108 protein-coding genes, 2 tRNA genes and 7 pseudogenes (2 of these 117 cut by a window edge) are annotated in these 112,223 nt (G+C 61.5%); 58 read left to right on the plus strand and 59 right to left on the minus strand.

From position 1 onward, the window contains the following. Nucleotides 1-3, minus strand: partial view of a cold-shock protein gene (locus SJY36_RS02150; protein ID WP_005851393.1) — the 5' portion only. The gene continues 204 nt to the left of window position 1, outside the view; only the first 3 of its 207 coding nucleotides appear in the window; the start codon lies at nt 1-3; its stop codon lies off the left edge, out of view. A gap of 395 nt (nt 4-398) precedes the next feature. Between SJY36_RS02150 and SJY36_RS02155 the strand changes: the two genes are divergently transcribed. Continuing rightward, complete coding sequence (locus tag SJY36_RS02155) at nt 399-1,358, plus strand: two-component system response regulator (protein WP_005851395.1); 960 nt, start codon at nt 399-401, stop codon at nt 1,356-1,358. A gap of 99 nt (nt 1,359-1,457) precedes the next feature. Here SJY36_RS02155 and ettA read toward each other — a convergent pair whose 3' ends face one another. After that, on the minus strand, nt 1,458-3,113 hold the full coding sequence (gene ettA / locus SJY36_RS02160) for an energy-dependent translational throttle protein EttA (RefSeq protein ID WP_005851397.1): 1,656 nt from the start codon (nt 3,111-3,113) through the stop codon (nt 1,458-1,460). 367 nt (nt 3,114-3,480) lie between these two features. Between ettA and SJY36_RS02165 the strand changes: the two genes are divergently transcribed. The 3 genes from SJY36_RS02165 (at nt 3,481) to SJY36_RS02175 (ending at nt 6,193) form a co-directional block, all read left to right on the plus strand. After that, on the plus strand, nt 3,481-3,921 hold the full coding sequence (locus SJY36_RS02165) for a universal stress protein (protein WP_005851399.1): 441 nt from the start codon (nt 3,481-3,483) through the stop codon (nt 3,919-3,921). Between the two features lie 11 nt (nt 3,922-3,932). Further along, on the plus strand, nt 3,933-5,486 hold the full coding sequence (locus SJY36_RS02170; RefSeq protein WP_168592809.1) for a sodium:alanine symporter family protein: 1,554 nt from the start codon (nt 3,933-3,935) through the stop codon (nt 5,484-5,486). A gap of 77 nt (nt 5,487-5,563) precedes the next feature. Then, on the plus strand, nt 5,564-6,193 hold the full coding sequence (locus tag SJY36_RS02175) for a nicotinate-nucleotide adenylyltransferase (RefSeq protein ID WP_386172733.1): 630 nt from the start codon (nt 5,564-5,566) through the stop codon (nt 6,191-6,193). Here SJY36_RS02175 and SJY36_RS02180 read toward each other — a convergent pair. Further along, entirely contained in the window at nt 6,158-6,982 is an 825-nt protein-coding gene (locus tag SJY36_RS02180) for an EamA family transporter (RefSeq protein WP_340287482.1), read from the minus strand. The genes SJY36_RS02175 and SJY36_RS02180 overlap by 36 nt on opposite strands. An 88-nt stretch (nt 6,983-7,070) precedes the next feature. Here SJY36_RS02180 and SJY36_RS02185 point away from each other — a divergent pair, with 88 nt between their 5' ends. Further along, the gene (locus tag SJY36_RS02185) at nt 7,071-8,582 is read left to right on the plus strand and encodes a D-alanyl-D-alanine carboxypeptidase/D-alanyl-D-alanine-endopeptidase (RefSeq protein WP_005851407.1); all 1,512 of its coding nucleotides are present in this window, start codon (nt 7,071-7,073) and stop codon (nt 8,580-8,582) included. A 15-nt stretch (nt 8,583-8,597) separates the two neighbouring features. Here the strand turns inward: SJY36_RS02185 and SJY36_RS02190 are convergent, their stop codons facing one another. Next, nucleotides 8,598-9,020 carry a tellurite resistance TerB family protein gene (locus tag SJY36_RS02190; protein WP_037944901.1) on the minus strand — a complete coding sequence of 141 codons (423 nt, stop codon included), beginning with the start codon at nt 9,018-9,020 and terminating at the stop codon, nt 8,598-8,600. 119 nt (nt 9,021-9,139) lie between these two features. Between SJY36_RS02190 and SJY36_RS02195 the strand changes: the two genes are divergently transcribed. From SJY36_RS02195 to SJY36_RS02205, 3 genes and pseudogenes are all read left to right on the plus strand, one after another. Beyond that, entirely contained in the window at nt 9,140-10,720 is a 1,581-nt protein-coding gene (locus SJY36_RS02195; protein ID WP_386172736.1) for a lysine--tRNA ligase, read from the plus strand. A gap of 62 nt (nt 10,721-10,782) precedes the next feature. Next, on the plus strand, nt 10,783-11,196 hold the full coding sequence (locus SJY36_RS02200) for a DUF4864 domain-containing protein (RefSeq protein WP_386172738.1): 414 nt from the start codon (nt 10,783-10,785) through the stop codon (nt 11,194-11,196). 160 nt (nt 11,197-11,356) lie between these two features. Next, a pseudogene (locus SJY36_RS02205) lies at nt 11,357-13,644 on the plus strand (glycosyl hydrolase family 28-related protein). Here the strand turns inward: SJY36_RS02205 and SJY36_RS02210 are convergent. Together SJY36_RS02210 and SJY36_RS02215 are read right to left on the minus strand one after the other, a co-directional pair. Continuing rightward, nucleotides 13,641-14,315 (minus strand): hypothetical protein, encoded by a 675-nt coding sequence (locus SJY36_RS02210; RefSeq protein WP_386172740.1) that lies wholly within the window; start codon nt 14,313-14,315, stop codon nt 13,641-13,643. The pseudogene SJY36_RS02205 and the gene SJY36_RS02210 overlap by 4 nt on opposite strands. Nucleotides 14,316-14,440: 125 nt before the next feature. Beyond that, nucleotides 14,441-14,627, minus strand: a pseudogene (locus tag SJY36_RS02215) (PLDc N-terminal domain-containing protein). A 155-nt stretch (nt 14,628-14,782) separates the two neighbouring features. Between SJY36_RS02215 and SJY36_RS02220 the strand changes: the two are divergent. Next, nucleotides 14,783-15,061 carry a hypothetical protein gene (locus tag SJY36_RS02220; RefSeq protein ID WP_005851422.1) on the plus strand — a complete coding sequence of 93 codons (279 nt, stop codon included), beginning with the start codon at nt 14,783-14,785 and terminating at the stop codon, nt 15,059-15,061. 73 nt (nt 15,062-15,134) lie between these two features. On the opposite strand, the gene SJY36_RS02225 is transcribed toward SJY36_RS02220, so the two are convergent. Further along, nucleotides 15,135-15,389, minus strand: coding sequence for a hypothetical protein (locus SJY36_RS02225; protein WP_005851424.1), 255 nt, complete (start codon nt 15,387-15,389; stop codon nt 15,135-15,137). Nucleotides 15,390-15,556: 167 nt separating this feature from the next. On the opposite strand from SJY36_RS02225, the gene SJY36_RS02230 reads away from it, so the two are divergent. Beyond that, entirely contained in the window at nt 15,557-15,742 is a 186-nt protein-coding gene (locus SJY36_RS02230; protein ID WP_005851426.1) for a DUF3008 family protein, read from the plus strand. 9 nt (nt 15,743-15,751) lie between these two features. Here SJY36_RS02230 and uvrB read toward each other — a convergent pair whose 3' ends face one another. After that, complete coding sequence (uvrB, locus tag SJY36_RS02235) at nt 15,752-17,968, minus strand: excinuclease ABC subunit UvrB (protein ID WP_009826016.1); 2,217 nt, start codon at nt 17,966-17,968, stop codon at nt 15,752-15,754. 101 nt (nt 17,969-18,069) lie between these two features. Further along, nucleotides 18,070-18,354: an antifreeze protein gene (locus SJY36_RS02240; protein ID WP_386172744.1), complete on the minus strand. Its 285-nt coding sequence runs from the start codon at nt 18,352-18,354 to the stop codon at nt 18,070-18,072. 140 nt (nt 18,355-18,494) lie between these two features. Here SJY36_RS02240 and SJY36_RS02245 point away from each other — a divergent pair, with 140 nt between their 5' ends. The 7 genes and pseudogenes from SJY36_RS02245 to SJY36_RS02275 all read left to right on the plus strand — a co-directional run bounded on the left by SJY36_RS02245 (nt 18,495) and on the right by SJY36_RS02275 (nt 25,568). Beyond that, on the plus strand, nt 18,495-18,806 hold the full coding sequence (locus SJY36_RS02245; RefSeq protein WP_005851432.1) for an ETC complex I subunit: 312 nt from the start codon (nt 18,495-18,497) through the stop codon (nt 18,804-18,806). A gap of 130 nt (nt 18,807-18,936) precedes the next feature. Continuing rightward, nucleotides 18,937-19,864, plus strand: a pseudogene (locus tag SJY36_RS02250) (MYG1 family protein). A 130-nt stretch (nt 19,865-19,994) separates the two neighbouring features. Then, complete coding sequence (selA, locus tag SJY36_RS02255) at nt 19,995-21,365, plus strand: L-seryl-tRNA(Sec) selenium transferase (RefSeq protein ID WP_386172746.1); 1,371 nt, start codon at nt 19,995-19,997, stop codon at nt 21,363-21,365. After that, complete coding sequence (gene selB / locus SJY36_RS02260) at nt 21,362-23,233, plus strand: selenocysteine-specific translation elongation factor (protein ID WP_386172748.1); 1,872 nt, start codon at nt 21,362-21,364, stop codon at nt 23,231-23,233. Before selA ends, selB begins: the two co-directional genes overlap by 4 nt. Nucleotides 23,234-23,274: 41 nt before the next feature. Further along, nucleotides 23,275-23,369 (plus strand) — tRNA-Sec (locus SJY36_RS02265). 63 nt (nt 23,370-23,432) lie between these two features. Next, nucleotides 23,433-25,022, plus strand: a complete 1,590-nt coding sequence (locus SJY36_RS02270; RefSeq protein WP_386172750.1) for a TlpA family protein disulfide reductase — start codon at nt 23,433-23,435, stop codon at nt 25,020-25,022. 24 nt (nt 25,023-25,046) lie between these two features. Continuing rightward, a complete protein-coding gene (locus tag SJY36_RS02275; RefSeq protein ID WP_258182285.1) occupies nt 25,047-25,568 on the plus strand; it encodes a UGSC family (seleno)protein in 522 nt (173 codons plus the stop codon). A 73-nt stretch (nt 25,569-25,641) separates the two neighbouring features. Here SJY36_RS02275 and nagA read toward each other — a convergent pair whose 3' ends face one another. Further along, nucleotides 25,642-26,772: an N-acetylglucosamine-6-phosphate deacetylase gene (gene nagA / locus SJY36_RS02280; RefSeq protein ID WP_386172753.1), complete on the minus strand. Its 1,131-nt coding sequence runs from the start codon at nt 26,770-26,772 to the stop codon at nt 25,642-25,644. Further along, complete coding sequence (locus SJY36_RS02285) at nt 26,769-27,644, minus strand: BadF/BadG/BcrA/BcrD ATPase family protein (RefSeq protein ID WP_386172755.1); 876 nt, start codon at nt 27,642-27,644, stop codon at nt 26,769-26,771. Before SJY36_RS02285 ends, nagA begins: the two co-directional genes overlap by 4 nt. Nucleotides 27,645-27,813: 169 nt before the next feature. Between SJY36_RS02285 and edd the strand changes: the two genes are divergently transcribed. Beyond that, a complete protein-coding gene (gene edd / locus SJY36_RS02290; RefSeq protein WP_386172757.1) occupies nt 27,814-29,616 on the plus strand; it encodes a phosphogluconate dehydratase in 1,803 nt (600 codons plus the stop codon). A 21-nt stretch (nt 29,617-29,637) separates the two neighbouring features. Then, the gene (gene eda / locus SJY36_RS02295) at nt 29,638-30,285 is read left to right on the plus strand and encodes a bifunctional 4-hydroxy-2-oxoglutarate aldolase/2-dehydro-3-deoxy-phosphogluconate aldolase (RefSeq protein WP_005851466.1); all 648 of its coding nucleotides are present in this window, start codon (nt 29,638-29,640) and stop codon (nt 30,283-30,285) included. Here the strand turns inward: eda and SJY36_RS02300 are convergent. Beyond that, complete coding sequence (locus SJY36_RS02300; protein ID WP_174226595.1) at nt 30,282-30,806, minus strand: winged helix DNA-binding protein; 525 nt, start codon at nt 30,804-30,806, stop codon at nt 30,282-30,284. The genes eda and SJY36_RS02300 overlap by 4 nt on opposite strands. A 184-nt stretch (nt 30,807-30,990) precedes the next feature. Here SJY36_RS02300 and SJY36_RS02305 point away from each other — a divergent pair, with 184 nt between their 5' ends. Together SJY36_RS02305 and SJY36_RS02310 are read left to right on the plus strand one after the other, a co-directional pair. Continuing rightward, nucleotides 30,991-31,908, plus strand: a complete 918-nt coding sequence (locus SJY36_RS02305) for a lipid A-modifier LpxR family protein (protein WP_386172760.1) — start codon at nt 30,991-30,993, stop codon at nt 31,906-31,908. Nucleotides 31,909-32,001: 93 nt separating this feature from the next. Then, nucleotides 32,002-33,075, plus strand: coding sequence for a Hint domain-containing protein (locus SJY36_RS02310; RefSeq protein WP_386172762.1), 1,074 nt, complete (start codon nt 32,002-32,004; stop codon nt 33,073-33,075). A gap of 33 nt (nt 33,076-33,108) precedes the next feature. Here SJY36_RS02310 and SJY36_RS02315 read toward each other — a convergent pair. After that, a pseudogene (locus tag SJY36_RS02315) lies at nt 33,109-33,679 on the minus strand (TlpA disulfide reductase family protein). Between the two features lie 22 nt (nt 33,680-33,701). Here SJY36_RS02315 and argH point away from each other — a divergent pair. The 5 genes from argH to SJY36_RS02340 all read left to right on the plus strand — a co-directional run bounded on the left by argH (nt 33,702) and on the right by SJY36_RS02340 (nt 39,514). Beyond that, nucleotides 33,702-35,093, plus strand: coding sequence for an argininosuccinate lyase (gene argH / locus SJY36_RS02320; protein ID WP_005851479.1), 1,392 nt, complete (start codon nt 33,702-33,704; stop codon nt 35,091-35,093). Next, nucleotides 35,090-35,269 carry a hypothetical protein gene (locus tag SJY36_RS02325; RefSeq protein ID WP_005851482.1) on the plus strand — a complete coding sequence of 60 codons (180 nt, stop codon included), beginning with the start codon at nt 35,090-35,092 and terminating at the stop codon, nt 35,267-35,269. Before argH ends, SJY36_RS02325 begins: the two co-directional genes overlap by 4 nt. Continuing rightward, nucleotides 35,266-35,469, plus strand: coding sequence for a hypothetical protein (locus tag SJY36_RS02330; RefSeq protein WP_278376391.1), 204 nt, complete (start codon nt 35,266-35,268; stop codon nt 35,467-35,469). The genes SJY36_RS02325 and SJY36_RS02330 overlap by 4 nt, the downstream gene beginning before the upstream one ends. 148 nt (nt 35,470-35,617) lie before the next feature. Further along, on the plus strand, nt 35,618-36,883 hold the full coding sequence (gene lysA / locus SJY36_RS02335; RefSeq protein WP_037943238.1) for a diaminopimelate decarboxylase: 1,266 nt from the start codon (nt 35,618-35,620) through the stop codon (nt 36,881-36,883). 39 nt (nt 36,884-36,922) lie between these two features. Further along, nucleotides 36,923-39,514 carry a TIGR02302 family protein gene (locus tag SJY36_RS02340; RefSeq protein WP_386172765.1) on the plus strand — a complete coding sequence of 864 codons (2,592 nt, stop codon included), beginning with the start codon at nt 36,923-36,925 and terminating at the stop codon, nt 39,512-39,514. A gap of 52 nt (nt 39,515-39,566) precedes the next feature. Here SJY36_RS02340 and SJY36_RS02345 read toward each other — a convergent pair whose 3' ends face one another. Further along, complete coding sequence (locus SJY36_RS02345; protein ID WP_386172767.1) at nt 39,567-40,475, minus strand: zinc-ribbon domain-containing protein; 909 nt, start codon at nt 40,473-40,475, stop codon at nt 39,567-39,569. A gap of 165 nt (nt 40,476-40,640) precedes the next feature. Between SJY36_RS02345 and SJY36_RS02350 the strand changes: the two genes are divergently transcribed. Genes SJY36_RS02350 through SJY36_RS02360 form a run of 3 tightly spaced genes read left to right on the plus strand, consistent with a single transcriptional unit; the run spans nt 40,641 to nt 42,951 of the window. Further along, nucleotides 40,641-41,318, plus strand: coding sequence for a cell division ATP-binding protein FtsE (locus SJY36_RS02350; protein WP_037954577.1), 678 nt, complete (start codon nt 40,641-40,643; stop codon nt 41,316-41,318). Then, nucleotides 41,315-42,220: an ABC transporter permease gene (locus SJY36_RS02355; RefSeq protein ID WP_005851493.1), complete on the plus strand. Its 906-nt coding sequence runs from the start codon at nt 41,315-41,317 to the stop codon at nt 42,218-42,220. Before SJY36_RS02350 ends, SJY36_RS02355 begins: the two co-directional genes overlap by 4 nt. Further along, nucleotides 42,220-42,951: a 1-acyl-sn-glycerol-3-phosphate acyltransferase gene (locus SJY36_RS02360; protein WP_317937639.1), complete on the plus strand. Its 732-nt coding sequence runs from the start codon at nt 42,220-42,222 to the stop codon at nt 42,949-42,951. The genes SJY36_RS02355 and SJY36_RS02360 overlap by 1 nt, the downstream gene beginning before the upstream one ends. Before the next feature lie 110 nt (nt 42,952-43,061). Here SJY36_RS02360 and lpdA read toward each other — a convergent pair whose 3' ends face one another. The 13 genes from lpdA to SJY36_RS02425 form a co-directional block, all read right to left on the minus strand. Continuing rightward, nucleotides 43,062-44,450 (minus strand): dihydrolipoyl dehydrogenase, encoded by a 1,389-nt coding sequence (lpdA, locus tag SJY36_RS02365; RefSeq protein WP_278424885.1) that lies wholly within the window; start codon nt 44,448-44,450, stop codon nt 43,062-43,064. A 147-nt stretch (nt 44,451-44,597) separates the two neighbouring features. After that, nucleotides 44,598-44,993 (minus strand): MAPEG family protein, encoded by a 396-nt coding sequence (locus tag SJY36_RS02370; protein WP_005851499.1) that lies wholly within the window; start codon nt 44,991-44,993, stop codon nt 44,598-44,600. Between the two features lie 12 nt (nt 44,994-45,005). Next, nucleotides 45,006-45,392: an MAPEG family protein gene (locus SJY36_RS02375; protein WP_005851501.1), complete on the minus strand. Its 387-nt coding sequence runs from the start codon at nt 45,390-45,392 to the stop codon at nt 45,006-45,008. A gap of 30 nt (nt 45,393-45,422) precedes the next feature. Beyond that, a complete protein-coding gene (gene odhB, locus SJY36_RS02380; RefSeq protein WP_005851503.1) occupies nt 45,423-46,952 on the minus strand; it encodes a 2-oxoglutarate dehydrogenase complex dihydrolipoyllysine-residue succinyltransferase in 1,530 nt (509 codons plus the stop codon). Nucleotides 46,953-46,954: 2 nt separating this feature from the next. Further along, nucleotides 46,955-49,918 carry a 2-oxoglutarate dehydrogenase E1 component gene (locus SJY36_RS02385; RefSeq protein ID WP_037943252.1) on the minus strand — a complete coding sequence of 988 codons (2,964 nt, stop codon included), beginning with the start codon at nt 49,916-49,918 and terminating at the stop codon, nt 46,955-46,957. Between the two features lie 76 nt (nt 49,919-49,994). Next, nucleotides 49,995-50,882 (minus strand): succinate--CoA ligase subunit alpha, encoded by an 888-nt coding sequence (gene sucD, locus SJY36_RS02390; protein WP_009826038.1) that lies wholly within the window; start codon nt 50,880-50,882, stop codon nt 49,995-49,997. 43 nt (nt 50,883-50,925) lie between these two features. Beyond that, nucleotides 50,926-51,612 (minus strand): hypothetical protein, encoded by a 687-nt coding sequence (locus SJY36_RS02395; RefSeq protein WP_132997163.1) that lies wholly within the window; start codon nt 51,610-51,612, stop codon nt 50,926-50,928. Beyond that, nucleotides 51,609-52,142: a succinyl-CoA synthetase subunit beta gene (locus SJY36_RS02400; protein WP_386172771.1), complete on the minus strand. Its 534-nt coding sequence runs from the start codon at nt 52,140-52,142 to the stop codon at nt 51,609-51,611. The genes SJY36_RS02395 and SJY36_RS02400 overlap by 4 nt, the downstream gene beginning before the upstream one ends. Nucleotides 52,143-52,161: 19 nt before the next feature. Continuing rightward, entirely contained in the window at nt 52,162-53,355 is a 1,194-nt protein-coding gene (gene sucC, locus SJY36_RS02405) for an ADP-forming succinate--CoA ligase subunit beta (protein ID WP_386172773.1), read from the minus strand. Between the two features lie 281 nt (nt 53,356-53,636). Next, complete coding sequence (locus SJY36_RS02410; protein ID WP_386172775.1) at nt 53,637-54,674, minus strand: MaoC family dehydratase; 1,038 nt, start codon at nt 54,672-54,674, stop codon at nt 53,637-53,639. Beyond that, nucleotides 54,674-54,877: a DUF1737 domain-containing protein gene (locus SJY36_RS02415; RefSeq protein ID WP_386172777.1), complete on the minus strand. Its 204-nt coding sequence runs from the start codon at nt 54,875-54,877 to the stop codon at nt 54,674-54,676. Before SJY36_RS02415 ends, SJY36_RS02410 begins: the two co-directional genes overlap by 1 nt. An 18-nt stretch (nt 54,878-54,895) precedes the next feature. After that, complete coding sequence (locus SJY36_RS02420) at nt 54,896-55,453, minus strand: NnrU family protein (protein ID WP_386172779.1); 558 nt, start codon at nt 55,451-55,453, stop codon at nt 54,896-54,898. A gap of 5 nt (nt 55,454-55,458) precedes the next feature. After that, nucleotides 55,459-56,316 (minus strand): HpcH/HpaI aldolase/citrate lyase family protein, encoded by an 858-nt coding sequence (locus SJY36_RS02425; RefSeq protein WP_386172781.1) that lies wholly within the window; start codon nt 56,314-56,316, stop codon nt 55,459-55,461. Nucleotides 56,317-56,490: 174 nt separating this feature from the next. Between SJY36_RS02425 and SJY36_RS02430 the strand changes: the two genes are divergently transcribed. The 12 genes from SJY36_RS02430 (at nt 56,491) to SJY36_RS02485 (ending at nt 65,237) form a co-directional block, all read left to right on the plus strand. After that, entirely contained in the window at nt 56,491-56,667 is a 177-nt protein-coding gene (locus SJY36_RS02430) for a hypothetical protein (protein ID WP_386172783.1), read from the plus strand. A gap of 120 nt (nt 56,668-56,787) precedes the next feature. Next, nucleotides 56,788-57,810 carry a PRC-barrel domain-containing protein gene (locus SJY36_RS02435; protein ID WP_386172785.1) on the plus strand — a complete coding sequence of 341 codons (1,023 nt, stop codon included), beginning with the start codon at nt 56,788-56,790 and terminating at the stop codon, nt 57,808-57,810. Nucleotides 57,811-57,999: 189 nt separating this feature from the next. After that, nucleotides 58,000-58,962, plus strand: a complete 963-nt coding sequence (gene mdh / locus SJY36_RS02440; RefSeq protein ID WP_386172787.1) for a malate dehydrogenase — start codon at nt 58,000-58,002, stop codon at nt 58,960-58,962. Between the two features lie 24 nt (nt 58,963-58,986). Continuing rightward, the gene (locus SJY36_RS02445; protein ID WP_386172789.1) at nt 58,987-59,220 is read left to right on the plus strand and encodes a hypothetical protein; all 234 of its coding nucleotides are present in this window, start codon (nt 58,987-58,989) and stop codon (nt 59,218-59,220) included. A gap of 174 nt (nt 59,221-59,394) precedes the next feature. After that, nucleotides 59,395-59,778, plus strand: coding sequence for a succinate dehydrogenase, cytochrome b556 subunit (gene sdhC, locus SJY36_RS02450; protein WP_005851524.1), 384 nt, complete (start codon nt 59,395-59,397; stop codon nt 59,776-59,778). A gap of 11 nt (nt 59,779-59,789) precedes the next feature. Beyond that, entirely contained in the window at nt 59,790-60,161 is a 372-nt protein-coding gene (gene sdhD / locus SJY36_RS02455; protein WP_037964988.1) for a succinate dehydrogenase, hydrophobic membrane anchor protein, read from the plus strand. 31 nt (nt 60,162-60,192) lie between these two features. Beyond that, nucleotides 60,193-61,998 (plus strand): succinate dehydrogenase flavoprotein subunit, encoded by a 1,806-nt coding sequence (gene sdhA, locus SJY36_RS02460; protein ID WP_005851527.1) that lies wholly within the window; start codon nt 60,193-60,195, stop codon nt 61,996-61,998. A 100-nt stretch (nt 61,999-62,098) separates the two neighbouring features. Then, complete coding sequence (locus SJY36_RS02465; RefSeq protein WP_235208538.1) at nt 62,099-62,416, plus strand: hypothetical protein; 318 nt, start codon at nt 62,099-62,101, stop codon at nt 62,414-62,416. After that, nucleotides 62,416-63,231: an FkbM family methyltransferase gene (locus SJY36_RS02470; protein ID WP_386172791.1), complete on the plus strand. Its 816-nt coding sequence runs from the start codon at nt 62,416-62,418 to the stop codon at nt 63,229-63,231. The genes SJY36_RS02465 and SJY36_RS02470 overlap by 1 nt, the downstream gene beginning before the upstream one ends. Before the next feature lie 53 nt (nt 63,232-63,284). Beyond that, nucleotides 63,285-64,064, plus strand: a complete 780-nt coding sequence (locus SJY36_RS02475; protein ID WP_005851531.1) for a succinate dehydrogenase iron-sulfur subunit — start codon at nt 63,285-63,287, stop codon at nt 64,062-64,064. Nucleotides 64,065-64,127: 63 nt separating this feature from the next. Continuing rightward, the gene (locus SJY36_RS02480; RefSeq protein WP_386176421.1) at nt 64,128-64,343 is read left to right on the plus strand and encodes a hypothetical protein; all 216 of its coding nucleotides are present in this window, start codon (nt 64,128-64,130) and stop codon (nt 64,341-64,343) included. A gap of 51 nt (nt 64,344-64,394) precedes the next feature. Next, on the plus strand, nt 64,395-65,237 hold the full coding sequence (locus SJY36_RS02485; protein WP_386172793.1) for an urea carboxylase-associated family protein: 843 nt from the start codon (nt 64,395-64,397) through the stop codon (nt 65,235-65,237). 79 nt (nt 65,238-65,316) lie between these two features. Here the strand turns inward: SJY36_RS02485 and deoD are convergent, their stop codons facing one another. From deoD to SJY36_RS02500, 3 genes are all read right to left on the minus strand, one after another. After that, nucleotides 65,317-66,027, minus strand: a complete 711-nt coding sequence (gene deoD, locus SJY36_RS02490) for a purine-nucleoside phosphorylase (protein WP_386172795.1) — start codon at nt 66,025-66,027, stop codon at nt 65,317-65,319. A gap of 82 nt (nt 66,028-66,109) precedes the next feature. Continuing rightward, nucleotides 66,110-66,424: an H-NS family nucleoid-associated regulatory protein gene (locus SJY36_RS02495; protein ID WP_005851537.1), complete on the minus strand. Its 315-nt coding sequence runs from the start codon at nt 66,422-66,424 to the stop codon at nt 66,110-66,112. 85 nt (nt 66,425-66,509) lie between these two features. Further along, nucleotides 66,510-68,501, minus strand: a complete 1,992-nt coding sequence (locus SJY36_RS02500; protein WP_386170688.1) for a methylmalonyl-CoA mutase family protein — start codon at nt 68,499-68,501, stop codon at nt 66,510-66,512. Between the two features lie 181 nt (nt 68,502-68,682). Between SJY36_RS02500 and SJY36_RS02505 the strand changes: the two are divergent. From SJY36_RS02505 to SJY36_RS02515, 3 genes and pseudogenes are all read left to right on the plus strand, one after another. Then, a pseudogene (locus SJY36_RS02505) lies at nt 68,683-70,030 on the plus strand (1-acyl-sn-glycerol-3-phosphate acyltransferase). A 164-nt stretch (nt 70,031-70,194) separates the two neighbouring features. Beyond that, nucleotides 70,195-71,475 (plus strand): crotonyl-CoA carboxylase/reductase, encoded by a 1,281-nt coding sequence (gene ccrA / locus SJY36_RS02510; protein ID WP_009826059.1) that lies wholly within the window; start codon nt 70,195-70,197, stop codon nt 71,473-71,475. Nucleotides 71,476-71,653: 178 nt separating this feature from the next. Further along, nucleotides 71,654-73,189 carry an ATP-dependent RecD-like DNA helicase gene (locus SJY36_RS02515; RefSeq protein ID WP_386172797.1) on the plus strand — a complete coding sequence of 512 codons (1,536 nt, stop codon included), beginning with the start codon at nt 71,654-71,656 and terminating at the stop codon, nt 73,187-73,189. Here the strand turns inward: SJY36_RS02515 and SJY36_RS02520 are convergent. From SJY36_RS02520 to SJY36_RS02575, 12 genes and pseudogenes are all read right to left on the minus strand, one after another. Continuing rightward, a complete protein-coding gene (locus tag SJY36_RS02520) occupies nt 73,186-73,956 on the minus strand; it encodes a TIGR02186 family protein (RefSeq protein WP_386172799.1) in 771 nt (256 codons plus the stop codon). The two genes, SJY36_RS02515 and SJY36_RS02520, sit on opposite strands and share 4 nt — an antisense overlap. Continuing rightward, nucleotides 73,953-74,861 (minus strand): sulfite exporter TauE/SafE family protein, encoded by a 909-nt coding sequence (locus SJY36_RS02525; RefSeq protein WP_386172801.1) that lies wholly within the window; start codon nt 74,859-74,861, stop codon nt 73,953-73,955. Before SJY36_RS02525 ends, SJY36_RS02520 begins: the two co-directional genes overlap by 4 nt. A 79-nt stretch (nt 74,862-74,940) precedes the next feature. Then, nucleotides 74,941-75,909, minus strand: a complete 969-nt coding sequence (locus tag SJY36_RS02530; RefSeq protein ID WP_005851549.1) for an ABC transporter permease — start codon at nt 75,907-75,909, stop codon at nt 74,941-74,943. Beyond that, entirely contained in the window at nt 75,909-77,039 is a 1,131-nt protein-coding gene (locus SJY36_RS02535; RefSeq protein WP_005851551.1) for an ABC transporter permease, read from the minus strand. The genes SJY36_RS02530 and SJY36_RS02535 overlap by 1 nt, the downstream gene beginning before the upstream one ends. A 1-nt stretch (nt 77,040) precedes the next feature. Further along, nucleotides 77,041-78,669: an ABC transporter ATP-binding protein gene (locus SJY36_RS02540; protein WP_037943278.1), complete on the minus strand. Its 1,629-nt coding sequence runs from the start codon at nt 78,667-78,669 to the stop codon at nt 77,041-77,043. 2 nt (nt 78,670-78,671) lie between these two features. Then, nucleotides 78,672-79,668, minus strand: a pseudogene (locus tag SJY36_RS02545) (BMP family protein). 160 nt (nt 79,669-79,828) lie between these two features. After that, nucleotides 79,829-80,245: a GNAT family N-acetyltransferase gene (locus tag SJY36_RS02550; protein WP_386172804.1), complete on the minus strand. Its 417-nt coding sequence runs from the start codon at nt 80,243-80,245 to the stop codon at nt 79,829-79,831. After that, a complete protein-coding gene (tsaB, locus tag SJY36_RS02555) occupies nt 80,242-80,898 on the minus strand; it encodes a tRNA (adenosine(37)-N6)-threonylcarbamoyltransferase complex dimerization subunit type 1 TsaB (protein ID WP_386172806.1) in 657 nt (218 codons plus the stop codon). Before tsaB ends, SJY36_RS02550 begins: the two co-directional genes overlap by 4 nt. After that, nucleotides 80,891-81,451 (minus strand): NifU family protein, encoded by a 561-nt coding sequence (locus SJY36_RS02560; protein WP_005851560.1) that lies wholly within the window; start codon nt 81,449-81,451, stop codon nt 80,891-80,893. The genes tsaB and SJY36_RS02560 overlap by 8 nt, the downstream gene beginning before the upstream one ends. 98 nt (nt 81,452-81,549) lie before the next feature. Then, nucleotides 81,550-82,008, minus strand: coding sequence for a universal stress protein (locus SJY36_RS02565; RefSeq protein ID WP_005851562.1), 459 nt, complete (start codon nt 82,006-82,008; stop codon nt 81,550-81,552). Nucleotides 82,009-82,040: 32 nt separating this feature from the next. Next, entirely contained in the window at nt 82,041-82,907 is an 867-nt protein-coding gene (locus SJY36_RS02570; RefSeq protein ID WP_005851564.1) for a branched-chain amino acid aminotransferase, read from the minus strand. 14 nt (nt 82,908-82,921) lie between these two features. Next, the gene (locus SJY36_RS02575; protein ID WP_386172808.1) at nt 82,922-83,158 is read right to left on the minus strand and encodes a hypothetical protein; all 237 of its coding nucleotides are present in this window, start codon (nt 83,156-83,158) and stop codon (nt 82,922-82,924) included. A gap of 124 nt (nt 83,159-83,282) precedes the next feature. Between SJY36_RS02575 and SJY36_RS02580 the strand changes: the two genes are divergently transcribed. Together SJY36_RS02580 and SJY36_RS02585 are read left to right on the plus strand one after the other, a co-directional pair. Further along, nucleotides 83,283-83,990: a M48 family metallopeptidase gene (locus SJY36_RS02580; RefSeq protein ID WP_386176423.1), complete on the plus strand. Its 708-nt coding sequence runs from the start codon at nt 83,283-83,285 to the stop codon at nt 83,988-83,990. A 9-nt stretch (nt 83,991-83,999) separates the two neighbouring features. Further along, nucleotides 84,000-84,350 carry a YigZ family protein gene (locus SJY36_RS02585; RefSeq protein ID WP_005851570.1) on the plus strand — a complete coding sequence of 117 codons (351 nt, stop codon included), beginning with the start codon at nt 84,000-84,002 and terminating at the stop codon, nt 84,348-84,350. 7 nt (nt 84,351-84,357) lie between these two features. On the opposite strand, the gene SJY36_RS02590 is transcribed toward SJY36_RS02585, so the two are convergent. From SJY36_RS02590 to rimO, 3 genes are all read right to left on the minus strand, one after another. Continuing rightward, nucleotides 84,358-84,978 carry a hemolysin III family protein gene (locus tag SJY36_RS02590; RefSeq protein WP_009826068.1) on the minus strand — a complete coding sequence of 207 codons (621 nt, stop codon included), beginning with the start codon at nt 84,976-84,978 and terminating at the stop codon, nt 84,358-84,360. A 123-nt stretch (nt 84,979-85,101) separates the two neighbouring features. Continuing rightward, complete coding sequence (locus SJY36_RS02595) at nt 85,102-85,521, minus strand: hypothetical protein (RefSeq protein WP_386172811.1); 420 nt, start codon at nt 85,519-85,521, stop codon at nt 85,102-85,104. Nucleotides 85,522-85,696: 175 nt separating this feature from the next. Further along, nucleotides 85,697-87,067: a 30S ribosomal protein S12 methylthiotransferase RimO gene (rimO, locus tag SJY36_RS02600; protein WP_037943285.1), complete on the minus strand. Its 1,371-nt coding sequence runs from the start codon at nt 87,065-87,067 to the stop codon at nt 85,697-85,699. A 64-nt stretch (nt 87,068-87,131) separates the two neighbouring features. Between rimO and SJY36_RS02605 the strand changes: the two genes are divergently transcribed. Beyond that, nucleotides 87,132-89,075, plus strand: coding sequence for an AsmA family protein (locus tag SJY36_RS02605; RefSeq protein WP_386172813.1), 1,944 nt, complete (start codon nt 87,132-87,134; stop codon nt 89,073-89,075). Between the two features lie 169 nt (nt 89,076-89,244). Next, the gene (gene trpB / locus SJY36_RS02610) at nt 89,245-90,471 is read left to right on the plus strand and encodes a tryptophan synthase subunit beta (protein WP_005851582.1); all 1,227 of its coding nucleotides are present in this window, start codon (nt 89,245-89,247) and stop codon (nt 90,469-90,471) included. Between the two features lie 75 nt (nt 90,472-90,546). On the opposite strand, the gene SJY36_RS02615 is transcribed toward trpB, so the two are convergent. The 8 genes from SJY36_RS02615 to trpA all read right to left on the minus strand — a co-directional run bounded on the left by SJY36_RS02615 (nt 90,547) and on the right by trpA (nt 97,610). Then, the gene (locus SJY36_RS02615) at nt 90,547-91,140 is read right to left on the minus strand and encodes a DUF4893 domain-containing protein (protein WP_005851584.1); all 594 of its coding nucleotides are present in this window, start codon (nt 91,138-91,140) and stop codon (nt 90,547-90,549) included. Continuing rightward, entirely contained in the window at nt 91,140-91,529 is a 390-nt protein-coding gene (locus SJY36_RS02620; RefSeq protein WP_005851586.1) for a DUF2237 family protein, read from the minus strand. The genes SJY36_RS02615 and SJY36_RS02620 overlap by 1 nt, the downstream gene beginning before the upstream one ends. After that, a complete protein-coding gene (locus SJY36_RS02625) occupies nt 91,526-92,698 on the minus strand; it encodes a serine hydrolase domain-containing protein (protein ID WP_386172816.1) in 1,173 nt (390 codons plus the stop codon). Before SJY36_RS02625 ends, SJY36_RS02620 begins: the two co-directional genes overlap by 4 nt. Nucleotides 92,699-92,765: 67 nt before the next feature. Continuing rightward, nucleotides 92,766-93,800: a DUF2332 domain-containing protein gene (locus SJY36_RS02630; RefSeq protein WP_386172818.1), complete on the minus strand. Its 1,035-nt coding sequence runs from the start codon at nt 93,798-93,800 to the stop codon at nt 92,766-92,768. Then, a complete protein-coding gene (pth, locus tag SJY36_RS02635; protein ID WP_386172820.1) occupies nt 93,797-94,528 on the minus strand; it encodes an aminoacyl-tRNA hydrolase in 732 nt (243 codons plus the stop codon). Before pth ends, SJY36_RS02630 begins: the two co-directional genes overlap by 4 nt. 152 nt (nt 94,529-94,680) lie before the next feature. Continuing rightward, nucleotides 94,681-95,328 carry a 50S ribosomal protein L25/general stress protein Ctc gene (locus SJY36_RS02640; RefSeq protein WP_005851594.1) on the minus strand — a complete coding sequence of 216 codons (648 nt, stop codon included), beginning with the start codon at nt 95,326-95,328 and terminating at the stop codon, nt 94,681-94,683. Between the two features lie 226 nt (nt 95,329-95,554). After that, the gene (locus SJY36_RS02645) at nt 95,555-96,721 is read right to left on the minus strand and encodes an alpha-hydroxy acid oxidase (protein ID WP_009826077.1); all 1,167 of its coding nucleotides are present in this window, start codon (nt 96,719-96,721) and stop codon (nt 95,555-95,557) included. A 97-nt stretch (nt 96,722-96,818) separates the two neighbouring features. After that, nucleotides 96,819-97,610, minus strand: coding sequence for a tryptophan synthase subunit alpha (gene trpA / locus SJY36_RS02650; protein ID WP_009826078.1), 792 nt, complete (start codon nt 97,608-97,610; stop codon nt 96,819-96,821). A gap of 177 nt (nt 97,611-97,787) precedes the next feature. Between trpA and SJY36_RS02655 the strand changes: the two genes are divergently transcribed. From SJY36_RS02655 to SJY36_RS02670, 4 genes are all read left to right on the plus strand, one after another. Next, complete coding sequence (locus SJY36_RS02655; RefSeq protein ID WP_005851599.1) at nt 97,788-97,979, plus strand: hypothetical protein; 192 nt, start codon at nt 97,788-97,790, stop codon at nt 97,977-97,979. A gap of 59 nt (nt 97,980-98,038) precedes the next feature. Then, nucleotides 98,039-99,136 (plus strand): redox-regulated ATPase YchF, encoded by a 1,098-nt coding sequence (ychF, locus tag SJY36_RS02660; RefSeq protein ID WP_386172822.1) that lies wholly within the window; start codon nt 98,039-98,041, stop codon nt 99,134-99,136. A 225-nt stretch (nt 99,137-99,361) separates the two neighbouring features. Continuing rightward, nucleotides 99,362-99,451 (plus strand) — tRNA-Ser (locus tag SJY36_RS02665). A 181-nt stretch (nt 99,452-99,632) separates the two neighbouring features. Beyond that, nucleotides 99,633-100,340 (plus strand): SDR family oxidoreductase, encoded by a 708-nt coding sequence (locus SJY36_RS02670; RefSeq protein ID WP_386172824.1) that lies wholly within the window; start codon nt 99,633-99,635, stop codon nt 100,338-100,340. Between the two features lie 108 nt (nt 100,341-100,448). Here SJY36_RS02670 and SJY36_RS02675 read toward each other — a convergent pair whose 3' ends face one another. Together SJY36_RS02675 and SJY36_RS02680 are read right to left on the minus strand one after the other, a co-directional pair. Next, nucleotides 100,449-101,285: an NAD-dependent epimerase/dehydratase family protein gene (locus SJY36_RS02675; protein WP_386176425.1), complete on the minus strand. Its 837-nt coding sequence runs from the start codon at nt 101,283-101,285 to the stop codon at nt 100,449-100,451. A 102-nt stretch (nt 101,286-101,387) separates the two neighbouring features. Further along, nucleotides 101,388-102,590, minus strand: a complete 1,203-nt coding sequence (locus SJY36_RS02680) for an NAD(P)/FAD-dependent oxidoreductase (protein WP_386172826.1) — start codon at nt 102,588-102,590, stop codon at nt 101,388-101,390. A 305-nt stretch (nt 102,591-102,895) separates the two neighbouring features. Here SJY36_RS02680 and SJY36_RS02685 point away from each other — a divergent pair, with 305 nt between their 5' ends. The 4 genes from SJY36_RS02685 (at nt 102,896) to SJY36_RS02700 (ending at nt 105,418) form a co-directional block, all read left to right on the plus strand. Next, on the plus strand, nt 102,896-103,438 hold the full coding sequence (locus tag SJY36_RS02685) for a sigma-70 family RNA polymerase sigma factor (protein ID WP_005851609.1): 543 nt from the start codon (nt 102,896-102,898) through the stop codon (nt 103,436-103,438). Then, nucleotides 103,435-104,130 carry an anti-sigma factor domain-containing protein gene (locus SJY36_RS02690; protein WP_386172828.1) on the plus strand — a complete coding sequence of 232 codons (696 nt, stop codon included), beginning with the start codon at nt 103,435-103,437 and terminating at the stop codon, nt 104,128-104,130. The genes SJY36_RS02685 and SJY36_RS02690 overlap by 4 nt, the downstream gene beginning before the upstream one ends. A gap of 404 nt (nt 104,131-104,534) precedes the next feature. Continuing rightward, nucleotides 104,535-105,029: a peptide-methionine (R)-S-oxide reductase MsrB gene (msrB, locus tag SJY36_RS02695; protein ID WP_005851613.1), complete on the plus strand. Its 495-nt coding sequence runs from the start codon at nt 104,535-104,537 to the stop codon at nt 105,027-105,029. Continuing rightward, the gene (locus tag SJY36_RS02700; protein WP_386172831.1) at nt 105,029-105,418 is read left to right on the plus strand and encodes a DoxX family protein; all 390 of its coding nucleotides are present in this window, start codon (nt 105,029-105,031) and stop codon (nt 105,416-105,418) included. Before msrB ends, SJY36_RS02700 begins: the two co-directional genes overlap by 1 nt. Here the strand turns inward: SJY36_RS02700 and hrpB are convergent. Beyond that, nucleotides 105,392-107,807, minus strand: a pseudogene (gene hrpB / locus SJY36_RS02705) (ATP-dependent helicase HrpB). The gene SJY36_RS02700 and the pseudogene hrpB overlap by 27 nt on opposite strands. A gap of 110 nt (nt 107,808-107,917) precedes the next feature. Here hrpB and meaB point away from each other — a divergent pair. Next, nucleotides 107,918-108,889: a methylmalonyl Co-A mutase-associated GTPase MeaB gene (gene meaB, locus SJY36_RS02710; protein ID WP_005851619.1), complete on the plus strand. Its 972-nt coding sequence runs from the start codon at nt 107,918-107,920 to the stop codon at nt 108,887-108,889. Here meaB and SJY36_RS02715 read toward each other — a convergent pair. The 3 genes from SJY36_RS02715 to fsa all read right to left on the minus strand — a co-directional run bounded on the left by SJY36_RS02715 (nt 108,886) and on the right by fsa (nt 111,439). Then, entirely contained in the window at nt 108,886-109,833 is a 948-nt protein-coding gene (locus SJY36_RS02715) for a tyrosine recombinase XerC (RefSeq protein WP_260004869.1), read from the minus strand. The genes meaB and SJY36_RS02715 overlap by 4 nt on opposite strands. After that, nucleotides 109,830-110,537 (minus strand): DUF484 family protein, encoded by a 708-nt coding sequence (locus SJY36_RS02720; RefSeq protein ID WP_005851624.1) that lies wholly within the window; start codon nt 110,535-110,537, stop codon nt 109,830-109,832. Before SJY36_RS02720 ends, SJY36_RS02715 begins: the two co-directional genes overlap by 4 nt. Before the next feature lie 248 nt (nt 110,538-110,785). After that, on the minus strand, nt 110,786-111,439 hold the full coding sequence (gene fsa / locus SJY36_RS02725) for a fructose-6-phosphate aldolase (protein WP_009826101.1): 654 nt from the start codon (nt 111,437-111,439) through the stop codon (nt 110,786-110,788). A gap of 118 nt (nt 111,440-111,557) precedes the next feature. On the opposite strand from fsa, the gene SJY36_RS02730 reads away from it, so the two are divergent. Further along, nucleotides 111,558-112,223 carry the 5' end (the start) of a primosomal protein N' gene (locus tag SJY36_RS02730; RefSeq protein WP_386172834.1) on the plus strand. It continues 1,530 nt past the right edge of the window, so the window shows 666 of its 2,196 coding nt (coding positions 1-666); the start codon lies at nt 111,558-111,560; its stop codon lies off the right edge, out of view.

Consider the following 112,223-nt stretch of genomic DNA (forward strand, 5'->3'; position numbering starts at 1 on the left):
CATATCCGTAGTCTCCTCTAGTATGCCATCCGCGTCGTGCGATGGCTTGGCGTTGTCGGTCTGGATCGAAGTCTGAACGCCGTATGAGGGAGACAGTTGGTCGAAAAAGAATAACGTTAGCCATTCGGATATGGCAGGTCGTGGGGATTCGCGCAAGGGGCTGTCAATGGGCCTTGAAAAACAGGCCGATCCTTGCTGATTCCGGCACATTTGCGCCGTATTCTTCGGAGGGGCAAGGTGAAACCCTAACGCGCATTGGCGGAGGCAGCGGGACAAAGGGTTAACGGATTGGCCGAAATTGCCTAACTGCTGCCAGATTCATCTGCGATTTTGCTCCGAGCCATAAGAGAATTTAACCAGTCCCCCTTCTGCCGACACGACAACGAGTGAGCCACCGTATGAAAATCCTAGCCGTAGATGACGATCCCACCATTCTTGACCTGTTGCGCGACTGTCTGACGCCGTCGCTGGGGTTCGATCTGGTCTGTGCGGACTCGGCCGAGGATGGGTTGGCCAAGATCGACGAACACGGGGCAAGCTTTGACTGCTTTCTGCTGGATATCATGCTGCCCGGCGTTGACGGGATCACCCTATGTGACGACATCCGCAATATGCAGGCCTATAAAAGTGCGCCGATCATCATGATCACCGGCAGCCGGAAACATGATCTGATGGACACCGCCTTCCGCGCCGGGGCGACGGATTTCATCTTCAAGCCCTTGAACGGGATCGAGTTGGGCGCGCGTATCAACATGGCGGGCATGCTCAGCGACAGCCTGCGGCGTGAACGCGAGGCCGCGCATACGCTGGCGGAGCTGTCGGGCCTGATGAAGGTACGGGTCGAGGAAAGCTTTGATCTGAACGTTGTCGGCGTCGACGATTTGCACGGGTTCGAAAACCACATGCTGCGTCTGCCAGAAGGCTGCTATGCCATGAGCCTTTTTGCGGTCAAACTGCCACAGATCCGCAATATCTTCGAGGCCGCAAGCCCGGCTGAGTTCTGTCGCCAGATGGGCTTGGTTGCGCAGGCCACGGTCGCGGCGCTGGCGCATGAGAAATGCTTTATGGGCTATGCGGGCGAGGGGATCATCGTGGGCACCGTGATGGGCCGCCACCGGATCAAGCCCGAAGAGATACAGAAAGACATCGAAGACATCCTGTCCCATGATGGCACCGCCGCACGTATCGGCGGGGATTTCAGCGCCGATGTCACGGTGAAGCTAGTGTCGAACCAGCGGCTGTGGTCGGGGCTGTCTGCCTGCAACACGCTGCGCGATTTTCTGGGCCGTGAAACGGTACCCGACAGCACCAGCACCGACCGCACCGATGGCTATGCCGAGCTAGCCGACGGGCTGTAACGGCACACCCGTGCCGCGTGGCTGCGGCGCGTTGACCACCACATAGAAAGGCCCCCGCAGTTTCCTGCGGGGGCCTTTTTCTTAAAGCTTTCGCCTAGATCAGCGCGAGAATTTTTTGTGCTTCATGCGCTTGGGTTCCATGGCGTCTTCGCCCAGACGACGCTTCTTGTCCTCTTCGTAGTCAGAGAAGCCGCCTTCGAACCATTCAACATGCGCGTCGCCTTCAAAGGCGAGGATGTGCGTACAGATCCGGTCAAGGAAGAAGCGGTCGTGCGAGATGACCACGGCACAGCCCGCGAAATCGACCAGCGCGTCTTCGAGCGCGCGCAGGGTTTCAACGTCCAGATCGTTGGTAGGTTCATCGAGCAGCAGCACGTTGCCGCCCTCTTTCAGCAGACGCGCCATGTGCACACGGTTGCGTTCACCGCCCGATAGCAGGCCGACTTTCTTCTGCTGGTCACCGCCCTTGAAGTTGAAAGCGCCGCAATAGGCGCGGGAGTTCACTTCGGCATCGCCAAGCTTGATGATCTCGGCCCCGCCCGAAATGGCCTGCCAGACGTTGTCATCAGGGTTCAGGTCATCGCGCGACTGGTCAACATAGGACAGATCAACGGTATTTCCGAGTTCGATCGTGCCGGTATCGGGTTGTTCATGGCCGGTGATCATCTTGAACAGGGTCGATTTACCCGCGCCGTTGGGGCCGATCACGCCGACGATCCCGCCTGGCGGCAGAGAGAAGTCCAGCTTTTCGATCAACAGCTTGTCGCCCATGGCTTTGGACAGGCCCTCGACCTCAAGCACCTTGTTGCCCAGACGGGGACCGTTGGGGATAACGATCTGGGCGCGCGTCAGGCGTTCGCGCTCTGAGCTGTCGGCCATCTCGTTATAGGACTTGATCCGCGCTTTGGATTTCGCCTGACGGGCCTTGGCCCCCTGACGCATCCATTCCAATTCGCGCGACAGTGTCTTTTGCTTGGACTTGTCCTCGCGGGCTTCCTGTTCAAGCCGTTTGGCTTTCTGGTCGATCCAGCTGGAATAGTTCCCCTCGTAGGGAATGCCATTGCCGCGGTCGAGCTCGAGGATCCAGCTGGTAATGTTATCCAGGAAGTACCGGTCGTGGGTGACGATCAGGATCGTGCCCTTATAGTCGATCAGGTGCTGTTGCAGCCACGCGATGGTTTCCGCGTCCAGGTGGTTGGTCGGTTCGTCAAGCAGCAGCATTTCGGGCGCTTCAAGCAGCAGCTTGCACAGCGCCACGCGGCGGGCTTCACCACCGGACAGTTTGGTCACATCGGCATCGTCGGGCGGGCAGCGCAGGGCTTCCATCGAGACGTCGATCTGGCTGTCGAGATCCCAGAGGTTCTCCGCGTCGATCTGATCCTGCAAGGCGGCCATTTCGTCGGCTGTCTCGTCGGAATAGTTCATCGCCAGTTCGTTGTAGCGGTCCAGAATGTCTTTCTTGGCCTTCACGCCCAGCATGACATTTTCGCGCACGGTCAGGGCGGGGTCCAGATAGGGTTCCTGTTCCAGGTAGCCGACCTTGGCCCCTTCAGCGACCCATGCTTCGCCCGAGTAATCCTTGTCCTTGCCGGCCATGATCTTCATCAGCGTGGATTTACCCGCGCCGTTGACACCGACCACACCGATTTTCACACCGGGCAGGAAGTTCAGGTTAATGTTGTCGAAACACTTTTTGCCGCCCGGGTAGGTCTTTGAGACACCGGACATGTGATAGACATATTGATAGGCGGCCATTGAGAATCCTCGGATAAGCTGAATACGGTTTGGAACGTGCAATATCGCCACAGGCGGGCAAGAGCAAACATTCAATATATAAGGCCTGTGCCGCGGTTTTGAAGCCCGCCCGTTACCGGGCGATTCACAGGGCGCAGGGGCGAGACGCACAAAGCGCTGATCGCGCGGGCGGCAAAGGCTATTTTCCGATAACTATCCCTTTTTACCGTTTTCGAGCGGTGAACTGGGGACGAATGACCGAATTTTACGCGAAATTCAGTCGAAAAAAATTTTGGACCTCGTTTATATTCGCCTAATCCGGGTGCGTTCAGCGCCCCGGTACAACGCGGCCGCAAAAAGACCGCGTCATACACAAAGGGACAAATACATGACAGCATCCACTATTGTTGTTGGACTGGACGGGGGGGAAGCCGGGGCGCGCGCTTTGGATTTCGCAACGAAACAGGCCAAATTGATTGGCGATTGCGAGCTCAAGCTCGTTTACGTGATTGAATGGTCTCCATTCAGCTTCCAGACCTCGGAAGAGAATGACCAGCGCCACAAGCGGCGCGAAGAGGAACTGGCACTGGCCCGCGAACGTATCGTCGATCCGGCGGTCAAGAAGGTCAGCGAAGACGGCGTCACCGTTCAGGGCATCGTGAAACACGGCGACGTGGCCGATATTCTGGACGATCTGGCCAAGAAGCACGGCGCACAGCAGATCGTGGTGGGCCGTGTCGGTCTGCGCGGCCTGAAAGAGCGTATGTTCGGCGGCGTAACCGGCCGCTTGGCTGTGGCGTCCCGCGTGCCTCTGACGATCATTCCTTGAAAGGTCATATCATGAAAAAATTTCTGACAACGGGTGCGGGGGCTGCTGCTGTCTCTGCCTTGCCCATGGTTGCCGCGGCGCAAGAAACCGTCGGCATGGATCAACGCATCAATGATATCTTCGCGGGTTCGACGGGCTGGTTCGTCAATCTGATCTTCATGTCGCTACCCGGCACCAACTTCCCGTGGATCGTGCTGTGGCTGGTGGTCGCGGCGACGGTATTTACGCTGTATTTCGGCTTCATTCAGGTCAAGGCGTTCTGGCATGCGATCTCGCTGGTCAAAGGCGATTATTCCGATCCCGATGACGCGGGCGAGGTGAGCCACTTTCAGGCGCTTGCAACGGCGCTGTCGGGGACTGTCGGTCTGGGCAATATCGCGGGCGTCGCGGTGGCCGTGGGCATCGGCGGTCCGGGGGCGACCTTCTGGATGATCCTGGCCGGTTTGCTGGGCATGGCCTCAAAGTTCACCGAATGTACGCTGGGTGTGAAATACCGCAATGAATACGCCGATGGCACCGTTTCCGGTGGTCCGATGTACTATATGACAAAGGGCTTCAAGGAGCGCGGCCTGCCTTTGGGCGGGGTGCTGGCGGTGATCTTTTCGATCTTTACCATCGGTGGTGCCTTGGGTGGCGGGAATATGTTCCAGGCCAATCAGGCCCATGCGCAGCTGTCCGGTATCATCGGCGACTACCCTGGCTGGATCACGGGCATCGTCTTTGCCGCAGTGGTCTTTGCGGTCATCGTCGGCGGGATCAAATCCATCGCCAATGTCACCGAGAAAATCGTGCCGCTGATGGGGGTGATCTATGTTGGTGCCGCGCTGATCATCCTGATCGTTGAATACGACAAGATCGGTTGGGCCTTTGGCCAGATCTTTGAAGGCGCGTTCAGCGGCTTGGGCGTTGCAGGCGGTCTGGTTGGCGCGCTGATCCAAGGCTTTAAACGGGCGGCGTTCTCGAACGAGGCGGGTGTCGGCTCGGCGGCGATCGCACACTCTGCCGTGCGCACCAAAGAGCCGGTGACCGAAGGCGTCGTTTCCCTGTTGGAGCCCTTCATCGATACCGTTGTTATCTGTACGATGACCGCGCTGGTGATCACCATCTCTGGCGTGCTGGTGATGGACCCCGAAACGGGCCGCTTCATCCTGAATGACGCAGGCACCGCGATCCAGACCATCGACGGGTCAAGCGGCGTTCAGCTGACATCGGCTGCCTTTGCGACCGGATTCAGCTGGTTCCCCTATGTGCTGGCGCTGGCGGTGATCCTGTTCGCCTTCTCCACCATGATCAGCTGGTCCTACTACGGGCTGAAGGCGTGGACCTATCTGTTCGGTGAAGGCAAAACCAAAGAGATCGTGTTCAAGGTCATCTTCTGCCTGTTCATCATCGTGGGGGCGGCGGCCAATCTGGGCGCGGTTATCGACTTCTCTGATGCGATGATCTTTGCGATGGCGGTTGTGAACATCACGGCGCTGTACTTCCTGATGCCGATCGTGAAGCGCGAGATGAAGAGCTATTTCGCGCGGTTGAAATCCGGCGAGATCAAGAAGTTCGTCGATTAACGCGCGGATAACGCGATTGACAAAGGGGCGTTGCTGCCCTTCTTTCGGCCCCTGATGTATATCGGGGGCCGTTTTCGTTGGGTTATCCATTTCCATATGCGCCCCCGGGGCAGGTGATCGGGCTGCTTGGCGGGTCGTTCGATCCGGCGCACGAGGGTCACGCCCATATCACCCGCGAGGCGATCAAGCGTTTCGGGCTGGATCGGGTGTGGTGGATGGTCAGCCCGGGCAATCCGCTCAAGGCGCATGGGCCGGCCCCGATGGCGTCCCGTTTGACCCGCGCGCGCGAGGTGATGCAGCACCCGCGGGTCGAGGTCACCGATATCGAGGCCCATCTTGGCACCCGCTACACCGCGCAAACTCTTGCCGCGCTGCGGGCCCGCTATCCCGGTGTGCGCTTCGTCTGGCTGATGGGGGCGGATAATCTGGCGCAGTTCCACCTGTGGCAGGACTGGCGGCAGATCATGGAGACAGTGCCCCTAGGGGTGCTTGCACGGCCCGGCCAGCGCATATCAGCGCGGATGAGCCACGCCGCGACGCTTTATGCATCCTACCGGATTTCGGGGCGGCAAAGCCAGCTCTTGGGGCAGGCACCTGCCCCCGCGTGGTGTTTCGTGAACGTCCCGATGGTCGATGTCAGCTCAAGCGCGATCCGGGCCGCGGGCAAATGGTCAGCGCAATCTGGCAGAGGCGATACCCGCCCCTAGGATCATCGCCATGCCGGCCCATGTCAGCGCATCGGGCCATGCCCCAAACACCAGCCACCCCAGCCCCACGGCGGACAGCAGTTGCAGATACACCAGCGGTGCGACCTTGGTCGCAGGGGCCATGCGATAGGCGTATAACATCAACAGGTTGCCCAGCATCGAACACAGCGCGCTTGCGAGGCTTAGCCCCAGGACAGGGCCGGACAGCGGCGGGAAATAGACCAGCCCCAGCGGCAAAAGCAGCAGCCCGCTGATCACCAACTGGCTGAAGGTCAGCGCAAGGGGCGGGGCCAGATGCGACAGCCAGCGCGACATCGTGAGGAACACGCCATAAAGCGTCCCCGCGATCAGCGCCCAAAGCAGCCCTGGACTGGGTTCAAGCCCCGGTCGGACCACGACCAGCACCCCCAGAAACCCCGCTACGATCAACGCGCTGCGCTGAAGCGATATCGCCTCGCGCAGGAAGAGCGCGGCCAGCACATAGCTGAGCAGCGGACCGATAAAGAAGGCGGCAAAGACATTGGCCACGTCCTCGGTCACCAGTGCTGTCTGGATGCAGGTGATGCTGCCGCACAGGATGGCGGCACGGACCCAGATGCGCCAGTTGCCGAACAGGGCGCGCGTTTGCGGCGGGGCGAAGGGCACCAGCAGCAGCGCCCCTATGGCAAACCGCGACCACGCCACAAAAACGGGGGCCACGCCAAGCTGTGAGGTCAGGATCTTGCCCGCGCTGTCGCCTGCGGGAATCAGTGACATGGCGACAAACATGATCAAAATAACGCGTTGCATGTTTTGTCAGTTAGCATGGGCCCCCGCCCATGAAAATGTGATTTGCAAGCGCTTGTGTCGCTCTGTCCTGTCAGGTTTAAGTCGCCCCATGAAAACTGTTTTATCCCGTCGTCTGTTTCTGAGTACCGCTGCGGCGGCTGTTGTGGCTCCAGCGGCCTTTGCGGCCCCGCCAACTGAATCGCTGCGCCCCGTTCTGCGCGGGGACGATCTATTCCGGCAGGCGATCCCCTCGGCGCAAGAGCTGATCGACAAGGCGCGGTTGAACGGGGCTGTGACCTTTAGTCTGGCGGATGCGGAAACCGGTGCGGTGCTGGAACAGAACGGCCCGCTTGACGGGATGCCCCCGGCGAGCGTGACCAAGGCGATTACCGCGCTTTACGCGCTGGATACCTTGGGCGCAGCGCATCAGTTCCAGACGCGCATCATGGCGACCGGTGGCATTGTGGACGGCGAAGTGCAGGGCGATCTGATCCTTGTGGGCGGGGGCGATCCGACGCTGGATACGGACGGGCTGGCCAAAATGGCCGATGACCTCAAGGCGGCGGGCATTATCGGCGTCAAAGGCGGGTTGAAAATTTACGAACGCAGCCTGCCGGTCTTCCCGTTGATTGATGCGGATCAGCCGGATCATGTGGGCTATAACCCCGCTGTGTCGGGGCTGGCGCTGAACTTTAACCGCGTCCACTTTGAATGGAAGCGCGAGAACGGCAGCTATTCGGTGCTGATGGACGGGCGGTCGGGGTCTTATCGCCCTGACGTGGCGATGGCCGCGATGGAGATCAGCGACCGCAGTGCGCCGGTCTTTGCCTATCGTGACGCAGGCACCCGCGATGACTGGAGCGTCGCGAAAAGTGCCTTGGGCAATGGTGGGTCGCGCTGGCTGCCGGTGCGCAAGCCGGGGCTGTATGCGGGCGATATCTTTAAGACATTGGCGGGGGCACAGGGCATCCGTCTGCGCGACATGGCGTTGATCACCAGCTTGCCCGAGGGCGAGGTGCTGGTGACCCGTTCCAGCGCGCCGCTGCGCGATATCCTGCGCGATATGTTGAAGTATTCCAATAACTTGATCGCAGAGATGGCGGGGCTGTCCGCCACGGTTTACCGCACGGGCACGCCCGCGTCACTGCGCGCGTCCGCGGCAGAGATGAACGTGTGGGCCAAGGCCAATCTGGGCATGGATGCACCCGCGCTGGTGGACCATTCGGGGTTGGGCGAAGACAGCCGCGTGACCGCGCAGGATATGGTGACGGCGCTGGTGCGGGTCTATGGATCGGGCACGTTGAAACCGTTGCTCAAGTCGATTTCCCTGCGCGATTCCAAGGGGCGGCCCGTGCAGGATCACCCGATCAAGGTGGAGGCGAAGACCGGCACGTTGAACTTTGTCTCGGCCTTGGCGGGGTATCTGACGGCACCGGACGGGCGGGTGATGGCCTTTGCCGTGTTCACCGCCGATATGCCTCGTCGCGCCACCCTAACCCGCGCGCAACGCGAACGCCCCGAGGGGGGGCGGGCGTGGAACGGGCGCTCCAAACGGTTGCAGCAAGGGCTGATCGAACGCTGGGGGGCGTTCCATGTGGCTGCGGATTCGGCGTCCCTTTGATCGCGGTGACGCGGCCTATTTGACGTGACGGGCGCGGGCACCGCGTTCGATGGCGGCGGCGTGCAGGCGGTCGAGGTCAAGCTCGTAGCGGATTTCTTCCAGCAGACGTAATTCGGCTTCGTCCAACGTGCCGTCGGCGGCGGCCACATCGCAGGCCAGCGCATAGGCCGTTTCGTTCAGCCGGTCGGGCAGCGCGCCCTTGATCAGGCCGAACAGGGCATCCAGCCCGTCTTCCTGTTCGAACAGGTCGAACACCATCGAGCTGACAGAGCTGATGCGGTCCACATCATAGCCGGAAAAGACGGGGAGCATGTTTACAGCCGTCTGGATCTTGAGCAATTCGGTGGTGCGGATGTCCTCGTCTGAGGCGGAAACCGCGATCATCACGGCGACAAGGCAATCCTGCGCGCTGAGGGTGAGGGAGGTGTCGTCATTCATGCGCATTTCCGTTCGGTCATTCCGTTGATCTGCAGATTATTGACGGGCCTACGGGGACGCAATAGGTACGGGCTGCCTGCGCGCATTGGGTGCGGGGTGAAAATGATGGAATTGATGACATGTCGCAGATGCGTGAAGCAGCCCTAACCAGTAAAGCGTGGCCGTTCGAGGAAGCACGTCGGGTGTTGAAACGCTATGCAAACAAGGCCCCCGAGAAGGGATACGTCTTGTTCGAGACCGGCTATGGCCCGTCGGGTCTGCCGCATATCGGGACCTTCGGCGAAGTTGCGCGCACGACGATGATCCGCCGCGCATTTGAGCAGATCAGCGACATTCCGACGCGGCTGGTGTGCTTTTCGGACGATCTGGACGGCATGCGCAAGGTGCCGGGTAACGTGCCCGACCCCGCCGCATTGGAAGAACATCTGCAGCGCCCGCTGACATCGGTGCCCGATCCTTTCGGCAAATACGACAGCTTTGGCGCGCATAACAACGCGATGCTGCGGCGTTTTCTGGATACCTTCGGGTTCGAGTACGAGTTTATCTCGGCCACGGAGTTCTACGGCTCCGGCAAGTTCGACGAGGTGCTTTTGCGCGCCGCTGAAAAGTATGACGAGATCATGGAAGTGATGCTCAAGTCGCTGCGCGAGGAGCGTCGGCAGACCTATTCGATCTTCCTGCCGATCCACCCTGAAACAGGGCGGGTAATGTATGTGCCGATGAAAGAGGTCAACGCCAAGGAAGGCACGATCACCTTCGACGATGAAGACGGCACCGAAATGACGCTGCCGCTGACCGGTGGCAATGTGAAGTTGCAGTGGAAGCCCGACTTTGGTGCCCGTTGGGCCGCCCTTGATGTCGACTTTGAGATGTACGGCAAGGATCACAGCACCAACACGCCGATCTATGACAAGATCTGCCGTATTCTGGGCAACCGCCCGCCCGAGCATTTTACCTATGAGCTGTTCCTTGATCAGGACGGGCACAAGATTTCCAAATCGTCGGGCAATGGTCTGACCATCGACGAATGGTTGACCTATGCCAGCGCGGAATCGCTGTCGTATTTCATGTATCTCAAGCCCAAGACGGCCAAGCGCATGTATTTCGACGTGATCCCCAAGGCGGTCGACGAATACCACCAGCAGCTGCGCGCCTATGAGACGCAGGACGACAAGGGCAAGCTGAACAACCCCGTTTGGCATATCCACGGGGGCGATGTGCCCAAGTCGGATATGGTTGTGCCCTTCTCGATGTTGCTGAACCTCGCGTCGGTCTCCTCGGCCGAGGACAAGTCGCAACTGTGGGGCTTTATCCAGCGGTATGCGCCGGATGCGACGCCCGAAGGCAACCCCGGTATGGATGCGGCGGCCGAGCATGCGGTGCGCTATTACAATGATTTCGTGAAGCCCGCCAAAGTGTTCCGCGCCCCTTCCGAGCTGGAGCGGGAAGCTTTGGAAGACCTGCGGGACCAGCTGAAAACATGGGACGGCGGGCTGGATGCCGAGGCATTGCAAACGATGGTTTTCGCCGTCGGGAAAGAGCGTTTCGACCCGCTGCGCGACTGGTTCACCGCGCTTTACGAAGTGTTGCTGGGCGCCAGCCAAGGTCCGCGTTTCGGTGGGTTTATCGCGCTGTATGGCGTGGATGAAACGGTCGCCCTGATCGACGACGCGTTGGCGGGCAAGCTGACCACGGCGTGAAACTATTGCCCTATGATGTGCGTGGCTTAGGTTAAGTTCAACACATCATAGGGAGCATTCTCATGCGTGGCGCGGTTCTTTCGGCCTTTTTCGGGATGGTTTTGACCTTTGCGACGGCGTTTGGTGCCATGGCGCAGCAGGCGGATATCGAAAGCACGATCAACGGCCAGTTCGAGGCTTTCAAGGCAGATGATTTCGAGGGTGCCTTCGCATATGCGAGCCCCAATCTGCAGATGATGTTTCAATCTACCGAGAATTTTAAACGTATGGTGACCACGGGCTATCCGATGGTCTGGAAACATGCCGAAGTGCGGTTTCTGGACCTGCGCGAGATCGCCGGTGCGCAGTGGCAGAAGGTGCAGGTCACGGACCTGAAAGGATTTACCTATTTGCTGGATTATCAGATGGTTGAGACGCCCGAGGGCTGGCGTATTGCCGCCGTTCAACTGCTGGATGCGCCAAGCGTTTCTGCCTGACAGGCGCGACATCTTTGGTACGCTCATGTGACCGCCTGCGGCGTACGCTGCGGTTAGGCGTGGTTAACTCTTTGTGCATAAATCTTTCCCCCTGCCGGCCAAGCGCCGGAGTTTTGCAATTCATGGGGGGCGACATCGCAACCCAACGAAGGGGATGACGATGAACAAGGCAATCACGGACGGTCTGCTACTGACACCTGCGGCATTTGCGCAAGGCTTGGATGTGTATTCAAGCGGGGATGGCACGGCGGGGTCTGATACCTATGCCAATGCCATAAATGCGGCGTTTATCCCTGCGGATCAGGACTTTGGCGGGGCGCTTGAGCTGATAAAAACGCAATCCACGCAAAAGCTGCGATACATGGGACAGACGCCACTTTTGCCGGGGTGTTATCTGCGGATCACGGCGCGGGTGAAGGCGATCAGTGGGAATCTACCGTCGGTGCGGATCGCGGGGTATCCGGCGCTTGGCAATGGCAGCCGCGCGGGCGGGCTGGTCGAGGCCGGTCCGGCGGTGACGCTGATCAGCTATGGCGAGGTGGTCGAGGTCAGCGCGATTGTCGGGTCGGGGCTGCGCGGCGGGGTCGATATGGTCTGGGGCAACGCGCCGGTCTATGGGCATTTCGGGCTGGACCTGACGGGGCAGAATGGCGGGGTCGTTCGCATTGACGATTTGCAGATCGAGGATGTGACCAGCGTTTTCCTGCGGGACATGCTGGCACAGGTGGATGTGCGGGACTATGGCGCGGTGGGGGATGGCGGCACCGATGATACGGCGGCCTTTGTAGCGACGAATGCGGATGCGCAGGGGCGTAGCGTGTTGATCCCGCGTGGGACGTATCTGCTGAACGGGGACGTGACCTTTGACGCGCCGACGCGGTTTGAAGGGACGGTGATCATGCCCGCCAGCGCGATCCTGCTGCTGCGGCGCAACTTTGATCTGCCGAACTATATCGAGGCGTTCGGGAATGAAGAGATCGCCTTTCGCAAGGCGTTTCAGGCGTTGCTGAACAATGCGGATCATGAATCGCTGGATCTGGGTGGGCGCAAGGTGAACGTGACCGGCCCGATCGATATGCAGGCCGCGACGCCCGAACGCAGCAGCTATGCCACGCGGCGGGTGATCCGCAACGGCCAGCTTGAAGCGGCTACGAATGGCGATTGGGATACGGTCACGGTGACCTCGCAGGCCAGCTATTCGCCCTCGGATGCGCGCAAGCTGACAAATGTGGTGAATGTGGCGAATGTGCCTGTGGGGGCGCTGATTACGGGCATGGGGTGGGGCGCGAGATTTATGTGCGCGCCAAGAACGTCGCCACGCAAGAGATTACCCTGAACGCGCCTTTGTATGATGCGGCGGGGACGCAGAATTTTACCTTTACGCGGTTCCAGTATCTGCTGGATTTCAGCAACTACAGCCAGCTGAGCAAATTCGTTCTGGATGACATCGAATTCCAGTGCAACAACGTGGCCAGCGCCATCAACCTTGCGCCATCAGGGACGATTTTCCATGTGCGGGACTGCTTTATCTCGCGCCCGAAGGATCGCGGGATCACGTCGATCGGGGGGGGCTGTCAGGGGATGTTCGTGGACCGTTGCCAGTTCCTGTCCGCCGAAGATGCGCTGGACGTGCCGGACCGGACCACGATCGCGATCAACTGCAACGCCAATGATGTCAAGATTCGCGACAACCGTGCCACGCGCTTTCGCCATTTTGCGCTGCTGGCGGGGCAAAATAATATCGTCACGGGGAACCACTTCTTTCAGGGGGATACGGTCAAGAACGGCGTCCGCTCTGCCGGGTTGATCCTTGCGGCGCAGCACACGGCGAGCGTGGTCAGCGGGAATTATATCGACAATTGCTTTGTCGAATGGACCAACGAACAAGACCCCGCGCCGGACTACAGCAGCGAGTATTCTTTCAGCTCCCTGTCGATCAGCGGTAATATCTTTTTGTCGGGTGAGGTGGCCCCGTGGTTCAGCTATATCGTGATCAAGCCCCATGGGGCGGGTCATGTGATCAACGGGCTGACAATCAACGACAATCGCTTCCGCAGCATCAACGGGTTTATCGATCGGGTCGAACGGATCGATACGAGCTTTGCCGATATGGATTTCTCGCGCATGCGCAATATCGAGATGACCGGTAACTCGTTTCACGGCATCCACAATCCGGTGTCGAACCCTGTGCAGGTTGAACATAGCGAAGCCAGTCTGGCCAAGACCTGGGTGGTGGATATTGCCGACCGCTTTCCGTTCGGCGGGTGGGCGATTGCGGTGGATAGCATCACGATGGATGGGCCGGTGCGCAACGGATCGAATGTGGCGCAATACAGCGTGCCCTATGTGCTGACGGATCAGGGTGCGGATCGCGATCTGCTGCATCTGGTCTGGAGCACCAGCGTCAAAGGGTCGATCTTCATGCAGGCGCGCATGGATAAACGCTAGAACTCGCGCCAGAGCGAGAGTTTTAGCGCGGGGTTGGAGGTGTCGTTGATCAACGTCTCTGCCCCGATCTGGAAGCGGATGTCGGGGCGGCTTTTCAGCGGGCGCATAACGATAGAGGGCGCGACAGAGGTGGCGCTGGCGGCAGCGGTCGAGGCATAGTAGATTTGCAGCATTCCCGAAAACCGGTCGCCGAAGTTGATGCCTATGGTGCCGTCGACTTTGGCGAGATGCTCTTGCAGGTAGATGTCCCACGCGAGGGAGCTGTCGATGGTCACCCAGCCGTGTTTCTGCCCCAGCGTATAGCCGCGGCCCCAAGACAGCCCCGCTTTGACATTGGGATAGACCGCATCCCCCACCCATGCCGCGCCGAACCCCAGCTCTGCCGACCAGACGTTAGGGCGGTCGCGACGGCCTAAGGGGCGGCGCAGGAAAACCGACGCAAATCCCGATTGCAGGCCGATGGAACTGGCGAGAAAGCCGACCTCTGCCCCAAGGGTCAGGTCGTCGCGCACGCCATATTCCATGAAGGTGCTTTCCGAAATGTCGTAGCTGCGCGTGACGTTTACCGTGGTGGAGGTGAAGCCCGTGCCCTTTTCGCGCAGCCACGCGCCGCCCTGTGCAGGGGTGGGAAGCTGCAGTAAGCCAAGCAGAAGGATCGGCCAGTAGCGCATAGGATACCCTTTCGGCGGGTAGCTTGGCGCGTCATGCTTAACAAATTACTTACAGACCTTTGAGGCAGGCGCAAAAAGGCCCGCAGCAATGCTACGGGCCTTTTGTCAAATCCAGTGTGCGTCGCTTAGACGTTGACGCTGCCGCCGCGTGGGCCAGCGATCAGCCATACGATAAAGCCGACGACCGGGAAGATCAGGACGCCGAGAATCCAGAAGGATTTTCGCAAGCCCCGAGGCGCCGGAGGTGAAGATTTGATAGATCGCGTAGATGTCTGCGATCAGGATAATGAGTCCGAGAAGGCCGAATTCCATTGTAAAGCTCCTGGGTTGTAATCTGCATTACTGTCTGGGGTCACAACTTCCCGTTCGGCCCAGATGTTCCCGAAAATGTTACTGGAACCATTTCCCGCTTCGCCGAGTTGCCCTTGCATCGCCTAGAACGGCAAGTGAATTTGGAAGGAAATACTATGAAGACCTCTACCGCAGTAATCGCAGGCCTTGCCGCAATTCTGGTCATCGCATTCGCGATCTTTTTCATCGATATCGATCAGACTGAAGAAGGCGCGCTGCCGGATGTTGATGTGTCCGTCGAAGGCGGCAACCTGCCCGAGTTTGACGCACAGACCGGTTCGGTTTCCGTGACTGAAGAAGAGGTCGACGTTGAAGTCCCGGACGTTGAAGTGACCACCGAAGAGAAAACGATCACCGTCCCCGGCGTTGAGGTTACTCCGCCCGCAGGTGACTGATATCGTTTGATAGTTTGAACGCAGAAAGCGCCCTCTGATCTGGTCAGGGGGCGCTTTTGTTATCGAATAGGGCTTAATTGCGGGTCAGCTTGGTCGCGGGTTTCGCACCGTTGTCGCCGTCGGAGGCGAAGGTCAGCGTGACTTTATCGCCGGCCATCAGGTCGGACGGGACAAGGGTTTTGGCATCCAGCGTCCAGGATGATTTGTCTTGCAGGACGATGATATTGGCAAGCCGGTCATAGGCAAGGATCGTGCCGGTCGTCTCATCGGCAAAGGCGGGGGCAGAGAGGGCGGTCAGGCCCAGTGTAGCAAGGGCGATCAGGCGCATTTGGGATCCTCCGGATAAAGCGCAGACTCCGAATGTGGGGTGGGTGCGGGTGCAAAGCAATCACCTTGCAACGGGCGCATGAAAATAATTTTGCGCCAAGCCGTAGCAGGGGAACTGCGGGCGGGTGGACGGGTTGTGCCGCTACATCCAACTGACAGGAGACAGCGATGAAAGCCCAATCGAAAGCCCAGCAACGCGCCGCCGGTGCAGCCCTGTCTGCCAAGCGGGGCGAGACCAAGGTCAAGGATCTGCAAGGCGCGTCGAAAGATATGTACGACAGCATGTCAGAGGACGAGCTGGAGGAGATGGCCTCGACCGACCATGACGGGTTGCCGGACGAGGTGGATGACTAGACGCGCCGACTAGCGTTTTTTGCCGCCGTAGCGGGATTTACCACCGCGCATCCCGCCACGACCGCCGGTTGATCGGCCCGACGCCTTTTGCGCGTCATCGACGGCTTTTTCGACAGCGTACTGACGCGCCATCGGATCGTCGGCGATGGCCAGATCGACGGATTCGAGCCGTTTGACCTCGTCGCGCAGGCGTGCGGCTTCTTCGAATTCGAGGTTCTCGGCCGCTTTGCGCATATCGGTGCGCAGCCCGTCGAGCACGGTTTGCAGGTTGCCGCCCGCGAGCGGGTTGTCGATCTTGGCAGTGACGCGGCTCATGTCCACATCGCCTTTGTAGAGACCGGCGAGGATATCATCGACGTTCTTCTTGACCGTTGTCGGCGTGATCCCGTGTTCTTCGTTATAGGCCAGCTGCTTGGCGCGACGGCGGTCGGTTTCGCCAATCGCACGCTCCATCGAGCCGGTGATGCGGTCGGCGTACATGATCACGCGGCCTTCGGCGTTCCGCGCGGCCCGACCGATGGTCTGGATCAGCGAGGTCTCCGAGCGCAGGAACCCTTCCTTATCCGCATCGAGGATCGCCACCAGCCCACATTCGGGAATGTCCAAGCCTTCGCGCAGAAGGTTGATCCCGATCAGCACGTCGAAGGCCCCCAAACGAAGGTCGCGCAAGATTTCGATCCGTTCGATTGTGTCGATATCGCTGTGCATGTAGCGCACGCGGATGCCCTGTTCGTGCATGTATTCGGTCAGGTCTTCGGCCATGCGTTTGGTCAGCACGGTGCAGAGCGTGCGATAGCCGTCGGCGGCGACCTTGCGCACCTCGTCCAGCAAGTCGTCAACCTGCATCTCGACAGGGCGAATCTCGATCTTGGGGTCGATCAGGCCGGTGGGGCGAATGATCTGTTCAGTAAAGACACCGCCGGATTGTTCGATTTCCCACGCGGCGGGGGTGGCCGAGACAAAGACCGACTGCGGGCGCATAGCATCCCATTCCTCGAACTTAAGCGGGCGGTTGTCCATACAGGAGGGCAGGCGGAACCCGTGTTCGGCCAGCGTGAATTTGCGTCGGTAGTCGCCTTTGTACATCCCGCCGATCTGCGGCACCGAGACGTGGCTTTCGTCTGCAAAGACAATCGCGTTGTCGGGGATGAATTCGAACAGCGTGGGGGGCGGCTCTCCGGGGGCGCGGCCAGTGAGATAGCGCGAATAATTCTCGATCCCGTTGCAGACGCCGGTGGCTTCAAGCATCTCGATGTCGAAGTTGCAGCGCTGTTCAAGCCGTTGCGCTTCCAGCAGTTTTCCTTCGGCGACAAGCTGGTCCAGCCGCATCCGCAGCTCTTTCTTGATGCCGATCACCGCTTGGTTCATCGTTGGTTTCGGCGTCACATAGTGGCTGTTCGCATAGACGCGGATCTGGTCGAAACTGCCGGTCTTCTCGCCGGTGAGCGGGTCGAATTCGGTGATGCTTTCCAACTCTTCGCCAAAGAAGGACAGACGCCATGCGCGGTCCTCAAGGTGGGCCGGAAAGATTTCAAGGCTGTCGCCGCGCACGCGGAAGGTGCCGCGCTGGAAGGCGGCGTCATTGCGTTTATACGCCTGCGCGATCAGGTCTGCGATCACTTGGCGTTGGTCATAGTTGTTGCCGGTCTTGAGGTCCTGCGTCATCGCGCCATAGGTCTCGACCGAGCCGATCCCGTAGATGCACGATACCGACGCGATGATGATCACGTCATCGCGTTCCAGCAGCGCCCGCGTGGCAGAGTGGCGCATCCGGTCGATCTGTTCGTTGATCTGGCTTTCCTTCTCGATGAAGGTATCGGACCGCGCGACATAGGCTTCTGGCTGGTAGTAGTCGTAGTATGAGACGAAATATTCCACGGCGTTGTCGGGGAAGAACCCTTTGAATTCGCCGTAAAGCTGCGCCGCCAGCGTCTTGTTCGGCGCGAGGATGATCGCGGGGCGCTGCGTTTCCTCGATCACCTTGGCCATCGTGAACGTCTTGCCCGTCCCCGTGGCCCCCAAAAGCACCTGATCGCGTTCGCCCGACCGCACCCCTTCGGACAGTTCCTTGATCGCCGTGGGCTGGTCGCCTGCGGGTTCGAATTCGGTCGCCAGCTTGAACTTCTTGCCGCCCTCGAGCTTGGGGCGTTCGCGCACGTTGGGCGCGGGATTGGCAAGATAGGCGTCTTTGCGCTCGGGCAGGCTGTCAGAGTGGGCGTAGGCCATAACATCGTCCTTTGGGGGGTGTTCCCTAAGGTGTCATGTTTTCGCGCGGGTTCAAGGGGCACAGCCTTGCGCGACGCGCATATGTCGCTTTCGTCGCAGGCTTATTTGGTCAGTCGTTTGCGGTTGGCGCTGACCTTTTTGCTGACCGGGACCATCGCGGCCGAGAAAATCTGGTCGGGCGTGCCCCCGGCAAAGGCGGCTTTGGTGGCCGCCTGATAGGCTTTGGCCATGGCGGGGCCTTTTTCGTTGACCATGCGGGCGTCCTCTCCGCGGGTCTGGGGAAGGGCACCGGCCATCCCCAAAAGCCTAAGCGTCATAACGGCTTGGGTGTCGATCATCAGCTTGGCGAGGTTGGCATTGAGCGTCATCAGGGTCAGGGGGTTCATGAGAGGTGCTCCGATTGCATAAGGTTAGTCTATGCTGCGCCGCAGCATATGTAACGCGAATTCGGCACAAATCACTGTGATGCCTTGATCCTTGGCCGTATTTGGCTGATAAACCGCCTGATCACAGCGGAGATTCAGCTATGCGCGCGCGTATTTATCAGCCTTCCCGAACTGCCATGTCCTCTGGCACGGCCAAAACCCGTGTCTGGTTGCTGGAATTCGACCCAGAGCACGCGCGCGAGATTGACCCGTTGATGGGCTGGACCTCGTCGAAGGACACGCAAACGCAGGTGCGTTTGCAGTTCGCCACCAAGGAAGAAGCGGTGGAATACGCCCGCGATCACAACATCGACGCGCTGGTGCAAGACCCCAACAAACGCCGCGCGAATGTCCGCGCCGGCGGCTATGGCGAGAATTTCGCCACAGGTCGCCGCGGGGCCTGGACGCATTAACTCTTTCTACGTTTTCTTATGCTAGGCCCGTGACGGGCGGTGTGAGCGATACATATTCACAGGGCGGCCCCTCGCACGGTCGCCCGTTTTCATTTCGACCTGCTGAACAGATGCGCAAAGGTACAGAAACATGACGATCACCCAACTCGTGACCCACTCAGGCGGTTTTCATGCGGATGAACTCCTATCCTCTCGTCATCCTGACACGGCTGTTTCCAGACGCCACGGTGCTGCGCAGCCGCGACAAGGCGCTGATCACACCGGCCGAGGGGCGCATCATCTACGACGTGGGTGGTGACTTTGATGCCGAGGCAGGGATTTTCGATCACCATCAACGTCCCAATCCGCTGCGTGAAGACGGGCAGCCCTATAGCTCTTTCGGGCTGATCTGGGCGCATTACGGGCATGATTATCTGCGCGCGCTCGACGTGCCCGAGGCGGATGTGAATGCCATCCACGACAGTTTCGATCGCGGGTTTGTTCTGCCGATCGACCTGCTGGACAATGGTGCCGTCAACGCGTCAGAGGCGGGGCCGCTGTTTGCCGGTCTGACCTTGCCCGCGCTGTTGGAAAGCCTGAAACCCGTCTTCGATGACCGCGAGGAAGGCGTGGACGACCGCGCCTTTGCCGCCGCCTTGCCCATTGCGCGCGCCTTTGTCGAAGCGTCGATCCGTCGCAAAGCCGCCAAGTTCCGCGCCGAAGCGATGGTCATGACCGCCATTGATGCCGCGGGCGAGGGCCATGTGCTGGACCTGCCCATGGGCATGCCGTTTCGCGGGGCCGTGGTGAAGGCAGGGGCGGATCATCTGTTGTTCGTCATCCACCCGCGCGGCGAGGAATGGACGCTGACAACGATCCGGTCCGGGGATGATACGTTCGAGAACCGCGCTGATCTTCCGGTGGCTTGGGCGGGTCAAAAAGACGCCGCGCTTGAGGAAGCATCAGGCGTCAAAGGGGCAAAGTTCTGCCACAACGGCCGCTTTATCGCCGTCGCCGATAGCCGCGAGGCGATTTTGCAGATGGCCGACATCGCGGTGAAGGAAGCGCTGGCAGCGTAACCCGCGGGGCGGGTGCCCTTGTTAGTCGCCCGCTATTGGCCTGCGTTCCGGCTTGCCCCCGTGGCCCGCGCGATTACACTGCGCGTTCAGCCATCGGGGGGCGTGACGCGTGAACAGCCAGCTTAGACATTTGCCACAGATCGATACGCTGTTGCAGCAACCGCATGTGGCGTCCTTGGTTGCGACCTACAGCCACGACGAGGTGCGCCGCGCCCTGCGCGAAACGCTCGACCAGCTGCGCCGTGATATTCGGGGCGGCGGGGTGGTCGATCTGCCCGATTTCGCCAGTGAACCCTTTGCCCATAGCCTTGTCGACCGAATAAAGGCAGCCCGCCAGCCGAACCTGCGCCCTGTCATCAATGCCACGGGTATCATCATCCACACCAATCTGGGCCGCGCCCGTCTTGCCCCCGAGGCGCTGCAGGCGATGGACCAGATCGGTGCGCGGCCTTCGAACCTTGAGCTGAACCTAAAAACCGGCAAGCGCGGGTCGCGCTATGACCATGCCGAGGCGCTGATCTGTCAGTTGACGGGCGCAGAGGCGGCGCTGATCGTGAATAACTGTGCCGCAGCGGTGGTCTTGGCGCTGATGGGCACCGCCGCGGGGCGCAAGGTGATCGCATCGCGCGGGGAGCTGATCGAGATTGGCGGGTCTTTCCGCCTGCCCGATGTGATCGCGCAAAGCGGTGCAGAGCTGAAAGAGGTCGGTGCCACCAATAAAACGCGGCTTAGTGATTATGCCAATGCGGTGGACGGGGATACGGCGGTTCTGTTGAAAAGCCACACCAGCAACTTTCGCATTGTGGGCTTCACCTCTGCCCCGTCACGCAATGATTTGGCGCAACTGGCGGCGGAGCGGGATCTGATCCTGATGGAAGATCTGGGCAGCGGCGTGCTGATTGACCTTGCCCCCTTTGGGCTGCGCGACGAACCCGTGGTGACGGATATTCTCAAAGCGGGTGTGGATCTGGTCATGTTCTCGGGCGACAAGCTGCTTGGTGGGCCGCAGGCGGGGATCATCGCGGGACGGGCGGATATTATCGCGGGGCTACGCAAGCACCCGTTGCTACGGGCGTTGCGCATCGACAAGCTGTCGCTCGCCGCACTCGAGGCGACCTTGCGTCTTTACCTGCCGCCCCATGATCCGCTGGCGCGGGTGCCGGTCTTGCGCGCGCTCTCGCAGCCTTTGGCAGAGGTAGAGGCGCGGGCGCAAAGGCTCGCGGGTTCCCTCGCTGCGGTGAAGGGGGTGGTTGTTGAGGTGATGGCGTCAGCCGCCTATGTCGGCGGCGGGTCGCTGCCGCAGCAGGATCTGGACAGTTGCAGCGTCGTCGTGGCCTTTGCCGCGCTGTCTACTGAAAGCTTGGCAGATCGTTTGCGGGGCGGGATGGTGCCCATTGTCGGGCGTATCCATCAGGGCAAGCTGTGGCTGGACATGCGCACGGTAACGGATGACGAGCTGCCCGATATCGTCGCGGCGCTGGGCGCGATCGCCGCCACATGACATCGGCCTGTGTGATCGTGATCGGCCATGTGGATCATGGCAAGACGGCGCTGGTGCGCGCGCTCACGGGGATGGAGACGGACCGGCTGGCCGAGGAAAAAGCCCGTGGCCTGTCGATCGCGCTGGGGTTTGCCCATTGCGAGATGGCGGGTGGGACGCTTGACCTGATTGACGCGCCGGGGCACGAGGATTTCATCCGCACCATGGTGTCGGGTGCGAGCGGCGCGCAGGGCGCGATGCTGGTCGTCTCGGCCGTGGAGGGCGTCGCGGCGCAAACGCGCGAGCATGTGCAGATCGCAAGACTGTTGCAGGTGCCCGTGGCGGTGGTCGCGGTGACCAAAGTGGATTTGATCCCCGAGGCAGCATTGCCCGCACGTCTGGTGGAAATTGCGGATGCCCTTGCCGCGCAAGGCGTTACAGGGGCCGAACTGGTGCCCTGTTCGGCCACAACCGCTGGCGGGACGGATCATCTGCGGCAGATCTTGGCGCGGCGGTTCAACGCTTTGCCCGCGCGGGCCGCGCCGATGGGGGCGTTCCTGCCGGTGGACCGCGCGTTCACACTGGCGGGACGCGGAACGGTGGTGACGGGCACTTTGCTTGGTGGCGCGTTGGCGGTTGGCGCGGCGTTAACCGTGCAGCCAAGCGGTGCGGCGACGGTGGTACGTGGCCTGCAAGCACGCGGCGCGGCGCGGGAGAGGGTCGCGGCGGGAGAGCGGGTCGCGGTGAACCTGCGCGGTATCGCGTTAGAGGATATTGCGCGCGGTGATGTGATCTGTACGGGCGGGCAGGGGGCGACGCATTGTATGGATGTGTGGTTGACCGTTTCTGACACGACACCGCGACCGGTCAAACATATGCAGGATTTGCGCGTGCTGTGGGGCACGGCGCATGAGGTCGCGACCCTGCGGCTGATGGGCGGTGGCCAGATCGCGCCGGGGGACGCGGGGCTGGGGCAGTTGCGCTTCAAACGCCCCGTGGTGGGGTTCGCGGGGCAGGCGGCGGTGTTGCGCCAGCTTTCCCCTGCGGCGACGTTGGCGGGCGCGGTGATCCTTGACCCGCAGGCCACGGCAGTCGGGGCGGGCGACAGACAGCGGTTGGCGGTGATGCAGGCGGCACATCAGCAGGATGGAACCGCGCTTGCCGCAGCGCTTTGTGCGCAGGGGCGCGGGGTGGCGCTGTGGTCTGATCTTGTCCGGTTGGCGCGCTGCGATGCGACGGCTGCGCTGCCCACGGGCGTTGTGCGGCTAGCGCCGGAACATATCGCGCTGGCCGACGACCTCGCCGCTGTGCAGACGGCGGTGGTGGCGGCTTTGCAGCGTTTTCATACCGACCACCCGATCAAGCAGGGGGCGGCGCTTTCGATGCTGCAACGGGTGACGCCGCTGCGGGGTTTGGTGCCTTTCGCCCAAACCGAATTGGTTAGGGGCGGAGAGGTTGTTTTGCGCGACGGTTTGGTCAGTCTCGCACGGCATGACCCCTTTGCTGCGCTTGCTCCGCATCAGGTCGCGCGCCTGACCGAGATCGAAGAGAGTATGCGCGCAGGCGGCACCTCCCCCCCGGATGTACGGCAGTTCGACGCGCCTGAGGACGCGGATCTGATCGCGCTGATGGTGGCGCAGGGGCGGTTGGTGTCCTTGGCGAATATCGCGCTGAAACAGCAGGTCGTGTTTCACGCGGCGACCATCGGCCAAGCGCAGCGGAGCCTTGCAGCAAACTTCCCCCCGCCCACGGCCTTTACCACCAGCGCAGCGCGCACCGCCTTGGGCACCACCCGCAAGTTCATCGTGCCACTGCTTGAGCATCTGGATGCGCTTGGTATGACGCTGCGCGATGGTGACACGCGGCAGATCGCGCCGCAGGCGCATTAGGCTTTCGCTTGCCCTGCGGCAGGGCTACGGTGTGGCAACGCGGAGACGACCGGAGTCTGGTGGCTTCCCTGGTCTTCAAAACCATGGACGCGTCGATACGGCGTGTGGTGGGTTCGATTCCCATCCGTCTCCGCCAAGCTGTCTGGACATGCCTGACGATCCCCCACAGTATGCAGCGGCATACTTGGGAGGGGGCGACATGAGTGATCGGAAACCGGAATTTACCCTGAAGGATCTGCAAGGCGCGGCCCATCATTTTGACGGAACCGGCCCTGCGCTGGTCTGTTTCGTGAAAGAGGATTGCGAGACCTGCAATATTGCGGGGCCGGTGCTGCAAGCGCTGTCGCAGGCCTATGGCGATGCGGTGCGGTTTCTGGTGCCGGGGCAATCCGGCGAGAAGAACGGCGATTTCGCGCAGCGCCACGGGCTGACCATGCCGGTGCTTGAGGATGCGGGTTGCAAGACCTCGTTCGACTGGGATTTCGAGATCGTACCCGCGCTCTACTGGATTGATGAAAGCGGCGCTGTCGTGACCCACTTTGAAGGCTTCGTGCGCGATGACTGGCAGGCATTGTCCGACCAGATGGCCCGTGCGACGGGCAAAGCTGCGGCGCAAATCGATTGGGACAGCCTGCCCGCCTGGCGTCCGGGATGCGGGTCGAAACACTTTGACCCCGAGGTCTACGACGCGCTGCGGGCAGAGGCCGAAGGCAGCCGTCTGCGCGCCCGCAAGGTAGAGGTCGCCAGCGGCGATGATATGGCGGAATTCATGTTCGATCAGGGGTTCTCGGACGGGTTGCCCTTGGTGCCGCCGACGCCCGAACGGGTGATCCGCATGTTGGAAGGGACGCATCGTGATCCGCAGGATGTGATTGCCACAGTGCCGCCGAATATGGGTATCGCCACGGTCGAAAAGATCGCGATCAATGCGGTGATGGCGGGGTGTAAGCCTGAATACCTGCCCGTGGTAATCGCAGCCGTCGAAGCCGTCTGCACGGATGAATTCAACATCCACGGGGTCACCGCCACGACGATGGGCGCGGCGACGGTCATGGTGGTGAACGGGCCGATCGTGGACAAGATCGGGCTGAACGGCGGCTTGGGCGCTTTGGGCGCGGGGAACCGTGCCAATGCCACCATCGGGCGCGCGCTGCGGCTGATCATCCGCAATGTCGGCGGGGCGACCACGGGCGGGGTCGAACGGTCTGTCCTGGGCAATCCGATGAAATACACCATGTGCTTTGCGGAGAACGAGGCGGCCTCGCCATGGGAGCCGCTGCATGTGGAGCGCGGGTTCAACGCGGAAGATTCGGTCGTCACCGTCTTTGCCATGACCGGCGGGCCGGTGCATCTGGTGGACCAGACCTCGCGCAAGCCGGACCAGATCGCGGGGTCGTTGGGGCAGGGGCTTGAAGGGGTGTTCCTGCCGAAGATGCATAACCTGCCGATTGACGCGCTGTTGGTGGTCTGCCCCGAGCATATCCAGACGCTGACCGTCGATGGCCCCTATTCCAAAGACCGGCTGCGCGACCGTATCCAAGAGGTCACGGCGCGCCCCTTGTCGGACATGGTGCAGGATGAATATTCGGGCGCAGGTATCCCCGTGGCGGACGCGGAACGCATGGGGCCGGAAAAACTGGCGCAGTTGGCCCCTAAATTTGCGAGCAAGGAATATATCCATATCGTCGTGGCCGGTGGCGATGCGGGCAAATTCTCGTCCGCGTTCCACGGGTGGGCCACGGGCGAAGTGGGGTCGATTTCCGTTTCCAGAAAGATCGATCTAGGCTAGCTTTCACAGCAGAGGAGGACGTGAATGACAATAATTCTTGACCCGACGGACGAACGTGTCCCCGTCGCGCGTCAGATCAGCGAACGGTCCGGTTCGGTGCAGGGGGTTGTCGGGCTGCTGAACATCAGCAAGCCGCGCGGCAATATCCTGCTGGATGAACTGGACAGGTTGTTGACCGAAAACGCACCCGGCGTTGAGATCCGGCATTATACCAAGCCGACTTTCGCCAAACCGTGCCCCGACACGCTGCGCCACCAGATCCGCGATGAATGCGACTTTCTGGTCGAAGGGCTGGCGGACTGAGGATCATGTACCACGTGCAGTATGCACGATACAGTCTGGTTTGAAATCCAGGGGATCCCGTCTGTTTCCATCGCTTCAAGCGTGTTTGGCCAAGCCGCTGAAACGCAGCGCAAGGCCTTAGGCATGGAGGGCGCGCGCTATGTGCTGGTGCCGCATCCTATTCAGGATGCCACGGACGACGAAATGCGCGCCAAGGCGCGTGAGGCGTTCGACCAGATCATCGGGGCGTTGCGCGACGCGTGACTGACGTGAAAAAATGTAAGGCGGCGCGGAGAGATCCGGGCCGCCTTTTTCGTGAGCATGGGGTGGGCGGGCGTTACAGCTCGGTCACCCAGTGCAGCTCTGACAGGTCGTCATTGATCCAGATCATCGCATCGACGCTGTCCGCTTCGGGCGGCTGCGCAAGCAGTTGCGCAGGGATTACTGTGGCACGGGCCAGCGCCCGCTCTAACGGCTCGCCCACGGTGTTGTGCATATAGCGCACGGCTTGCAGCAGGGTCAGATCGGCCCCGGCCAGCGTTCCATCGGCCAGCGTTAGCCGTCCGTCGCGGCGCAGGATCTCGCGGTCGTTGAGGGTGAAGCTGGTGATATCAGAGCCGCCAGTCGCCATGGCGTCGGTCACCAGAAACACCTCTGCCGCGCCGCGATTGGCGGCAAGTGCGGCGCGGATCATGGCCGGATGTACATGCACCCCGTCGGCAATCAGGCCGGATGCCACGCGCGGATGATCAAGCGCCGCCCCCACAAGCCCCGGACTGCGCGCGTTGGCCTGGCTCATGGCGTTGAACAGATGCGTCGCCATGCGGGCACCGGCGTCGAAGGCGCGCATGGCGGTGTCATAGTCGCAATCGCTATGGCCCAGCGATACCAGCACGCCCGCTTGCGTCAGCGCCGCGATCTGATCGGGGGTGGCGTTTTCGGGGGCGAGGGTCATTATCAGGTTCGGGATCCGGGCCACGGCATCGGTCAGCATCGCCATATCATCGTCAGATAGGGGGCGGATCAGGCTGGCGTCATGTGCACCTTTGCGGGCAACGCTCAGATGCGGCCCTTCAAGATGGAGCCCCGCAATACCCGGCATGCCCAGGTGCAACGCCTCTGCCACGGCGGCGATGGCAGCGCGGCTATGGGCGGGGGTGTCGGTGATCAACGTGGGAAGAAATGCGCGGGTGCCAAGCCGTCGGTGCGCGGCGGCCATCGCGCGCAGCGTGTCCAGATCGGGCGCGCTATTGAGCATCACGCCGCCCCCGCCGTTCACTTGCAGATCCACAAACCCGGGGGAGAGGATGCCCCCGTTAAGCCTCCGGGTCTTGGCCCCCGTCGGCAGCGCGGTCAGGGGTGTGATGCGTGGGATGCCGTCGGGGTGCACCACAAGCGCGTGACCGGTCAGCAGGTCGTGCCCGTCAAAAATGCGCGCGCCGGTATAGGCAGTGAGGGGGGCGGTCATGCCCGCGCGGCGCGCAGGGCCAGTGCGACGGCCCCATCCAGTGCGCGACCTTTGGTTTCGACCAGATGGGCGGTCTGCGTGTCGGGCAGATAGGCGGCGTAATGGGGGCCGACGCCGCCGGTCAGGCACAGCGGGCCGCCGGGTTGATGGTCGAGCGCGATCAGGGCGCGGGTCAGGTAGTCGGCCCCGCTTGCCATCAGCGCCCGTCCAATGCTGTCGCCCGCCGCGGCGGCCTGTACCACATCGGGGGCAAGGGTAGCGAAATCGCCGGGCCGCGCCTTGAGGCTGAACTGCACGATGCCCGCGCCACCGCCGAATTTATCCAGCATCTGCTGCGACAGGGGGCTGGCGGGGGTGATCCCGTCAACGACGAGCAAGGTCTGCTCCAGCACGCCATGCCCCAGCCACGCGCCCGATGCCTGATCCGATACCTGATAACACCAGCCGCCGATACAGGTCTGCACGCCGGCCTTTTGGCGGCCCACGATGGTGCCGGTGCCAAGGGCGATCAGGTGGCAGTCCTGCTCTCCGACGGCACCGACGATGGTGGTGGTGGTGTCTTCGGTCACGACGGATTTGGCAAAGGGCAGACCCGCCTGCACGCGCGGGCCCATTTCCGGCCCCGTGTATCCCGCAAGCCCCAGATGAGCCACGGCACGGGGCATATCGGCGACATCCAGACCGGCGCTCTCTATCGCGTTGCGCGTCGCGGTGAGCACGCTGTCGATCGCGGTGGCGCAATCGGTGCTGACATTCGCCCGCCCGCCTTTGCCTTCGGCAAGGATACGGCCATCGGGGGTGGCAATAGCGGCGCGGCAACCGGTGCCGCCTCCGTCAACGCCGATCAGGAAAGGAGGGTCTATTTGTGTCATCCGAATTGTTTAGGGCACCTGTTTTGGCGGGGAAAGACAATTTTCGCCATTCGTTTTACCCATGGTCGCAACGGGTTTGCAAATGGCACATGCGCGTGATAAGTTAGCGCTAACATACTCACGTCTTTGTAGGAAGGCCCTTAGGCCCACCCACGTCACGAAGGAAAGCATGATGTTGAAGGATACCGTAGCCCGTGTCACCGACCGGATCATCGAACGCAGCGCGCCAAGCCGGGGGGCCTATCTGGCGCGGATGCGCCGCGCCGCCGAGGAAGGGCCGGCGCGGGCGCATCTTTCGTGCAGCGGGCAGGCGCATGCCTATGCCGGTGCGGGGCAGGACCAAGCCGCGCTGGCGACGCAATCGGCGGGCAATATCGGGATCATCACGACTTATAATGACATGCTGTCGGCGCACCAGCCGTTCGAACGCTTTCCGACCCTGATCCGCGACACCGCGCGCGCGGCGGGCGGGACGGCACAGGTTGCAGGCGGCGTGCCTGCGATGTGTGACGGCGTGACCCAAGGCACCCCGGGGATGGAGCTGAGCCTGTTCTCGCGTGACATCATCGCCATGGCGGCGGGCGTCGGGTTAAGCCACAACACTTTCGATTCCGCGATCTATCTGGGGGTCTGTGACAAGATCGTGCCCGGTCTGGTGATCGCGGCGCAGGCTTTCGGGCATCTGCCGGCGGTGTTCCTGCCTGCGGGGCCGATGACCTCGGGTATCTCCAACGACGAGAAAGCGATCGTGCGCCAGAAATTCGCCGCAGGCGAGGCCACGCGCGAAGAGCTGATGGCCTCGGAGATGGCGGCCTACCACGGGCCGGGAACCTGCACCTTCTATGGCACCGCCAACACCAACCAGATGTTGATGGAGTTCATGGGCCTGCACCTGCCCGGCGCGTCCTTTGTGAACCCCAATACGCCCCTGCGTGATGCGCTGACCGTCGCGGGGACGCAGCGGGCGCTGGCGATTAGCCATCTGGGCAATGAATACACACCCGTTTGCGATGTGCTGGACGAAAAAGCCTATGTGAACGGCATCGTCGGCCTGCATGCGACGGGCGGGTCGACCAACCTGCTGATCCACCTTGTCGCGATGGCGCGGGCCGGTGGGATCGTGCTGGACTGGCAGGATTTCTCGGACCTTGCCGATGTCACGCCGCTGCTGGCGCGGGTCTATCCGAACGGCTTGGCCGATGTGAACCACTTCCACGCGGCGGGAGGCTTGGGCTTTATGATCGGTCAGCTCATGGCGGGCGGCTTGCTGCATGACGAGGTCAAGACCATCGCGGGCGACGGGCTGTCGCGCTACACCCAAGACCCCAAGCTCAAGGATGGCGCGATCGAATGGGTCGCAGGCCCGACCGAGACGCTGAACGAAAAGATCGTGCGCCCCATTGGCGATCCTTTCCAGCCCACGGGCGGGTTGAAACGTCTGGCGGGGAATCTTGGCAATGCGGTCACCAAAGTCTCTGCCGTGAAGCCGGAGCATCACATCGTCGAAGCCCCGATCCGCGTGTTCCATGATCAGGAAAGCGTGAAAGACGCCTATCGCAATGGTGAGTTCAACGAGGATGTCATCGTCGTCGTGCGTTTTCAGGGGCCCAAGGCCAACGGCATGCCCGAATTGCACAGCCTGACGCCGGTGCTGGCGAACCTGCAGGCGCGCGGGCTGAAGGTGGCGCTGGTCACCGACGGGCGTATGTCCGGTGCCTCGGGCAAGGTATTGAGCGCGATCCACGTGTGTCCCGAAGCGGTGGACGGCGGGCCGATTGCACGTTTGCAAGACGGTGATATCGTGCGCGTCGACGCCCGCGACGGGCAGCTGACGGTCCTGACCCCCGGCGCGATGGAGCGCCCGGTCGCCACGGCTGATCTGTCGGGCAATGAATACGGGCAGGGGCGCGAGCTGTTTGCCACTTTCCGCAACACGGTTGGCGCGGCTGATACCGGCGCCAGCAGCATTTGAACCTGACCAGAGGATGATCCGATGACCCCGCAAGACGCCAGCGCCGCTGCCTATGCCATCTGTAAACGTGCCCCCATTGTGCCGGTCCTGGTGGTGCATGACGCGCTGCACGCCCGCCCTCTGGCCGAAGCTTTGGTCGCAGGCGGATTGCCCGCGCTAGAGGTGACGCTGCGCACCGATGCCGCGCTTGAGGTCATTGCCGAGATGGCAAAGGTCGAAGGCGGCGTTGTCGGGGCGGGCACGTTGCTCACCCCCGATGATGTCAAACGTGCGGTGGATGCGGGCGCGACCTTTGGTGTGTCGCCCGGTGCCACGGATAAACTGCTGCAAGCGGCCGAAGATCTGGGCCTGCCGATGTTGCCCGGTGCCGCCACCGCGTCAGAGGCGATGCGTCTTTATGAACGCGGCTATGATATGCTCAAGTTCTTCCCCGCCGAAGCTGCGGGTGGGGCACCCTTCCTGAAATCGCTGTCCTCGCCGCTGCCTCAGGTGCGGTTCTGCCCCACGGGCGGCGTGAGCCCTGCCAATGCGGAAAGCTACCTGTCGCTGCCCAATGTGGTTTGCGCGGGCGGCAGTTGGGTCGCGCCGGACAATCTGATGCGCAAGGGCGATTGGGCGGCGATCACCGAACTGGCCCGCGCCGCCAGCACCCTAGGCAGCCGCGGCTAAAGCGACGCCGCCGCGCGGCTGGCCTGATCATACTGACCCGAGATCGCGCGTAGCTGCGCCGCGATCTCGCGCAGGTCGTCGCCTTTGATATCGGTGCGCCCCATGCTGTCGATCAGGCAGGTGTTGCGCACCGCGCGGTAGGTCTCTATCAGCTCGGCCCCGCTGGCGGAGGTGCGATAGAACACCTCCTTTCCGCGTTTCTCGGCCTCTAGCAGGCCGGATTTCAGCAGTTTGCGCAGCGCGTAGTTCACCGTATGCGTATCTTCGATATTCAGCAGAAAGCAGATGTCCGTCAGCCGTTTTTCACGGTCGCGGTGGTTGGTGTTGTGCAGGACCAGAATTTCCAGCGGGGTCAGGTCGGCATTGCCCGCCGCCGCCATACAGCGCGACATCCAGCGCGAGAAGGCGTTATAGGCGATGATCATCCCGTATTCGAGCTCGGACGCTTCCCATCCTTCGCCCTCGGCAAGGTGACGGGACGAAACGATACGGCGGGACGGGTGCGATTTTGGGTCTGACATCAGTGCCTCAAGGCTGGTTTTCACTGTCGTTATGTTAGCGAATTGTCGGTATCGCGCAATCCGTCTGTGCGCCAAGGACACGCCCGCCCGAGAAAAATGTACCAAGGATAGCGCGACGCGGCAGGGCGCGGTAGCAAAGGGGCAACGGGTGCCGACCCTTACAGCCATTGCGATAGGAGTGACGATGCTGCGATTTCTTGTGCCGGTACTGGCCGCGCTTTTGCTTTTGCCCGTGGGTGCGCAGGCGACAGAGCGGGAACGCCTTGGCTATGGCCGTCTGATTTCCAATGATTCCATCGGAGAGTTTCGCGACCGCGAGCGCACGGGCTCCTATGTGTCGTCCCGCGTCTGGGGGCCTGAGTGGACGGGGCGCTTGCCGGACCGCTTTGGGCAGTTGATCGAGCTGCGTTTGGGGGTAGAGGTACTGGCACCCGCGAACCTGCGTCGCCCGCAAGCCGGATCGCGCCCATGGGCCGGTGCCCTGTCCGTCGGAATGCACACCCATTTCGAACGCGATGCTGTGGAATATTCGGTCGGGGCCGCGATCTACGCCACCGGTCCACAGACCCATCTGGATGATCTGCAACGGGGGCTTCACGACATCATCGACGCGACCTCGCCCTCTGATCGGGTGTTGGATAACCAGATCGAAGACGGCTTTCACCCTACGGTTCTGGTCGAGATCGGGCGCAGCTTTCCGATGGGCGCGCGGACAAGCCTGCGCCCCTTTGTCGAAGGGCAGGCGGGGATAGAGACATTCGTTCGCGCGGGCTTTGACCTGACCTTTGGCGACATCACACGCGGGGAAATGTTGGTGCGCGACAGCACCACCGGCCAGCGTTACCGCGTGGTGCAGAACCGCGAGGCCACGGGCTTTGGCTTTGTCGTTGGGGCCGATATCGCGCGCGTCAGCGACAGCGTGTTCCTGCCGTCGGATCGTGGCTATGACCTGACCCCGCGCCGCGATCGTGTGCGTGCCGGGGTGCATTGGCAGGGCAAGCGGGCCTCGGCGTTCTATGGTCTGACGTGGCTGGGCAAGGAATACGAGACGCAGCCCGATCACCAGCTTGTCGGCTCTGTACGCATCAAGATCGACTTCTGACGCGCAGGCCCCGTGCAACGGGTGATTCGTTCTTTCCAGCGGGGAACGGTTTTGATAGCCTTGGGGCAATAATAATACGACGAGGCACGAACAGTGGTCAAAACGGGCTTTCGAGGCACGTTTGTCATAAGCTGGTCGCAGACAGAAATAGACGGGCTGGACGCCGCACCGGTGCAATCCCTCAAGGTGGGGGCAGCCTGGGCATGGCGGGGCGATTCAATTCGCGTTGACGGGCCGAATGACGTGTTGCGGCTGGATCAGGCGGACGAGGCAGGGGATCTGCGCAGACGGGCTGCGCGGATGGTGCATCGTTTGGTCGGGGCCGCCCTGGACAGCACCACGCCGCCGCACCGGTCTTTCGCCAGTGACCGCGACACCCCTTTGATGGACAACAGCTTTACCGTGACCGACGGCGCGCAGACCTATCTGGTGACAGTGATCGAGGTCGGTCAGGGCAGCCAGCCGCTGCTGATGTTCCTTGACGCGCTGCCGCCGCGCAATACCGATCTGTGGGTCGTCGCGCATACATTGAATACCGCCGCGGCGGATCGTGCGGCGCAATACAGCAGCGGCGTCATCTGCTTTACCCCCGGCACGATGATCCGCACCGCCGATGGCGCGCGCCGGATCGAACAACTGCGCGAGGGCGATCACGTCCAGACGAAAGACAACGGCCTGCAACCTGTGCGCTGGATCGGTAGCCGCCGGATGAGCGGGGCGCGATTGTTCGCGATGCCGCAGCTGCGCCCCATCCGGTTTCGCGCCGGTGCTTTGGGGGATGCTCAGCCTGACGCGGATCTGCTGGTGTCGCCCAGCCACCGGATGCTGGTGAAGGGGCGCGTCGCGCATGACTTGTTCAACACGGACGAGGTGCTTGTCACCGCGCGGGATCTGGTGAACGGGCGCAGTGTCACCATCGATGCCCATGCGCGCGAGGTGACCTATATCCATCTCCTGCTCGATTTCCACGAGGTGCTTTGGGCCAACGGCGTAGAGACGGAAAGCTTTCACCCTGCCTCTGCCGCGCTAGAGACATTGGACGCGACCGACCGCGCGCGGCTGCTGGACCAGTTTCCACAGATCGCCTTTGATCCGCATACCTATGGCGGCTATGCGCGGCGTAATCTGTCGATGTCCGAAGCGGCGATCCTCGCGCACGCCGCCTGACGCCGCCGGATCGCCTGCTTTCCTGGGGCGGGCCTAGCTGTCTGCCTTGCCCGCGATCAATGCCTGCACGATGGCTTTTGCGCTGTCGCTCGACCAATCCGCATCACCGCGCAGGCGTGCGATTTCACGTCCCTCGGGGTCCATGATCACGGTGATCGGCAGGCCGAAAATGCCCATCTGACTGGCCAGCGCCTGTTTCGGGTCCTGGTGGCGTGGCAGGCTATCGACGCCCGCATCCGCGAAGAACCGTTTGATCCCGTCGGGCGTGTTGCGCCCCGTGGCGATGGTCAGCACCTCGAAATCATCGCCGCCGAATTCCTTTTGCAGCGCGTTCAGCTGCGGCATTTCCTTGCGGCAGGGCGCGCACCATGTGGCCCAGAAGTTGATCAGCACATATTTGCCCTGCCACGCCTCAAGCGTCGTCTCGCCGCCGTCATCCTCAAGCTGGAACGCGACAGAAGGAGGTGGCAACGGGGGAATCGTGCACGACCAGTTTCTTCATATCACCGTCGCGCAGGGGCTTGATGTCGACGCTTTGCCCAAAGCTGGGGTTTGCACCAAGGGCAAGGGCCGTATAAACGAGCGCGAGCATAATCTTTTTCATTTTCCCTCCGAGGGGTTGCCTGATGACCGATACGACTTCGAACAAAATGTGGGGTGGCCGTTTTGCCGCCGGACCAGACGCGATCATGGAGGCGATCAACGCCTCGATCTCGTTTGACCAGCGTATGGCCGCCCAGGACATTGCCGGGTCGCGTGCCCATGCTGCCATGTTGGCTGCACAAGACATCATTAGTGATAGCGATGCCGACGCCATTCGGAAAGGGTTGCTCACGGTGTTGTCAGAGATCGAGGGCGGGACATTCGCCTATTCGACCGCGCTGGAAGACATCCACATGAACGTCGAGGCGCGCCTGAAAGAGGTGATCGGCGAACCCGCAGGCCGTCTGCACACGGGCCGGTCGCGCAACGATCAGGTCGCGACCGATTTCAAACTGTGGACCCGCGACCAGTTCGACGCCGCCGAAAGCGGATTGTTGGCGTTGATCAAGGCCTTGCTGGGTCAGGCAGAGGCCGGAGCCGATTGGGTCATGCCCGGTTTTACCCATTTGCAAACCGCGCAGCCGGTCACCTGGGGCCACCACATGATGGCCTATGTCGAGATGTTTGGCCGCGATCTGAGCCGGATGCGCGACGCACGGGCACGGATGAATGAATCGCCTTTGGGCGCGGCTGCGCTTGCGGGCACGTCCTTTCCGATTGACCGCGACATGACCGCACAGGCGCTTGGCTTTGACCGTCCGGCCGCCAATTCGCTGGACGCGGTCAGCGACCGTGACTTCGCGCTTGAATTCCTGAGCGCTGCGTCGATCTGCGCCATGCACCTGAGCCGTTTCGCCGAAGAGCTGGTGATCTGGTCCTCGGCGCAGTTCCGTTTCGTGACCCTGTCGGACCGTTTCTCGACCGGGTCGAGCATCATGCCGCAGAAGAAGAACCCCGACGCGGCAGAGTTGATCCGCGCCAAGATCGGCCGGATCATGGGGGCCAATGTGGCTCTGATGATGGTGATGAAGGGGTTGCCGCTGGCCTATTCCAAGGACATGCAGGAAGACAAGGAACAGGTCTTTGACGCCGCGGACAACCTGATGCTGGCGCTGGCCGCGATGGAAGGCATGGTTAAGGATATGTCCGCCAACCGCGAAAGCCTTGCTGCGGCGGCGGGATCGGGCTTTTCCACCGCGACCGATCTGGCCGATTGGCTGGTCCGCGTGCTGGGGCTGCCGTTCCGCGATGCGCATCACATCACCGGATCGCTGGTGGCGCTGGCCGAACAGAACGGCTGCGACCTGCCGGACCTGACGCTGGAGCAGATGCAATCGGCCCATGGCGACATCACGGCAGATGTCTTTGACGTTTTGGGCGTGGAAAATTCCGTCAATTCGCGTATGTCTTACGGTGGCACCGCGCCCGCACAGGTGCGCGCGCAGGTGGCCCGCTGGAAAGGGATCATCGGATGAAACCCGTCGCTGCTATTGCCTTGTTGCTGACTCTCGCCGCCTGTGGTGTGGACGGGGAACCCGTGCCGCCGCAGGTCAATAGCACGGTGACGCTGTCGTCGTCGGGCATGTCGGTGGGCACTGGCGTCACCCTTGGCCGTGGCCCGTTCCGGCTGGGTCTGGGGGCGGCGCTGTGATCCGCGCGGCGGTGCTGGCCGTGGTTGCACTGGCGGTACTGGCGGGCTGTGACAGCGCGCAACGCCATGCGCCAAGCGCCCATGACAGCCGCGCCTATCCCCCCGCGACGGATACCGCCAGCCGCAAGCATCGCAGCAACTATGAACCCGGTGTGCATATCTCGGGGCATGTGGATGTGGGCGTTTCCAAGACATTCTGACCGGCGGGGCGGGTGGCGCTGATTGCCATTCCCGCCGCCTTTGGTATTGGGGTAAGCTGTGGTCTGCCGCGATGCCTGTCCCCGCGGTCCGCCGCCCGTAAACGATCGCCGGCAGCTTTCGGCGGGAAAAGCTTAGGAGCCTGAAACTATGGATCATTTCCTGTACCGCGATGGCGCGCTGTTCGCCGAGGATGTCGCCATCTCCGAGATCGCAGCCGCGGTCGGCACGCCCTTTTACGTCTATTCGACCGCCACGCTGCTGCGCCACTTCAAGGCTTTTGACGATGCGCTGGACGGGATGGACCATCTGGTCTGCTACGCGATGAAGGCGAACTCGAACCAAGCGGTGCTGAAAACGCTCGCGCAGGCGGGGGCGGGCATGGATGTGGTGTCGGCGGGGGAATACCTGCGTGCCAAGGCGGCAGGCGTGCCGGGCGACAAGATCGTGTTCTCGGGCGTGGGCAAGACCGTGTCGGAAATCCGGCTCGCGCTTGAGGGCGGCATCCGCCAGTTCAATGTCGAATCCGAACCCGAGATGGAGGTGCTGGACGCCGTCGCACGGTCGATGGACAAGGTCGCGCCGATCACCATCCGCGTGAACCCCGATGTCGACGCCAAAACCCATGCCAAGATCGCGACCGGCAAGTCCGAGAATAAATTCGGTATCCCCATTGCCCGCGCCCGCGAGGTCTATCGCATGGCCGCCGCGATGCCGGGCCTGGAGGTCGTGGGCATCGATGTGCACATCGGCAGCCAGCTGACCGATCTGACGCCGTTCGAACTGGCGTACCAGAAGGTTGCGGAGCTGACAGAGCAGCTGCGCGCCGACGGGCATACCATCCGTCGTCTGGATTTGGGCGGCGGGCTGGGAATCCCCTATGAGCGTAGCAATGCCGCCCCGCCACTGCCCACGGATTACGGCGCAATGGTGCAAAAGACGCTTGGTCATCTGGGCTGCGAGATCGAGATCGAGCCCGGCCGCCTGATCGCGGGCAACGCCGGCCTCATGGTGAGCGAGGTGATCTATGTTAAATCCGGCGAGGGCCGCGATTTCCTGATCATCGACGGTGCGATGAACGACCTGATCCGCCCCGCCATGTACGAAGCCCATCATGATATCATCCCCGTCGTCGAAGCCGAAGCAGGGGCCGAGCAGCAGCCCTATGACATTGTCGGGCCGGTCTGCGAATCCGGTGATACCTTTGCCAAGCAGCGCATGATGCCAAAGCTGGCCGCGGGCGATCTGGTGGCCTTCCGCAGTGCCGGTGCCTATGGCGCGGTGATGGCCAGCGAATACAACTCTCGTGCGCTGATCCCCGAGGTGCTGGTCCATGGCGATCAATTTGCGGTTATCCGCCGACGCCCGACCTTTGACGAAATGATAAATCGCGATACCATTCCTGAATGGCTGTGACCGCGCCTTGCGTGTCCGGCTTTTGAAAGCAGGGCCCGCATGACGTTTTTCACCGCCAAGGATGACGACCACTCGCCCGAGCAGGGTCTCAAGTCGATCCGTTGGCCCCTGCGTCTGACCTGGGCCGGTATCTGGGCCGAGGTGTTGGTGCAGGCGTTCTGGCCGCTGATCGCCTTGGTGCTGGCTGTTCTGGCGGTGCTGATGCTGGGGCTGCACGATAGCGTGCCGATGTCCGTCGTGACGGGCGCTGTCGTTGCGGTGACGCTGGCCGCTGTCGGGGCGCTGGTCTATGCGCTGCGCCATTTACGCATCCCCCGCCGGATAGAGGCGCTGACCCGCCTTGACGCCAGCCTACCCGGACGCCCCATTCAGGCGCTGATGGATGTGCAGGCGATCGGCACGGGGGATGCTGCCTCTGCTGCGGTGTGGCAGGCGCATCAGCGCCGCATGGCCGCCCGTGCCGCCGCTGCGCAGGCGGTGGCTGCGGACTTGCGCATGGCGCGCCGTGATCCCTTTGCCCTGCGCTATGTCGCGCTGCTGGCTTTCGTTACGGCGCTGGTCTTTGGGTCGGTGCTGCGCATCGGGTCGGTTGCGGGTTTGACGGCGGGCGGGGGGGCTTTGGCCTCCGGTCCGGTCTGGGAAGGCTGGGCGGAGCCGCCGCGCTATACCGGCAAGCCGACGCTCTATCTCTCCGATCTTGCGGAGGGGCCGTTGAACCTGCCCGCGGGCACGCTGATCACCCTGCGCATGTATGGCGAAGTGGGGGCGCTGTCGGTGACCGAGACCGTTTCGGGCCAGCCCCAGCCAGAGGGGGACGCCCCCGCCATCGTGCAGGATTTCAAGGTGAGCCAAAGCGGACAGATCGCCATTGACGGGCCGAACGGGCGGACGTGGGACGTGACGATGCTGCCCGACGCCAAACCGCAGGTCGAGATTGCAGGCCCCCCCGAGGTGACCGCCCTTGGCGAGATGCAACTGCCCTTTGTGGCGCGGGACGACTACGGCGTCGAAGCGGGCGAGGCGCGGATCGATCTGGATCTGGCCGCTGTGGACCGCCGCTATGGGCTGGCGATTGACCCTGATCCGCGGGCCGAGATGATCGTGCCGCTGTCACTGCCCATTGCCGGGGACCGCCGCGATTTCGAAGAGAACCTGATCGACGATTTTTCCAAACATCCTTGGGCCAACCTGCCGGTCACCGTCACGCTGAGCGTGCTGGATGCGTCGGAACAACAGGCGACCACCCCGCCGACGCAGATGACCCTGCCGGGACGACGCTTTTTCGATCCGCTGGCGGCGGCCGTTATCGAACAACGGCGCGATCTGCTGTGGGCCAAGGGCAACGCCGACACCCTCGCGCAGGTCTTGCGGGCGGTGTCCTATCGTCCGGGGGATGTGTTCCGCTCTGACACGGCGGCGCTGCGCTTGCGGCGGCTAATTGAACGGATCGAAATTCGCGCCCGCTATGGTTTGTCCGACGAGGTGCAGACCGAGATCGCGGATGATCTATGGGATCTGGCGATTGAACTGGAGGAAGGCGTGCTGGCCGATGCGCTGGACCGGATGCGCCGCGCACAGGAGCGTTTGCAAGAGGCGATGAAGAACGGCGCCTCGGACGCCGAGATCGCAGAGCTGATGGAAGAGCTGCGCCGCGCCACCGACGACTATATGCGCCAGTTGCAACGCCAGCAGGCGCAAGAAGGTGAGAACGGCGACCAGCAGCAAGGCCAGCAGGGCGAGACCATGCAGATGACGCAGGACGACCTGCAACGCATGATGGACCGGATTCAGGAACTGATGGAGCAGGGCCGCATGGCAGAGGCCGAACAGGCGCTGCGCGAGCTGCAAGAGATGATGGAGAACATGCGCGTTACCCAAGGCCAGCCGGGCGAAGGTGGGCAATCCGAGGGTGAACAGGCGATGGAGGGGCTGGCCGATAGCCTGCGTGAGCAGCAAGAGCTAAGCGATCAGGCCTTCCGCGATTTGCAGGACAGGTTCAACCCCAATGCCGATGATGGCCAGCAACAGGGGCAGGACCAGGGCCAGCAACCCGGCCCGCAACAGGAGGGCAACCAGCCCGGCCAACCGGGGCAGCAGCCGGGCCAGAACAACGGCCAGGGCGAACCGGGGCAGGGACAGGGGTCGATCGCCGACCGTCAGCAAGCGCTGCGCGATGAGCTGCGCCGTCAGGAAGGGCGTCTGCCCGGTGGCGGCACCCCGGAAGGTGACGCCGCGCGCGATGCGCTGGACCGTGCGGGCCGCGCGATGGACGGTGCCGAAGAGGCTTTGCGCCGCGACGATCTGGCCGAAGCGATCGATAACCAGTCGCAGGCGATGGAAGCGCTGCGCGAGGGCATGCGCGCCTTGGGCGAGGCGATGGAACAGGACCAGCAGGCGTCCGAACCCGGGCAAGGCACCGCGCAGGGCAGCCGCCGTGCCGAGAACACGGACCCTTTAGGGCGCGAACAGGGGGCGAATGGCGCGCAGGGGTCAGAGGGTGATCTGGCGCTGGATAATGACGCCTATGGCCGCGCGCGTGAACTGCTGGACGAGATCCGTCGCCGCTCGGGCGAGGCGACGCGGCCAGAGGTCGAACGCGACTACCTGCGCCGTCTTCTGGACCGCTTCTGATAGGATTGATGACGCAAGGACGGGGCCGCCAAAAGGACGGGCCCGATCCGTTTTAGCTGCCCGACTGCGACGCCCGTGCATCCAGCCATTGCAGCGTTGATTGCAACATCTCGTCCAGCCATTGGCGCGCGCTGTCCACCTGCGCGACGTAAAGCGCAAGATAGGGGCGCAGCGCGGGAACCGCCTCCGAGATTTGCGGCGAAAAGACGTATAGCAGCACCAGCACAGAGGCGAGCGCGACAATCAGCACGAACCCGCGGCTGAACCCGCTACGCTGTTTCGGGTCCACATGGGTATCGCGCCCGGCGTCTGCGCCCATGTTCGGGATCACGCGCCGTTCTGATCCGGTGCGCAGGGTGGAGTTGATCTCTTCGATATCGGGCAACAATTCGCGGCGTGATGCAACGGCCGCCGCGGCGGCTGTGGTCTCGGCAGCGCTGTGCTGCTCTTCGCCGCGCAGACGCGACATGCGGGCCTTGGCCTGCTGCGCGCGTTCGCTTTCGCTGGGTTGGTCTGCTTCTTCAAGCCCCAGATCAGGCTGGCTTTCAAGGGTCTCTGCCTGACGACGACGGCGGGCTTCTTGTTCCGCCTCGGCCTCTTGCCGGAGAATATCGGCGACCGATGGGTCAAGCTGCTTGCGCGGTGGCGGGGCGGGATGCGCGGGTTCGCCCGCGTCGGGGTCTTCCGCTGCGTCTTCGTCGGGCTCGGGCGGGCTTGCTGGGGCGGGCGCATCTGCATCGCCTTCGCGCGCGACGCCGTCATCCGCATCATCGCGCGCCGACAGAGCGGCGGAAACCGTGCTGATCCTGCCGTCGTCCTCTTCATCGAGAGGGGGGAAATCGGGGTGATGCTGGAACCAGGTCTGGCCACAGTTCGAACATTGCACATCGCGACCGGAAGAGGGCATCACCTCGTCCGGGACCTCGTACTGCGCATCGCAATTGGGACAGATCAGTCTCATGTTGCGCCCCGAACCATTGGAAACCTCTTCGTTTTCACGTCAGATCAACCTTATGTCCTAGAAAACCGTAGGAAAAGTGCAATCTTCATGCAATGGCTGCGCCGGGGTGCATTGAAACCCAAGCGGTGCTGGGGCACAACAGTTCAAACCAAGCGGGATATGCGTGTGATCGAGTTTGAAAACGTGGCCTACAGCTATGGCGGGGGCGAGCTTTTGTCCGATATCTCGGTCAAGCTGGCGCCGGGGTCGTTCCATTTTCTGACGGGTCCGTCCGGCTCTGGCAAGACCACTTTGATGAAGCTCTGCTATGGCGCGCTGCTGCCCACGGCGGGGCATGTGTCGCTGTTTGGCAAGGACGTGCGTGCGATGGACCGCGATGATATCGCGATGATCCGGCGGCGTGTGGGCGTGGTGCACCAGGATTGCCAATTCCTGAACCATTTGCCGGTTGCGGAAAACATCGGTTTGCCGCTGACCGTGTCGGGCCGCCATGCGGAAACCGGCGGCGACGATCTGCAAGAGCTGCTGTCGTGGGTCGGGCTGAGCAGCCGCGCCGACGCCCTGCCGCCAGAGCTGTCGGGCGGTGAGCGCCAGCGTGCGGCGCTGGCCCGTGCGGTGATCATGTCGCCCGATGTGGTGCTTGCGGATGAACCCACCGGCAACGTCGATTGGGAAATGTCGCAGCGCCTGCTTCGCCTGCTGGTAGAGCTGAACCGCATGGGCAAGACCGTGTTGATCGCGACCCACGATCTGGGGCTGATCCGTGCCACCAAGGCGCAGGTGCAGGCGCGTGTCTTGCGTATCGCCAACCGGCGCATCCAGCTGGCGGGGGCGGATCTATGAAGATGCTGCGCATTGCGCTGACCGCGCTGTGGAACGGCGACCGTCAGGCGGACCGTGTGGTGCCGCCGTCGGGATTTACCGCCCAGTTGACCCTGTTTGCCGCGGGAACGATGGCGTTTCTGGCGGTCTTTGCGTTGGCGCTGTCGCTGGCGTCGGGGCGGTTGGCGAATATCTGGGGGCAAGAGTTGGCACGCACCGCGACGATCCGGGTTGTGGCCCCCATCGACCAGCGCAGCGCGCAGACCGAGGCCGCCTTGCGCATCCTCGAGACGACCAAAGGCGTCGCCACAGCCCGCGCCCTCACGGATGAAGAGCAGCAATCCCTGCTGGCCCCCTGGTTCGGTCCGGAACTGGCCATTGATGCCCTGCCGGTGCCCCGCCTGATCGAGATCATCGAAGAGGACGACGGCATGGACGCCGATGGCCTGCGCCTGCGCCTCGCGGCAGAGGTGCCAGGGGCGGTTCTGGACAATCACAGCCGCTGGCGCGCGCCGCTGGTCAAGGCCGCGTCGCGGCTGAAGCTTCTGGGCTGGGTCTCCATGATCCTGATCATCGCGACGCTGGCCGCGATGGTGACACTTGCCGCCAATGCGGCGCTGTCGGCCAACGCTCAGGTCATCGCCGTTTTGCGTCTGGTGGGCGCGACCGACAGCTATATCGCGCAGGCCTTTATCCGGCGTTTCACCCTGCGTGCGCTGACCGGCGCTGCGGCGGGCACGGGGGTCGGGCTGCTGGCGATACTGCTGTTGCCAAGCACCGCTGACGCGGGGGGCTTTCTGACGGGTTTGGGCTTTCAGGGCTGGCACTGGGTTGTGCCGCTGGTGATCCCGTTTCTGTCCGGTGGCGTCGCCTTTGCGGCGACAGGGGCGGCCGCGCGCCGTACATTAAAGGAACTCGCATAATGTTGCAGTGGATACGATCCTTGACCTTCATCGTGCTGGCCACGGTCTATATGCCGCTTTTGGGGCTGCTTTACGCGCCTTGGGCGATGTTCTCGCGGCGGGGGGCCTATGCGGCGTGCAAGGCCTATGCGGCGGGGACCATGTGGATGGCGAAGGTCATCGTCGGGTTGCGGTGCGAGGTGCGGGGCGATGTGCCGGACGGGGCCGTGTTGGTCGCCGCTAAACACCAGTCTTTCCTTGATATCCTGATGATCTTTCACATTCTGCCGCGCGCGAAATTTATCATGAAACGCGAGATCCTGATGACGCCGGTGATCGGGCAATATGCCAAGCGCATGCAGATGGTCGCGGTGAACCGTGGCAAACGTGGTGCGGCGATTTCCAAGATGCTGGCCGATGTCAAAGCGGGCGAGGCCGAACCGGGCCAGCTTGTCATCTATTCACAAGGCACACGCGTCGCGCCCGGCCTGTCGGTACCCTACAAGGCAGGCACTGCCGCACTGTACGAGCAGATGGGCCAGCCCTGCGTCCCCGTCGCCACCAACGCCGGATATTTCTGGCCCCGGCGCGGGCTGTACCGGCGTCCGGGTGTGGCAGTGGTCGAGTTCCTGACCCCCATCGCACCGGGGTTGGAGCGGGCCGCCTTCATGAAACGGCTTGAAGAAACGGTCGAGACACGGTCGGACGCGCTCTTGGCCGAGGCGGGGTTCAAAACCCCTCAACCGAGATAGGTGCTGCCCCTACCGATCGGTGCGCACGACGGTTAGGACACAACGGTTAGAACACAAAAAAGGGTGGGCCAAACGGTCCACCCTTTGTCGTTTCAATACAGGCGGCTGCCTTACATATGGATCGGGCCGTCGCCACAGGCCAGCGCCGCTTCGCGGACCGCTTCGGAGTAGGTCGGGTGCGCATGGCAGGTCATCGCCAGATCCTCGGCAGAGGCTCCGAATTCCATCGCAACGCAGACCTCGTGGATCAGATCGCCGGCACCGGGGCCGATGATATGCGCGCCGAGGATGCGGTCTGTTTCCTTGTCGGCGATCAGCTTGACGAAGCCTTCGCCCGCAAAGACGGCCTTGGCACGGGCGTTGCCCATAAAGCTGAATTTGCCGACCTTATAGGCGCGGCCTGCTTCTTTCAGCTGCTCTTCGGTGGCACCGACATTGGCAACCTCGGGGTGGGTGTAGATCACGCCGGGGATCACGCCATAGTTCACGTGGCCATGTTTGCCCGCCACGACCTCTGCTGCCGCCATGCCTTCGTCTTCGGCCTTATGCGCCAGCATCGGGCCTTCAATGACGTCGCCGATAGCGTAGATGCCTTTGACCGAGGTTTCCCAGGTGTCGCTGACCGCGATCTGGCCGCGCTTGGTCAGTTCGACGCCCAGACCTTCAAGGCCCAGCCCGTCGTGGAACGGCTTGCGGCCTGTGGAGACGAGAACAACATCGGCGTCCAACGTGTGTTCGCTGTCATCCTTGCGCAGCTTGTAGGTCACCTTGGCTTTGGTCTTGGAGGCCTCGGTGCCTTGTACGGCGGCGCCCATGACAAAGTTGACGCCCTGCTTTTTCAGGATACGCATAAAGTTCTTCTGGACTTCGCCGTCCATGCCGGGGGTGATCGCATCGAGATATTCGACAACCGTCACCTCGGCCCCCAGACGCGCGTAGACAGAGCCGAGTTCGAGCCCGATGACGCCCGCGCCGATCACGACCAGCTTTTTCGGGATCTTGTTCAGCGCCAGCGCGCCGGTAGAGGTGACGACGACCTTTTCGTCAACCTCGACACCGGGAAGGGCAGAGGGTTCGGACCCTGTGGCGATGATGATGTTCTTGGCCTCGTGGATCTCATCACCGACCTTGACCTTGCCAGCTTCGGGGATGGTGGCCCAGCCTTTGATCCAGTCGATCTTGTTCTTCTTGAACAGGAACTCGATCCCCTTGGTGTTGGTGTCGATCGTGTTCTGTTTGTAGGTTTGCATCTGCGCCCAATCGACCGAAGGGCTTTTACCCTTGAGGCCCATATCGGCAAAGTTGTGTTCGGCTTCGTGCAGCATATGCGTGGCATGCAGCAGCGCCTTGGACGGGATACAGCCGACGTTCAGGCAGGTGCCGCCCAACGTCTCGCGGCCCTCGACACAGGCGGTTTTGAGGCCCAGTTGGGCGCAGCGGATGGCGGATACATAGCCGCCGGGGCCGGAGCCGATGATGATGACATCGTAGCTGGACATGGAAGGTCTCCTTGGTGGTCGGGAATTGGGGTAGAGTAGAAAGTGTGGCGTTCAGGCATGAAGGGGCGGGGCGTGTTGCGGTCAAGGCTAGGGGGCGCTGCCCCCGTGCGCAAGCGCACGCCCCCGGGATCTATGCCATTTGGAAGATCAAAACAGCGCGGCCAGCAGCATCAGCACCGTAGCACCCAGGCCCACGGCCCAGATCAGCGAGCGTCCGGGACGCAGGCCAAGCGCATAGGCGGGCACATAGGCGACGCGGGCCGCGAGGAAGATCCATGCGAGAATGGCGGTGTAGGTCGTGTTCTGGCCGGACATCTGCAGCACCACGACTGCGACGGCGAAAAGCGCCAGCGCTTCGAACATATTGTTGAACGCGCGGCCCAGACGGGCGGTCCTGTCAGAGAGCGATTTCGACGGTTCTCGGTCGCGCGCGGACATGGTGTAGCCGGGGCCGACCTCGCGGTTGGCAGGGATCGCATAGGCGACAAAGGTCACGACCTGAAGCAGCGCCGCGAGGGTCAGAACGGTGAGTTCGGGTGTCATCTTGGCGGTCCGCTATAGCGCGAGGAAGTAGAGAATGGCGGTGGCGGCAAAGCCCGCCAGCCATGCGAGGGTCCGGATCGCGGGCACGCCAAGCGCATAGACCGGCAGATAGATGATCCGCGCGATGAGGAAGACCTGCGCGGCCAGCAGGGACGTGGCATTGGTGCGGTCCAGCATTTCGAGGATCAGCACCGCCGGGGCAAAGAGCGCCATTGCCACGATGGAGTTGTCCAATGCGCGTTTCAGCCGGGCGGTCATGCCGGTCATCGACCGGTCTTCGTCGCGCGACGAGAGCAGATAGCCCAGGCTGAGTTGTTGCGCACCGCCCAGAACCTGAAGCAAGATTGTCAGCATAACGAGCAGGCCATAGGCGGCGAGGATCGTGGTCTCTGTCATCATTTGTCCTTTCCGGGCGGTGGGTGTGGTGGGTTACAGGTCCATCAGCAGGCGGCGTGGGTCTTCGAGCGCTTCTTTCACGCGGACGAGGAAGGTCACGGCACCTTTGCCGTCCACGATGCGGTGGTCATAGCTGAGCGCCAGATACATCATCGGACGGATCACGACCTGACCATTGATCGCCATGGGGCGGTCTTGGATCTTGTGCATCCCGAGGATACCCGATTGTGGCGGGTTCAGGATCGGCGAAGACATCAGCGAGCCATAGACACCACCATTAGAGATAGTGAAAGTGCCGCCCTGCATTTCCGCCATGGAGAGTTTGCCGTCGCGGGCCTTGGCCCCCAGTTCACCGATTTCCTTTTCGATGTCGGCAAAGGACATCGCTTGCGCGTCCTTGACCACGGGCACGACCAGGCCGGTGGGTGTGCCGGCCGCGATGCCCATGTTGACGTAGTTCTTGTAGACCACATCGGTGCCGTCGATTTCGGCATTCACTTCGGGCACTTCGTTCAGGGCGTGGATACAGGCCTTGGTGAAGAAGGACATGAAGCCGAGTTTAACGCCGTGCTTTTTCAGGAACAGGTCTTTGTATTCGTTCCGCAGGGCCATGATCTCTGTCATGTCGACCTCGTTATAGGTCGTCAGCATGGCGGCGGTGTTCTGGCTGTCTTTCAGACGTTTCGCGATGGTCTGGCGCAGACGGGTCATCTTGACGCGTTCCTCGCGGGCGGCGTCCTGCGGGGCCGATGGGGCGCGTGGCGCGGCGGCGGCAGGCTTTGCCGCGTTCTTGCCAGCGGCAACGGCCTTGGCCACGTCTTCCTTCATCACACGTCCGTCGCGGCCTGTGCCGGTGACCTGATCGCGGCTGATGCCGGCTTCGGCCATGGCTTTCTTGGCGGAAGGCGCGTCTTCGACATCGCCCGAGGGCGCGTTGCCGGGGGCAGGGACCTGACCGCCCGCTTTGGGTTCAGCGGTATCATCGGCGGGTTTGCTTGCGCTGCCGCCTTCGCCCTGGCTGATCACGGCGAGCTTGCCGTTGGCCTCGACCGTGCTGCCTTCTTCGGCGATGATCTGGGTCAGCGTGCCCGATGTCGGCGCGGGCACTTCGACGCTGACCTTGTCGGTTTCCAGCTCGCACAGCATTTCATCGGCTTCGACGTGGTCACCGACGGTCTTGAACCACGTGCTGACGGTCGCCTCGGACACGGATTCGCCCAAGGTGGGGACCATGACGTCGACATCATCGGCAGCGTCGCGGGGTTTCACGTCTTCGGCACCAGCATCGACCGCCTTGGGGGCTTCGGATTTCGCTGGGGCCGCATCCCCTTCGGAGATATTGGCCAGCAGCGCGTCAACGCCGACGGTTTCGCCTTCGGCGGCGACGATGTCGGCCAGAGTGCCCGCCACGGGGGAGGGCACTTCGACGGTGACCTTATCGGTTTCCAGTTCGCAGAGCATTTCGTCGACTGCGACGCTATCGCCGGGCTTTTTGAACCATGTTGCCACGGTCGCTTCGGTTACGGATTCACCCAAGGTAGGGACGCGTACTTCGCTTGTCATGGTTATTTTCCTTCGATGGTCAGCGCTTCGTCAACGAGGGCTGCTTGTTGTGCTTTGTGTTGGGAGGCAAGGCCGGTCGCAGGCGAGGCCGAGGTGGCGCGACCGACATAGGTCGGACGGGTGTGGGTGGCGTCGATACGGCCCAGAACCCATTCGATATTGGGTTCGATGAAGGACCATGCCCCTTGGTTCTTGGGCTCTTCCTGACACCATACCATTTCCGCATTCTTGAAGCGTTCCAGCTCTTTCACAGCGGATTGCGCGGGGAACGGGTAGAACTGTTCGAAACGCAGCAGGTAGATGTCGTCGATGCCACGGGCGTCGCGTTCTTCCAGCAGGTCGTAATAGACCTTGCCGGAACACATGACGACGCGCTTGATCTTGTCGTCCGCCGCCAATGTGGTGTCCGAGTTGCCCTGTTCCGCATCGTCCCAGAGGACGCGGTGGAAGGAGGAGCCGGTGGTGAATTCCTCGGCCTTGCTGACGGCCAGCTTGTGGCGCAGCAGGGATTTCGGCGTCATCAGCATCAGCGGCTTGCGGTAGCTGCGGTGCAGCTGGCGGCGCAGCAGGTGGAAGTAGTTCGCGGGCGTGGTGCAGTTCGCCACGATCCAGTTGTCACCGCCGCACATGGTCAGGAAGCGTTCCAAACGCGCGGAGGAGTGTTCGGGCCCTTGCCCTTCATAGCCATGGGGCATCAAGCAGACGAGGCCGGACATGCGCAGCCATTTGCTTTCGCCAGAGGAAATGAACTGGTCGAACATGATCTGCGCGCCGTTGGCAAAGTCGCCGAACTGCGCTTCCCACAGGGTCAGCGCGTTGGGTTCCGCCAGCGAGTAGCCGTATTCAAAGCCCAGAACCGCGTATTCCGACAGCATGGAGTCGATGACTTCGTATTCTGCCTGACCTTCGCGGATGTGGTTCAGCGGGTAGTAGCGGTCTTCGTTTTCCTGATTGATCAGGGCCGAATGACGCTGCGAGAAGGTGCCGCGGGCGGAGTCCTGACCGGACAGACGGACCTTGTACCCTTCGGTCAAGAGCGAGCCAAAGGCCAGCGCCTCGGCTGTGGCCCAGTCGAAGCCTTCGCCGGATTTGAACATCTCGGCCTTGGCGTCCAGCAGGCGCGCCACGGTTTTATGCAGCGGAAAGCCGTCGGGTGCGGCGGTCAGCGCCTTGCCCACATCCGCCATGGTTTCGGCGGCGATGGCTGTCTTGCCACGCTGGTATTTCTTTTCCTTGGCCTTATCGAGGTGCGACCACTTGCCATCCAGCCAATCGGCCTTGTTGGGGCGGTATTCCTTGCCGGCCTCGAATTCGGTGTTCATCTTCTCTTGGAAGGCGGCTTTCATATCCTCGATCTCGCCCTCGGGGATCAGGCCGTCTTTCACCAGCCGCTCGGTATAGAGCGTCAGCGTGGTCTTTTGCTTTTTGATCTTCTTGTACATCACCGGGTTGGTGAACATCGGCTCGTCGCCTTCGTTGTGACCAAAGCGGCGGTAGCAGATCAGGTCGATGACCACGTCTTTCTTGAACTTCTGACGGAATTCGGTCGCCACGCGGGCCGCGTGCACGACCGCTTCGGGGTCGTCGCCGTTGACGTGGAAGATCGGAGCCTCGACGACCAGCGCGTTATCGGTCGGATAGGGGCTGGAGCGGCTGAAGTGCGGCGCTGTGGTGAAACCGATCTGGTTGTTCACCACGATATGCATGGTCCCGCCGGTACGGTGCCCGCGCAGGCCCGAGAGGGCGAAACATTCGGCCACGACACCCTGACCGGCGAAAGCCGCATCCCCGTGCAGCAGGATCGGCATCACGGAGGTGCGCTCCTTGTCGTTCAGCTGGTCCTGCTTGGCGCGGACCTTGCCCAGAACAACGGGGTTCACCGCTTCAAGGTGGGACGGGTTGGCGGTCAGCGACAGGTGGACGGTGTTGCCGTCGAATTCACGGTCAGAGGACGCGCCGAGGTGGTATTTCACATCGCCGGAGCCGTCGACATCATCGGGTTTAAAGCTGCCGCCCTGAAACTCGTTGAAGATCGCGCGGTAGGGTTTCTGCATGACGTTTGCCAGCACCGACAGACGGCCACGGTGCGGCATGCCGATCACGATGTCCTGAATGCCCAGTTGACCGCCGCGCTTGATGATCTGTTCCATCGCGGGGATCAGGCTTTCGCCCCCATCAAGGCCGAACCGCTTGGTGCCCATGTATTTGACGTGCAGGAATTTCTCGAAGCCTTCGGCCTCTACCAGCTTGTTCAGGATGGCTTTGCGGCCATTGCGGGTGAACTGGATTTCCTTGCCGTAGCCCTCGATCCGCTCTTTCAGCCACGCGGCCTGTTCGGGATCAGAGATGTGCATGTATTGCAGCGCGAAGGTGCCGCAGTAGGTGCTTTTGACGATATCGACGATCTGTTTCATCGTCGCGATCTCAAGGCCAAGCACATTGTCGATAAAGATCGGGCGATCCATGTCCTTGGGCCCGAAGCCATAGGCGGCCGGGTCCAGTTCAGGGTGGGTGTCGCTGTCGCGCATGCCAAGCGGGTCAAGATCGGCGGCAAGGTGGCCACGGATACGGTAGGCGCGGATCAGCATCAACGCGCGGATACTGTCGAGCACGGCACGTTGTACCTGCGCGTCAGACAGTTCGATCCCCTTGGAGGAGGCTTTTTCGGTAATCTTCTGACCGGCGGCTTTCGCTTCGGTCGGGACGGGCCATTGGCCGGTCAATGCCGAGGTCAGATCGTCCTGCGGGACGGGGGGCCAATCGCTGCGCGCCCAGGACGGGCCTGCGGCCTCTGCCTGAACATCGGCGTGGTCATCGTCCATTGCTTCGAAGAACGCCTGCCATGCGCCATCAACCGCATTGGGATCGCTGGCATAGCGGGCATACATTGCCTCTAGGTATTCGCCGTTCTGCCCCTCGAGAAAGGAGGTATCGTGGAACTGGTCGTTTTTGGGTTGGTCTGTCATGGCGATACCTCTGATGAGAGCGCGACGTTTAAGTAAGAGCGGCGGGGCCTGAAAAGTCAGGCCCCACCATCTGGCGTTAGCCTTTGTTGATGGCTTCTTGAACAGCTTCACCCAGCGTTGCGGGGCTATCCGCAACAACGATGCCTGCTTCTTTCATAGCTGCGATCTTGGATTCCGCGTCACCTTTGCCGCCTGCGACGATCGCACCGGCGTGGCCCATACGACGGCCGGGAGGGGCTGTGCGGCCCGCGATGAAACCGGCTGTGGGCTTCCAACGGCCTTTTTTCTTCTCGTCGGCCAGGAATTGTGCCGCTTCTTCTTCGGCAGAACCGCCGATTTCACCAATCATGATGATCGACTGTGTTTCTGGATCGGCCAGGAACATCTCGAGGATATCGATATGCTCGGACCCTTTGATGGGGTCGCCGCCGATACCAACCGCAGAGGATTGGCCGAGGCCAAGATCGGATGTCTGTTTCACAGCTTCGTACGTAAGCGTACCCGAGCGCGAGACAACCCCGCAGGTGCCGCGCTTGTGGATGTGGCCGGGCATGATGCCGATTTTGCAGGCGTCAGGCGTGATCACGCCGGGGCAGTTTGGCCCGATCAAGCGGGATTTGGACCCTTCGAGCGCGCGCTTGACGCGCATCATGTCCAGAACCGGGATGCCTTCGGTGATGCAGATGATCAGCTCCATCTCTGCGTCGATCGCCTCGAGGATGGAATCCGCGGCGAAGGGGGGCGGCACGTAGATGACCGTGGCGTTGGCTTCGGTGACGTGACGGGCTTCGTGGACAGAGTTGAACACGGGCAGGTCAAGATGCGTCTGGCCGCCTTTGCCGGGGGTCACACCGCCGACCATTTTGGTGCCATAGGCGATGGCCTGTTCGGTGTGGAACGTGCCCTGCGAGCCGGTGAGGCCCTGGCAGATCACTTTGGTGTTTTCGTTTACGAGTACGGCCATGTTATGTGCTTTCTTCTCAAGTTCAATTCAGGTGGCGCCGGTCTCAGGGCGCGGTGGAAGGTGCCGCCGCCGCAAGGCGCGGCAGTCGGTATGTCAGATAGATTGCAACAGCGAACATCAGCGGGATGCCCAGTTCGCCGACTTCCTCGATGACGTAGGCCAGATCGATCTGATCCTGGCCTAGCGTGATGCCAAAGGGTTCCAGCTTGCGCGCCAGCCCGTCGGTCAGCTTGTAGACGACGATGAACAGCAGCCCGATCAACACAGCAAGCTGCGGTGCCGCGCCTTTGGCGACCCCACGGATGAAGCCCCATGTCTCGCGGCGCAACAGGATCAAACCGGTTGTGATGATCGCCAGCAGGATGACGCCGGCAACGCCCTTTTCCATCAGGCTGACGCCATCGCTGGAAAATTGCCGCGCTTTCAGCAGTCCTTCGGTGAACGGCTTTTTATCAAGGTCCAGTTCGCGGGCTGCGAACAGGGCCATGAACACCGCAAAGTACCACCGACGCGCCGCCGAAGCCGCGGGCCACAGCACGAACATCAGCAAGATGCATAGGCCATAGCCAACGACCGACAGTGTCTCGAACGGGCCGCCTTCGGCCAGCAGGGAATCCTGCATCGGCATGGGCAGCTGTGCGACGACAGCCATCATTGCGAAGACCAGAACGGTCATCCCAAATACGATGGCCTTGCCACCGGTGACGGTGTTTTGCGCGGACGCAGTCATTGGCTTGCCTCGTTCAGCGGGATCAGGCGTTCGACGCGGGCAAAGGTTTCAACCCCCTGCGCCCCGTCGCGTACCCCCGATTGTACCACAGCCATGCGGTTGGGGTTCAGCATGACGGCGGCGCGATAGGTGGCCCCCGTCGTGATGGGGAACCCCGCGGGGACATCTACCAGATCGGTCAGGTTTTCCTGTGCCAATCCGGTGGCGATCCCCTGTTGCGCAACCTGGGGTGCCGCACCGTCAAAGGACACTTCGCAGCGGCGGTCTGTGCCCGCTGTTGCTGCCGCGCCCGTCACCGGAGACTGCGGCGCCGAGGTAAAGGGACGCAGATCATAGAAATCAACTCGTGCCCCGGTGCTGCCAAGCTGTGCCTGCGCTGTCCGTGCGGTCAGACGCGGGCTGAAACAATGGTCTGCAAAGGCCTGGGCGATGTCGGCTGCGCGCGTTGTCTGTGCCATAGCGTTACTGGCCGCCCCGAAAGGGACAGCCAGCGCGGCAATGGAAAAACAAAAGGCGAGACGATGCATCATCCAAGCTTTCCAGCCAGTTTTAGCCTTTGACCGCTTTCACGATCTTTTGCGCGCCATCTTTCAGGTCGTCCGCAGCGATCACGTCCAGGCCGGAGTTGTTGATGATGGCTTTGCCTTCCTCAACGTTTGTGCCTTCCAGACGGACAACCAGCGGAACCTGCAGGCCGACTTCCTTCACGGCTGCGACCACGCCTTCGGCGATGACGTCACAGCGCATGATGCCGCCGAAGATATTGACCAGAATACCTTTGACCTGCGGGTCGGAGGTGATGATCTTGAACGCTTCGGTCACTTTCTCTTTGGTGGCACCACCACCAACATCAAGGAAGTTCGCAGGCTCGGCACCGTAAAGCTTGATGATGTCCATTGTGGCCATCGCCAGACCGGCACCGTTCACCATGCAGCCGATTTCACCGTCCAGAGCGATGTAGTTCAGGTCGTACTTGGACGCCTCGAGCTCTTTGGGGTCTTCTTCGGTGGTGTCGCGCAGATCGGCAATATCGCCGTGGCGGTACATCGCGTTGCCGTCAAAGCTGACTTTGGCGTCCAGCACTTTGAGGTCGCCGCTGTCGGTGACGATCAGCGGGTTGATTTCCAGCATTTCCATGTCTTTTTCGACGAAGGCTTTGAACAGCTGGCCCATCAGGGTCACACATTGTTTGACCTGCTTGCCTTCCAGCCCCAGGGCGAAAGCAACGCGGCGGCCGTGGTAGGGCTGGAAGCCCGCGGCGGGGTCAACAGAGAAGCTGATGATTTTCTCGGGGGTGGACTTGGCCACTTCTTCGATGTCCATGCCGCCCTCGGTGGAGCAGACGAACCCGATGCGCGAGGTCTGGCGATCCACCAGCAGCGCGAGGTACAATTCGGTTTCGATGCCCGAACCGTCTTCGATGTAGATCCGGTTGACCTGTTTGCCCGCGGGGCCGGTCTGATGCGTGACCAGGGTGCGGCCCAGCATTTTCTTGGCTTCTTCGGCGGCTTCTTCAACCGATTTGGTCAGGCGTACACCGCCTTTGTCGCCAGCGTCGGCTTCTTTGAAAGACCCTTTGCCGCGGCCACCTGCGTGGATCTGTGCCTTGACGACCCAAAGAGGTCCGTCCATCTCGCCTGCGGCTGTTTTCGCTTCTTCAGCTTTCAGCACGACCCGGCCGTCGGATACTGGCGCGCCGTAGCTACGCAAAAGGGCTTTTGCCTGATATTCGTGGATGTTCATAAAAAACGGTCCCGTCTTTGTTCCAGTCTAATCGCGGTATACGATTGAGTCTTGATACTCGGTAAACAGTTTTTCTGAGAAATACAGGGTTTTCCAGATAAAAGCGACATTTGTGATCACACGAATTTCGCGTGTGATCACAAAATAGCGCTAACGGTGGAAAATCTGCGGAATGTTGCCGACGCAGCGGCTGTCGCGCTCGGAAACCCCACGTTTTAAGGGTCGAACGCGACATATTCTTGTTTGTTTTGCGACCGGTCGGCCGTCGTCAAGGGGGCGTCTTACTTGGGAATCAGTGCCCAGTAATCGAGGTCGAGCAGGACATCGGGCAGGTATTTGCCGTCTTCACCCTTCAGCTTGAACGGCTCTCCGCCTTTGGTGGCAACCAAGCGCAAGCGCAATGCGCCGACGCCGGGTTTGTCGGTATCGGCTTTGTCCAAAACCTCGGTCCAGGCGCGGATTGTGTCGCCGGACAGGCAGGGGTTCGCATGGGCCCCGCCGTTCAGCCCCACGATCATCTGCGCATTGGCCAGTCCGTTGAACGACAGCGCCCGCGCCATAGAGATCACGTGCCCGCCATAGATCAGCCGCGACCCGTCGGGGCGGGCGGAGGTGTCAAAGTGCACCTTTGCCGTGTTCTGCCACAGGCGGGTGGCCATCATATGCTCTGCCTCTTCGACGGTGACGCCATCCACGTGGTCGATCATCTCGCCCACGGTATAATCGCCCCAGCGATGCGCCTCGCCCGCGAGGGTAAAGTCGTAATTGCTGAAGTCGAGCGTTTCGGGAATCGACAGATCGTCAACCGTCAGCGCCTTGGGAAGATCGGGCACGACCGTTTCGGGGGCGGGGGCATCGACATCGCGTTTGCGCACCATCACCCAGCGGACATACTCCAGAACTTTCGTGTCGTTCTGGTTGAAGCCGGTGGTGCGTACATAGACGACCCCGGTTTTCCCGTTCGAGTTCTGTTTGAGGCCGATCACCTCGGATTCAGATCGCAGCGTGTCACCTGGCCAGACCGGAGCCAGCCAGCGCCCCTGTGCATAGCCAAGATTGGCGACCGCGTTCAGCGATACATCCGGCACGGTTTTCCCGAACACGATGTGAAAGCTGATCATATCGTCCAACGGGCTGGCAGGCAGGCCGCAGCTTTGGGCAAACTGGTCAGAGGAATAAAGCGCATGACGTGCGGGATACAGCGCGTGGTACAGCGCGCGTTCACCATCCTTGACCGTGCGGGGCACCGCATGATGCAACGTCTCGCCTATTTTATAGTCCTCGAAGAAACGGCCCTTGTTGGTCTTTGCCTCTGCCATCAATGCGCCCCCAGTTTGGTGTCGGGCGCATAGGTGCCTTCGACTTCCTTGGTCACGGCCTGACCGCAACGCATGACATTCGCCTTGGCATCCCATGTCTGCGTGGGCGTGCCGTAAAGCTCCCACCCTTTATTCAGCGCGTCGGTGACCTTGTGGCAAAAGGCGGAAGTGTCCTCTTCGGACAGGAAACGATAGAGTTTCATGGGGGTTCTTTCAGTAACTCAGGAAAAGGGAGAGACGCCAAGCAGGGTATGGATCGCGGTCACAACGACCAGCATCACCAGCGTGATCACCGCAAGGCGGATATAGGTGGCCTTGCCCGCGGGGGTAGGGGGTGTCCAGTTGGTTTCCGCGCGGTTGATCAGGATCACGGAACCGACCGCCCAAGCCAGCATAGTGCCAAACAGCAGGATAGAGGCGAGATCCCCGTTCACCAGTAAATGCGCGACCGCCCAGATTTTAACGGCCATCAGCTGCGGGTGGCGGGTTTTATAGGCGGGCCAGGCCTTTGCCCCTTTGGCCGCACTGGACCCGTAGACCCAGAATGCCAGCACCATCAGCAAGTTGTTCAGATGCGTCAGGAAGGGCGGGGGCGTCCAGACGGGGATAAACTCGGCCCCGCGGTATCCGATAATGATCATGACCAGCGCCGCCACGATGGCAACGGCGATGATGCCTTTGCCCCGTCGGCCCATAGCTGCGCGCTGGTCCGGCATGAAGCGACGGAAATAATGGGCACCGACCCATAAGATCAGACCAAGGATCAAAAGTGCCATCATCAGGTTTACTCCGTTTGCAGGGCCGCGATCGCGTCCAGCTTTGCCAATGTTTCGCGTGCGGTGGCGACATGCAGGTTTTCAACGATGCGCCCGTCCACAACGGCCACACCCTGACCTGTCGCCTGCATTTCGTCAAACGCCTCGATCTGGCGGCGGGCCAGGTCGGCTTCGGCCTCGGAGGGGGAGAATGCCTCGTTCGCGACGTCCAGCTGCGCGGGGTGGATCAAGGTCTTGCCGTCAAAGCCCATGTCGCGGCCCTGATCACATTCAACGCGGTGGCCTTCGTCATCCTTGAACGCATTGTAAACGCCATCGACAATCGCGATGCCGTTGGCCTTGGCTGCCAGTACGCAGAGGCCAAGCCCGGTCATCAGGGGCAGGCGGTCGGCGCGCACGCGGGTTTGCAGGTCTTTGTTCAGGTCGTTGGTGCCCATCACCATACATTGCAGCTTGGGATGCGCGCCAATCGCGGCGGCATTCAGCATCGCACCCGGCGTTTCCATCATCGCCCAAAGCGGGATGTCGCCGGTGATTTCGGCCAGTTCGTCCAGATCGGCGGGGTTGCCGACTTTGGGCAGCAAAATGGCGTCGCAGTCCATCTTCGCCGCGGCGCGGGCATCGTCGGCACCCCATTCGGTGTCCAGCCCGTTGATGCGGATCACCTTATACCGGCTGCCATAGCCGCCGTCTCTCAGCGCCGTGGCGAGTGTTTCACGTGCAGCGGTTTTCTCTTCCGGAATCACAGCGTCTTCGAGGTCAAAGATAATCGCATCGGCCGGCAGCCCGCGAGCTTTGTCTAACGCGCGGTCCTTGGAGCCGGGGATATACAGAACGGAACGCAGGGGGCGGGTGATTTTCGACATTTGCGACTCTCCAAGAAATAATGTTGCGTGCAGGTCTGCATTTTTAGACGAAAACTTCAAGCGTAAACGCGCCGCAGCGCAGCGTCAGATAATTTGCGGCTTTAACGCGGCCTTCAGGTTTTGCTGTCAGAAGGAAAGGCGTCTTGGTGCGTGTGTAAGTGTAAGAGGTGTAGAATGGTAAAACTGTTTAACCTGATCGGGCTGGCAACTGCCGCGGCGGCGGTGGTGGCGCTGACGCAGGATGTCGCGGCGGGACCGCGAACCGCAGGTTGTGACGGATGCCACAAGATTTCCGCAAAAATTTCGCACCCACCGCAGGATCAACAAACTAAGGAGGCGGGCCCCATTTGATATGTCATAGATTATAAAGGCGGCGAAAAAAGATGCGGATCGCCGGAACGCAATCGCCACATCATCGTTGATATCACAACCGAGTGATTATCACCCGGAACTTCTAAAGGAGTATCAACAATGAAACGTATTCTTGGCACAACCGCAATCATCCTGAGCTTGACTGGTCCCGCATTTGCAGATGCACATGCAGCTGGTTTTGGTACCGTGACAGCGCAAGAAACTGACTTCTTCGCGTCCGACCTGATCGGCATGCGTATCTACAATTCCGAGACAGAAGTTGAAGCAAACTCCACCATCGCCGCTGACGGCGAAAAGGAATGGGACGACATCGGCGAAATCAACGACGTCCTGCTGGATTCCGAAGGCAACGTTAAGGCCGTTATCCTCGGCATTGGCGGTTTCCTCGGCATGGGTGAGCGTGACGTAAGCGTCAACATGGACGAGATTCGCATCGTGACCGAAGAAGGTGACAGCGACGACCGTTTCCTCGTGGTGAACACAAGCAAAGAGATGCTTGAAAAAGCCCCAGCGTTCGAACGTATGGACGACGAAGCTGACATGGAAACCGAAGCAAACATGGACGCCAACGCCGACATGAACGCTGACACAGAAATGGCAGCGACCGACATGAACGCCGAAACTGAGGTCGACACAGAGACCGAAATGGAAGCGGATGCCGAAGCACTGGCAAACGAAGCTGAAATGGAAGCCGAAGAAGCAGCCGCTGAAACAGAGCAGGCCGTTGATGAAGCGACCACCGAAATGGCCGAAGGGGCAAACGAACTTGAGCAAGACATGGAACGCCCCATGCTTACAGCCCCAGCGGTTGAGCGTGAAGGCTATGCCAACGCCACAGCTGATGAAGTTGCCGCGCTGACAGCAGAAGACCTTGAAGGGTCCTATGTTTACGGTGCCAACGACGAGACCGTCGGTGAAATCGGTGCCCTTGTTATGGGTGACAACGGCGAAGTTGGCCAAGTTGTGATCAACGTCGGTGGTTTCCTGGGCATTGGCGAAAAGCCAGTAGCCGTTACATGGGACGAGCTGCAAATCATGAAGAACGCTGAAGGCGACGACTTCCGCATCTACATCGACAGCAGCGAAGAAGCGCTGGAAGCACAGCCCGAATACCAAGGCTAAGCGCCACGCCCAGTCAAATTCGGCAATAGCTTGCTGAAAAGCTGACCAAGACGGGATCGTTTCGAAAGGAACGGTCCCGTTTTTTATGGCTCTGCGCGATGTGACGTGATGCCGGACCAAGCGCAACTTGCACGGTGCGCTTCATTTCGGTATCCCGAAGCGAAATGTAACCCTGTCGGAGTATACCACATGGCCAGACCCAAGATCGCGCTTATCGGCGCAGGGCAAATCGGGGGCACGCTTGCCCATCTCGCAGCAATCAAGGAACTGGGCGACGTTGTCCTGTTCGACATCGCCGAAGGTATCCCGCAGGGTAAGGCCCTCGATATCGCAGAATCGGGCCCATCCGCCAAATTCGACGCGACCATGACCGGCGCGAACGACTACTCTGAAATCGCTGGCGCAGACGTATGCATCGTGACTGCCGGTGTTGCGCGTAAGCCCGGTATGAGCCGTGATGACCTGCTGGGAATCAACCTGAAGGTCATGAAATCGGTTGGCGAAGGCATTGCTGCCCACGCACCAGACGCATTCGTTATCTGCATCACCAACCCGCTGGACGCGATGGTTTGGGCGCTGCGCGAATTCTCCGGTCTGCCTCACCACAAGGTCTGCGGCATGGCCGGTGTGCTTGATTCGGCACGCTTCCGTCACTTCCTCGCGACTGAATTCAACGTCTCCATGAAAGACGTCACGGCCTTCGTACTGGGCGGCCACGGCGATACAATGGTGCCCCTGACGCGCTATTCCACCGTTGCGGGTATCCCACTGCCTGATCTGGTGAAAATGGGCTGGACCACACAGGATAAGCTGGACGCGATCGTTCAGCGGACCCGTGATGGCGGTGCCGAAATCGTTGGTCTGCTGAAAACCGGTTCGGCGTTCTACGCGCCTGCGACATCGGCAATCGAAATGGCCGAAGCCTATCTGAAAGACCAAAAACGCGTTCTGCCATGCGCCGCCTATGTTGACGGTGCCTATGGTCTGGACGGCTTCTACGTCGGCGTGCCCACCGTGATCGGTGCTGGTGGCGTCGAACGTGTGGTCGAGATTGCGATGAACAAGGACGAACAGTCCATGTTCGACAACTCTGTGAACGCCGTTAAAGGCTTGGTCGATGCGTGCAAAGGCATCGATGAATTGCTGAAGTAATACCCTAAGGTGCAGCGGGCGGACGTGATCGAGATCACGGTAAACCCCGCCCGCTGCACCTGCACTTGCTATTGGACGATCCCGCGGGATGAAGCCAAAGCCGCTTGCTCCCCCCGCTCAGATCAGTTTCCGCAGGTAGCTAAATCTGCCGCGTTGCAAGTTGAAGACATGCGCATCATGCGGCATGCAAACGAACACTTGGGGCTGAGTTTCGCCCAAACGGCTGCCGAAAAGCCCGATGAATTTGGTTGGCTTTAGCGCTTGTGATCACAGCTGGAAAATTAGTGATCACAAATTGCAGAAATGTCCGGCGCTAACCGAAGGGTTTGGGCAACTGCGCCAATAAACCGCTTCAAATTCACGCCTCTGGACGTGACAGTCCCAAAAATACCGTTATCTATGACCGCAACCTGACGAGAAAAGGAATCCATCATGGCAGATGTGAACCGGGGCAACCGCCCGCTGTCACCCCACCTGACGATCTATCGCCCGCAACTGACCTCCATGACGTCGATCCTGACGCGCATCACCGGCAACGCGATGCTGGTCGCCGCGCTGCTGATCGTCTGGTGGTTCCTGGCGGCAGCAACGTCGGCGGAATATTTCGATATCGCGAACGGTTTCATCACCAGCTGGTTCGGTGATCTGGTCATGTTCCTGTCGCTGCTGGGGCTGTGGTATCACACGCTGGCCGGTATCCGGCACCTGATCTGGGACAACGGCTATGCGCTGGATATCCCGACGGCTGAAAAGCTGGGCTGGGCCGCGCTGATCGGTTCAGTCGTATTGACCATCATCACTGCGCTGATCATCTGAGGGATAGACACATGGCTTATTTGACAGACCGCAAACGCGCTATGGGCATGGGCTCGGCCAAATCGGGCACCGCACATTTCTGGGCGATGAAAGTCAGCTCTGTTGCGCTGCTGATCCTGATCCCGCTTTTCGTCTTTACCTTCGGGTCCGCCCTTGGGGGCACCTACGAAGAGATCATCGCCTACTACAGCAGGCCTTTCCCCGCGATCGTCGCCGCCCTGACGCTGATCGTTGGCTTCAAACATTTTAACGACGGTGTCCAAGTGCTGATCGAGGATTACGTCCACGGGCTGTCGCAGAAAGTTGCGATCATCCTGATGACCTGCCTCAGCTATGGTGCGGCCGCGGTTGGCGTTTTCGCCATCGCCCGCATCGCGCTTTAACACACGCCTACGCTATACCGGAGACCGAGACATGGCTGCATATGAATATGAAACGCATGAATATGATGTCGTTGTCGTGGGGGCTGGCGGCGCTGGCCTGCGTGCGACACTTGGCATGGCAGAGCAAGGGCTGAAAACAGCCTGCGTGACCAAAGTTTTCCCGACCCGTTCGCACACGGTTGCGGCGCAGGGCGGTATCGCGGCGTCGCTGTCCAACATGGGCCCCGATAACTGGCAGTGGCATATGTATGACACGGTCAAGGGCTCTGACTGGCTGGGTGACACCGATGCGATGGAATACCTTGCCCGTGAAGCCCCCAAGGCGGTGTACGAGCTTGAACACTACGGTGTGCCTTTCTCGCGGACCGAAGCGGGCAAAATCTACCAGCGTCCCTTCGGCGGCCACACCACCGAATTTGGCGAAGGGCCCCCCGTTCAGCGGACCTGTGCCGCCGCCGACCGGACCGGCCACGCGATCCTGCACACGCTTTACGGTCAGTCGCTGAAGCATAACGCGGAATTCTACATCGAGTATTTCGCCATTGATCTGATCATGTCGGATGATGGTGTGTGTCAGGGTGTGCTGTGCTGGAAGCTGGACGACGGCACCATGCACCTGTTCAGCGCCAAGATGGTTGTTCTGGCGACAGGTGGCTATGGCCGTGCCTATTTCTCGGCGACATCGGCGCATACCTGCACCGGCGACGGCGGCGGTATGGCGGCGCGCGCGGGCCTGCCTTTGCAGGATATGGAATTCGTGCAATTCCACCCCACCGGCATCTATGGCGCGGGCTGTCTGATCACCGAAGGCGCGCGTGGCGAAGGCGGGTATCTGACCAACTCCGAAGGCGAACGCTTTATGGAGCGGTATGCCCCCACCTACAAAGACCTTGCCAGCCGTGACGTTGTTTCGCGCTGTATGACGATGGAAATCCGCGAAGGCCGCGGCGTGGGCGAGAACAAAGACCACATCCACCTGCACCTGAACCACCTGCCCAAGGAAACGCTTGATCTGCGTCTGCCCGGTATCTCTGAATCCGCGCGCATCTTTGCCGGTGTAGACCTGACCAAGGAGCCGATCCCGGTTCTGCCGACCGTACACTACAACATGGGCGGCATCCCCACCAACTATTGGGGCGAAGTGCTGGCACCGACCGAAGACGCGCCGGACCGCGTGGCACCGGGCCTGATGGCCGTGGGCGAAGCGGGCTGTGCCTCGGTACACGGGGCGAACCGCTTGGGCTCGAACTCTCTCATTGACCTTGTGGTCTTTGGACGTGCCGCCGCGATCCGCGCGAAAGAGGTCGTCGACGCAGAGGCCCCTGTGCCGACGCCGAACCAGAAATCGGTCGATGCCGCCTTTGAACGCTTCGACAGCCTGCGCTATGCCAAGGGCCAAATCCCGACCGCCGAGCTGCGCCTTGAGATGCAGAAAACCATGCAGGCCGATGCTGCGGTTTTCCGTACCGACAAGACGCTGAACGAAGGCAAGGTCAAGATGGATGAAGTCGCCGGCAAGATCGCTGATCTGCACGTGACCGACACATCGCTGGTCTGGAACTCTGACCTGATGGAAACGCTTGAGCTGACCAACCTGATGCCGAACGCGGTGGCCACCATCACCGCCGCTGCTGCCCGCAAGGAAAGCCGCGGGGCGCATGCCCACGAAGATTATCCTGATCGCGACGACGAGAACTGGCGCAAGCACAGCCTCGCGTATTTCGATGGGAACGCGGCAACGCTCAGCTACCGTGGTGTGCACCTTGACCCGCTGACCGAGGAATCCGAAGGCGGGATCGACATGAAAAAGATCGCACCCAAAGCACGGGTGTATTGATCTGAAACCCTGCCTCCGCTTTTGGGGGCAGGGGACCAAACCGGGGGCCATGCCCTCGTCCTGCAGGCGGAGGGCAGGCGACATGAAACAGTTTATCGCTATGACCATGATTTTGGCCGCGTCCGCTTGTGCGCAAGCAACGCAGCAGGTCGACAGCATCGCCCGCGAAGGCACCAAGGGGGTCATCACCGAAACCCTTGCCACGCGCTTTCCGCAGGTGCCCAAGCAGCTGATCACGCCCTTCACCGATTGTATCGTCGACAATGCCGATGCGGCTCAGGTGCGCGTTTTCGCCAAATCCGCCGTGATCGGCGTGGATGACACCACCGTCGCCACCGTGCGCGCGGTACTGTCACGCCCCGAAACCGTGCAATGCTTGTCGCGTTCCGCTGGCAGCGTCCCGGGGTTGCTGGGCTAATGGGTCACCCGAACGTCACGCCGGATACGCAGGGCAAGGATGCAGGCCATATGGCCGATCTGCGCGCGCAATTCCGTGACGGGGACACCAGCGAACGCACCCGCATCAAGGCGCAGCTTGGCCCCACAGAGGTGGAGTTCGCTGACATCCGCATGGTGGTGGACCCGCGCGATAACTACACCGAAACCTGCCTTTGGCTGAACGAATACCCGCCCGAGATCAAATCGCTCGTGGCTTTGGTCGAACTGGTGGAAGACCGCAACATGCTGATCTTTGACATCGGTGCCAACTGCGGGGCCTATTCGATCCCGCTGGCGATGGCCGCGGGCGACGGGTCGCGCGTTGTGGCATTCGAACCCAACCCGCTGATGATTGGCCGGCTTGGCATGAACATCGCGCTGAACAATCTGACCGACCGTGTCCGTATCGAAGGCTGCGCGCTGTCCGACCGCGAGGGCGAGGCGATGCTGAACTTCCGCGGGCACAATTACGGTCAGGCATCGCTGCTCCCGATCGAGGGCAAGCAACAAAACGGCGGCGTGCTGGTGCCCACACGGCCCCTGTCCGCCTTTACACACGCCGCACGGCACCATGACGGCACGATCCTCAAGATCGATGTCGAAGGGGCCGAGGAGGTCGTGCTGAACCCCATCCTCGCGCAGGGCAAAACCGGCGGCTGGCTGCCGGATGCGATCTTGATAGAGGTCCGCCATGCGGATCAGTGGGACGGCGACCTTTGTGCCGAGATACTGGCCGCCGGGTACCGCCGAACCCTGCGCGCCGAGGGAAATGCGCTTTACATCCGAAAGACGTAAGCGCCAGAATTGAAACGAACTGGGCAACTGCCCGACAGACCAGGAGAAGCGATATGGTTCAACTCACGCTCCCCAAGAACTCCCGGATGACGACCGGAAAAACATGGCCCAAACCCGAAGGTGCCAAGAACCTGCGGCAGTTTCAGGTCTATCGCTGGAATCCGGATGACGGCAAGAACCCGGCCATCGACACGTATTTCGTCGATATGGACACCTGCGGCCCGATGATTCTGGACGCGCTGATCAAGATCAAGAACGAGATCGACCCGACCCTGACCTTCCGCCGGTCCTGCCGCGAAGGCATCTGCGGATCCTGCGCGATGAACATCGACGGGATCAACACGCTGGCCTGTACCTATGGCGTGGACGAGGTGAAAGGCGCGGTGAAGATCTACCCGTTGCCACATATGCCCGTGGTCAAGGATCTGATCCCCGACCTCACGCATTTCTACGCGCAGCACGCCTCCATCCAGCCGTGGCTTGAAACCAAAACGGCAGAGCCCGCGAAAGAATGGAAACAGTCGATCGACGATCGTGCCAAGCTTGACGGGCTTTATGAGTGCATCATGTGCGCCTGCTGCTCGACATCCTGCCCCAGCTACTGGTGGAACGGCGACCGCTACCTCGGGCCAGCCGCATTGCTGCATGCCTACCGCTGGATCATCGACAGCCGCGATGAAGCCACAGGCGAACGTCTGGACGATCTGGAAGACCCGTTCAAACTGTACCGCTGCCACACCATCATGAACTGCGCCAAGACCTGCCCCAAGGGCCTGAACCCTGCCGCAGCCATCGCCAATATCAAAAAGATGATGGTCGAACGCACCGTTTGATCCATCACAACAAAACGCGCCTCCCGCTGCCCTATGGCGCGGGGGGCGTGACATGTGCCCCATATGATCCTGATTGCCTTTGCCATCGCTTTTGCGATCGTCGCCTATGTTGCCTACCGTGATAAGTCGGTGCGTGGATGCCGCTGGCGTAAGGACAGTACCCGCGACAAAGGCAGCCTGCAGTTCTACCATTGTGTCGCCTGCGGAGCAGAGGCCTATACCGCCACCCAATCGGCCCCCCGCGACTGCAAGGCCAACGTCGGCGGCCGGCCTCTCTGACGCCGTGCGCGATGGCCTCAGGATCGGACCCGACAGTCAGGAGTTTCCGCTATGACACCGCCCCATGATGCCGACGCCCGCCGCGCTGTTGCGCCCGTGATCTGCTATCCCGTCGAAACGCTGCCCGTGCCTGACATGGCGCTTTACGGACGCGCGCGCGAAGCGCTGACCAAAGTGGACGAGGTCACCGTCGCCCCTCGTGACGCAAGCTGCTTTACCGTGCCTGCGGGGCATTTCTTTCGGATTACCTCGGTCGAGGGGCCACAGGTCGGTGATCTGAACCTTTGGGCGCAAGACGATCTGTCCGAACGGTTCTACTCCGGCAAAACCCGCGCGCTGCATGGCACGCATATCACCACTGGACAGCGCATGTGGAGCAGTTTTCCCACGCTGCGCCCTATGGCGACGCTGACCCATGATACGCTCGACTGGTACGGCATGGATGCCTTCGGCGGCTCGGTGCATGATGTGATCGGCACGCGCTGCGACCCCTATACCAACCAACTGTTGTCGGGCGGGCAATACCACCATTGCTGCCACTCCAACCTGATCCGGGCCTTGGCGGATCATCAGGGCATCTCCTATGCCGAGGCAGAGCCTTTCGTGCATGACGTGCTGAACGTCTTTATGTGCACCGGCTTTACCCGCGACACCGGCCAGTATTTCATGAAGGCCAGCCCCGTGCGCCCCGGCGACTACCTTGAGTTTTTCGCCGAGATCGATCTGCTCGGCGCGCTCAGCGCCTGTCCGGGGGGGGATTGCTCCGCCAAACATTCCTCGGACGTCGCCGCCTGCTATCCGCTGCTGGTAGAGGTGTTCGCCCCCGCCAAAGGCGCGCTTGAGGGGTGGCAAAGCCCGTCCCCCAATGGCTACGACCGCAGCCACGGGGGCTAAGGGATCGGGATAGCGCCTGGCCGTGCTTCCAAATGGATATAAATCCCCCGCGGAGCGTCCGACGGGGGATCATCGCGCATCAGCCGTTGGGGAAAGCCGCCTGTAGCGCGATTTCTACCATATCGCCAAAGGATTTCTCACGCTCTTCCGCGGGCAGCGCTTCGCCGGTTTGCAGGTGGTCGCTGACCGTCAGCACCGCCAGTGCACGGCGTTTGTGACGCGCGGCGAGGGTATAAAGCTCTGCCGCTTCCATCTCGACGCCCAGAATACCGTGGCGGGTCATCTGCTCGTCCAGATCGGGGCGTTCGGCATAAAAGACATCCGAAGAATAGATCCCGCCGACATGGGTTTTCGTGCCTTTCGCCTCTGCCGCGTCCACGGCAGCACGCAGCAGGGACCAATCGGCGCAGGGGGCGTAATTCATCTCGCGGAAGATACCGGAAGAAGGCGAGGTAATTGTCGTGGCGGTCATGGCAATAATGACATCGCGAATACCAACCTGCGGCTGCATCCCGCCACAAGATCCAATCCGAATAAGGGTTTGCGCGTTGTATTCGGAAATCAATTCATTGGCATAAATCGACAGCGAGGGCATCCCCATGCCAGAGCCTTGAATAGTGACGCGGTTGCCATTCCATGTGCCGGTAAAACCCAGCATGCCGCGCACTTCATTTACAAGCTTTGCATCTTTAAGGAATGTTTCAGCAGCCCATTTCGCGCGATACGGGTCGCCGGGCATAAGGACTGTTTCGGCAATATCGCCGGGTTTTGCGCCAATATGGATTGTCATAGGATGCTCTTTATATTTCCAAAGCCAAGAGGATGCGTCAAGGGGACGCAATAACCGCGCGCTGTGCGCATGTCAGTCCGGTTTACAGTTCCAACGTTTCGGGATCGGTGCCGCTGGCGATCAGGTCGCGGAACCAGTTGGGCTGGCGGCCCTTGCCGGTCCATGTCTGGCTGGGGTCTTCGGGGTTGGCGTATTTCGCGGCAGCTTTCGCGGCTTTGCCCTTTTTCGCACCGCCGGATACTTCATCCAGCGAGAACCCGTATTCGGCGGCTGCTTTTTCAGCGGCCTTGCGGGCTTCTACGCGGTCGCGTTCATATGCGTTTTTAATCGCCATCTTCACGTCTTCCAAATGCTGTTCCAGCTGTTTGTGGGACATTGTGCTTAGATCAATACTCATTCTCGCTCATTCCTTTGTCGAAAAGCCAATTAATGCTTTACGCCAAAAGAATGAACAAACAAAGAGTTTTTGAATTGGCCGCTTTTTATTCGGCGGCCACAGTTTCTGGATCGGCGAGTGTGACGATGTCTGCCATAATTGTATTCAATTCAAAGTCTTTCGGCGTGTAAACGCGGGCGACTCCCATAGCGCGCAATCTTTTGGCGTCTTCTTCTGGAATAATACCACCCACGATTACGGGAATGTGATCCAATCCGGCGGCGCGCATTTGTTTCATTAAATCCTCGACCAATGGAATATGTGATCCCGAAAGAATTGAAAGCCCGACAACGTGATGTTCTCCTTCGGCGGCGGCGGAAACAATTTCCGACGGCGTCAGGCGAATACCCTCATAGGCAATTTCCATGCCGCAATCGCGGGCGCGGACGGCGATTTGTTCGGCCCCGTTCGAATGCCCGTCGAGCCCCGGTTTCCCGACAAGGAAGCTCAACCGGCGGCCCAGACGGGTGCTGACGGCATCCACGGCGTCGCGCAGGTCGTCCAGCCCCTCGGTCTTGTTTGACCGGCCTGAAGCAACGCCTGTTGGCCCACGGTATTCGCCGTGCACGCTGCGCATCTGTTCGGCCCATTCGCCGGTGGTAACCCCCGCCTTGGCGGCGGCGATAGAAGGTTCCATTACATTGCGGCCTTCGGCGGCGGCGGCGCGCAGATCGGCCAGCGCCTTGTCCACGGCGGCCTGGTCGCGGCTGTCGCGCCATGCGTTCAGACGGTTGATCTGGTCGGCCTCGACCGCGGGGTCCACGACCATGATGCCGCCATCACCCGTCATCAGGGGCGAGGGTTCGCCCTGTTGCCACTTGTTCACGCCCACGACGATGGTTTCGCCGGCCTCGATCCGGCCCAGACGGTCGGCGTTGCTTTCGACCAGACGGGACTTCATATAGTCAATCGCCGAAATCGCGCCGCCCATATCGTCAAGGTTCGCGAGCTCGGCCCGTGCGCCCTCTTTCAGCGCTTCGACCTTGCGGTCCACGGCGGGGTTGCCATCGAACAGGTCGTCAAACTCCAGCAGGTCGGTCTCGTAGGCCATGATCTGCTGCATCCGCATCGACCATTGCTGGTCCCACGGGCGCGGCAGGCCAAGCGCTTCGTTCCACGCGGGCAGCTGCACGGCGCGGGCGCGGGCGTTCTTTGACAGGGTCACCGCAAGCATCTCGATCAGGATGCGGTAGACGTTATTTTCGGGCTGCTGTTCGGTCAGCCCGAGGGAGTTCACCTGCACACCGTAGCGGAAGCGGCGATATTTCGGGTCTTCAACGCCATAGCGGTCGCGGCAGATTTCGTCCCAAAGGTCGCCAAAGGCGCGCATCTTGCACATCTCGGTGACAAAGCGGATGCCCGCGTTCACAAAGAAAGAGATCCGCCCCACCAGCATGGGGAAGTCCTCTTCGGGGACGCGGGGGCGCAGGGCGTCCAGCACGGCGGTGGCGGTGGCAAGGGCAAAGGCCAGCTCTTGCTCGGGCGTGGCACCGGCCTCTTGCAGGTGGTAGGAACAGACGTTCATCGGGTTCCACTTGGGCACGTTGGTATAGCAATACTCGGCCACATCCGCGATCATCTTGAGAGACGGGGCAGGCGGGCAGATATAGGTGCCACGCGACAGGTATTCCTTGATCAGGTCGTTCTGCACGGTGCCTTGCAGCTTGGACACATCCGCGCCCTGTTCCTCGGCCACAGCAATATACAGCGCCAGCAGCCACGGCGCGGTGGCGTTGATTGTCATCGAGGTGTTCATCTGCTCAAGCGGGATATCCTTGAACAGGCTGCGCATATCGCCCAGATGCGCCACGGGCACGCCCACTTTGCCGACTTCGCCGCGCGACAGGATGTGATCGCTGTCATATCCGGTCTGGGTGGGCAGGTCGAAGGCGACCGACAGGCCGGTCTGCCCTTTCAAAAGGTTCGCGCGATACAGCGCATTGGATGCCTCGGCGGTGGAGTGTCCGGCGTAGGTGCGGATCAGCCAGGGGCGGTCTTTTTGCGGTTGCGACATGGGGCGGCCTTTCGTGAATCGAATGGGTAATATTCTTGCGCTGGTCGATTGATACGTGAAATAATCAGGCGCTGTCAATTCGCTGCATTGCGGCATGGGCGAAAGCCGCTGCGTTACGGTCGCGCGTGCCTTGCCTAGGGGTGCCCTATGTGTGGTTGACTGTTTTATGTTGCCCAGACAGCGCGGGTCCTGCAAGGGTTGGGCGATGACGCAAACGATTGAACTTCCCGTCTGGCTTTTCGCGGTGATCCTGCTGTTCGCGGCTGTGACCGCGCTTAGCCATTTCCTGTTGCCCTCGGTCCGGTGGTTCTTTCGCAGACGGCTGGAGAAAGCTGTCGCACAGCTGAACACGCGGCTGACCCGCCCGATTGAACCGTTCAAGCTGGCGCGGCGGCACGATATGATCCAGCGGTTGATCTATGACCCGCAGATCAGTCAGGCGATTGTGGATCACGCGCGCGCCGAAGGTATCCCCGAAAACGTCGCCTCCGAACAGGCGCGCCGCTATGCCCGCGAGATCGTCCCGAGTTTTAGCGCCTTTGCCTATTTCAGCTTTGGCATCCGGCTGGCGCGGTTTCTGGCGAATGCGCTGTATGATGTGCGCACCGGATCGCGCAACGACGCGGTGATCGAAGGTATCCCGTCAGAGGCCACGGTCATCTTTGTGATGAACCACCGCAGCAACATGGACTACGTGCTGGTGACCTACCTCGCGGGGGAGGCGTCGGCGCTCAGCTATGCTGTGGGGGAATGGGCGCGTGTCTGGCCGCTCAGCCGGTTGATCCGGTCGATGGGGGCGTATTTCATCCGGCGCAAATCGCGCGGCGCGCTGTATCGCAAGGTCTTGGCCCGCTATGTGCAGATGGCGACCGAAGGCGGGGTGACCCAGGCGATCTTCCCCGAGGGCGGGCTGAGCCTGAACGGCAAGTTGATGCCGCCCAAGATGGGGCTGCTTGGCTATGTGCTTGAGGCCGAATTGAAAGACCGCGATGTCGTCTTTGTGCCGGTGGCAATCAACTATGACCGTGTGCTGGAAGACCGCGTGTTGATTGCTGCGGACGCGGCAGGCACGCGCCGCTTCGATGCGCAAATCTCGGTCATTTTGAAATTCATTGTTCGCAAGATCTGGCTGCGTCTGCGCGGCAAATTCCTGCGCTTCGGCGAGGCTGTGGTCGTGTTCGGCACGCCGGTACATTTGCGCGACTATGGCGACGCGCCGAATGTGGACGGGCTGGCGCAGGATCTGATGGGGCGGATCGAACACGAGATGCCACTGCTGTTCGTGCCCTTGCTGGCGCGGGTGCTGCTGCTGGCGGAAAAGCCGCTGGATGGCGTCGCACTGGAACAGGAAATGCAAGGCATGGCCGCGCGGGCCTCTCGACGAGGCCGCGGTCGTGGCGCAGGACTTCGCCGCCAATGTCGCCCGAGCACGCGATCATCTGGTGCAGCGCGGGATGATCACGGCGTCGGATCGTGGCTATGCCCCCGCCGACGGGCAACGTCCCGCCTTGCGCTTCTACGCGAACTCTATCGCCCATTTCTTTGACAGATAGGTCACACAAGCAAAACTCCTGCCGAAATTGCTGCGACTGCAAAGTCATAAAATTACAATTACAGGTCAAATGGTGTTGCATTGTTGCGCGAAGGGTCATATTCCACCAGTAGACGCCGCGATTCTGCACTGCGGCACAAACCTATTCTGACTGTGGAGACCGACATGGCCTTGGACACGAATATCGCGCAATACGACGCACCGGAAAAAGACCTTTACGAGATCGGGGAAATCCCGCCGATGGGCTACGTTCCAAAGCAGATGTACGCATGGACCATCCGCAAGGAACGCCACGGGAACCCCAATACCGCGATGCTCGAAGAGGTCGTGGACGTGCCGACGCTCGACAGTCACGAGGTGCTTGTCCTCGTGATGGCGGCGGGTGTGAACTATAACGGTGTCTGGGCTGCCTTGGGCAAACCCATCAGCCCCTTCGACGGCCACAAGCAGCCCTTCCACATTGCGGGCTCTGACGCGTCGGGCATCGTCTGGGCGGTTGGCGACAAGGTCAAACGCTGGAAGGTCGGCGACGAAGTCGTGATCCACTGCAACCAGGATGACGGCGACGACGAAGAGTGCAACGGCGGCGATCCGATGTATTCTCCCAGCCAGCGTATCTGGGGCTACGAGACCCCCGACGGATCCTTTGCCCAGTTTACCAATGTGCAGGCGCAGCAGCTGATGCCTCGCCCCAAGCACCTGACATGGGAAGAGGCCGCTTGCTACACGCTGACGCTGGCCACCGCCTATCGGATGCTGTTCGGCCACGAGCCTCATGACCTGAAACCGGGCCAGAACGTGCTGGTCTGGGGCGCCTCGGGCGGTCTGGGGTCCTATGCGATCCAGCTGATCAACACCGCTGGCGCGAATGCGATTGGCGTGATCTCGGATGAATCCAAGCGTGACTTCGTGATGGATCTGGGCGCCAAGGGCGTTCTGAACCGCAAGGACTTCAACTGCTGGGGTCAGATGCCCACCGTGAACACGCCCGAATATGCGGCTTGGTTCAAAGAGGCGCGCAAGTTCGGTGCCGCGATCTGGGAGATTACAGGCAAGGGCGTGAACGTCGACATGGTGTTTGAACACCCCGGCGAGGCGACGTTCCCAGTGTCCACCTTTGTCTGCAAAAAGGGCGGCATGGTCGTAATCTGCGCGGGGACTTCGGGTTTCAACCTGACGTTCGACGTGCGCTATATGTGGATGCACCAGAAGCGTTTGCAGGGCAGCCACTTTGCCCACCTCAAGCAGGCGTCCGCCGCCAACAAACTGATGGTGGAGCGCCGTCTTGATCCGTGCATGTCCGAAGTGTTCACTTGGGCCGATCTGCCCGACGCGCACATGAAGATGATGGCGAACGAGCATAAGCCGGGCAACATGTCGGTACTGGTGCAATCGCCCAAGACCGGCCTGCGCACGCTCGAAGACGCGCTGGACGCAAAAAAATAAGTCGGTGGCCCCCGTTCAGGGGGTGCTGACAACCGGCTGACCAGACACCCGCGCACCAATCCATCGGTGCGCGGGTGTTGTCGTATTTGGCATCACGCGGCGGTTTGGCACGGGCTGATTGCGCGAATAGCGGCGATGCCATCTGGCCCCCGGTGCCGCGCTGAATTAGGGTCGCGCCATGACAGTACCTGCCCTTGCCTATTCCGCCGATCAGGCGGCTGCCTTTGACAGCGTGACCGAGATGTTGCGCCACGCGGGCATCGATCTGGATGACAATCTGCTGATGCCCCCTGCGGGCGGGGCGGACCAAGTGCTGGCGGTGACCGGCAAGGCGGGGTCGGGCAAAACACTGCTGCTGGCAGAACTGTACAAGGCGCTGGAAAATGCCGGCGTCGACATCGTTTCGGGCGATTACGAGCGCAAGAAGAAAGACAAGCGCACCCTTGCCATTCTGGCCCCCACCAACAAGGCGGCATCGGTCCTGCGGCTGCGTGGCGTGCCCGCGACGACGATCCACCGCATCCTCTATACGCCTGTCTATGACCCCGAATACGAACGCATCGCGGAATGGCTGGCGGGCAGCGGTGAACGCCCGGTGATCGAGGGGATGAACGAAGTCTCGCTGGACCGCGCCTTCGCGTTCTACGAGAACAACAAATCCATTCCCGGTGCCTTGGCCGCTGCGGGTCTGCGCGGCAGCGATTTCATCACCGGATGGAAGCGCCGCGAGGAACCGCTGGATATCGGGTTTGTCGATGAAAGTTCGATGCTGGACGACAAACAGTTCGAGGATCTGAAAGAGATCTTCCCGACGTTGCTGCTGTTTGGCGATCCGGCGCAGTTGGCCCCGGTGGGGCAGTCGGGCACGATGGTGTTTGAAAAGCTGCCCAAGGAACGGGTGCTGAACCTTAGCCGAATTCACCGGCAGCAGGCCGACAACCCGATCCTTGATCTGGCCCATGCGCTTGCCGACCCTGACCTGAGCTTTGAACAGTTCGAGCGTATGGTCGAAGACGCGTCAAAGAAGGACGACCGTGTCGTCTGGGGCCAGCGGGTCGAAGTGGACTTGATGGCGCGGTCGCCCGTGCTGGTCTGGCGCAATGCCACGCGCATCCGGCTGATCAACGCATTCCGGTCGGTCTATGGCGCGCCCGAAGACGCGCTGCTGGAGGGGGAGCCGCTGATCTGCGACGGGATCGAGCTGCCGTTGAAACACCGCAAGAAACGGCTCGACCTTGAAGCGCGCGGCCTGATCAAGGGCGCGCAGGTCGTCTATCTGGGGGCAGGGCGCAAACCGGGCTTTAGCCGCTTGCATGTGATGGGCGCGGAAGACCCGCAAATCTCTGCCGCGTCGATCGTGAAGATCGAAAAACCGGACGAGGAAGAACCCTTTATCCCTTTTGCTGCGCGCATGGGGGCGACGTTTTTGCATGGGGCGGCGGTGACGATCCATAAGGCGCAGGGCAGCCAATGGGACACGGTGCAGGTCTTTGCGCCCGACCTTTATGCAGCGGCGCGGATGGGCCGGTCAGAGGCGGGGCAACCGCTGTGGAAGCGGCTGGCCTATGTGGCGATCACCCGCGCGCAAGAGCGGCTGATTTGGGTCGTGCGCAACCGCCTGTCAAAACCGTCCGGAATGCTGCGGGTGGACGATCTGCGCGCGGCCCCTGCCGCCCCGCTGAGCCTTGAGACACAGACGGATGATCCGGCCTAGCGGCGCAACGCCGCAAAAAGGCTAGAGGCCCCCCAGCCCGCCGCGATGGCAATCGCCAGCGACAGCAGCCCGTAGACCAGCGCATTTTCCCGCGACAGGTTGAACAGCCAGCGTTCCAGCCCGACCTTGCGCACGTCGATCAACGTCCCGTATTGCGCCACGACGGACCCGCCGCGGGTCAGGAAAATGCGGGTGTTGTAATCGCCCTCGATCAAGGAGGCGGGCAGTTGCACCGTCGCGCGGAACAGGGTCTGTTCGTCCACGGTCACGCCTTCCTCTTCCAGTTGATACTGGTTCGCCTTGCTGCGGATGCGCACAAGCGCGTCCGAGAAGGCGGCGGAATCCTCGATATTCATCGGCGCACCGACCGACCGGATCGCCCGCGGGACAGAGATTTTATAGCGCAGGTCCTCGGTGCGGTTCAGCACGTCCTGCAAGGGGCCACTGGTGGCGACGGCATAGAAGCTGGGGGCACGGTCGACCTCGACGGCAGCGGTGTTCACCCAGATGCCAAAGGTCTTTTCCTTGCGCCGCACCGTGACCGGGGCCGACGGGCCGGACACGGTCACCACGACCTCAAGCTCGGGGCCTTCGGGGATCGGGGTCTCGCGTTTGACGGCCCCGAAGATGATGATCTCGGACCCGTTGAAATTGGTGGAGATAGAGACTTCGCTTTGGTTCAGGCCCAGCACGATCGCCTCATCCGCGGTGGCGGAGAAAGACAGGCAGGCCAGCGCTGCCACCAAAAGGGCACGCAGACGGATCATGAGGTGAACCCGACGGAATAAAGCTCTGCCGGTTGCAGCAACAGTTCCAGCGCCAGCTTGCCGCAGACGACCAGCACCAGAAGCGCAAGCAGGATCCGCAGCTGTTCCGCTTTGAGCTTGGTGCCAAGGCTGGTCCCGAACTGCGCGCCGATCACCCCGCCAATCAGCAGCAGCACGGCCAGTACGATGTCGACGGTATAGTTGGTGGTGGCGTGTAGCATCGTGGTAAACGCAGCCACAAAGATGATCTGGAACAGCGAGGTCCCGACAACCACCTTGGTCGGCATCCCCAGCAGATAGATCATCGCCGGTACCATGATAAAGCCGCCGCCAACGCCCATGATCGCGGCCAAAAGTCCGACAAAGGCCCCGACCAGCAGCGGTGGGATGACCGAGATATAAAGCCCCGTGACCCGAAAGCGCATCTTGAACGGCAGCTTCTGGATCCACGTGTGTTTCTTGCGCGGGGGGCGTTTGCCGCTGCGGGTCTTGTACATCGCGTTCAGTGATTCAATCAGCATCAGCCCACCGATGATGCCAAGGAAAACGACATAGCACAGGTTGACCAGCAGATCGACCTGACCCAGCGATTTGAGGTAGTTGAAGATGGTGACGCCCGCCGCGGCCCCGACCAGCCCGCCCGCCAGCAGCACGCTGCCCATGCGCAGATCCACCGTCTTGCGTTTCAGATGCACCAGCAGCGCCGAGAAGGAGGAGGCAACGATCTGGTTCGCGCCTGTGGCCACAGCGACCGCAGGGGGGATGCCGATAAAGAACAACAGCGGTGTGATCAGAAATCCGCCCCCGACGCCGAACATGCCGGATAGAACGCCCACGATACCGCCCAACCCCAAAAGGAGCAACGCGTTGACCGACAGCTCGGCAATGGGCAGGTAAATTTGCATAGAAGCAGTTAGACCGATCCAAAGGTTGAAATCAATCGTGGATGCTGCGCCGCCGCAATTTGCGACGGCGCGGGGAGCGTTAACGCTCTTTGACGTAGGGCTCGCCGCCGGCACGGGGCGGGATCGCCTTGCCGACAAAGCCCGCGAGGATGATCACGGTCATCACATAGGGCAGGGCGGCCAGCAACTGGCCCTGAACCTTGAAGTTCACCAATGCCTCGATCACGTCGGGGCGGGTTTCCAGCGCGCCGAACAGGCCGAACAGCAGCGTGGCCCACAGCGCGTACCACGGGCGCCACTTGGCAAAGATCAGCGCGGCAAGTGCGATATAGCCACGGCCTGCGGACATATCCTTGATGAAGCCGGCCTGCAGCGCCGTGCTGAGGTAGGCACCGGCAATACCGCAAAGCACGCCACAGATCAGCACCGCGGCATAGCGCAGCCCGATGACGGAAACCCCTGCGGTATCCACCGCCGCGGGGTTTTCGCCCACAGCGCGCAGACGCAGGCCAAAGCGTGTCCGGTACAGCAGCCACCATGTCGCAGGGACCGCGAGGAAGGCGAGGTAGACAAGGATCGAATGGCCCGAGATCAGCTCGGCATAGAGCGGGCCGATGATCGGGGTCTGGGCGATGTCATCGGCAAAGGGCAGGGTGATCGGATTGAACCGCGCCCCGCCGATCAGCGACGGCGTGCGCCCGCCTTGCTGGAACCAGTCCTGCGCGATCAGCACCGTCAGACCGGCGGCAAGAAAGTTGATCGCGACGCCGGAAATCAGCTGGTTACCGCGGAAGGTGATGGAGGCAAGCCCGTGCAGCAGGCTCAGCGCCATCGACGCGGCGATGCCGGCCAGCAGCCCCAGCCAGACGTTCCCCGTCAGCGATGCCACGGCCGCCGAAAAGAAGGCGGCCGCCAGCATCTTGCCATCAAGGCCGATGTCGAAAATACCGGCGCGTTCGGAAAACAGACCGGCAAGGCAGGCCAGCAGCAGCGGTGTGGCAAGGCGCACGGTGCTGTCGAACAGTTGGATGAGCGTGATATAATCCATTATTCAGCAGGCTCCACCGGTTTGCGTTCGGGCTTGGGGGCCCGTGCGGCGCGCAGCGCCAGAAAGATTTTCTCGAGCGGCATACGCACCATGTTGTCCAGCGCTCCGGTAAAGAGGATCACCAGCGCCTGAATGACGACGATCAGCTCGCGCGGGATCGAGGTCCAGAGCGCCAGTTCAGCACCACCCTGATAGAGGAACCCGAACAGGATCGCGGCAAGGAAAACGCCCAGAGGATGGCTGCGCCCCATCAGCGCCACAGCGATGCCGATAAAGCCCGCGCCTTCCGTGGCGTTCAGCACCAGCCGTTCAGCCTCGCCCATGACGTTGTTGATCGCCATCATGCCCGCCAAACCACCCGAGATGATCATCGCGATCATCGTGATCTTGACCGGAGAAATACCGGCGTATTTCGCGGCCGATTCCGAATGGCCGTAGGCACGGATCTCATACCCCAGCCGCGTGCGCCAGATCAGCACCCACAGGAAGATACAGGCCGCAACCGCCACCAGAAGCGAGATATTGGCGGGCGCGGCCTTGGAAAACTCGATCCCCAGCGGGGCAAGGATATCATGCAGCGTCGGCAGTTTGGTCGCGTCAGGAAAGCGTGCTGTTGCGGGGTCCATGCTGCCTTGGGGGCGCAGCATATTAACCAGAATATAGTTCAGCACCGCCGCTGCGATAAAGTTGAACATGATCGTGGTGATCACGATATGGCTGCCCCGTTTGGCTTGCAGGAACGCGGGGATCGCGGCCCAGGCGGCGCCGAACACGGCAGCCATTGCCGCGGCACCGATCAGGGCCAGCGACCAATGGGGCCACGGGATATACAGACAGGCCAGCGCCACGCCCAAACCGCCCAGCATCGCCTGGCCTTCACCACCGATATTGAACAGCCGCGCGTGAAAGGCGATGGCAACGCAAAGGCCGGTGAACATGAAGTTCGTGGCGTAATACAGCGTATAGCCCCAGCCATAGGTGCTGCCCAAAGCGCCGGACACCATCAGTTTGACGGCCGCAACGGGGTCTTCCCCGATGCCCAGAATGACCAGCGCCGACAGGATCGCTGCCAGCAATAGCGAAATCAAAGGCACGAGGACGACCTCGGCCCATTTTGGCATTACGTCCATGTTACACTTCCTTATGCGGATCGCCGCCCGCATGGGCCAGATTGTCTTCGATCTCTTCGATGGAATGGGGCGCATCGGTATCGGTGATGCCCGCCATCAGCAAGCCCAGTTCCTTTTCATCGGTCTGGCTGGCGTCGCGGATGCCCATGACCTGACCGTCGAACATGACAGCCACCCGGTCGCTGAGTGCGAGAATCTCTTCCAGCTCGACCGAGACCAGCAGGATCGCCTTGCCCTGATCGCGCAGGGCGACGATCTGTTCGTGGATGAATTCGATTGCGCCGATATCCACGCCACGGGTCGGCTGGCCGATCAGCAGCAGGTCGGGGTTGCGTTCGATCTCGCGCGCCAGAACGATCTTTTGCTGGTTCCCGCCGGAAAAGTTCTTGGCCGCCAGTTTGGGGTTTGGCGGACGCACGTCGAAACGTTCCATCTTTTCAACGGTGTCGGCCTTGATCGCGGCGTTATCCATCAACATGCCGCTGCGGTAGGCAGGGTCTTTGTGATAGCCGAAGGCGGTGTTTTCCCACGCCTGATACTCCATGATCAGACCTTCGCGCTGGCGGTCTTCGGGGACATGGGCGATGCCGTGGTTGCGGCGGGATTGGCCGTCGGATTTGTTGCCGGTCAGGTCCAGTGCTGTGCCATTGACGCGCACGCTGCCCTTGCCGGTCTGGTATCCGCCCAGAACCTCAAGCAGTTCGGACTGGCCATTGCCGGCCACGCCTGCAACGCCAAGGATTTCGCCCGCGCGGACTTGCAGATCGATGCCGCGCAGACGCTCGACGCCCTTGTCATCAACGACGCGCAGCCCTTCGACATCCAGAATGACCGGGCCGGGGGCCGCGGGTTTCTTGTCAACACGCAGCAGTACCTTGCGGCCGACCATCAGCTCCGCCAGTTCGGCGGGCGAGGTTTCGGCGGTCTTGACGGTGGCGGTCATCTCGCCGCGGCGCATGACCGATACGGTGTCCGTCGTCTCCATGATCTCGCGCAGCTTGTGGGTGATCAGGATGATCGTCTTCCCTTCGGAGCGCAGACGCCCGAGGATGCGGAACAGCTGGTCGGCCTCGGCTGGGGTCAGCACGCCCGTGGGCTCATCCAGAATGAGGATATCGGCCTGACGATACAGCGCCTTGAGGATTTCCACCCGTTGCTGCATGCCGACGCCGATGTCTTGCACCAGCGCGTCGGGGTCCACCTTCAGGCCGTAGTCATCGGCCAGCTTCATCAGCGATTTGCGCGCCTTGGCCAGTGATGGCTTCAACAGCCGCCCGTCTTCGGCACCCAGAATGATGTTTTCCAGGACCGTGAAATTTTCAACCAGTTTGAAGTGCTGGAACACCATCCCGATGCCTGCAGCAATCGCGGCCTGGCTGTCAGGGATGTCGGTCTTTTTACCGGCGATATAGATGTCGCCTTTGTCGGCTTTGTAGAATCCGTAAAGGATCGACATCAGCGTCGATTTGCCCGCGCCGTTTTCCCCGATGATCCCATGGATCGTGCCGGGCATGACGCGGATAGAGATGTCTTTATTGGCCTGTACCGGACCAAAGGCCTTGGAGATGCCTTTCAGCTCGATCGCCGGAGCGGCAGTTTCCTGCCGCTCCGTATGTGTTGCAGTGCTCACGCTTAGAAGCTCAGGCTCGGGCAGCTGTCGTCGGACATGTAGTCATGTACCTCAAGCGACCCGTCTGCGATCTTGGCTGCTGCTTCATCCACAGCGGCCTGCATTTCCGCGGTAACCAGTGCCTTGTTGTGTTCGTCAATCGCGACGCCCACGCCTTCGTTGCCAACGCCCATGACGTTAAAGCCTTTTTCCATGCCGGGACCATCGGACATCGCGTCAAACACAGCATTGTCCACGCGTTTGATCATCGAGGTCAGGACTTTGCCCGGGTGCAGGTGGTTCTGGTTGCTGTCCACGCCGATCGACAGGATGTCTTCGTCGGCTGCGGTTTGCAGAACGCCAACGCCTGTGCCGCCCGCGGCTGCATAGACAACATCAGCACCCTGGCTGATCTGCGCTTTGGTCAGCTCGGACCCTTTTACGGGGTCGTTCCATGCGGCAGGGGTCGAACCGGTCATGTTCGAAATCACGGTCGCGTCGGGGTTCACGGCCAGAACGCCTTGGGCGTAGCCGCAGGCGAACTTGCGGATCAGGGGGATGTCCATGCCGCCGATGAAACCGACAGTGTTGGATTCAGAAGGCCATCGCCGCCATCATACCGACCAGATAGGACCCTTCGTGTTCGTTGAAGACAACGGAACGGACGTTGGGCGCGTCGACAACCATGTCGATGATGACAAAATCGGTATCAGGGTAATCGCCTGCCACCTGGCCAAGCGCATCACCAAAGGCAAAGCCGGTCATCACGATGGGGTTGGAGCCCGCTTCGGCGAAACGGCGCAGCGCCTGTTCACGCTGTGCTTCGGACTGCAGTTCGATCTCGCGGAAGCTTTCACCGGTCTCTTCGGCCCAGCGTTGCGCGCCAGCAAAGGCGGCTTCGTTGAAGGATTTATCGAATTTGCCGCCAAGGTCGAAGATCAGGGCGGGTTCGGCCAGAGCCGCACCGGCACTAAGAGCCGTGGCCGCAGCAGCGCCGAGGAATTTGGTCATAAGGGTCATGGAGTGTCTCCCGGTTTATTGTGTTGGGGCGCAAGCGCGAGGCCTTTGCCCGGTCGCAGTTCCGCGCTTGCGCCCGGTTCCGTCGATCAGATGTACGATACTGCGTAGCCCATGGGTAGGGTCAACCGGATTCTCAAGCGCTTGGGGATGATATTGCCTATTAACCGTGCGTAAACTGACGCGAAAGGATCAATGCATCAACGGATGGCGCATCTTTACGCTGATAATACCCGCGACGTGTGGCCGTCTGGCGAAACCCTGCGGAAGTGTAAAGTGCGATGGCTGCGGTATTGTCGGCGGCGACTTCTAGAAAGGCGGTGTCGGCCTGCGCTTCAAGCCCGTCCATCCAGCGTTGCAGCAAGCGGCGGCCAATACCCTGACGTTGGGCTGCGGGATCAACGGCGAGGGTCAGCAGCTCTGCCTCTCCCGCGAAGAGGCGGGTCAGGGCAAAGCCCTGCGGCTCCGCCAGATGGGTCACAAAAGGGGAGGCCAGCAGATCGGCGATCTCTTGCGCCGTCCACGCACGGTCTTGCACAAAAGCGGCGGCGTGAATCCGCGCCATATCCTGCGGCGTCATGAAAAGATCGCGGGCGGTGTGTCGCGAGCCGGGGCGGCATCGGCGGGGCGCAGATACAGCGGGGCAGGGCGCGGGGTCTGGGTGCCAAGCTTCGTGGCGGCAATGCGTGCCGTTGCCTCTGCCACGGGCATACGAGGGGGCAAGGCGGTGCCGTTACAAAGTGCTGCGATCATATCGGCCTGATGCCCCACACAGACGGGATCGGCGCGCGAGGGCACCGAAGGCAGATCATCCAACCCACACATCACAGGGTCGCGGTCATCCATCGTGCCGAACACCTGCACGAACAGCTTGTCCTGCCGCGCATCGATGCTGCTGATGACAACGCCGTCATGCCCGAAGGCCAGCGCCTGAAGATGAGACACACCTATCGCAGGCACCCCAAGGCCAAGCGCGAGCCCGCGCGCGGCCGAGACCGCGATGCGGATCCCGGTGAAGTTCCCCGGCCCGATGCCGACGCCAATCGCTGTCAGATCGCTATAGGCCACATCTGCGCTGGCCAGCACCTCGGCACATAGGCCAAGCAGCCGTTCGCCCTGACCCTTGTTCATCGGTTCCTCGACGCTGGCGATGATCTGGTCGCCCGACAGCAAAGCGGCCGCACAATGTGCGGCCGATGTATCAAACGCCAGGAGAAGAGGCGTCTTAGGCAACCGGGCGTACCTCGGTTACTTCGGGGATGTAGTGGCGCAGCAGGTTCTCGATGCCCATTTTCAACGTCAATGTGGACGATGGGCAGCCCGCGCAGGCCCCTTGCATGTGCAGATAGACAACGCCGCGCTCGAACCCGTGGAAGGTGATGTCGCCGCCGTCCTGAGCCACGGCAGGGCGCACGCGGCTGTCCAGCAATTCCTTGATCTGGCCGACGATCGCACCGTCTTCGCCGGTATGCTCCGCATGGCCCGACGCGTGGTCATGGCCGGTTTCCATCACCGGCTGGCCGGATTGAAAATGCTCCATAATCGCGCCAAGCAGGGCGGGTTTCAGGTGGTCCCATTCGATCCCGTCAGCCTTGGTGATGGTCACGAAATCGGTGCCGAAGAACACGCCGGTCACGCCTTCGACAGCGAACAGACGCGTGGCCAAAGGCGAGGCGCTGGCGGCTTCGGGGGCGGGGAAATCGGCGGTGCCCATCTCCAGCACGGTCTGACCGGGCAGGAATTTCAACGTTGCGGGGTTGGGCGTGGATTCGGTCTGAATAAACATCACATGCTCCTGAAAGGGTTGATGCAGATATGCGACCTGAGCGCGCGCAAGTCAAGGTTTGGAACGATTCTAAGTTTGCGACGGCCTGCGGTGCCGCCTCAGGTGATCATCTCGAGCCGTTCTTTACTCATGTCACCGGGAACGATGGTGATCGGCACCGGCAGCGAGCCTGCGTTGCGGGAAAGCTGGGTCACCAAGGGGCCGGGGCCAGATTTCTTGTCGGTGCCCGCGCCAAGGACCAGCACGCCGACTTCGGGGTCATCGGCCAGCTGGTTGATGATCTCGTCCACGATCACACCTTCGCGAATAACCAGCGCGGGCTCCACGTTCAGCCGGTCGCGCATCCATTTGGCGAAGACCTCGAAATGCACCTCGATCCGCTCGCGGGCTTCTTCGCGCATGACCTCGGCCACACCGATCCAGTGGTTGAATTCGTCAGGCGGGATGACCGACAGCACCACCACCCCGCCGCCAGAGTTGGACGCCCGCATCGCGGCAAATCGCATGGCGTTCAGGCATTCGCGGCTGTCATCCAGCACAACCATAAATTTACGCATAGCATCCTCCTGTTGAACGGCGGGGGGCGGGGTCAGCCACGGTCAGAGGCCGCCCAATCCCAATACATCTCGCGCACGCGGCGGGTCATGGGGCCGATCTGGTACTGCGTGTCGTCAAACGCTTTGACAGGCGTGACCTTCATCATGTTGCCGGACAAAAAGACCTCGTCCGCGGCATGGAAATCGTCAAAGCTGAGCACTGTTTCGTGCACCTTGATCCCGTCGGCGCGCATGTTCGACATATGCCGCGCGCGGGTGATACCGGCCAGAAACGTGCCATTGGGGATCGGGGTGAACACCTCGCCATCCTTGACCATGAACACATTGGCAGAGGCCGATTCGGCGACATTGCCCATGGCGTCGGCGACCAGCGCGTTGCCAAAGCCCTTGGCGCGGGCTTCAACCATCATGCGGGCGTTGTTGGGATAAAGGCAGCCCGCTTTGGCGTTGACGACGTTGTCTTCAAGCACGGGACGCCGGAAACGGGTCCGTGTCAGCGTCGTGGCCGCATCGGGTGCCGCCATAGGGATCTGTTCTAGGCTGATGGCAAAGCCGGTCGCGTCCTTTAACGGCACGATCCCCAGCTCGTCGCCCGCCAGCGCCCAATACATCGGGCGGATATAGACGGCGGCGTCCTTGGGGTAGCTTTTCAGACCCTCGCGTACCATCTCGACCATATCGGCGGTCTCGACCGTGGGGGTGATCATCAGTGCCTTGGCCGACCGGTTGATCCGCGCGCAATGCGCCTCCAGATCGGGGCTAAGACCGTCGAACAGCCGCGCCCCGTCGAATACGGTCGTGCCCAGCCATGCACCGTGGTCCGCGGCCTTGATGACAGAGATGTCACCCTCGTGCCAACTGCCTTCGTAAAATGTCTTGATATGTGTGCCAGTGGCCATTGCTTGTCCTTTGGTTACCGCTTGGGCGCGGTGCGGTAGATGCCCTCGGGCAGGTTCAGCGCGGCTGTCAGATCGTGCAGCTGTTCGGGCGAGAGGCTGATCTTGCAGACAGAGTTGGTGCGCGGGTCCCATTGCTCGAATGTGATAACGCTGGCAAAGGCGTGCACCGTCACATCTTCACGCAAGGGTGCTTTGCCTTCGTCGATCAGAGTGATCACACTGGCATCGAATTCGTGTTCAATCGTAAACATGAAGGCACAGTATTCTTTCGGCGGTCCAATGCAAGAGCAGCACTGCGCCGTCTGTTCAAATCCGCGCCGCCGCGTTAAAACGGTGGCAGATCTATTCGTTGCCCTTCTGAGGATGCGTTACGTGATGTTGAGATACTGTCTTGCTCTGGCCGCTGCGGCATTTATGGCGGCCTGCGAACCGACGACCATGTCGGGGCCTGTCTCCACCCAACCCGAGCAAGGGCAACCCGCTAGTTTTTCCGCCAATGAATCCGCCCGCAGCTTTATCCGCGTGTTGCAAACGGTCGAACCTGTCGCCGAACGCGAATGTCGCGTGCGGACCTCGCAGGTGAATTGCGATTTCAACATCGTGGTCGATGACCGTCCCGGCCAGCCCGCCAACGCCTACCAAACCGAGGATAAGGCCGGGCGTCCGGTCATCGCCTTCACGCTCGCCCTGATCGCGGATGCGCGTAACGAGGACGAGCTTGCCTTTGTCATGGGGCACGAGGCTGCCCACCACATCGAAGGGCATATCGCGCGCCAACAGCAGAACGCGGTCGCCGGCGCGGTGATCTTTGCTGGTCTCGCCACGCTGAGCGGGGGCGATGCGACAGCGGTCGAATTGGCACAGCGTCTTGGGGCGCAGGTGGGCGCGCGGACCTATTCCAAGGACTTCGAGCTTGAGGCAGACGCCTTGGGCACTATTATCACCGCACGCGCAGGGTATAATCCGCTGCGGGGGGCCGAATTCTTTACCCGTATTCCTGACCCCGGTGACCGTTTCTTGGGCACGCACCCGCCCAATGCATCGCGTCTGGATACCGTACGGCGGACCGCGGCGGGGCTGTAACGGCACCGCATGAAGCAGCTTGGCCAGATACTGACGGACCGCGGGTCCAAATATGCCGTGTCAGGCTGCCCCGCGTCCGATCGCGCCGCCGTGGATGCTGCGCTGAAAGAGCTCAAGCGCGATAAATCCTATGCCAAGGCAACCCACAACACCTGGGCGGTGCTGCTGTCAGACGGCGGCCCGCTGAAAGGCGATGATGGGGAATCCGGTGCGGGGATGGTGATCATCCGGATGCTAGAGCGTGAGGGTCTGGAGGATCACTTGATCGTGGTCACGCGCTGGTACGGCGGGAAACATCTGGGCGGCGACCGGTTCCGCCACGTTCAATCCTGCGTGCGCGCCTATCTGGACGCGGCCTGACACGGGCTTACAAGCTGATAGAGATGGCGGCGAAAAAGCAGATAGAGGCGGCAAGCACAAAGCTGTGCCAGATCGCATTCTGAAAGCGCATGCCGGGGTGTGCAAAGACGATCGTCCCCAGCGTATAGATCAACCCGCCGATGCCAATCAGCGTCAGCGCCGTGGTGGGCAGGCTTTGCCACATTGGCCAGACCAGCAGCACAGACAGCCACCCCATGCCAAGATAGAGATACAGCGACGCTTTAGACTCCGTGCTCCAGAAAGACAGTTTGGCGACCGCGCCGATAATGGCCAGCGCCCAGACCACGGCGAGGATGCCATAGGCGAACCCCGTTCCGATGAGCACAACAAACGGTGTGTAGGTGCCCGCGATCTTGAAGTAGATCGCCGCATGGTCAATCCGCCCCAGCAGGGCGCGGGTGCGATCAAACGGCAAAAGGTGGTAAATCGCCGACGCCAGAAGCGACAGAACGAAGCAGGCCGCATAAACCAGCGTCGGTGTAAGCTGCTCCCCCTGGCTGGCAGCATAGGTTGTCAGCAGGATTGTTGCCGGTATCGCAAATCCCAGACCCAACACGTGGATCGTGCCATCGGCGAGAGTGTCAGCGGTTGGGTGCGGATAAGCCATAGGTCAAATCTAGCACCCGTTTGCAACATTCCCATGTCAGATTTCGTCTAATGCATGGCGCTTTGGTATCTCGACCTATCCATTCGTATAGGAGGTTATGCCGACGCGTGGCGCGCGTCCGGATCAACGGGGTTTATTGCCGTCGATCCAGCGCGACATCATCGTCTTGTCGCGGAAACATTCCTGCGGGATATCGCGGCGCTTCAGGCGGGCGATGCGTTCGGCAAAAGCGACCTGCTTTGACGACGGATACTGCGAAAACGGCCCATCCACCGGCTTGGGCTTATGGGCGTCGATCCATTCAGACAGCGCGGCGCGATCGGTCAACGCCCGTTTTGGCACAGGCGCGCCGGTCTTGAGGCTAAGCGAGGTAGCATAGTGCATCTGCTTCTCCGTCGGCGGCAAAGCGGCGCGCGCGTCGCGGGCTGAAACTTCTGCATGGGCAGGTACGGCCCCGTTGTCGGGATCGAACATGCCAGGAAACTGCGGTTGGTAGGACATTGTGTAGGCCCCCTTGTTCTGGTTGGAACATATATAGAACATCGCGTGCGCCTTTTCAAGGGTTTCACCTCTGATACGCCATTACATGTCTATATGTAGGGTGTGGATTTGCTATTTCCACTACATGGGCTGCGCCTGCAATCGGACCTGCCTATGCGCATACGAACGCCAGGGCGCTCCGATTGTTCCGCGGTTCAGAAGGGGGGAGGGCGGTGGCCTAGACCACGCGCCCCCAAAGATCGTATTCGCCGGCTTCTTCGACTTCGACGGTCACGATCTGGCCAACGCTCAGGTTTTCGAAGCCTTCGTCGATGAACAGGTTGCCGTCGATCTCTGGCGCGTCTGCCTTTGTGCGGCAGGTGGCAGCCTCGTCGTCGATCTCGTCGATGATCACATCCATGCGGCGACCGACTTTGGCTTCCAGCTTGGCGGCCGAGATGGCTTGCGCCTTCTCCATAAAACGGTTCCAGCGGTCTTGTTTGACCTCGTCCGGCACGTGATCGGGGAGCGCATTTGACCGCGCCCCGTCAACGTTTTCGTACTGAAAGCAGCCCACGCGATCCAGCTGCGCCTCGTCGAGCCAATCCAGCAGGGTCTGGAACTCTGCCTCTGTCTCGCCGGGGTAGCCAACGATGAAAGTCGACCGCAGGGTGATGTCGGGGCAGGTGTCGCGCCACGCGGCGATTTCATCCAGCGTCTTTGCTGCCGCCGCAGGGCGGGCCATGCGTTTCAGCACGTCGGGATGCGCGTGCTGGAAAGGAATATCCAGATAGGGCAGTACCAGACCTTCAGCCATCAGCGGGATCAGGTTGCGCACATGGGGGTAGGGGTAGACGTAATGCAGCCGTACCCACGCCCCGAGCGACCCCAGATCACGCGCCAGATCGGTGATATGCGCGCGGTGGCCACGGTCTTCGGCATGTTTGATATCGACGCCGTAGGCCGAGGTATCCTGAGAGATCACCAGCAGTTCGTTCACGCCGTTCTGCACCAGCTTTTCTGCCTCGCGCAGGATCGCATGGGCAGGGCGCGATTGCAGGCGGCCGCGCATGTCGGGGATGATGCAGAACTTGCACTTGTGGTTACAGCCCTCCGAGATCTTCAGATAGCTGTAGTGGCGCGGCGTCAGGCTGACGGCCTGCGCGGGCAGCAGATCGATAAACGGATCGGGCGAAGGCGGCACGGCCCCATGCACCGCGTCCAGCACCTGTTCATATTGGTGCGGGCCGGTGACGGCCAGAATACGCGGGTGATGTTCGCGGATATAATCCGGCTCGGCCCCGAGGCAGCCGGTCACGATCACCTTGCCATTTTCGTTCAGCGCCTCGCCAATCGCGTCAAGGCTTTCGGCCTTGGCGGAATCAAGGAACCCGCAGGTGTTTACAATCACCGCATCCGCCCCGGCGTAGTCCGGCGACACGCCGTAGCCTTCGGCGCGCAGCCGCGTCAAAATCCGTTCGCTGTCGACCAGCGCCTTGGGGCAGCCCAGCGATACCATGCCGATGGTCGGCTGGCCGGGGCGGGACGGATTGCTGATCTGGGCCTTTGGCGCAAGATCGGGGCGTAGATTTGGTGGGTTTGTGCTCATGAACTGCGCTATAAGCCATGCAAAGGGTCTGGGAAAGGCCCCGCATCAGGCAAGGAGACGGGCGATGAAGTGGATTATTCGGGCAATTGGCATACTGCTGCTGATTTTGGTGGTCGCGGTGGGGTCGCTGTTCTTGCTGCCCGCCGACCGTATTGCGCGAATCGCGGCGGACCAGTTGCGCAACCTGACAGGGCGCGAGGTCACGATCACGGGCGATGTGGGGCTGACCTTCTGGCCGGTGCTGGGGGTGACCGCAGGCGGGCTCGAGGTCGGGAACGCCGATTGGGCCAAGGATGGGGCGATGCTCTCGGCCGCCAATGCCGCCATCGGGGTTGATGCGATGGCGCTGATCCGAGGCGAGATCAAGATCACCAACATTGAAGCCCAAAGCCCCACCATCCGGCTGGAGCAACGCCGCGACGGGCGTGCCAGCTGGCAGTTCAGCGACGGCGGCGGCGAGGCAGCCATCGAGACCGCTCCGACCGCGCCTGCGCGCAGCCCGCGCCCGCTGACGATCCAGCGGCTCAATATCACCGACGCCACGTTGATCTATGATGCCGAGGGCAGCGATCTGGTGCGATTTGACGGTGTGGACCTGTCGCTCGATTGGCCCGAACGGGCGGGCGATGCGGTGATCAAGGCCGCCCTGCGCCCCGCGGCCGATCGCGTGTCGATCGAGGCGACGATCAACCGGTTTGACCAATTCCTGAACGGCGATATCCGCCCGCTGCGTGCCCGTGTGGACACCAAAGGGGGCGGCGTCTCGCTGACCGGACGGGCGGGGCTGACCGGCGCTGTCGCGGGGGATCTCTGGCTCAAGACATCGGACACGGGGCGTTTTCTGGCAGCGCTCGGGGTGGGTGACATCGCACTGCCGCAGGGCTTGGGAAAAACGGCGGATATCAACCTTGATCTGACCCTGACGCCGGACCGGCGCTTGGCCCTGCGCGAGGTGGTGGCCGATCTGGGCGGGAACGCCCTGACCGGCGCGGCGGATATCACGCTGAACGGCACGCCCGATGTGAACGCGCAGATCAACGTCGGCGCGCTGGACCTGACCGGCTTTGCAAGCAGCGCCCCCAGTGGCACCGCGCCCGCGTCCAGCAGCCCCGCGCCTGCGTCCCCGACAGGGTGGTCGAAAGCACCGATTGATGCGTCCGCGCTTTCCGCCTTCAACGGCGAGGTCGCGCTGCGGGCAGATAGCATTGATCTGGGCACGCTAAGCTTGGGCGCGACGCGCGTATTGCTGCGCAACGACCGATCGCGTCTGGTCGCCGAGCTGCGCGAGATCAGGGCCTATGCCGGTGTTATCAGTGGGGAGTTTGTGGTCAACAACCGCAACGGCCTGTCGGTGGGCGGGGCGCTGAACGCGACCTCCATCGCCATGCAGCCTTTGCTGCAACAGACCGCAGGGCTGGGCCGGTTCCACGGTACGGGCGATGCAGAGGTATCTTTCCTCGGGTCCGGCGCATCGCTGGACGCGATCATGCGGTCGCTTAGCGGATCGGGCGCGGTGAATGTCGGGCGTGGGCATATCGAGGGGATCGACCTTGATGCGCTGATGGGCAATTTCGACGTCGAGGGGGGCACGACGGTCTTCGATTCCCTTGCCGCGACATTCGACATGGATCAAGGCGTACTGCGCAACGACGACCTGCTGATGCAGCTGCCGAACTTTACCGCCACGGGCACAGGGCAGGTGGGGCTGGGGGCGCAAACTCTTGATTATACCGTCACGCCCAAGGCACTGCGGGTGAACGGTGATCGGGGGCTGGCCATTCCGGTGCGCATCTTCGGGCCGTGGGCCGCACCGCAGATCAAGCCGGATTTGCAGGCGGCGCTGGACATGAACTTTGCCAAGGAAAAGGAACAGGCCCGCCAAAAGCTGAACGAAAAGCTGGAGGAGGAACTGGGCGTATCGCGGCAGGACGGGCAATCGGTCGAGGATGCGGTGAAACAGAAGGTAGAGGACGAGCTGCGGCGCGGGCTGTTCAAGCTCTTTGACTAGCGGCGCGCCATGCAGGCCGTGTATTTCCAAACCCTCAGTTTGGAAAATTGCAATTTTCCGTGGCGTTTTACGGGCGAGGGGCGGTACGGGCCCTTCGCCGCCCCCACCCCGTCTTTACCTGTCGCGGCGGGGGCGTTAAGGCTGGTCGCCAAGCGCAAGGAGCACCTCCATGGACAATGATCTTTTCAACTCTTTCATGACCGGACCTGACGAGAATGGCCGCTTTGGCGATTTCGGGGGGCGGTTTGTGTCGGAAACCCTGATGCCGCTGATCCTCGAACTGGAAGCGGAATATGAAAAGGCCAAGACAGATGACAGCTTTTGGGCCGAGATGGACGACCTGTGGACCCATTATGTCGGTCGCCCCAGCCCGCTGTATTTCGCAGAGCGTCTGACCGAACATCTGGGCGGTGCCAAGGTTTACATGAAGCGCGACGAGCTGAACCACACCGGCGCGCATAAGATCAACAACGTGTTGGGCCAGATCATTCTGGCGCGGCGCATGGGCAAGAAACGTATCATTGCGGAAACCGGTGCGGGCCAGCACGGTGTGGCCACGGCCACCGTCTGTGCCAAGTTCGGTCTGCAATGCGTTGTCTATATGGGCGCGCATGATGTTGAACGTCAGGCCCCCAACGTCTTCCGCATGCGTCTGCTGGGTGCCGAAGTGATCCCCGTCACCTCGGGCCGTGGGACGCTGAAAGATGCGATGAACGACGCGTTGCGCGATTGGGTCACCAATGTGCGCGACACATTCTATTGCATCGGCACGGTCGCAGGGCCGCACCCCTATCCGGCGATGGTTCGCGACTTTCAGGCGATCATCGGCAAGGAAGTGCGCGAACAGATGGACGCCGCCGAAGGCCGTCTGCCCGACACGCTGGTCGCCGCGATCGGTGGCGGGTCGAACGCGATGGGGCTGTTCTATCCGTTCCTTGATGACAAGGACGTCAATATCATCGGCGTCGAAGCTGGCGGCAAGGGCGTGAACGAAAAGATGGAGCATTGCGCGTCATTGACCGGTGGCCGCCCCGGCGTGCTCCACGGTAACCGTACCTATCTGTTGCAGGACGACGACGGTCAGATCCTCGAAGGGTTCTCTATCTCGGCCGGTCTGGATTACCCCGGGATCGGGCCCGAACATTCCTGGCTGCACGACATTGGCCGCGCGCAATATGTGTCGATCACCGATAAAGAGGCGCTTGAGGCGTTCCAGCTGAGCTGCGCGCTTGAAGGGATCATTCCCGCGCTCGAACCCAGCCACGCGCTGGCGCATGTGATGAAGATCGCACCAGAGCTGCCCAAGGATCACATCATCTGCATGAACATGTGTGGGCGCGGCGACAAAGACATTTTCACCGTCGCCAAGGCGCTTGGTTTTGACATGAAGGTCTGAGAATCAGACAAAAGCCTAGACACTGACGATCACGAAGGGGGCGGCGCATCGCCCCCTTTTCTTTTGGCGCTGGCCCTATCGGGTCAGCTCTAGGATATCAAAGTCGCTTTCGACCACCGGCGCGGGAAACATCAGCCGCGCCCGCTGGTTGCTGACACGTTCGAACACCGCGACATCGGGTTGCAGGGTGCCATCTCCGGCAAAACCGGGTGGCAGGGCGTCGTAAGCGGGCGGTACCTCTCCCGCGACATAGCCGACGCCAGCATAGACCGCACGCCCGTCTCGCAGCGTGATGACCCCCGTGGTGCGCTGCGACCCGCTGAGCTTTTCAAACAGATACCCGTTGCCCTGAAAGGTCAGGCGGCATTTGAACGGACTATAGACCACCAGCGCGGGAAGGCCGCCCAGTTTCATCGTGCGGCAGGACCAATCGCCGGCCAGCCCCTCGTCAAAGGCAACCTGCGGTGTGCCGGACAAGGCGCGCGACAGAGCGGCCAGATCATCCGCGCTGCCGCTTTGGAACGCTTGCAGCAGGGCATCGCCCGCCGTTGCCTCGAACCGGTCGAGGCGGAGCTGCTCTTGCGGGCGCAGGGCGTCTTGGGCGATGGCAGGGGCGGCGCAGAGCACTGCGGTCAAGGCCGTAGTCAGGGCAGCAGTCAGGCGCAGCATCAGTCTGCCCCGCCGTTCGGGCGCAGGGCATGGGCCTGCAGGATATTCAGCGGCACGATATCCAAGGCGCGCTGATGGGTTGCCTCAAGATGCACCTTTGGCGCGCAGCCCTCGTCCGCCGCTTGCAAGAAACGCCCCGCACAAAGACACCACGGATCGCCCGCCGACAGTCCGGCAAAGCCGAATTCGGGGCGCGGGGTGCTCAGGTCGTTGCCGACATATTTGGAATAGGCCAGAAACTCGGCTGTCATGATCGCGCAGACCGTGTGGCTGCCCTGATCGGCGGCACAGGTGTTGCACGACCCGTCGCGGAAAAAGCCCGTGACGGGGTCGCTGCCACAGACGGCCAGCGGGCCGCCCAGAATATTGATGCTTTCGTCAGGTGTCATGTGCCCCCCAAGGCTGCGCTGATCTGGCGGAAGATGGCGATGTTCTGATCGCTGACCCCGGCCTCGCGGAACTTGCGGTCGGCGGCATTGGTCGCGATCACCACCCCGTCAGCTCGGTTGATGTAGATATACTGACCATACACACCGCGGGCCATGAATTCACCCTCTGTCGCGCCTTGAGGAATCCACCACTGATAGCCATAGCCGATCTGCCCCTCTGCCGTCGGGGCCGATGGCGCGGTAGAGGCGGCGACCCAGTCTGCCGGTACAATCTGCTGACCGTTGTAGCGACCGTTTTGCAGGAACATCTGCCCCATGCGGGCGTAATCGCGGGTCGTCAGGTTCAACCCGCCCAAGACAAAGGCGACACCCGCGCCGTCCGTCACGTAATAGGGCGCATGCTCAAGACCCATGGGGGTGATGATCTTTTCCGACAAAAGATCGGTGACGGACCGGCCTGTTGCCCCCCGAACGACCATACCGATGACATGGGTGTCGATCGACACATACTGCCACTGGCTGCCGGGCGTGGTGAAAGTATCTTTCAGGCTTGCGGTGAAATCGTCCAGCTCTCCGCCAAGGGCGAGGGCGCGGCCCATCTTGTTGATGTCGGAATCCGGGTCGAGGTAATCTTCGTCAAAGGTAACCCCGCTGGCCATGTTAAGCACGTTTCGCAGCGTCGCCCCGTCATAGGCGGTGCCTTTCAGCTTGGGCGCATAGGTCGTGACGGGGTCGTCAAGCGATGCAATCGCCCTTTCGTCCAGTAGGATACCCACAAGCGCGGAAAGGTAGCTTTTGGCGACAGACCAGCTGATCCGCAGATCATCGGGCTGGGTGCCTTTAAAGTAGTTCTCATAGACAATCTGACCATCTTTCAGCACAACCAAGGCGGTCACATCCCGCGCTTTGATCCAGTCGTTGACCTCGGCAGGGGGGGCGTATTCGGGTCCATAAGACAGCTCTGCCGTGGGGCCATCACCGCGCGACAGAGGCTTGGACAGGAAGGCGTCGTCCATATGGCTGAAGTTATGCACGATCTTGTCTTCGGCAAAGAGCGAGTTCACCGCCAGCAGCCGCGTGATCTCTTCGCGCTTCCACAGGCCGACAACGACCACAGCCACCACGAGAGCCAGTAAAATACGGCCCAGCCATTTCCCGAATGTGCGCATGAAATCCTCCCTGATATGCGGGGATACCCAAGCACGAAGGCTGCGGTGGTGCCAGATAAACTTGGCGTCAGCCGGTGTAGGTCCAATCGATCCAGCGACCGTGGAAATCGACCCGCGCCAAGGGCAGGGTGATGTCACCGGGCCAGAGCCTGAGCGTCAGCGCGGCCCCCTTGAGGCCGGATCCGTCCTGCTCCATCGACAGCCATGCCAGCGGGCGGTTGCGCGTGGCGCGTTTGCCAGCAGCCTCGATCAACGCCTTGCCACGGGCCTGTGCCGCTTTGGGGAAATACTGCCACGCGACGGTGTGCTGGATCAGGTGCAGGCACCCTTCGGGGGATTGGGGCAGGGTGCGCGCCAGCCAGTCAATCGCATCGCCGCGTTGCACCTGCGCCGTCATGACAGAGGCCGCGGTCCGCGTCAGTGTCAGGCGTTCGGGTTGGTCCGCCCAGATATAGGACATCAGCCGCAACAGGTGGTCGGGCCGCGTCGGGTCCAGCGGGTTCAGATCAACGCCGCGACGTTTTTCGACCTGCGGGTTGATCGCCGGTGGCAGTTTGCCTGTCCAGTCAGGCGACAGCAGGATCGTGGACATGTTCGACCCGAAGCGATGCCCCTCGATCTCGAGCACGAAGTGGTCCCACATCAGGTTGAGCCCGCCGCTGGCCCCAAGTTCGGACAGGCGGATCGGCAGGTTGAAATGCTGCGCCGCGACGCGGGCCCCGGCGATCAACGCGGCAGAGCGGCGGACCTCGTTCGTTTGCGGTGCGCTGTCGGTCCAATCAAGCAAGAAGGCTTCATGCGTGGTGATCGCGTCGCGCACGGCCTCTGACAGGGCTCGGTCGCTCGCCTTGTGTGGCGGGTAAACTGCCATCAGCGCAGGCGCTTTGCGTTTCAGCACCAGCGCATGCAGCCCGCCCGCGATGCGCAGGGGAAGGGACGCGCCCGACGGGCCGATATCCCCTTCGAGCGCTGCAAATTTACGGCCAAGGGCTGTGTCGGCGGGCCAGTCCCGCGCCAGCACGCCCATCAACTGCCCCATGAAGGGAGACCCAAGTGCGATGCAATGCCCGGCTTGCTCTTCAAAGGCGGCTTGCAGTGTCACTTGAACCGGTCCAGCAGCTTTTGCATGGCGCTGCGGTCGTCGGTCTGGGGGGCAGGCTCTGCCTTGGGCTGCGTTGGGGCTGGCTGCGCGGGCTTTGGCGCAGCGGCTTGAGCTTTAGCCGCAGTGCCCGCGGGTTTCTTGGTGCCCGTGCCGGATCGTGGCGGGGCAACACGCAAGGCCACGGCGTTCATGAACTTGGCCGTATCGCCGCGCGCCAGGTCCGCAGCACCGTCGCTGATCCCGCGCAATACGTCGTCCAGCCATTCCTGCTCTGCCTTGGCAAAGTCGCGCAGGACATAGCCCGGTACGGCGTCCTTATGCCCCGGATGGCCTACGCCAAGGCGCACACGGTCATAGTCGGGACCGATATGCGCATGGATCGACCGCAAGCCATTGTGCCCCGCATGCCCGCCGCCGGTCTTGCATTTCACCTTGCCGGGGGCGAGGTCGATTTCGTCGTGCAAAACGATCACGTCCGCCGGTTCAAGCTTGTGGAACCGCATGGCCGATTGCACCGACTGACCAGAGTTGTTCATGAATGTCTCGGGCTTGAGCAAGACCACGCGGTCCGCGCCAAAACGCCCTTCGACCGCTAGCCCGTTGTGCTTGGTCTTCCATCCGGCAAAGCCGTGGTCCTGCGCGATGCGGTCCAGCGCCATAAAGCCGATGTTGTGCCGGTTGCCCGCGTATTTGGCACCCGGATTGCCAAGCCCTACGATCAGTTTCATGCGGACCCCTTCAATTGGATAAAAACGTTTGTTTGGCCAAGGATAGCAGACCGCGGGGCCAAACGAAATAACGCCCCAACGAAAAACGGGGCCGCCCATGGCGACCCCGTCTCAACCCATTCGCGCCCGCAGGCGCGACGGATATATCAGTATCAGTCTTCTTTGACTTCTGTTGCGGGCACTTCGTCTGCTGCAACATCTTCGTCTTCATCATCGTCCTGGCTGGCCAGACCGGAAGGCGCGGAAATCTGCGCGATCACGAAGTCACGGTCGATGACCGGCTTGGTGCCGTTTGGCAGCTTCACGCTCGAGATGGTGAGGCTGTCGCCGATTTCCAGTTCGGAAACGTCGATTGTGATGTGATCAGGGATATCGCCTGCGGTCACAACCAGTTCAACTTCGGGACGTACCAGCGTCAGAACGCCACCTTTTTTCAGGCCGGGGCTGACTTCTTCGCCTTCGACTTCAACCTGGATGAAGAGGTTGATTTTGGTGGTGCGCTTCAAACGCATCAGGTCGACGTGCGTTGGCAGGTCTTTAACAACGTGACGCTGAACGTCGCGGCAGATGACGCGGACGTCTTCTTGGCCTTCAACCTTGAGGTTGAACAGGGTCGCCTTGAAGCGGCCTGCGCGCAGTTTGGTCAGCAGCTTGTTAAAGTCCAGGTTGATCGGCAGCGGATCAAGGTCACCACCGAATACGATACCAGGAACCATGCCGTCGCGGCGTGCCTGACGAGCGGCGCCCTTGCCTGTCCCCGTGCGTTCGAAAGCTTCAAGATCAGGAATCTCTCCAGCCATTGTAATCTCCAATATGTTTAGGGCGGACATCCTCCAAGGCTGTATGTCCGCGTGAAGCCGCGCGTATAGACGGGTTTGGGCGTTTGGGAAAGACTAAAACGCCGCTTTTGCGCAAGTTGGCTTTGGTTTGCGACCTATGCGGGGCGGGGCAGGGGCTGCGCGCAGGGTTTCCGCCCGCCCTGACATATCAGCCAAGGCGGGCGTATCATGCGAAGAAGGCGCAGCCTCAGGGCTGCCAGTCGCCTTCAAAACCTTTTGGAATAAGCAGGTTATGCTTGCCCAAACCCGCGACAGAGGTTTCACCGCAAAGCGCCATGGACAGGTCGAGCTCCTTGTGGATGACCTCCAGCGCCGAGGTAACCCCGGCCTGACCCATCGCGCCAAGCCCGTAGATGAAGGCGCGCCCGATATAGGTGCCCTTGGCCCCCATCGCCATCGCCTTGAGCACGTCCTGACCGGACCTGATTCCACTGTCCAGATGGACTTCGATCTGGTCGCCCACGGCCTCCAGGATTGACGGCAGCGCCCGGATAGAGCTGATCGCCCCGTCCAGCTGGCGCCCGCCGTGGTTGCTGACGATGATCGCATCCGCCCCGACTTTCAGCGCCATCCGCGCATCGTCGGCGTCAAGAATACCCTTGAGGATGACCTTGCCGCCCCATTGCTCTTTCAGCTTGGCGATCTTGCCCCAGTCGAGGGTGGGGTCGAATTGCTCTGCCGTCCATGCGCCGAGGTTGGCTGTGTCGTCGACGCCGTGCACATGGCCCACGATATTGCCAAAGCTGCGCCGCTTGGCCCCCATCATGCCGATGCCCCAGCTCCATTTGGTTGCCAGATTGGCGAGCGTTTTGGCGGTCAGCTTGGGCGGGGCGGACAGGCCGTTCTTCAAATCCTTGTGGCGCTGGCCGAGGATTTGCAGATCAAGCGTGATGACAAGGGCCGAGCATTTTGCATCCTTGGCGCGCTGGATCAGCCGCGCGACATAGTCTTCGTCGCGCATGGTATAAAGCTGGAACCAGAAGGGTTTCGTCGTCGCCTCTGCCACATCCTCGATCGAATTGATGGACATGGTCGACAGGGTGAAGGGCACGCCAAAGGCTTCGGCGGCGCGGGCGGCTTTGATCTCTCCGTCGGCGTGCTGCATGCCGGTCAGCCCGACAGGGGCCAGCGCCACAGGCATCGCCACATCCTGCCCGATCATCTGTGTCTTGGTGCTGCGCCCGCTCATATCCACGGCGACGCGCTGGCGCAGGCGGATCTGTTCAAAATCGGTCGTGTTCTCGCGAAAGGTCTGCTCTGTCCAGCTGCCCGATTCCGCGTAGTCATAGAACATCCGCGGCACGCGGCGTTCATGCAGGCGCTTGAGGTCGTCGATGGTGGTGATCACGGGCATGGTGGCAAGTTCCTATGTATTGGTCAGATGATCTAACCAATACGGCCCGTTGAAATCAATTGCTTTACGCCACGACATCGGGCGTCGAGCCGGGCGCTTAGGCCCGATGCGCACCATCCGACAGGGTTTTGACAAAGCTCAGCACGTCTTCGACAGGCAGCCCATCCGCGATTTTCGACACGATGGCAGAGCCGACAACAACCCCATCAGCAACGCTTGCAATGGCTTCGGCCTTGGCGGGAGTGTTCACGCCGAACCCGACAATCACGGGCAGGCCGCTGGCCTTCTGGATGCGCTCAACCTCGGGGGCGACATCGCCCGCATCCGCTTCGGCAGAGCCGGTGATGCCGGTGATCGACACGTAATACACAAAGCCCGAGGTGTTCTGCACAACCCGCGGCAGGCGTTTGTCATCGGTCGTAGGGGTCGCAAGGCGGATGAAGTTCATACCGGCGGCTTGCGCGGGCAGGCAGAGCTCGGCGTCTTCTTCCGGTGGCAGGTCCACGACAATCAGCCCGTCCACGCCGGCCTTCTTGGCGGCCTCAAGGAATGTATCCACGCCTTTGGAGTAGATCGGGTTGTAATAGCCCATCAGCACGATCGGGGTCGTGTCATCCTGTTCGCGGAACGCCGCGGCAAGCGCCAGCGTCTTGTCCAGCGTCATCCCGCCTTCAAGCGCGCGCTGTCCCGCCAGCTGAATGGCAGAGCCATCGGCCATCGGATCGGTAAACGGCAGCCCCAGTTCGATAATATCGACGCCCGCGCCAGGCAGGCCGCGCACCACCTCGAGCGACGTGTCAAAGTCGGGATCGCCTGCCATCACATAGGCGACAAAGGCTTTCTTGCCTTGGGATTTGAGGTCAGCGAATTTGGCGTCGATACGTGTCATGAGGGCGGCCTTTTTACGTTACCCTGCTGCAATGCCGAATATATCGCGGGAAATCAATCCAACTCCGCCGGTGGGCTCGGGCGATTTTCCGGAAAACAGGGGTCAAAGGCACTCTATTTATGCAGGTGCGCATCACATAGTCCTTTAAATCCCGCCGCCTGCGCCTACATTTACCGGATGAATTATGTACTCGCCCTGCTGTTGCCGCCGCTTTCCATCCTGCTGACAGGACGGATCTTCACGGCGATTATCGTCTTCCTGATCTGGATTCCGGCCGTGATCTTTTCGGGTGGGTTGACCCATCCGATGTTCATCGTGCTCGCATGGATCCTGATTTACCAGACGCACGAGGACCGACGCCTGCGCTAAGACTTGCGCAAAGGCGGCCAAAACCCTAGGACAACGCCAACTTATAAAGGATGCTTGTCATGGGCTTTAAGATGGGAATCGTGGGTCTGCCGAATGTCGGCAAGTCGACCCTCTTCAACGCGCTGACCAAAACAGCGGCAGCGCAGGCGGCCAATTTTCCGTTCTGCACAATCGAACCGAACGTCGGTGAAGTCGCGGTGCCGGATTCGCGACTTGATAAACTCGCCGCGATTGCGGGCTCCAAGCAGATTATCCCGACGCGGATGACCTTTGTGGATATCGCAGGCTTGGTCAAAGGCGCGTCCAAAGGGGAAGGCCTCGGCAACCAGTTCCTGGCCAATATCCGCGAGACGGACGCGATCGCCCATGTGCTGCGCTGCTTCGAAGACGGCGATGTGACCCACGTCGAAGGGCGCGTGGACCCCGTGGCAGACGCCGAGACCATCGATACAGAACTGATGCTTGCCGATCTGGAAAGCATCGAAAAACGCCGTTCCGGTCTGGTCCGCAAGATCAAGGGCAACGACAAGGACGCAGCGCAGCAAGACCGCCTGCTGGCCGCCGCGCAAGAAGCCATCGAAAACGGCAAACCCGCGCGCACCGTCGAGGTTGACGCGGATGACGCAAAAGCCTGGCGCATGCTGCAATTGCTGACAACCAAGCCGGTGCTCTATGTCTGCAACGTCGGTGAATCCGAAGCGGCCGAGGGCAATGCCCTTTCTGCCAAAGTCGCGGAAATGGCCGCGGCGCAGGGCAATAGCCACGTCGTGATCTCTGCCCAGATCGAGGAAGAAATCAGCCAGCTAGAGCCCGAAGAGGCCGGCATGTTCCTGGACGAGATGGGGCTAGAGGAAGCCGGGCTTGATCGGTTGATCCGCGCGGGCTACGAGCTGCTGCACCTTGAGACATACTTCACCGTCGGCCCGAAAGAGGCCCGCGCCTGGACGATCAAGGCTGGCACCTCTGCGCCGAAAGCCGCAGGCGTGATCCACGGTGATTTTGAAAAAGGCTTCATCCGCGCCGAAACCATCGCCTATGACGATTTCGTGGCCTTGGGCGGTGAAGGCCCCGCCAAGGAAGCCGGCAAGATGCGCGCCGAGGGCAAAAGCTACACCGTCAAAGACGGCGACGTGCTGCACTTCCTGTTCAGCACCTGATCCAATCCGGCGGGCCGCTTTCCAGGCGGCCCGCCGATCTGGCGCGCGAGCGGCACCTCCCGCTGCCATCGCCCCACGGATGACCCCGGCCAGCGCCGCGCGCATAGCGCCGCAAGCCGTATCCCGCCCCCGATATCCTCCGCTATCCCCGCGATCCCGACATTCCCGGTATTTTCTGAGATTACCGCTTGTGCCCCATGCGTTTTCTTGGATATACGCGTCGACGGAGACGTGGCCGAGTGGTCGAAGGCGCTCCCCTGCTAAGGGAGTAGGCCCGGAAGGGTCTCGAGGGTTCGAATCCCTTCGTCTCCGCCATACACCTAGACATTTATCTACATACTGATCAGGTGTTGCGCGGCCCGAGATGGGGCGCGACGTTGCGCTTGGCTTTCCCCTCCGACAGTTTCGCCGCCACCCGCCTTTTGCAAACCTTGCGCCCATGCTTTCGCGAGGAAACGAGGTGGGGTAGAGGGGGTGTAATACTCAGGAGCGGATCATGGAATTAAAGAACAAGCGTATCATCGTCACTGGTGGAAGTGATGGTATCGGGCGGCATATTTGCCTTAAACTCGCGGCAGTAGGGACGCGTCTGGCCATTCTGGGGCGCGATGCTGACCGGCTGGCTGCGGTAGAGGCTGAATGTATCGCCGCTGGAGCCAGCGAAGCGATCGGCATTCCTTGTGATATCCAGAACCCGGATGCGATCAGCGGGGCGGTAGAGCAGGTGACAGCCGCATTTGGCGGGCTGGATATTCTGATCAACAATGCGGGCATCTGGCACAAAACCGGCCCGCTGGATGAGATCCCGCCGCAGCTTTTGCAGGCGACCGTGCAGACCAACCTGACGGGCTTGATGCAGATCACGCAAGCCACCATTCCGGCGCTGCGCGCGAATGACGAGGGGATCATTCTGAATGTCGTCTCCAAGTCCGGCGTCGTCGCGCAGGCCGGGCAATCTGTCTATACCGCCACGAAATACGGGGTGCGTGGCTTTACCGAGGTGCTGAAAGCGGACGAGGAAAACACCGGCGTGCGCGTGGGCGGAGTTTACCAGTCGGGGACGAACACGGGGATGTTCTCGAAGGCGGGGGAGGATGTGCCCAACCATATCTTTACCGAGCCCGACGATCTGGCTGATGTGGTGGTCTTTGTGCTCTCGCGGCCGCCAAAGCTGTGGATCCACGATATCCGCATCGAATTGTGAGCCGCGGGCGCATCTGTCGCGCCCGCTGGCAAGACGGGTGCCATTCCAAACATCGCGTCACGTGAAACATGGGGGGCGGGGGTAAAGCCCCGCCCCGCCCTCAAGGCATCAGGTGGTTTTCTTGTCGTTGACGATGTTCATCGACGCCACGCCGCTTTCGCCGAGGTCGACCGCGGCAAAGGGGCCACCGTGGTGCATTTGGCCGGGGTCTTTCAGATCGACCGGTGGTGCTTCGGCAAGGATCTTCTCGGCGAACTGCTCTGCGTTGTCTTTCGGGCGATAGCCGAGGAAGGACGCTTTGGCATTGTCCACCGGCGCGCGGTCGTTGTTGGACACGCCGTAGACCACGCTGAAGCCGACCGATGGCGTATCGATGGCGCGGGTGACCAGCTGGATCAGATCGTCATAGGACAACCACGATCCCAAGGCACGGGTGTTGTTGACCTGCGCGCAGCTGAGGATGCGCAGGCACACGGCCTCTAGCCCGCGTTTGTCCCAATACATGGACGCAAGGTCTTCGCTAAAGCATTTGGCGAGGCCGTAGAATGTATCGGGCTTGTGGGGCGCGTCGATGCCGATGAAATCGGATTTCTTGTGCATGCCCACAGCGTGGATGGAGGACGCATAGACGACCCGTTGAAGCCCGTGCTGATAGGCGGCTTCCCACACGTTGTAGGATCCGACGAAATTCGGCCCCAGCAGTTCCTCGAAGGGTTTTTCGTCGACGATGGCGCCGAAGTGGACAACCATATCGGCACCCTCCAGCAGCGGCGCGATCTGGTCATAGACGGCGACATCGGCCTTGGCGTAGCTTTCGCCTTCATAGAGCTTGCCGATGTCATCGACGATGTCGGTGCTGACCAGTTCTTGGCACATTTGGGACAGGGGTTCACGCAGGTAGGACCCAAGCCGCCCTGCGGCCCCCGTCAGAACCAGTTTCTTCATCATGTCGTTTTCCTTCCACTATCGTTTTGCGAGGCCAAGCAAGGCTGCGCGCCCGCACAAAGGGGTGTTGCCTGGCATGGGTATGTCATCGGGGCAGGGGGATCAAATCACCGCCTTTTCAATCAGCGATTGGTTTTCCTCGATCCGGCGGTAGGCGTAGGGGCTTAGGTCCAACGTGCGGTATGCGCCATAGGTGATCCATTCAGCGATGCCACGGCCAAGGGCGGGTGCCTGCTGCAGCCCGTGACCGGAGAACCCGTTCAGGCACAAAAAATTCTCGATCACACTGTGCGGCCCGACAATCGCGTTCTGGTCCAGCGTGTTGTAATCGTAGTGCCCGACCCATTCGTTGATCACCTTGACCTGATCGAACTGCGGGACGCGGGTGGCGATGGCGGGCCACACCTTGTCCTCCCAAAGGCTGTGGTCAAAGGCAAAGTCATCATAGGCGACCGCAGGATCTTCGCGCGGGGGGCAGCCCGCCATGTAGTATTTCCCTTCGGTCCTGAAATGCACGCCGGACGGGTCGATTGTCAGCGGCAGGTCGCGGTCCAGCGGTTTGGCGGCATCGAACACAAAAGTATAGCGTTTGCGCGGCTCGACCGGGAGGGTGATGCCGGCCATGCCCGCCGTCGCGGCCGCCCGCGGGCCAGAGGCGTTGACCACCGTCCCGCAGGCCACCGTTGCGCCGGATTTCAGCGTGACATGGGTGACGGATGTGCCATCGGCGGCTTTGGTCATCGCGGTCACTTCGTCGTGCAGGTATTCCACTCCGTTGCGGCGAGCCATGCGCTTGAGCCAGTCAAACATGGTACCGCCGTCGAAATAGCCTTCATCCACGCGGTTGTGGTTGGCGGCAATGATGTCATCAAGCTGATAGAACGGGTAAGCGGCAGCGACCTCGGCGGCGGTCATGTGTTGCGTGCCCGCCCCCAGTGCCACCTGTATCTGCTGGTTCTGTTGCAGCGTCTGCGCAAACTCTGGCGTGTCCGCGAGGTAGAGATAGCCAAAGCTTTGCAGCGCCAGATGCGGCACCTCTGGATCATCGTCCATAAACCGACGGAAGTTCTTGATAAACTCGGCCCCGAACTGCGACACCTTCACGTTGATGGCCGAGCTGAACTGCTGGCGGATGCAACTGTTGGTATGGCTTGTGGCGGCGTATTCATAGGTGGGGTCACGTTCGACCACCAGAACCTTGCCGTCAAAACCGGCCATCTGGGTCAGCCACCATGCGACAGACGATCCAAAGATCGCGCCACCGATAATGACAACGTCATAGGTGCTGTAATTGGGCTGCGGCATCGCGATACTCCTTCCACATATGGGCCACTTAGGGGCCAGACAGACGGGATGCTGTGCAGCGGTGTACAACGAGGCAGCCCTGCCACGACTAAACGCGCAACACCGGCCCCCGTCCATAGCTTGTGAACGCGGGGGGCCATTTCCGCGCCCGCTTGCCGCGCGATAGATTACCCATTGGCCAACGCGATGCGCCTGGGTTACACAAAACCGTCCAATGACAACGCTTTGCTGGACAAATGTAGTGAGTGCCGTAGGTTTCGGTGTAACGCTGGAAACCCGTTCAGGTGGAGAAAAGGCCCGTGCAAATGGACCGACAAGAAATCGAAAACTTGATTGCCCGTGTCGCGTTGAAAGACCGCGCGGCGTTTGACCAGCTCTATGATCGTGTTTCTGCGAAACTTTTCGGGGTTTGTCTGCGTGTGTTGAACAAACGCGCCGCAGCAGAGGACGCCATGCAAGACAGTTTCGTCAAAATCTGGAACAATGCCGATAAGTATAATGCCAATGGCCTGAGCCCGATGACGTGGCTGATCACCATTGCGCGAAATACCTCTATCGACCGTCTGCGGGCCCGCAAAAAAGGCCATCAGGACGTGAACACGCCCGGTTTTGAACTTGTCTCCCCCGGACCCACGCCCGAACAATACGCCGTTGCCTCGTCAGAGGCGTCGCGCCTGTCGGGCTGTCTTGATACGCTGGAAGAAGACCGTGGCAAAGCCATTCGGGGTGCCTATCTGGATGGCGAGACCTATTCCGATCTGGCTGAACGCTTCGGCGTGCCGCTGAATACGATGCGAACCTGGCTGCGCCGTGGCCTGATCGCCCTGCGGGAGTGTATGAGCCAATGACCCAAACGCCTGAAACACCCCATGATGACGATCTTCTGGCCGCCGAAATGGTGCTGGGCCTGTCGTCTGACGACGATATGATCGCGGCGCGTCAGCGCATTGCGACTGAACGTGATTTCGCAGACCGCGTTGTCTTCTGGCAGGAACGCCTGACCGCCATGACCGACGGGATCGATCCCGTCTCGCCGCCCGCGCGCGTGAAGAAAAAGCTGATGGCGCAGGTCTTCCCGAAGCAGCGGGTGTCGATCCTGCAACGTTTGTGGCTCTGGCAGGGGGTGGCGATGGCATCGCTGCTGTTTGCGGGCTATCTTGGCGTGCAACTGCTTGAGATCAACACACGTCCGGGCGGCGATCAACCGACCGTTCTGGCCGCACAGCTGGTCAGCGACACCAGCCCGTTGCAAGTGTTGGCCGTGGTCGAACCGGTCAAGCACGAGATCGCGCTACGCCGCGTTTCGGGCTCGGCGAACGAGGGGCGTGTGCTAGAACTTTGGGCGATCCTGCCCGATCAGGCTCCGGTTTCCTTGGGCGTTCTGCCCGACAGCGAGACGACGCGGATTCTTGTTCCGGCAGAGCTGCGCAGCCAGGCGGCACAGATCACGCTGGCGATTTCGGATGAACCCGTCGGCGGCTCGCCCACGGGTGCGCCTACGGGCGATGTCCTGGCCGCAGGGGCCATGTCTGAACTGTAATCCGGGTTTTATCGGGGTCGCTGACTTTTCAAACAAAGACTTCGCTCGCTTTCATGTGGTCGAAGTCTTTGTTTCTTAACGGTATTTGAGAAAGTTTAATAAAAACTGCGGTTTTTTGCGTTTTCGGTGAAACTTCTCGTTTTCTACTTCCGTGTATTTCCACAACTCAGGCCGACACTGGTTGCAAGCCCATGTCGCTGAGGGACCGTGCCGTGTTTTTGGCGCGGTTTGGTAACGAGTTTGTTGGCGTGGAACCATGCATTCCGCCAACGGGTTTATCCAGTATCGGCACCTCGCGTGCCTTGTAACGAGTACCGCCGGATGTCAGCGCCACGCGCGACGTCCGGCGGCCCTTTCAACAGACATCCAATCTATCCGCAGTACCGCAACCTTAAGGGGGCATTATGAAACGCCGGAATTTCCTGAAATGCACAACGATGACGATGGCGGCCTTGCCGTTTGGCGTAGGCGCGGCGGCGCAGGCCGGGACCGTGGCACAGGGCGACTTTGAAGTCAGCCGCACCCCTGCCGAATGGCGCGCTCAACTGGGCGATGACGCATATGCCGTCCTGCGCGAGGGGGATACCGAACGCGCGTTTACCAGCCCGCTGAACGATGAGGTCCGCAAAGGCGTGTTCCACTGCAAGGGTTGTGATCAGGCGCTTTATAGCTCCGAGACCAAGTTCAAAAGCGGCACCGGCTGGCCAAGCTTCTTCGCCCCACTGGACGATGCTGTCGAAACCATGCCGGACAAGGGGTTCTTTACTACGCGGACCGAGGTGCATTGCGACCGCTGCGGCGGCCATCTGGGCCATGTGTTCGATGATGGTCCTGCACCCACGGGCAAACGCCACTGTATTAACGGTTTGGCGATGACCTTTACGCCCGCCGCCGCCTGATGCAGCGGGTTGAGAGGATTGCGATTTACACGGGCCGCCTGCTTTTGGCGGTCCTTTTCGTCGCGGGATTTGTACAAAAGCTGGTCGACCCTGCAGCGGCACAGGGTTTGCTGTCGGATCGCGGATTGCCCGTGTTCCTCGTCTGGCCCGCGATGCTGTTCAACGGGGTGGCGGCGATCAGCCTGATCTTCGGTCTCTGGCTCGCCCCCATGAGCGCAGCACTCGCGCTTTATTGTATGGCAACGAGCATTTTCCACTTCATCCCTGACGACCCGTGGCAGATGTCGATCTTTGTCAAGAACTGGGCGATTGCGGGCGGATTACTGGTGCTCGCAGGGCACGCCGCGCAACACCGTCGGGGCTCAGGTGCCGCGGGGTTTGGCCCGTAGCGTCGGATCGGCCTGCGTCGGGTCTTCGGGCCACGGGTGGCGCGGATAGCGGGCGCGCATGTCCTTGCGCACATCGGCATAGGACCCAGCCCAAAACCCCGGCAGATCGGTGGTCACCTGCACGGGTCGCTGCGCGGGGGACAGCAGCGTGATCTGCAAGGGCTGCCCTGCGATCATGGGGTGACGGGTGGTGCCAAAGACCTCTTGCAGACGCAGGGCGATCTGGGGCTGCGTTTCGCTATAGTCAATCGCGATCTTGCGCCCCAGCGGCGTGGTGAAATGCGCAGGCGCGGCACGATCAAGCGCTTGCTGGTCGTCCCAGCTCAGCCGCGCGGTCAGGGCAGGCAGCAGGTCAAACGCCTTCCAGTCGGCGGTGCTGCGGACACCTGCCAGATGACCGGGCAACCAATCCTCCAAGGTCTCAAGCAGGTGATCCTCGCTGAAATCGGGGAAACCATCGCCCATCAGCCGCGCCCGCGCCAGAAACAGCGCCGCCGCTTTGCCGGGCATCAGTCTTAGCTGCCGCACCCCGTCGAGCATGGCCTGCGCTATGTCTTCGGCAGGGGCGTCGGACCACGCCCTGTCGTCCAGCACCAATGCGCCAAAACGTTCCTGCTGCCGCGCCAGCACGCGGCCCTCGCGGCGGGACCAGACGCAGAGTTTATACCATCCGATTTGATCCGCGAAGCTTTCACGCAGATCGCCGTCGGACAGGCGCGCGGCTTGGCGAATGCGTGCTTCTCGCGGGTCGCCGTCAAGATCGGTCGCCACCAGCAAGCGTTCGCCCGCCAGCGGATCGCTCTCGGACAGAATTGCGCCTTTGCCGCCCGACATAACGTATCGCGGGGCGTCGCCCTTGCGCCGCAGTGCTACCCTATCGGGGTAGGCAAGGGCCGCCAGCACCCCCAGCGTATCGGGGCCGTCACCGGTTTGCCCTCTGGCCAGCCGTTTGGCGTCTTGCTTGATGCGTGAAAGGGCAGCGTGGTTGAACTCGGCCGGGACGCGCTTGCCCGCGACCGCATCAAGCCGCAGCGCCAGATCGACAGAGCCGCCGCGCAAGGGGTCACGCTCCGACAGGATCGCGGCCAGCGTCGGGGCGCTGCGCCCGCCTTTGGCGACCATATGCGCCAGACGGGGATGCAGCGGCATCTTCGCCAAGCTTCGGCCATGCTCTGTGATCCGACCCGTCGCATCCAGCGCCCCCAGCATGTGCAGCACGGCCTGTGCTTCGGCCAGACGGCCTGCATGAGGCGGAGTCACGAACTTCAGGTCATCGGCCTGCGCCCCCCAGACTGCCAGCTCTAACGCGAAGGCGCATAGATCGCCGGCCTCGATCTCGGCGGGGGGGTAGGCGGCCAGCGCGCCTTCCTCGCCGCGGGTCCAGAGTTTGAACGCGGCCCCTTCCGACACACGCCCCGCACGGCCCGCGCGCTGCGTCGCTTCGGCGCGGGTTACGCGGTCGGTGATCAGCCGCGACATGCCAGAAGGACGGATCGAACTGTGCCCGTCGTGCGCGGCCCCCGTCCACCACGATCTGCACCCCTTCGATGGTCAGCGAGGTTTCCGCGATAGAGGTCGCGAGCACGACCTTGCGGCCTGTTTTGGCCGGTGCAATCGCAGCGCGCTGCGCTTTGAAGTCCATCGCGCCGAACAGCGGGGCGAGCGTGCAATCGGCGGGCAGCTGTCCCGCCAGCGCGCTTTCGACCCGTCGGATTTCACCTTCGCCGGGCAGGAACACCAGCGCCGATCCCGGGGCGGTATCCAGCGCGTGCAACACCAGATCTGCGACTGCCTGCTCGAACCGTTGCTTGCCTACGGGCCGGTCCAGCCAATGGGGCGTCACTGGAAAGCTGCGCCCTTCGGAGGTGACCACCGGAGCCTGCATCAGCGCAGCGACGGGGGCGGCGTCCAGCGTGGCGGACATGGCGACGATCAACAGGTCATCGCGCAGCGCTTCGGCCACCTCTAGGCAAAGCGCGAGGCCCAGATCCGCGTTCAGGGATCTTTCGTGGAATTCGTCAAAGATCACCGCGCCGACACCGGGCAGGTCGGGGTCGTCTTGCAGCATGCGGGTCAGAATGCCCTCGGTCACGACCTCGATACGGGTGGATTTGCTGACGGCGCTGGCACCGCGGACGCGAAAGCCCACGGTTTGCCCCGGTTCTTCGCCCAAGGTCGCAGCCATGCGTTCGGCAGCTGCACGCGCGGCAAGGCGGCGCGGTTCCAGCATCAGGATGCGGCCGGTGGTCAGCCCCGCGTCCAACATCGCCAGCGGCACGCGCGTGGTCTTGCCCGCACCGGGGGGCGCTTGCAGCACAACGCGGCCCTGGCCGCGCAGCGCGTCGATCACCTGCGGCATCACGTCATCAATGGGAAGGGTAAAAGCCATAAGCGTGGTTATGGGCGAAACCCGGCGCGGGGCCAAGACCCGGCCTGCGGTCTGGACATTTGCGCCGCCGGGATCGAAACATGGGCCAAAGGGCGTGAGAGGCAGAACCTATGAACATCGACGATCTGGCAAAGGGTATCGCAGCAGGGGAGCGCCGGGCGCTGGCGCGGGGGATCACCTTGATCGAATCCGGTCGCGAGGATCACCGTGCGCAGGCGACAGAGCTGCTTGCCGCGCTGCCCAAGGGGCGCGAGGCGCTGCGGATCGGATTGTCGGGGACGCCGGGGGTGGGGAAATCCACCTTTATCGAAAGCTTTGGCATGATGCTGATCGGGCGCGGGCTCAAGGTCGCGGTGCTGGCAATTGATCCGTCCTCTTCGCGTTCGGGCGGGTCGATCTTGGGGGATAAGACGCGGATGGACCTCTTGTCGCGCGAACGCGATGCTTTCATCCGCCCGTCGCCCAGCCAGACGCATCTGGGCGGCGTGGCCCGCCGCACCCGCGAGGCGGTAACCCTGTGCGAGGCCGCAGGCTTTGACGTGGTACTGATCGAGACGGTCGGCGTCGGCCAGTCAGAGACGGTGGTGGCAGAGATGTCCGATGTTTTCATGCTGTTGCTGGCCCCCGCGGGCGGGGACGAGCTGCAAGGCGTCAAGCGCGGCATCATGGAGATGGCGGATATCATTGTGATCAACAAAGCCGATGGGGATCTGAAACCCGCCGCGTCGCGGACCTGTGCCGATTACGCCGGTGCCCTGCGGTTGCTGCGCAAACGGCCGCAAGACCCCAAGGGGTTTCCCAAGGCGATGATGGTCTCAGCGCTGGAGGAAAACGGGCTGGACGAGGCATGGGCCGAGGTAGAGGCGCTGACCGAATGGCGCCGCGCCGAAGGGTTCTGGCAACATGCCCGTGCCGCACAAGCCCGCTATTGGTTTGAACAGGCGGTGAAGCAGGCGTTGCTTGCGCAGTTGGAAAAGCCCAAGGCAAAGGCGGCGTTGACCGAGCTTAGCGATCGTGTGGCACAGGGGCTGGCGGACCCCACCAAAGCCGCGCAGGATTTCGTCACCCAGCTGGACCGTTAACTGCCGCCGCCCGCCTTGGGGTGGGCGCGGTTATAGACATCCATCAGACGCGCGGTATCAACAGCCGTATAGGCCTGCGTGGTCGAGAGCGACGCATGGCCCAAAAGCTCTTGGATCGCACGCAGATCGCCCCCCGCATCCAGCAGATGCGTGGCAAAGCTGTGGCGCAGTGCGTGGGGGGTGGCGCTGGCAGGCAGGCCAAGCTGCATCCGTGCATCCGCCATCACCTGCGATATCGCCCGCGCTGCCAAAGGCCCACCGCGCATTGCGCGAAACAGCGGCGCATCCCGTTCCTTCCCAAAGGGGCAGACGCGTAGATAGGCATCCACGGCATCGCGCGCCGCAGGGAGCACGGGCACCACCCGTTCCTTACCGCCCTTACCGATGATACGCAGCACCTCGGGCAGGGGCGCGTCGGCCCCCTTGAGGCCAAGCGCTTCGGATATCCGCAGCCCGCACCCCCACAGCAGGGTCAGGACCGCCACATCCCGCGCGGCCACCCAGGCGTGACGCGACTGCATTTCCACGCTGTCGATCATCGCCTGAGCGGCATCAATTGCCAACGGGCGGGGCAGCTTTTTGGGAAATTTCGGCGATCTGGTCGACAGCACGGCGGTAGGCTCGAACCCCTCGCGCTCTGCCAGCCAGCGATAGAACGCCTTGACCGCCGACAGCTTGCGCGCCATCGACCGTGGCCCGACATCCCCACTGCGGGTCTGCGCCATCCAGGCGCGCATGTCCGAGATGGTGATCTTTGACAGCGCGCCCAAGCCTTGGCTGTCGCCCTTGTGCAGCGTCATAAACGCAAGGAAATCGACCAGATCCCCCTGATAGGCGGTGATCGTGTTCTCGGCAGCCCCTTTCAGGGCGCGTTGATGGTCCAGCCAGCTTTGCAGGGCGTCCCGCGCGGCGGGGCTGATCAAAAGCGCGTTTGCCCCGCTCAAGACAGCCAGCGGCGCATCGTCCGCTCGAACACGCCAGCGAAGAAGCCCAGCAGATCGGTGCCCTGTTGCGGGCTGAACATATGCGGGTCTTCGGAGCCAAGGATCAGCAGGCCCGGCAAACGGCCCGCGCCAAAGTTCAGTTTCAGGCAGGCTTCCGACCGGATCCAATCCGCCGCGCCGCCGTAGATATGTTCGGGGCTGTGCTGCACACCGCGCAGGGTCACCTGACGCACCGTGCCGCCGCGCCCGTGCGACAGGTAGTCGTCAATAAAACCCGGTTCGGCGACGTTCAGCACATCGCCCAAGCGCTTGATCGCGGGATCATCGTCATTCTCGGCAGATTCCAGCACCAGCCGCACAGCGTCGACCCGCAGGATATCGGCAACCTCGCCCCCGAGATCCTTGAGGAAGGGTTCGAAGTCTACAGGGTCAAGCATGCGCAGGATCGCGCGGTGGATCTGGTTGGTCCCCGCAAGGTTTTCATAAGCCGCGGCGATCACGTTGCGGTGCGTGTCCTCAAGCCGGTCGAGACGGGTTTCCAGCCGGTCCATGGCGATGCCGCGCAGATCGACAATATTGCCCCCCATCGCGCGTTCATTCGCGGCGATCAGGGCCTGCATCACGTCGTTGTCGTCAAGGATGACGTCGGGCTGTGAAATAATCGCTTCCCGAAGGGAATCTTCGATCTTGTGGTTACTGCTCATGCGGGTCTCTTTTTATATTTGGCACTGACATAGCATGCGCGTCAGGCTAAATCTGCTTTTTTCTTTTGGCGTATGGCTGGTTTTTCGGCGTCAAACCGCCCGTTCGCCGCGCATGGACGGGGCAGAGGCTGGGCGAGGCTGGTGCGGTTTTCTGCGAGGGCACGGGCCGATTACGGGCACATGCAGATCGTGGTGGGCACGCGCAGCCTGTGACGCGCGTGCCCCTTTGTCGTCGCCTAAAGGCGGGGTCAGAGGATGTTCTGACCTGTCTTTGCCCAATCGGCCATGAAGGTCTCGAGCCCCTTGTCGGTCAGCGGGTGCGCGGCCAGCTTCTTGATCACTTCTGGCGGGGCGGTCATAACATCAGCACCGATACGCGCGGCATCCAGCACGTGGTTCACGGTGCGGATCGACGCGGCGAGGATTTCAGTCTCGAACCCGTAGTTGTCATAGATCGTGCGGATGTCCTGGATCAGGTCCATACCGTCAAGGTTGATGTCATCCAGACGCCCGATGAATGGCGAGATGAAGGTGGCACCGGCCTTAGCCGCGATCAATGCCTGGTTCGCCGAGAAGCAGAGCGTGACGTTGACCATCTTGCCTTCGTCCGACAGCACTTTACAGGCTTTCAGACCGTCCCATGTCAGGGGCAGCTTCACGGTGATGTTTTCCGCGATCTCGGCCAGTTTGCGGCCTTCGGCGATCATGTCGTCCGCTTTGGTCGCGACAACTTCGGCAGAGACAGGGCCGTCGACCAGATCACAGATCTCTTTCGTGACTTCCAGAATGTTGCGGCCGGATTTCAGGATCAGCGACGGGTTTGTTGTCACCCCGTCTACCATGCCCAGATCGTTCAGCTCGGCGATGGCATCGATTTCGGCGGTATCTACGAAGAATTTCATGTTACGTCCTTCAGGTTGGAATAGGCAGCAGGAATGGCTATGTCTGTCGCCTAGGGCTTTAGCGCATCATCCGCCAAGCTGGAACCCTAATTCCCGTAACCCCGTTCCGGAGCGATTGGTGAAACCGCCAGAATTTTTTCATGCAAATGAGCTGGTGGCCGTGATGACCACCCAGCCGCTGGGCCGTGCGCTGGATTACAAAGCGCCCGAAGGCGGCTGCCATATGGGGGCCTTCGTCGAGGTGCCTTTAGGCCCGCGCAAGGTAATCGGTGTCGTCTGGGGCGCTGGGCAGGGGGACTACGATCTGTCCAAGATACGGTCGGTGATCCGCGTGCTCGATGCGGCCCCCATGCGCGAAGAACTGCGCAGTTTTCTGACCCGTGCCGCCGCCTATACGCTGACGCCGATGCCCGCGATGCTGCGGCTGGCGACGCGTGCGCCGGGGCTGGGCGACCCGCCGTCGATGCGCAAGATTTACCGGCGTGGCGAGGGGGAGCCTGACCGGATGACCGACGCGCGCCGTCGCGTGCTGGAAACTCTGGCGGAGTATGGCGACCTTTCGTTCACGCTCAAGGAACTGGCCGAGATGTCGGGGGTGACGGCGTCGGTGATCAAGGGGTTGGTGACCCAGGGCGCAGTGCTGGAACAGGACAGCCCGCGCGATCTGCCGTTCATGCGCATGGACCCGAGCTTGCCCAGCAAAGAGCTGACGGAGGATCAGGCCTCGGCCTCGGCGCTGCTCGCGGCGGGGGTGGCCTCGGGCACATATGGCACCACCTTGCTG

The sequence above is a fragment of the Sulfitobacter sp. R86518 genome, assembly GCF_042466275.1.
Taxonomy (GTDB): Bacteria; Pseudomonadota; Alphaproteobacteria; order Rhodobacterales; family Rhodobacteraceae; genus Sulfitobacter; species Sulfitobacter pontiacus.

What these genes read in the sequence shown, in the direction of transcription:
- SJY36_RS02155 (WP_005851395.1), top strand. Translation starts at nt 399, where the DNA reads ATGAAAATCCTAGCCGTAGATGACGATCCCACCATTCTTGACCTGTTG.
- ettA (WP_005851397.1), bottom strand. Translation starts at nt 3,113, where the DNA reads ATGGCCGCCTATCAATATGTCTATCACATGTCCGGTGTCTCAAAGACC.
- SJY36_RS02165 (WP_005851399.1), top strand. Translation starts at nt 3,481, where the DNA reads ATGACAGCATCCACTATTGTTGTTGGACTGGACGGGGGGGAAGCCGGG.
- SJY36_RS02170 (WP_168592809.1), top strand. Translation starts at nt 3,933, where the DNA reads ATGAAAAAATTTCTGACAACGGGTGCGGGGGCTGCTGCTGTCTCTGCC.
- SJY36_RS02180 (WP_340287482.1), bottom strand. Translation starts at nt 6,982, where the DNA reads ATGCAACGCGTTATTTTGATCATGTTTGTCGCCATGTCACTGATTCCC.
- SJY36_RS02185 (WP_005851407.1), top strand. Translation starts at nt 7,071, where the DNA reads ATGAAAACTGTTTTATCCCGTCGTCTGTTTCTGAGTACCGCTGCGGCG.
- SJY36_RS02190 (WP_037944901.1), bottom strand. Translation starts at nt 9,020, where the DNA reads ATGAATGACGACACCTCCCTCACCCTCAGCGCGCAGGATTGCCTTGTC.
- SJY36_RS02195 (WP_386172736.1), top strand. Translation starts at nt 9,140, where the DNA reads ATGTCGCAGATGCGTGAAGCAGCCCTAACCAGTAAAGCGTGGCCGTTC.
- SJY36_RS02200 (WP_386172738.1), top strand. Translation starts at nt 10,783, where the DNA reads ATGCGTGGCGCGGTTCTTTCGGCCTTTTTCGGGATGGTTTTGACCTTT.
- SJY36_RS02210 (WP_386172740.1), bottom strand. Translation starts at nt 14,315, where the DNA reads ATGCGCTACTGGCCGATCCTTCTGCTTGGCTTACTGCAGCTTCCCACC.
- SJY36_RS02220 (WP_005851422.1), top strand. Translation starts at nt 14,783, where the DNA reads ATGAAGACCTCTACCGCAGTAATCGCAGGCCTTGCCGCAATTCTGGTC.
- SJY36_RS02225 (WP_005851424.1), bottom strand. Translation starts at nt 15,389, where the DNA reads ATGCGCCTGATCGCCCTTGCTACACTGGGCCTGACCGCCCTCTCTGCC.
- SJY36_RS02230 (WP_005851426.1), top strand. Translation starts at nt 15,557, where the DNA reads ATGAAAGCCCAATCGAAAGCCCAGCAACGCGCCGCCGGTGCAGCCCTG.
- uvrB (WP_009826016.1), bottom strand. Translation starts at nt 17,968, where the DNA reads ATGGCCTACGCCCACTCTGACAGCCTGCCCGAGCGCAAAGACGCCTAT.
- SJY36_RS02240 (WP_386172744.1), bottom strand. Translation starts at nt 18,354, where the DNA reads ATGAACCCCCTGACCCTGATGACGCTCAATGCCAACCTCGCCAAGCTG.
- SJY36_RS02245 (WP_005851432.1), top strand. Translation starts at nt 18,495, where the DNA reads ATGCGCGCGCGTATTTATCAGCCTTCCCGAACTGCCATGTCCTCTGGC.
- selB (WP_386172748.1), top strand. Translation starts at nt 21,362, where the DNA reads ATGACATCGGCCTGTGTGATCGTGATCGGCCATGTGGATCATGGCAAG.
- SJY36_RS02270 (WP_386172750.1), top strand. Translation starts at nt 23,433, where the DNA reads ATGAGTGATCGGAAACCGGAATTTACCCTGAAGGATCTGCAAGGCGCG.
- nagA (WP_386172753.1), bottom strand. Translation starts at nt 26,772, where the DNA reads ATGACCGCCCCCCTCACTGCCTATACCGGCGCGCGCATTTTTGACGGG.
- SJY36_RS02285 (WP_386172755.1), bottom strand. Translation starts at nt 27,644, where the DNA reads ATGACACAAATAGACCCTCCTTTCCTGATCGGCGTTGACGGAGGCGGC.
- edd (WP_386172757.1), top strand. Translation starts at nt 27,814, where the DNA reads ATGATGTTGAAGGATACCGTAGCCCGTGTCACCGACCGGATCATCGAA.
- eda (WP_005851466.1), top strand. Translation starts at nt 29,638, where the DNA reads ATGACCCCGCAAGACGCCAGCGCCGCTGCCTATGCCATCTGTAAACGT.
- SJY36_RS02300 (WP_174226595.1), bottom strand. Translation starts at nt 30,806, where the DNA reads ATGTCAGACCCAAAATCGCACCCGTCCCGCCGTATCGTTTCGTCCCGT.
- SJY36_RS02305 (WP_386172760.1), top strand. Translation starts at nt 30,991, where the DNA reads ATGCTGCGATTTCTTGTGCCGGTACTGGCCGCGCTTTTGCTTTTGCCC.
- argH (WP_005851479.1), top strand. Translation starts at nt 33,702, where the DNA reads ATGACCGATACGACTTCGAACAAAATGTGGGGTGGCCGTTTTGCCGCC.
- SJY36_RS02325 (WP_005851482.1), top strand. Translation starts at nt 35,090, where the DNA reads ATGAAACCCGTCGCTGCTATTGCCTTGTTGCTGACTCTCGCCGCCTGT.
- lysA (WP_037943238.1), top strand. Translation starts at nt 35,618, where the DNA reads ATGGATCATTTCCTGTACCGCGATGGCGCGCTGTTCGCCGAGGATGTC.
- SJY36_RS02340 (WP_386172765.1), top strand. Translation starts at nt 36,923, where the DNA reads ATGACGTTTTTCACCGCCAAGGATGACGACCACTCGCCCGAGCAGGGT.
- SJY36_RS02345 (WP_386172767.1), bottom strand. Translation starts at nt 40,475, where the DNA reads ATGAGACTGATCTGTCCCAATTGCGATGCGCAGTACGAGGTCCCGGAC.
- SJY36_RS02355 (WP_005851493.1), top strand. Translation starts at nt 41,315, where the DNA reads ATGAAGATGCTGCGCATTGCGCTGACCGCGCTGTGGAACGGCGACCGT.
- SJY36_RS02360 (WP_317937639.1), top strand. Translation starts at nt 42,220, where the DNA reads ATGTTGCAGTGGATACGATCCTTGACCTTCATCGTGCTGGCCACGGTC.
- lpdA (WP_278424885.1), bottom strand. Translation starts at nt 44,450, where the DNA reads ATGTCCAGCTACGATGTCATCATCATCGGCTCCGGCCCCGGCGGCTAT.
- SJY36_RS02370 (WP_005851499.1), bottom strand. Translation starts at nt 44,993, where the DNA reads ATGACACCCGAACTCACCGTTCTGACCCTCGCGGCGCTGCTTCAGGTC.
- SJY36_RS02375 (WP_005851501.1), bottom strand. Translation starts at nt 45,392, where the DNA reads ATGATGACAGAGACCACGATCCTCGCCGCCTATGGCCTGCTCGTTATG.
- odhB (WP_005851503.1), bottom strand. Translation starts at nt 46,952, where the DNA reads ATGACAAGCGAAGTACGCGTCCCTACCTTGGGTGAATCCGTAACCGAA.
- SJY36_RS02385 (WP_037943252.1), bottom strand. Translation starts at nt 49,918, where the DNA reads ATGACAGACCAACCCAAAAACGACCAGTTCCACGATACCTCCTTTCTC.
- sucD (WP_009826038.1), bottom strand. Translation starts at nt 50,882, where the DNA reads ATGGCCGTACTCGTAAACGAAAACACCAAAGTGATCTGCCAGGGCCTC.
- SJY36_RS02395 (WP_132997163.1), bottom strand. Translation starts at nt 51,612, where the DNA reads ATGACTGCGTCCGCGCAAAACACCGTCACCGGTGGCAAGGCCATCGTA.
- SJY36_RS02400 (WP_386172771.1), bottom strand. Translation starts at nt 52,142, where the DNA reads ATGATGCATCGTCTCGCCTTTTGTTTTTCCATTGCCGCGCTGGCTGTC.
- sucC (WP_386172773.1), bottom strand. Translation starts at nt 53,355, where the DNA reads ATGAACATCCACGAATATCAGGCAAAAGCCCTTTTGCGTAGCTACGGC.
- SJY36_RS02410 (WP_386172775.1), bottom strand. Translation starts at nt 54,674, where the DNA reads ATGGCAGAGGCAAAGACCAACAAGGGCCGTTTCTTCGAGGACTATAAA.
- SJY36_RS02415 (WP_386172777.1), bottom strand. Translation starts at nt 54,877, where the DNA reads ATGAAACTCTATCGTTTCCTGTCCGAAGAGGACACTTCCGCCTTTTGC.
- SJY36_RS02420 (WP_386172779.1), bottom strand. Translation starts at nt 55,453, where the DNA reads ATGATGGCACTTTTGATCCTTGGTCTGATCTTATGGGTCGGTGCCCAT.
- SJY36_RS02425 (WP_386172781.1), bottom strand. Translation starts at nt 56,316, where the DNA reads ATGTCGAAAATCACCCGCCCCCTGCGTTCCGTTCTGTATATCCCCGGC.
- SJY36_RS02430 (WP_386172783.1), top strand. Translation starts at nt 56,491, where the DNA reads ATGGTAAAACTGTTTAACCTGATCGGGCTGGCAACTGCCGCGGCGGCG.
- SJY36_RS02435 (WP_386172785.1), top strand. Translation starts at nt 56,788, where the DNA reads ATGAAACGTATTCTTGGCACAACCGCAATCATCCTGAGCTTGACTGGT.
- mdh (WP_386172787.1), top strand. Translation starts at nt 58,000, where the DNA reads ATGGCCAGACCCAAGATCGCGCTTATCGGCGCAGGGCAAATCGGGGGC.
- sdhC (WP_005851524.1), top strand. Translation starts at nt 59,395, where the DNA reads ATGGCAGATGTGAACCGGGGCAACCGCCCGCTGTCACCCCACCTGACG.
- sdhD (WP_037964988.1), top strand. Translation starts at nt 59,790, where the DNA reads ATGGCTTATTTGACAGACCGCAAACGCGCTATGGGCATGGGCTCGGCC.
- sdhA (WP_005851527.1), top strand. Translation starts at nt 60,193, where the DNA reads ATGGCTGCATATGAATATGAAACGCATGAATATGATGTCGTTGTCGTG.
- SJY36_RS02465 (WP_235208538.1), top strand. Translation starts at nt 62,099, where the DNA reads ATGACCATGATTTTGGCCGCGTCCGCTTGTGCGCAAGCAACGCAGCAG.
- SJY36_RS02470 (WP_386172791.1), top strand. Translation starts at nt 62,416, where the DNA reads ATGGGTCACCCGAACGTCACGCCGGATACGCAGGGCAAGGATGCAGGC.
- SJY36_RS02475 (WP_005851531.1), top strand. Translation starts at nt 63,285, where the DNA reads ATGGTTCAACTCACGCTCCCCAAGAACTCCCGGATGACGACCGGAAAA.
- SJY36_RS02480 (WP_386176421.1), top strand. Translation starts at nt 64,128, where the DNA reads ATGATCCTGATTGCCTTTGCCATCGCTTTTGCGATCGTCGCCTATGTT.
- SJY36_RS02485 (WP_386172793.1), top strand. Translation starts at nt 64,395, where the DNA reads ATGACACCGCCCCATGATGCCGACGCCCGCCGCGCTGTTGCGCCCGTG.
- deoD (WP_386172795.1), bottom strand. Translation starts at nt 66,027, where the DNA reads ATGACAATCCATATTGGCGCAAAACCCGGCGATATTGCCGAAACAGTC.
- SJY36_RS02495 (WP_005851537.1), bottom strand. Translation starts at nt 66,424, where the DNA reads ATGAGTATTGATCTAAGCACAATGTCCCACAAACAGCTGGAACAGCAT.
- ccrA (WP_009826059.1), top strand. Translation starts at nt 70,195, where the DNA reads ATGGCCTTGGACACGAATATCGCGCAATACGACGCACCGGAAAAAGAC.
- SJY36_RS02515 (WP_386172797.1), top strand. Translation starts at nt 71,654, where the DNA reads ATGACAGTACCTGCCCTTGCCTATTCCGCCGATCAGGCGGCTGCCTTT.
- SJY36_RS02520 (WP_386172799.1), bottom strand. Translation starts at nt 73,956, where the DNA reads ATGATCCGTCTGCGTGCCCTTTTGGTGGCAGCGCTGGCCTGCCTGTCT.
- SJY36_RS02525 (WP_386172801.1), bottom strand. Translation starts at nt 74,861, where the DNA reads ATGCAAATTTACCTGCCCATTGCCGAGCTGTCGGTCAACGCGTTGCTC.
- SJY36_RS02530 (WP_005851549.1), bottom strand. Translation starts at nt 75,909, where the DNA reads ATGGATTATATCACGCTCATCCAACTGTTCGACAGCACCGTGCGCCTT.
- SJY36_RS02535 (WP_005851551.1), bottom strand. Translation starts at nt 77,039, where the DNA reads ATGGACGTAATGCCAAAATGGGCCGAGGTCGTCCTCGTGCCTTTGATT.
- SJY36_RS02550 (WP_386172804.1), bottom strand. Translation starts at nt 80,245, where the DNA reads ATGACGCCGCAGGATATGGCGCGGATTCACGCCGCCGCTTTTGTGCAA.
- SJY36_RS02560 (WP_005851560.1), bottom strand. Translation starts at nt 81,451, where the DNA reads ATGTTTATTCAGACCGAATCCACGCCCAACCCCGCAACGTTGAAATTC.
- SJY36_RS02565 (WP_005851562.1), bottom strand. Translation starts at nt 82,008, where the DNA reads ATGCGTAAATTTATGGTTGTGCTGGATGACAGCCGCGAATGCCTGAAC.
- SJY36_RS02570 (WP_005851564.1), bottom strand. Translation starts at nt 82,907, where the DNA reads ATGGCCACTGGCACACATATCAAGACATTTTACGAAGGCAGTTGGCAC.
- SJY36_RS02575 (WP_386172808.1), bottom strand. Translation starts at nt 83,158, where the DNA reads ATGTTTACGATTGAACACGAATTCGATGCCAGTGTGATCACTCTGATC.
- SJY36_RS02580 (WP_386176423.1), top strand. Translation starts at nt 83,283, where the DNA reads ATGTTGAGATACTGTCTTGCTCTGGCCGCTGCGGCATTTATGGCGGCC.
- SJY36_RS02585 (WP_005851570.1), top strand. Translation starts at nt 84,000, where the DNA reads ATGAAGCAGCTTGGCCAGATACTGACGGACCGCGGGTCCAAATATGCC.
- SJY36_RS02590 (WP_009826068.1), bottom strand. Translation starts at nt 84,978, where the DNA reads ATGGCTTATCCGCACCCAACCGCTGACACTCTCGCCGATGGCACGATC.
- SJY36_RS02595 (WP_386172811.1), bottom strand. Translation starts at nt 85,521, where the DNA reads ATGTTCTATATATGTTCCAACCAGAACAAGGGGGCCTACACAATGTCC.
- rimO (WP_037943285.1), bottom strand. Translation starts at nt 87,067, where the DNA reads ATGAGCACAAACCCACCAAATCTACGCCCCGATCTTGCGCCAAAGGCC.
- SJY36_RS02605 (WP_386172813.1), top strand. Translation starts at nt 87,132, where the DNA reads ATGAAGTGGATTATTCGGGCAATTGGCATACTGCTGCTGATTTTGGTG.
- trpB (WP_005851582.1), top strand. Translation starts at nt 89,245, where the DNA reads ATGGACAATGATCTTTTCAACTCTTTCATGACCGGACCTGACGAGAAT.
- SJY36_RS02615 (WP_005851584.1), bottom strand. Translation starts at nt 91,140, where the DNA reads ATGCTGCGCCTGACTGCTGCCCTGACTACGGCCTTGACCGCAGTGCTC.
- SJY36_RS02620 (WP_005851586.1), bottom strand. Translation starts at nt 91,529, where the DNA reads ATGACACCTGACGAAAGCATCAATATTCTGGGCGGCCCGCTGGCCGTC.
- SJY36_RS02625 (WP_386172816.1), bottom strand. Translation starts at nt 92,698, where the DNA reads ATGCGCACATTCGGGAAATGGCTGGGCCGTATTTTACTGGCTCTCGTG.
- pth (WP_386172820.1), bottom strand. Translation starts at nt 94,528, where the DNA reads ATGAAACTGATCGTAGGGCTTGGCAATCCGGGTGCCAAATACGCGGGC.
- SJY36_RS02640 (WP_005851594.1), bottom strand. Translation starts at nt 95,328, where the DNA reads ATGGCTGGAGAGATTCCTGATCTTGAAGCTTTCGAACGCACGGGGACA.
- SJY36_RS02645 (WP_009826077.1), bottom strand. Translation starts at nt 96,721, where the DNA reads ATGCCCGTGATCACCACCATCGACGACCTCAAGCGCCTGCATGAACGC.
- trpA (WP_009826078.1), bottom strand. Translation starts at nt 97,610, where the DNA reads ATGACACGTATCGACGCCAAATTCGCTGACCTCAAATCCCAAGGCAAG.
- SJY36_RS02655 (WP_005851599.1), top strand. Translation starts at nt 97,788, where the DNA reads ATGAATTATGTACTCGCCCTGCTGTTGCCGCCGCTTTCCATCCTGCTG.
- ychF (WP_386172822.1), top strand. Translation starts at nt 98,039, where the DNA reads ATGGGCTTTAAGATGGGAATCGTGGGTCTGCCGAATGTCGGCAAGTCG.
- SJY36_RS02670 (WP_386172824.1), top strand. Translation starts at nt 99,633, where the DNA reads ATGGAATTAAAGAACAAGCGTATCATCGTCACTGGTGGAAGTGATGGT.
- SJY36_RS02675 (WP_386176425.1), bottom strand. Translation starts at nt 101,285, where the DNA reads ATGAAGAAACTGGTTCTGACGGGGGCCGCAGGGCGGCTTGGGTCCTAC.
- SJY36_RS02680 (WP_386172826.1), bottom strand. Translation starts at nt 102,590, where the DNA reads ATGCCGCAGCCCAATTACAGCACCTATGACGTTGTCATTATCGGTGGC.
- SJY36_RS02685 (WP_005851609.1), top strand. Translation starts at nt 102,896, where the DNA reads ATGGACCGACAAGAAATCGAAAACTTGATTGCCCGTGTCGCGTTGAAA.
- SJY36_RS02690 (WP_386172828.1), top strand. Translation starts at nt 103,435, where the DNA reads ATGACCCAAACGCCTGAAACACCCCATGATGACGATCTTCTGGCCGCC.
- msrB (WP_005851613.1), top strand. Translation starts at nt 104,535, where the DNA reads ATGAAACGCCGGAATTTCCTGAAATGCACAACGATGACGATGGCGGCC.
- SJY36_RS02700 (WP_386172831.1), top strand. Translation starts at nt 105,029, where the DNA reads ATGCAGCGGGTTGAGAGGATTGCGATTTACACGGGCCGCCTGCTTTTG.
- meaB (WP_005851619.1), top strand. Translation starts at nt 107,918, where the DNA reads ATGAACATCGACGATCTGGCAAAGGGTATCGCAGCAGGGGAGCGCCGG.
- SJY36_RS02720 (WP_005851624.1), bottom strand. Translation starts at nt 110,537, where the DNA reads ATGAGCAGTAACCACAAGATCGAAGATTCCCTTCGGGAAGCGATTATT.
- fsa (WP_009826101.1), bottom strand. Translation starts at nt 111,439, where the DNA reads ATGAAATTCTTCGTAGATACCGCCGAAATCGATGCCATCGCCGAGCTG.